Raw genomic sequence first — 113,232 nt, 5'->3', positions numbered from 1 at the left:
CGCCCGCCGACATTGTTTCCAGCGGCTTGCCGCTTGGACGAGAAATCGAGCCAGTCGTCAATTTGCTGGTTCCGCAGCCGGCGACGCCTGCAGCAAGCACCATCATCAACGCCGTGGTGATCAGCCTATTTGCGCTGGCGTTCATCCTGCGGTTGGTCGGCATCGGCACCAGGGCTCCGTTCATGCGCGTGACCATTTGCGAGGTCATCTTTCCTCCCGCAGAAATATTCTGTTAACCCTAACGGAGAGTTAAGAAACGCCGACTCGGAAGCCGGAGGCCAGCGAATGCCTGTCGAACTCGTCGAGAAAGAATTGAGCAATGCGCTGCCGGTCCATCTGGTGGCGAAGGATGCTCTGGCGGCGGCGGGCCTTGCGCCATCCTTGGTCGCCTGGGCCAAGGCCAACGGCTTTTCCGGCGAGGCCGGCAGGACGCTGATCATGCCTGGCGACAACGGCGCGATTGCCGGAGCCCTGTTCGGCACCGGTGATGGCGAGGGCGCACTGGCCATCGGCGCACTAGCGAGAGCCTTGCCCGCAGGCGAGTGGCATTTTGCGTCCGCACCGGCCAAGCCGGAGCTTACGGCACTCGCCGTGGCGCTCGGCGGCTATGTCTTCACCCGCTACGGCAAGAAGCCAGGCAAGACGCTTCGCCTCGCGCTGCCGGCAGGCACCGACGCCGCCCGCATCCGCCGCCTCGCCGATGGCATTTTCCTGGCGCGCGATCTGGTTAACACGCCGACCAGCGATATGGGCCCCGGGCAGTTGGAAAAGGCCGCCCGGACCTTGGCCGCGACGCACAAGGCCGAAATATCGGTGACCAAAGGCGACGATCTTCTTACCGCCAACTTTCCGATGATCCACGCCGTCGGTCGGGCTTCTGCCGACGCGCCACGCCTGATCGACATGATTTGGGGGCCGAACAATGCCCCCAAGATAACGCTGGTCGGCAAGGGCGTCTGCTTCGATACAGGCGGTCTCGACATCAAGCCGTCCTCGGGCATGCTTTTGATGAAGAAGGACATGGGTGGCGCTGCCAACGTGCTGGGTCTCGCTTCCATGATCATGGCCACCGGGTTGAAGGTTCGGCTGCGCGTGCTCATCCCGGCTGTCGAGAATTCGATAGCCGGCAACGCCTTCCGGCCAGGCGACGTGCTGGTGAGCCGCAAGGGCATTACCGTCGAAATCGGCAACACCGACGCCGAAGGACGGCTGGTGCTCGCCGATGCCCTGGCCTTGGCCGATGACGAAGAGCCGCAGATGCTGGTCGATATGGCAACGCTGACAGGCGCTGCCCGTGTTGCGCTCGGTCCCGACTTGCCGCCGTTCTATACCGGTGACGAGACGCTTGCATCCGAGCTGGCGGACGCCTCCGTTGCGGTCGAGGATCCGCTATGGCGGATGCCGTTGTGGAAGCCCTATGACGCCAAGCTGGCGTCGAAGGTGGCCGACGTCAACAACGTCACGCCGGACGGTTTCGCCGGCTCGATCACCGCGGCGCTTTTCCTGAAGCGCTTCGTGGAAAAGACCGCCGGCTGGGCGCATGTCGACATCTTCGCCTGGAACCCGTTCGACCGCCCGCACGGCCTTGCCGGTGGCGAAGCGCAAGGCATCCGGGCGCTGGAGCAGGTCATTTCGAACCGCTACGGCTGATTCTCGGGCATAGCCGACGAAGGTTATTGACTGAAACGGAACCGAAACAATTTTCCGTCATGCTGGACGGATGTCGATTATCATGCGTCCAAGCCAAGCGTTGCGACTATGGCAACAGGTGGTGCTGTCGGAGGTGCGCGACGACGCGCCCGATCTCACCATGCGCCAGACGGCGATCCTGTTCACCATCTATCTCGATCCGCCGCCCCACACGGTACGGGGGTTAGCCGCCCGCCTCAACGTCACCAAGCCGGTGATCACCCGTGCGCTCGATACGATGGGGGCGCTGAAACTGGTGTCGCGCCACCGCGACGAGCTCGACAAGCGCAACGTGCTGGTCAGGCGCACAGTCGAAGGCGCGCTCTTTGTCGAGCGCTTTGGCGATGTTATCATTGCCAGAGCCCAAGAGTTGCCCATTTGAACGAGTTGCCGATTTGACCGCCAGGGATGCCCGCCTCCATGCCTTCCGCTCCGATCTCGCCGACGCCAGGCTGCGAGGCGAGGTCGCCGCCGACCGTTTCGTCGCCGGCCGGCCGGCTCGCATATCAGCCTGCGTCGCCGACATCCGCAAGGCGCCGCGCCCGGACGCCGGCGTCGATACCCAGCTTCTGTTCGGCGAAGACGTCCTCGTCTTCGAGGACGTTGAGGGCTGGGCCTGGATACAGGCCGAGCGCGACGGCTATGTCGGCTATGTCGCCGACACCGTGCTGGGCGGTCGGGAGCATGCGCCCACCCATGTTGTCTCGGTGCCGCGCACTTTCCTCTATCCGGGACCGGATTTGCGGTTCCCGGTGAGCGGGGAGCTCTCGATGGGGTCATTGGTGGCGGTGACGGGCTCAGCGGAAACGCGCGGCACGCATTATGCTCTGCTGCCGTCCGGCCAGGCGGTCATCTCGGGTCATCTCAGGCCGGTCGCCGAGGTTCATCCCGACTACGTCGCGGTCGCCGAGGCGTTTCTCGGCACGCCCTATCTGTGGGGCGGCGTCTCCGGCTTCGGCATCGATTGTTCCGGTCTCGTGCAACTTGCAATGCACATGGCTGGCAGGCAAGTGCTGCGCGACACCGACATGCAGGCGGCGACCGTCGGCGAGCCGCTCGAACCCGGGCCGGATTTTGCCGGGTTGCGGCGCGGCGACCTGGTCTTCTGGAAAGGCCACGTCGCGATCATGACAGATCCGGAGACCATGATCCACGCCAACGGCCACACCATGCTGGTGTCGCGTGAAGGACTGAGGGAGGCGGTCGCCCGTATCGGCTATCTTTATGGCGGACCGACCGGGTTTCGCCGGCCGTAGCGCGAATCGATCACCTTTTGTTCTGATTCTGCTTGGCGATTGCGCGCCGCCGCGCTACGTCTGGCGCGTGACAGAGCAGCCGCGCCTTGCCGAACAGAATGCCGCCGTCGTCCTGCCCGAGCCATTTGTCAAATGGTTTGCGGAAAAGGGCTGGTCGCCGCGCGCCCACCAGATCGATTTGCTGGCCAAAGCCCAGGGCGGCCGGTCGGTATTGCTGATCGCCCCGACCGGCGCCGGCAAGACGCTGGCCGGGTTCTTGCCATCGCTGACCGAACTGGCCGGCCGGCCGAGGAGAAGGCCGGGGCAGGCGCATCGAGGCATCCACACACTCTACATCTCGCCGCTGAAGGCGCTGGCCGTCGACATCGAGCGCAATCTCGGCAAACCCGTCGAAGAAATCGGGCTGCCGGTCACCGTCGAGACGCGCACCGGCGACACGCCCGCACACAAGCGCCAGCGGCAGAAGCTGGCGCCGCCCGACATTCTCCTGACCACGCCCGAGCAATTGGCGCTGCTGATTGCCGCGCCCGATGCCAGGCGCTTCTTCGAGGACCTGCGCTATGTCGTGCTCGACGAATTGCATTCGCTGGTGACCTCGAAGCGCGGGCATCTCCTGTCGCTCGGGCTGGCCCGGCTGCGCTCGTTTGTGCCCGCCCTGCAGACGATAGGCCTGTCGGCGACGGTCGCCGAGCCTGACGAATTGCGGCGCTGGCTGGTCAGCCAGAATCCACCGGGGCCGATGGCCGAACTGATCGTCGTCACTGGCGGCGCCAAGCCCGACATCTCCATTCTCGATTCGGAGGGGCGCGTGCCGTGGGCGGGACATTCGGCCCGCTACGCAACGCCGGAAATCTACAACGAGATCAAGCGCCACAAGACAACCCTGCTGTTCGTCAACACGCGCAGCCAGGCGGAGTTGCTGTTCCAGGAGTTGTGGCGGGTCAACGAGGAGACCTTGCCGATCGCGCTGCATCACGGCTCGCTCGACGCCGCGCAGCGCCGGCGTGTCGAAAAGGCAATGGGCGAGAACGCCCTGCGCGCCATCGTCGCCACGTCGACGCTCGACCTCGGCATCGACTGGGGCGATGTCGATCTAGTCGTCCATGTCGGCGCGCCGAAAGGTGCCAGCCGGCTGGCGCAGCGCATCGGCCGCGCCAACCACCGTATGGACGAGCCGTCGAAGGCGATCCTGATACCGGCCAACCGCTTCGAGGTGCTGGAATGCAGGGCGGCGCTCGACGCCAATTATCTCGGTGCCCAGGATACGCCGCCGCTGGTCAATGGCGGGCTCGACGTCCTGGCGCAGCACGTGCTGGGCTGTGCCTGCGGTGCGCCGTTCCATGCCGATGCGCTGTTTGAGGAAGTGCGAACGGCAGCACCCTATGCCGATCTCGATCGGCCGACATTCGATCGCGTCATCGATTTCGTCGCCACCGGCGGCTATGCGCTGAAGAACTATGAACGCTACGCCCGTATTCGTCTCAACAAGGACGGGCTGTGGCGGGTCTCAAATCCTCGCGTCGCCCAACAATACCGGCTCAATGTCGGCACCATCATCGAAGTGCCGGCGCTCAACGTCCGCTATGTCCAGGCCGGCAGCAGAGGCGCGGCTTCGCGTGGCGGCCGGGTTCTGGGCAAAATCGAGGAGGCGTTCCTCGAAACGCTGACGCATGGCGACACCTTCATGTTCGCCGGCAAGGTGCTGCGCTTCGAAGGTATCCGCGAGAATGAGTGCTTTGTCTCGAATGCACCCGGCAGCGACGCCAAGGTGCCGTATTACGGTGGTGGCAAATTCCCGCTTTCGACGTACCTGGCCGAACAGGTCCGCGCCATGCTGGACGATCCGCAGCGCTGGAAGAAGCTGCCGGAGCAGGTCGCCGACTGGTTACGCTTTCAGGCCGACAAGTCGGTGCTGCCGAAACGCGACGATCTGCTGATCGAGACCTTTCCGCGCGGCAACCGCTACTATCTGGTGGCCTATCCGTTCGAGGGCAGGCTGGCGCACCAGACGCTCGGCATGCTGCTCACCCGCCGCCTCGACAGGGCGGGAGCCAAGCCGCTCGGCTTCGTCGCCACCGACTATGCGCTTGCCATATGGTCGCTGGCCGATATGGGCCATATGTTCAGGGCGAAGAAACCGTCGCTGGCTGCGCTATTCGATCAGGACATGCTGGGCGACGACCTCGAAGCCTGGCTCGCCGGCAGTTGGTTGTTGAAGCGCACCTTTCGCAATTGCGCGCTGATCTCGGGATTGATCGAGAAACGCCACCCAGGGCAGGAGAAGAGCGGCCGCCAGGTAACCGTGTCGACGGATCTCATCTACGACGTGCTGCGCAGCCACGAGCCCGACCATATCCTTTTGCAGGCGACGCGTGCCGATGCCGCGACCGGTCTCTTGGATGTCAGCAGACTTGCCGAGATGCTCTCGCGCGTCCAAGGTCGAATCATGCATAAGAACCTCGAGCAGATATCGCCGCTCGCCGTGCCGATCATGCTCGAGATCGGCAAAATGCCGGTGCATGGCGAGGCCGATGACACGCTGCTGATGGATGCAGCCACGCTGGTCGAGGAGGCCATGGGGACGAAATGACTGTCGCGCTCGCCATGACTGCGCCTCTGGCGGATGCGGGCGCTGTCCGTATCGCCGGCGAACGCGCGATCTGCGACCGTCGCGGCGTGCTCTATTTTCCCGAATTCCGGCTTCTGACCGTATCCGACCTGCATCTGGAAAAAGGTTCATCACTGGCCAGGCGCGGCACGCTGGTCCCACCTTACGACACAGGTGCGACGTTGCTCCGGCTGCAGGCGGTGATCGCCGATTATCAGCCTGCGATCGTTATCAGCCTGGGCGACAGTTTTCACGATGGCGGCGGCGCCGCACGTATGCACGCGAGCTTTCGCCAAAGGCTGGAGGGGCTGATGGTCGGGCGCGACTGGTTCTGGGTCGCCGGCAATCATGACCCGGAAGCACCGGCCGACCTGCCGGGCGAAACCGTGCGCGAATTGGCCATCGGTTCTCTGCTCTTCCGGCACGAGCCTTCGGCGGTGAGGGCGGAAGGCGAGATATCAGGTCACCTGCATCCTTGCGCCCGCATCGTGCAGCAAGGCCGTTCGGTGCGGCGTCGTTGCTTTGCCGGCGATGGCGGCCGCATGATCATGCCGGCTTTCGGCGCCTATACCGGCTCGCTCAACGTGCTCGATCGCGCCTATGCCGGGCTGTTCCGCCGCGAAACGCTGATGGCCTATATGCTTGGCACAGAGCGCATTTTCGCGATTTCCCACGCGATGCTCAGGCCGGGCTGAACCTACCTGCCGTAGTACAAAGTAACCGTGTGCTTGGCCTCGGCGAAGAACAGCCAGCGCTCGACCAGCATTCCGGCGAGTTGGGCGATTGGGGCGAGTATCGACAGTGCTGCCGCATAGGGCCACGGCAAGGCGAACGCCGCGACCAGCAGCAACGCGGGCAAAGCAAAGGCCAGCACCTGCGTGGTCTGGCGGAGTTTAGCGCTGTGCTTGCGCGCAATGCGAAAACCCATCTCCTTGAGCAGATAGTTTTCCTCGGTATGCGGCCATTCCAGCGACCGCACCGTGCCGCCGGAAAGCCCGGTTGCGGTGTTGGCGTTGGTCGGGATCTCCAGCCTGTCATTGTATCGCCAGGTCGCCAGCTTCAAACCCCAGCCGAGCGCGGTCAGCAACAGGGCAGCCGCCAGAAGCATATTCGAGCCTGCGGCAAATCCCTGCAGCAGGGCGTTGAGCAGTACGCTGCCGGTCATCGCCGAAAAGACCAGGTAGGCGGGCAGGGTGAAGCGGCTGTGCCACTGGGCAATCGGCTTCAACGACGCGTAGATCATGCCGGTGGTGCAGACGGTTGCGACCGCGCCGACGGCAGCGAGCAGCCCGGCGACAGCCGCCCAGCCGCTCGTACGGCCGAGGACCACCCAGCCAATACCGAACAGTCCCGCCGGCACGAAGGTGGCGACCGAGGCAACACCTTCGCGCGACAGCCATGAGCTACGCCATTGCGAGAAGGCACGCCAGGCGCGTTCGGGCCGGCCGAGATGGCCGGCCGACGACAGCAGGCCTGTCGAGATCAGGCCAAGCGCCAGCCCCATGCCGGTGAGGCCAAGCCAGAAATCGGGCGGGATAAAGCCCTGTCCAGCGAGCACGCCAAGCAGCGCGAGCAGGCCGTAACCGGCGCCCGTGGCCGTGGTGAAAAAGACGACGGAGAAGGCTGGATGCATGAAGGCACGGGTCAGTTCGAGAGCATGCGGTCGACCCAGCCGAGAAAGCCGCCTTCGGCCCGCACCGCTTCAAGCGCTGGCGCCGGCACCGATGCGGCGCGGGTGGTGTGGGCACGTGGCGGCAGATATTTGTTGGTCGGCTTATAGCCCATTTCCGGCATCAGATCGACACCGCCACGCTCGGCCACCAGTTGCGAGATAGCGGATGCCGGATCGCCCAGATCGCCAAAATGCCGCGCGCTGGTCGGGCAAGCAGCGACGCAGGCCGGCACGCGATCTTCTTCCGCCAGATTGTCGTTGTAGATGCGGTCGACGCACAACGTGCATTTCTTCATCACGCCGACATCGGTGTCGAACTCGCGCGCGCCATAGGGGCAGGCCCAGCTGCACAATTTGCAGCCGATGCATTTGTCCTCGTCGACCAGCACGATGCCATCCGACGCCCGCTTGTAGGAGGCGCCGGTCGGGCAGACCGTGACGCACGCCGGCGTTTCGCAGTGCAGGCAGGAGCGTGGGAAATTGACCGAGCGCCCACCCATCTCGGTCATGTGCTCATAACTGTGCACGCGGTTGAACCAGACGCCGTCGACATTGCCGCCATAGGGGTCGATGTCGGTTAGCGGCGCCATATGGCCGCCGGTGTTCCATTCTTTGCAGGCGGTAACGCAGGCCTGGCAGCCGACGCAGGTGTCGAGATCGACGACAAGGCCGAGCTTCTTGTCGGTATGGGCGGGAAGGCAAGTCATTCGGCGGCTTCTCTTTTCATGCGGAACTCGGCGCCGAAACTGAGCTTGTCGGGCGAGAGCTCAGAGTCCGGCAGCTGGCGGAACCGCTCGAACTGCGGTTCGGTGAAGCCCGCTTCCTCGGGCGCGCATTTGACGATGCGCACGCGCAGGTCGAACCATGCGGCCTGGCCCGTTACCGGGTCGGAATTCGAATAGCGTTTGCCGTTGGCATCGGCGGAGGTCTGGTCGCCGATGATGTGGTTGAGCAGGAAGCCGCGATTGGATTCGGCCGCGTCGTCCTTGAGCCCCCAGCTGCCGCGCCGTTTGCCGATCGCGTTCCAGGTCCACACCGTATCGGCGTTGACGCCGTCGGCCAGCTTGATCTGCCCCTTGACCTTGCCGTTGATGCTCTCGATCCAAACCCAATCGTCGTCGACAAGGCTGAGGCCGGCTGCCGTCCGGTAGTGCACGAACAGTCGGTTCTGGCTGGTGATCTGCCTTAGCCAGGCATTCTGCCCGCCCCAGGAATGGTACATGTGCATCGGCCGCTGCGTCAGCGCGTGCAGCGGATAGGCTTGGCTGTCGACCGCAGCCTCTTCGAAGGGCGCATACCAGAACGGCAGCGGATCCATATAGGTCTCGATGCGGCTGCGCTCCGCCTCCGGCGGCAGCACCCCGCCATGGCCGCGCGCCGCAAGGCGAAAGCGCTGCATCGGCTCCGAATAGAGTTGGAAGACGATCGGCTCGGCCTTCGGCATGAAGCCCATGCTCTCAGCCAATTCGAGATACGAGCGGTTGGCCATCTTGTAGTAGCGCTGATCGGCGGCGAAATCCTGGTGCCAGAAGCCGCCATTATCTATGTAGCGCTGCAACTGGTCGGGATTGACCTCGCCCTTGCCGACCGAGGCCCCGTCCTTGCCGCGCCAGCCGGCGAGCGGACCGACACCTGGCGTGCGCTCGTGATTGACGATGTAGTCGGCATAGTCGCGGTATTTGGCGCAGCCGTCGTCATGAACGAAGCCGGGCAGACCGAGCCGCGCGCCGAGTTCGATCAGCACCGTCTGGAACGGCCTGACGTCGCGGTCCGGCTCGACGACCGGATGGCGGATGGCGTCGCCCGGACCGTCGGCATGGCTGATCGGCCGGTCGAGCAGACTGATACAGTCATGACGCTCGAGATAGGTGGTGTCCGGCAGCACCAGATCGGCAAAAGGCACGGTCTCGGCATAATAAGCGTCGGAATAGATGATGAACGGGATCTTGTACTCGCCCGACGCATCGATATCGGTCAGCATCGCCATCGTCTCGACCGTATTCATCGACGAGTTCCAGGCCATGTTGGACATGTACATAAACAGAGTGTCGATCTTGTAGGGATCGCCGGCCCAGGCGTTGCGGATAACCGTGTGCATGAGCCCGTGTGCGGCCAGCGGCGCATCCCAGGAGTAGGCCTTGTCGATACGGATCGGTTTGCCGCCTCCGTCGATTAGCAGGTCTTCCGGCCCGCAGACGAAGCCGAGCGGCATGCCTTCGAGTGGTGTCATCGGCTTCACATTCTTGCCGGCGGGCTTTGGACCCGGCGGCGCGGACCGCGGATAGGGAGGCTTGAAGCGGAAGCCGCCCGGCACGTCCACCGTGCCGAGAAGCACCTGAAGCAGATGAATGGCCCGGCAAGTGTGAAATCCGTTCGAATGGGCCGAGATGCCGCGCATCGCATGCATCGACACCGGGCGGCCCTTGATGGTCTCGTGCCGGCGGCCGGCCCAGTCCGTCCAGGCCACCGGCAATTCGATTTGCTGTTCGAAGGCGACATGGGCGAGTTCTGCGGCAATGCGTCGGATGGTGTCGGCGGAGATGCCGCACCGGTCAGCGACGGCGTCCGGTGAATAGCTCTCGTCCAGATAACGGTCGGCGACGAGTTGGAAGACCGGCACGCAGCGGCGGCCGTCGACGAGAAAGCTGCCAGTCAATGCGGGCTTCGCGTCGGCATCGCTGGCATTGACAGGCATCTTCGCCACCCTATCCCAAGCCTGCGGATTGCCGTCGCCATTGCGCATGAACAGCCCGTCATCGACAGCTCCAGGCTCCTGAACGACCAGGATGTGGGCATTGGTGTAGCGCAAGAGGTACTCGAGATCGATGCGGCCAGCCTTCAGCAATTCATGGATGAGGGCGAACACGAACAGGCCGTCGGTGCCGGGCCGGATGCCGATCCAGTCGTCGGCAATTGCATTATAGCCGCTGCGGCAGGGATTGATTGAAACCACCTTGGCGCCGCGCGCTTTGAGCTTGCCGAGGCCGATCTTGATCGGATTGGAATCATGGTCTTCGGCAACCCCGAACAGCATAAAATACTTGGTGTTGTCCCAGTCGGGCTCGCCGAACTCCCAGAACGAGCCGCCAATCGTGTAGAGGCCGCCGGCTGCCATGTTCACCGAGCAGAAACCGCCATGGGCCGCGAAGTTCGGCGTGCCGAACTGGCTCGCCCACCAGCCGGTCAGCGATTGCGACTGGTCGCGCCCGGTGAAGAAGGCAAGTTTCTTCGGATCGGTTCGGCGGATGTTCGAAAGCCGTTCTGTCGCGATCGACAAGGCTTCCTCCCACTCGATTTCGCGGAACTCACCCGAGCCGCGCGGGCCGGTGCGCAGTAGCGGCTTCTTCAGCCGGGCCGGGCTGTAATGCTGCATGATGCCGGCGCTGCCCTTGCCGCACAGCACACCGCGGTTGACCGGGTGATCCTTGTTGCCGTTGATGTAGCGGACCTTGCCGTCCTTGACATGGACGTCGATGCCGCAGCGGCAGGCGCACATGTAGCAAGTCGTCTTGGCGATGCTGTCGGAGACATCGGGCGACGTATCGACGCCGTCGCCTTCAGCGGGCGCGCGCGTATCGGCAAGCGGCCGTTGTGATGGTGCCGAATTGGCTCCGCGCAGCAGGTTGTTGGTCATGATCCGGTGATGCTCTTGCGCTCCGCGACCTTGGCTCTCGTCTTCGGGCCGGGGCCGCGCATGTAATGCTCTTCCGGCCGATAGCGTTCACCCAAGAGCCGCCGCCGCAGGCTGCGGGTCCAGTGCGCAAACACGGATTTGAACCGCCCCACCAACTCTACCCTCGACTGCTCTGGCGCGACTTTTTTCCAATTTCGGGTCAAAATTTAGAACAAAAGCGACCGATCCGTCTAACAACTTGCTCTTGTAATTCCAATCGGATTTGCTTCTTAGTGTCGGAATGACCCTGGACCAGTTGCGGATCTTCGTCGCCGTCGCCGAACGGGCGCACATGACCAAAGCGGCCGAGTTGCTGGGCATCTCACAGTCGGCCGCATCCGCCGCCATCCGCTCGCTCGAACAGCAGCACGGCGTCCAGTTGTTCAACCGAGTGGGCCGCAATATCGAGCTCGCCGAGACCGGACGCCGATTCTTGCCCGAGGCCAAGGCGGTCCTCGAGCGGACTGCGGCCGCCCACAATGTGCTGGAGCATGTCGCGCAGACGATATCAGGCAGTCTCTCGATCGCTGCCAGCCAGACTATCGCCAGTTATTGGCTGCCGCGCCGGCTCGCCTCTTTCCACGAAGCCTATCCTGCCGTCAGGCTGAGCGTGAGCATTGGCAACACCAGGCAGGTCGAGACCAATGTACTTGATGGCGCAGCCGATTTTGGCCTGGTCGAGGGGCGCACCGAATCCGACATTTTGCGCCGTGCCAAGGTCGATATCGATCGCATGATGCTGGTCGTGGCGCGCTCGCACCCTGAGATCGCAGAAGTTTCGCCTGGACATCCCGACCTTGGCGGGCTTCGCTGGATCATTCGCGAAGGCGGGTCGGGCACGCGCGAGGTGCTGGAGGACCTTGCCCGACGCGACGGGATTTCGTTCGCGGACCTGCAGATATTCCTGGTATTGCCGAGCAATGAGGCTATTCGCCAGGCAGTCGAGGCCGGCGCCGGCGCCAGCATCATTTCGGAACTCGTCGTCGCGCGCGCGGTCGCCGAAGGCAGTCTGCGTTCCGTGCCGGTCGATCTGCCGAAGCGCGAATTTGCCATGATCACGCATCGCGACCGGCAGCCAAGCCTGGCCCAGATGGCGCTCAAGGCGCATCTTGGCGGCAAAGCTGAGAGATTCGCGCCGCTTTAAGCCGATCAGCCGAACTTCCGCTGCGCGTCGAGCGCCAGCCCAAGCCCGACCGAGCCGAACACATCGCCTTCGATTACCGACGCCTGCGGCACCAGCGCCAGGATCTGCTGCCTGGCCAGCGGGATCGCGGTCGATCCGCCGGTCAGGAACACCGCGGTGATGTCCGAGGCCTTCACCTGTGCGTCGCGGATGGTCTGCTCGACCGTAGCCGCAACACGCTCAATGTCCCTGGCTATGATGGCTTCGAGACCCTTGCGCGTGATTTCTGCCGTGAACCTCACCTCGGGCAGCGCGACCTCGACATCGGCCGACGATCGGTCCGTCAGCTCGATCTTGGCCTTTTCGACCAGCGCCGCCAGCGCGTGGCCGTAACGATGCTCGATGATGTGGATGAAGCGGTCGACCAGGTCTGCGTGCTCCGCCTCGTAGCGGATCTGGCGCAGATGCGTCATCGCCCTCGCGGTATAGACCAGGTTGATGCGCTGCCACGTCGCCAGGTCGATGAAGTAGCTCGCCGGCAGATTACGTTTGCCATCCTTGGTCGGTGAGAGATGGCCGAGCTGCGGCATCACATGGGCGATGCTCAGCAGCCGGTCGAAGTCGGTGCCGCCGATGTGGATGCCGCGGCTGGCCAGGATGTCGTCCTTGCGGTCAAGCGAGCGGGCGCGCTCGGGCGAGACCCGCACGATTGAGAAGTCGGACGTGCCGCCGCCCATGTCGACGATCAGCGCCAGTTCCTCGCGCGTCACCTTTTGTTCGTAGTCGAGTGCCGCGGCAATCGGTTCGAACTGGAAGGCGATCTGCTTGAAGCCGTGGGCACGAGCGGCGTTTTCGAGTTCGTGCTCCGCCTTGGCGTCGGCCTCGGCATCGTCGTCGACGAACTGCACGGGCCGTCCCAGCACGACGCTGTCGACCGCGTCATGGGCTTCTTCTTCCAGCTTCTTTTTCAGATGGCCGACGAACAGGCCGACAATCTCCATGAAGCCGATCGAGCGCGCCTTGATGCGCGTCTTTTCGTGGGCAAGCGAGCTGCCGAGCACACTCTTCAACGAGCGCATCAGGCGGCCTTCGATACTGTCCGTATAGTTGGCAAGGGCGCGTCGCCCGAAATAGGTGCGGTTCTCCTCGAAATTGAAGAATACCGCACTGGGCAGCGTGACCTGGCCGTCTTCCAACGCCACCAGCCGCGGCTGCCCGTTCCTGACCACGCTCACGGTGGAATTCGAAGTGCCGAAGTCGATACCGGCAAATGCTGGTCGCATCGTGCGTTCCTGTAGTTCTGATTTGGGGAGCAGCAGCTCGTATCCGGTCGGGCCGGGGGTCGCGGTCTAACCCATACCCTCGGAAAGGGAAACCACTTTTACGAGAGTTCAGTCTTTCCTGAACACCAGTCGTCCGAGCCAGCCGGTCAGCATGGCCAGCGATACGGCAAAGACACCGTAGAGGAAGGAATAGTCGTGCGCGACGCGGAAGATCGACTGTTCGAAACCGGACTTGCGGATTTCGAGCTGGGCGGAGCTTTCCTTGATGAACAAGCCGCTCTTGAACAGGAAGGCGCGGGCCTTATGGGTGCCGACCGGAACGTTTGGGGCGAGCCTGACGGTGGCGCGGAACAGGTTCTGCGACAGGAACTGCACACCGCCGACATTCTCGCTGTAGAGGCCGGTCGCCGCCTTGCGTTCGCGCAGCGCGGCGGTGAACTCCTCGATTGTCGCCGGGCTGTCCTCCGCGTCGGCCGGCTGCAAATAGAGGTTGGAGGCGCCAAGCGACAGCTGCTTGTAGCTGTTCGGATCGGTGACGTCCTGCAGCGGCCGCGTCGTCGCCACCGAATAGGAGACAGGTACGTTTTTGAAGGTCTCCGACTCCAGATTGACCCAGACGCCGAGCACCCGGTCCTTGCGGCGCACGACGACCGGCCGAGCCGGGCCTTCCAGCACGACGATCACGTCGTAGCGCCCTTGCCGCGCGACAAGCGGATCGGCATTTTCCAGTGAGCCGAAAATGGTCAGGTCGGCGCCGGAAAAGCCGGCGGTAATCGAGACATTGTCGGTGGAAAGGCCGATCTGGATGTTTTCGGTTAGTGGCGCCTGCGCCTTCGCCGGTGGCGCAGCAGCCAGCAGCGACAGCAAGGCGGCGGCCGCGAGCGTCCTTAGGCCGGCCATCAGCTCAGGCCCACGCCGGACAGAGAATAGAGATTGGGCGGCGTGACGAAAAGATCGATGGCAAGCCGGATGGCTACCGCCAGCACGAGCAGCGCCAGCAGCGCCCTGAGTTGCTCGCCCCGCAGCCTCTGACCAGCCTTGGCGCCATATTGCGCGCCGGCGACGCCGCCTGCCATCAACAGGAAGGCGAGCATGACGTCGACCGTCTGGTTGGTGGTGGCGTGGACCAGCGTGGTGTAAGCCGAGGTGAAGATGATCTGGAACAGCGAGGTGCCGATGACGACGTTGGTCGGCACTTTCAAAAGGTAGATCAGGGCCGGCACCATGATGAAGCCGCCGCCGACGCCCATGATCGAGGACAGGAAGCCAATCGCCGCACCCAGCCCAAGCACCGGAATGACGCTGACGAAGAGCTTCGAGGCCCTGAACCGCATCTTCAGCGGCAGGCGGTGGATCCAATTATGCTGGCCGGACTTCTTCAACACCGGTGCGGCGCCGCTGCGAGTGGCGCGCAGCGCATTGACGCTCTCGACCAGCATCAGTCCGCCGACGGTGCCGAGCAGCACGACGTAGAGCAGCGAGATGAACAGGTCGAGCTGGCCGAGCCGGCGCAGGAGCGCAAAGACATAGATACCACCAGTCGAGCCGACGATGCCGCCGGCTAAAAGCACGCCGCCAAGCTTGAAGTCGAGCGTGCCGCGCTTCATGTGCGACAGGGCGCCGGAGAAGGAGGAAGCGATGACCTGGTTGGCGCCGGTGGCGACCGCGATTGCCGGCGGTATGTTGTAGAAGATCAGCAGCGGCGTAATGAGAAAGCCGCCGCCCACGCCGAACATGCCCGACAGGAAACCCACCGCCGCACCCATGGCCAGCAGCACGAAGATGTTGACGGAAATTTCCGCGATCGGGAGATAGATGCCCACCCGTCAGTCTCGATCAGTTTGCCTCCTGGCGAATGCAACCGTTGCGGGCATTTTGCGTCAGAAGGCTATCTCGTTCTTGCGCCGGCCGGGCCGTGAAGTCAAACTTCGCCGCACCGCCGAAACAAAAAACAACTCAATCAGTTAACAGGCAAATCTGTGGCAAGGGCGTCGCGGAAACGACGCATCCGCCGTTATTTACGCGCAAGCAGCGCCTTGACCAGCTTTTCGTCGATCGCGCCGGTTGCCTTCATATCGTTGTCGGCCTGGAAGGCCATGATCGCGTTCTTGGTTTTCTGGCCCATCATCCCGTCGGGATTGCCGGCCTCGTAGCCGTTCTTGTTGAGAATGCGCTGGATGTTCTGGACCGCTTTCTTCATGTCGATGCCGGCGGTCGTCTGCGGTGTGCCGTCCTGCCACGATTCAGGAACGTCGGCCGAATTGGCGGTTGGATCGAGCGGCTTGGCCTTCCACAGTTCAGCCGCGGCCCGCGCACGCTCCAGCTGCTCGGGCCTCAGTGCCTTGGCGATCTCGTCGCGCTTGGCCGCCGCATCCTTGTCGCCGGTCTTGGCGACGAGTGCGAACCATTTGTAGCTCTCCTCGAGGTTCTGCTTCATGCCGACGCCCTTCGCCGCGAGGATGCCGAGATTGAACTGGCTATCCTTGACACCGAGATCCGCCGCCGCCTGGAACCAGCGCGCTGCCGATTCATTGTCAGTCACGCCATCCGCCGCCATCGCAAACAGCACGGCAAGATTGTGCATCGCGCTGGCATTGCCCTGCGTTGCGGCAAGCTGGTACCAGGTTTTCGCTTTCTTGATGTCGCGTGCGACGCCGATGCCCTTCTCGTAGAAATTGCCGATGCGGTATTCTGCCGGCGCGAAACCGAGTTCGGCAGCTTTCTCATACCATTTGGTCGCCGCCGCCATGTCTTCTTTGACGCCGCGAGACTCGGCGTAGCGCGAGCCGATCTCGAACAGCGCCTTGGCGTCGCCGCCCGCCGCTGCATCGCGCAGGGCGGCCGGACCGGCATCGGCCGGAACGTCGATCTTGGCAACGCCTGCCGCGGCAGCATCCGCCGGTGGCACCGTGCCGGTCGTGTCCTGCGTCGCAGCGGTGGCTATAGCAGGCGCGGCAGCCATTGGCTCGGCGTCGCTGGCCGTCGCCGCTGCCGGCGTGGGCACTGCGGCCGCGGTGTCTTGCGCCGCCAGGTCAGCGGACTCCGCGGAAGCCGAGGGCGCCGTCGATGTCTCGGCTGCCGGTGTAGCGGGGCCGGTTTGCGCCGCCGTGTCGTCCTTGGTCATCGATGCGGATGGCTCTGCCTGCCTGACGGTGGGCGACGGCGCGCTCTCCTGTGGTGTCGTCTGCGCGTCCGCCTTCGGCTCGCCGGCAACGCTGGCCAAATTGGTTTCCACCGGCTGTACGGCCACGGCCGGTGCCGCCTCATTGTTGGTAACTTCGACCGGGTCGGAGAAGAAGGCTTTGCCCAGTTGCAGGCCGGCAAGCGCCAGCATGATGGCGATTGCCCCCATCAGGATCGGCTTGCGCCGCGCCTTGAGCAGGTCGCCGATCCTGAGTGCCTTGACCGGGCCTTTCATCGTCGACTGGCGCTTGAGGGCGTCCGCCTCGGCAGCCGCCGCTTGCGCAGCCCGTCTGGCTGCCGCAATGAAGTCCGATTTTGCCGCCTCAGCGCCGCCTTCCCGGGTCGGCTGCCCGCGCTCGTCGCGCACGCGCTTCATGATGGCGCTGAGGTCGGGTGCGCCGGAGCCGGGTTCCAGTGGCCGGTTGGCGAGCTTGGGGTCGAGGGGCTCGTCGAGATCGACGCTCGGTATCTCGGCGCTCTGCGCCGAGGCTGCAAGCGGCGGCATCTCGGCGTCCTTCTTGCCCTTCAAGGCGCGCGCCAGCCCGCCTAACATCGATTTCCTGCCGCCGCCTTGCTCGGATTTTTCACGCGTCGTGTCTGAACCGAGAGCCGCCAGGGCTGCGGCGGCGGCGGCCTCGGCTGGCGTACGCGGACCTGGCTCGTCGCGGACGAGCGCCGCGGCGCGGCCGTCGAGATCGGCCATGCTGCCCGTCAACGGCAGCGGCTGGTCGAGGTCCATCGACGGTGCGTCCTGTACCGAGATCTTGGATGGCCGGCCGAAACGCTTGCTCAACTCAGCGCTTGCCGGTTCGCCCGTCTCCAATGAACCAAGCCTGTCAACGATCTTGAGCAGCGTATCGTGGATAGCCTCGAACGTTCTCGAATTGCGCTCGTCCGAACGCCGCGTCAGTGCCTCGAGCGTCTTCAGGTCCTGGGCGAGGCCGGTAACGGCCGCCGTGTTGGCGCTTGATCCGGCCAGTGAGCGGACGGCGCTCTCAGCCGCCTCGCGCGCCGCGCCGAGGACGGAATCGCGGGTTCCGGCCAGCGACTTCTCGATTTCGTTGAGACGCGGGCTGATGTCGTCGAATTCCGGCAGCGGCGTGCCGGGCTTGGAAAGATGCGCCGTCAGGCCGGCGACCTGCGCTTCAAGGCTGCGGATCAACGCCGGGTCGATGCTGGCGACCTGTGCCGCGGACGAATCCAGCCGGCTTGAGATGTCTTCGAGCCGGCTCTCCAGGCCACGGATCGCCGCCTCGTTGGCGGGATCTGGAACGCGCGTCTCAATCCGCTTGGCCAGCGCGGTGAAGCGGGCGTCGATGGCATCCATGATGCCGGCGCTATCGACCTGCGGCATGCGCTGGTCCAGCCTGTCGGCGACCTCGTCCAACCGGCGCTCAAGGTCGCGAAACAGCATGTTGCCTTGTTCGATTGCGTCGCCCTGGCGACGTTCCATCATGCTGGACAGCACGTCGAAGCGCTGCTCGAGCCCCTGGAAGATGTAGTCGGCGTCGGGCATGGCAGGTGCGTGGTCGATCTTGTCGGCAATAAGCGCGACTTGCCTGCCAAGGCGCTCCATCGCCTGTTCCGGCAGATTGGCTCGGCCGGCCAGTTCATCCACGCGGCTCGACAATGTGTTGAGACGGTCGATGACCTCCCGACCCGGACGATCCTGCGACACTTCTTCGATTTGCTGGGCCAGTGAATCGATCCGCTTCTCGATGCGTTCGAAGGGCTCGGGGTCGAACGAATTGGCTTGCGCGGCAACCGTCGAGGCGACGATCGCGCGGGAAATCTCGTCGAGCCGCTCGTCGATCTGACTGAATGTGTCGCCGCCGCGATTGTCCTGCTGGCGGGCGAAATGGTCGACCGCTCCGGCAAGCGTGCGGACCTTTTCCTCGAGCGAGCGCAGCGACAGCGATTCCGGCAGATTGCTGACGGCATTGCTGATCTGTTCGAGCCGCTCCGTCAGCGCCGACAGGCCGGGTGCATCGGAACGCTTGCGCTGATCGGCCTCGACGCGATCCTCGAAAGCGTTCCAGCGGCGGTCGAAATCGTCCCAGCGGCGTCCGACCGCCTGCACGCTCTCCTCGCGCGCTAGCGTATCGAGCGCGGCTTTGACCTGCTCAAGCTCGAGCCGCAGCATATTGACGCTTCTGTCGTCGCTTTTTTCGGCCAGTGTCTGGATGGCGCCGGAAAGCCGCTCGAATTCGACGCTGAGTTCGGCGCTGCCTTTGCCGCCGCCATTTGACTGGAAGGCTCGCTCAATATTCTTCCGCAGTACCTCGAACTCGCGTTGCATGCCGGAGGTCATCTGCTGGCGCAACTCTTCGCGCAGGCCGCGCAATTCCCCGGCGATCTTGCCGGCTAGGGCGACGCCGTCCTCCTGGCCCCGCACCCGGTCGATATCGCGGGCGATCGCCTGGTAATTCTGGTCGAAAGCCGCTGCTGGACCTTTCGGCCCCTGCGCGCGTGGATCCTCATACCGGCGCTGCTGGCCATAGGGTTGGGCGCTGGGATAGCGTGGTTCTGCCGCTGGTCGGCGCGGATCGGCGTGGCTTGCCGTCTCCTCGCGCGTCCGCTCCAGCCGCTGCTCCAGAGTTTCCAGGGAGCGGTTGAGCTCTTCAAGCGTCGTGTGCGGCCGGCGTTGCCTGCCAGCGTTGAGTGTATCGAGGTAGGACCGCTTGCTGTTCATTAATGCGCCCGTTTCAGAATTGCTGGCTCTCACCAGGTTCCCAAAGTCCTGCCGGGACGAAGGCGACTGCTTGGCTTGTTGCAGTGGAAGACGAGCTTCCCGGTCTCATCCGCGCTCCGAAAAACCGTGAAAAATTCAGTACAGGATAGACACGGGTAACCGACATGCGCACATTTCGCCCCAACGTGGTAAACAACGCGTTAACCAAGCTTAAGAAGTTGCAACTTTGTCGGCTGGCTGCCGACGGCGCCGGGTGTCTTTTTTGGACGCGCAAAAGACGTTGTAGAATTTTGATCAGCCGCATGATCGCTCCCGAAATCGGCGACGACCTTTTAGGTTGTCCGCTGGTGCTGCGGCATAAAGTTGCAAGACCAGAACACTCTTGCGTGCTGAGGCGGCTATCGATATAGAATTGACGTAAACGTAAATGAGCGGATTACGCCGTTTGCGATTTGTTTGTTGAAACCACGAGTGGAAGCACGCCCCCGCTTTCACTCAGGCGACGCAAGGTCGGCGACCGCGACGCCACCAGACGGGGAAAGCCAGTGACCATGAAACTTATTTCGCCCGGCCAAGCCGCGGCCAACACCAACGATATGTCGAGCGAAGCCGGTGAAGAGCTTGTCCGCATCGGCGAAATGGCCAAGAAATACGGAGTGACGCTGCGTACGCTGCGTTTCTATGAGGACAAGGGTCTGCTCAACCCGCAGCGCGACGGCTCGACCCGTCTTTATACACGCCGCGACAGGGCCCGGCTGAAGCTGATCCTGCTTGGCCGCAAGGTCGGGTTCTCGCTGCGTGACGTCAAGCAGATGATGGACCTCTACGATCCGAACGGCTCCAACACCAAGCAATTGCGGCTGGCGCTCGACAAGTCGGAGAAGCAGCTTGCCCGCCTGCAGAAGCAGCGGGCGCTGATCGACGATGCCATCAGCGAACTGAGTGCTTCGATGTCGACCGTCCGGCAAATGCTGATCGAGCGCTCGACGCCGCAGGCCAGTGTGGCGAGCTAAACTAAGCTTTCGATTTGTGACGAATAGGAGCCGCGCGGCTTTCGCTGCGCGGTTCTTCGTCGTTTGCCGTGCTTTGTCGTTTGTCGTCCTGGCGCGCGGGAGAAAATTTGCCGCAGCGCAGAATTGACGTTTACGCAAACGTCAATATTTGTTATCTCGACCACAACGTTGGTCCGTCTGCCATCCTCATATGCTGGGGCTGATTTCGGGGCCAAGACCGCATGGTGGAGGAAACGCATGCCGATCTACAGAGCGCCGGTCCGGGACACGCTGTTCGTGCTGAACGAAGTGCTGGGATATCAGCGTTATTCCAATCTTCCCGGATTTTCCGACGCCACACCGGATGTGCTCGAGGCCATCCTTGCCGAGGGCGCGAAGCTCGCCGAAAACGTGATGCAGCCGCTGAACCGCGTTGGCGACGTGGAAGGCTGCATGCGCCATGACGACGGTTCGGTAACGACGCCGAAAGGCTTCAAGGAAGCTTTCGACCAGTATCGCGAAGGCGGCTGGATGGGGCTCGCGGCACCTGTCGAGTTTGGCGGGCAAGGCTTGCCCTACGCGGTGCACACTGCGGTTGCCGAATACATGGTGTCGGCCAATATGTCGCTGATGATGTATGCCGGCCTGACGCAAGGCGCGATCGCTGCGATCATCACCCATGGCACCAAAGAGCAGAAGGCAACATGGTTGCCGAAGCTGGTCGAGGGCGCCTGGACCGGCACCATGAACCTGACCGAGCCACACTGCGGAACCGATCTTGGCTTGCTGCGCACCAAGGCCGTCCCAAATGGCGACGGCACCTACAGGATCTCCGGTCAGAAGATCTTCATCTCTGCCGGCGAGCATGACATGTCGGACAATATCGTCCATCTGGTGCTGGCCCGTATCGAGGGCGCGCCGGATGGCGTGAAGGGCATCTCGCTGTTCATCGTGCCGAAGCTCAAGCTCGATGCCTCAGGCAATCCGGACGAGAAGAACACCGTCTCCTGTGGCTCGATCGAGCAGAAGATGGGTATCCATGGCAACTCGACCTGCGTCATGAATTACGACGACGCTGAAGGCACGCTGCTCGGCGAGGCCAATGGCGGGCTGAAAGCAATGTTCACCATGATGAATGAGGCGCGGCTTGGCGTCGGCCTGCAGGGCCTCTCGCTATCGGAGGTCGCCTATCAGAATGCGGTTTCCTACGCCAAGGACCGTCTGCAGGGCCGCTCGCTGTCAGGACCGAAGGCGCCGGACAGGAAGGCCGATCCGATCATTGTCCATCCGGACATCCGCCGCAGCCTGATGACCATGAAGGCGTTCAACGAGGCCGGGCGCGCGCTGGCGCTGTGGACGGCAATCAAGTCCGACATCGCTCACCGCTCCGGTGACGACAAAGATCGCCAGGTCGCAGACGACTATACCGGCCTGATGACGCCGGTGGTCAAGGGCGTGCTCACCGACAAGGGTTTCGATCACGCGGTAATGGCGCAGCAGGTGTTCGGCGGCCACGGCTATATAGAAGAACACGGCATGAGCCAGTTCGTCCGCGATGCCCGCATAGCCATGATCTATGAGGGTGCCAACGGCATCCAGGCGCTCGATCTCGTCGGCCGCAAGCTGGCCTTGAATGGCGGCCGCGCGGTCCAGGCTTTCTTTAAGGAAGTCGGAGAGTTCTGCGAGGAAAACCGCACCGACGAGACGATGGCGCCCTTCACCAAGGCGCTGAAGAAGGGCCTCAACGATCTGCAGACGGCGACGATGTGGCTGGTGCAGAACGGCATGGCCAAGCCCGATAACGCCGGTGCCGCCTCGACCGATTACATGCATCTCTTCGGCCTGGTGGCGCTGGGCTATATGTGGGCGCAGATGGCCAGGGTGGCCGCAGCGAAATTGGCGAATGGCGCCGACGGCGCTTCGTCTTTCTACGACCACAAGCTGGTGACGGCGCGCTTCTTCATAGAGCGGATCATGCCGGAGACGTCGGCGCATCTTGCCCGCATCTCCAGCGGTGCCGACACATTGATGGCACTGCCGGCGGAAGCGTTCTAGCTTCGGCGTTCCTCTCCCCTCGAGGGGAGGGTGGCCCGAAGGGCCGGGAGGGGTCCTGCGTGCAGTGCGCCGACCTTCATTCTGATGCATGCCTTGGAGGAAAATGATCGCAATGCCGTGGCACATGGCGCAGGTTGTAAAAGATAAGGTCGAGCAAGTCATCGGCGACCCCACCCGGCCGCTTCGCGGCCACCCTCCCCTCGAGGGGGAGGGGAACGTCGGCGCGAGGGAGAAACCATGACCCACCCCGCCGAAATCCTTGGCCTTCCCAAGCCCGCCTGGGCGGCGGACGAGGTCGGCATGCTTTACGACATGGCGCACCGCTTCATGTCGGAAGAGATCGCGCCGCGTTACGACGAATTCGAGAAGAACGAAATGGTCGACCGCGAGAGCTGGCTGAAGGCGGGTGCTGCCGGCCTGCTCTGCGCCTCGATGCCGGAGGAATATGGCGGATCGGGCGGCACCTTCGCGCATGAGAGCGCCATCATCGAGGCGATCGGCCATGTCGGCGTCGACGGGTTCGGCATTGGCCTGCACAATTCGATCGTTGCCCCCTATATCCTCCACTACGGCTCGGAGGAGCAGAAGAAGAAGTGGCTGCCGAGGCTGGCGACCGGCGAGCTGATCGGCGCCATCGCCATGACCGAGCCGGGTGCGGGCTCCGACCTTCAAGGCGTCAAGACGCGCGCCGAAAAGGACGGCAACCGGTACAAGCTCAACGGCTCGAAGACCTTTATCACCAACGGCCAGCTCGCCAATTTCATCATCGTCGTTGCCAAGACCGATCCTGAGAAGGGCGCCAAGGGCATCTCGCTGATCGTCGTCGAGACCGACGAGGTGGAGGGTTTCGAGCGCGGCCGCAACCTCGACAAGATCGGCCTCAAGGCCAACGACACGTCGGAACTGTTCTTCAACGACGTACGTGTGCCGACCTCGAACCTGCTCGGCAACGACGAAGGCCTGGGCTTCGTCCAGTTGATGCAACAATTGCCGCAGGAGCGGCTGCAGATCGGCACCACTGCTATTGCCATGGTCGAGCGGGCTCTGGCGCTTACCATCGACTACGTCAAGGAGCGCAAGGCCTTCGGCAAGGCCATCATCGAATTCCAGAACACCCAGTTCAAGCTTGCCGAATTGAAGACCGAGGCGACCATCGGCCGCGTCTTCTATAATGACTGCGTTGCCCGCCACGTTAACGGCGGCCTCGACCCGGTGACGGCTTCGATGGCCAAATACTGGCTGTCAGACCTGCAAGGAAAAGTCGTCGACGAATGCCTTCAATTGCATGGCGGCTATGGCTACATGAATGAATATCCGATTGCGCGCATGTTTCGCGACGCCCGCGTCCAGCGCATCTACGGGGGCACCAACGAGATCATGAAATTGCTGATCGGGCGCTCGCTCTGAGCGACTTTTCGGCAAACCCAAGGAGCAGGAAAATGGCCGAAGCTTATGTCTATGATGCCGTGCGCACGCCGCGCGGCAGGGGCAAGAAGGATGGCTCTCTGCACGAAGTGCCGGCGGTGCGGCTCGGCGCCAAGGTGCTCGAGGCCATCCGCGACCGCAACGGGCTGGACACCGGTACCGTCGACGACATCATCTTCGGCTGTGTCGATCCGGTTGGCGAGGCGGGTGCGGTCATGCCACGTGCTGCTGCTTTCGAGGCCGGCTACGACACCAAGGCGCCTGGCATGCAGATATCGCGTTTCTGCGCCTCGGGCCTCGACGCCATCAATTTCGGCGCCGCCAAGATCGCGCAAGGCGCCGACGAGATCGTCATTGCCGGTGGCGTTGAATCGATGTCGCGCGTCGGCATGGGCGCCTCCGGCGGCGCCTGGTTCATGGACCCGTCGGTCGGCCTGCCCGGCTGGTTCGTGCCGCAAGGCATCTCGGCCGATCTGATCGCCACCAAATACGGGTTTTCGCGCGACGACGTCGATGCCTACGCGGTCGAAAGCCAGAAGCGTGCTGCCAATGCGTGGGGCGAGGGCCGGTTCAAGAATTCGGTGATCTCGGTCAAGGACCAGAACGGCCTGACCATCCTCGACCACGACGAACATATGCGGCCCTCGACCGACATGCAGTCGCTAGCCGCACTCAATCCGTCCTTTGTCATGCCGGGCGAAATGGGCGGCTTCGACGCCGTCGCCGTGCAGAAGCATCCCGAGGTGGAACAGGTCAACCACGTCCACCATGCCGGCAATTCCTCCGGCATCGTCGATGGCGCGGCGGCCGTGCTGCTCGGCTCGAAAAAGGCGGGAAAGACGCTCGGCCTCAAGCCGCGCGCACGCATCCGTGCGTTCGCCAACATCGGCTCCGAACCGGTGCTGATGCTGACCGGCCCCGTCGACGTCACCGAGAAGCTGTTGAAGCGGGCGAAGATGAAGTTGTCGGACATCGACCTGTTCGAGCTCAACGAGGCCTTCGCTTCGGTGGTGCTGCGCTATATGCAGGCATTCGACATTCCGCATGATCGGATCAACGTCAATGGTGGTGCCATCGCCATGGGCCATCCGCTCGGCGCCACCGGTGCGATGATCTTCGGTACGGTACTGGACGAATTGGAACGCCGCGACCTCAACACCGCGCTGGTGACGCTTTGCATCGGCGCCGGCATGGGCACCGCAACGATCATCGAACGCGTCTGACGGAGAGAGATGATGAGCTACACCAATTTCACCCTCGACATCGACGCCGACGGCATTGCGCTGGTCACCTGGGACATGCCGGACCGTTCGATGAACGTCTTCACCGAGGAGGTGGTGCTCGAACTGAATACCATCGTCGACAAAGTGGCGAGCGATGCAGCGATAAAGGGCGCGGTGATCACCTCCGGCAAGGATACGTTCTCGGGCGGCGCCGATATCACCATGCTGCAGAAGATGCTGGCGACCTTCGCCGCCGACAAGGCGAAGGACCCGGAGAAGGCGACCAAGGCCCTGTTCGACAATGCGGGCACCATGAACGGCCTGTTCCGTAAGCTGGAAACTTCGGGAAAGCCATGGGTTTCGGCGATCAACGGCACATGCATGGGCGGCGCGTTCGAATTGTCGCTCGCCTGCCATGGCCGTGTCGCGGCCGATTCAGACAAAGTGAGGATGGCGCTTCCCGAAGTGAAGATCGGCATTTTTCCGGGCGCCGGCGGCACCCAGCGCGTGCCACGGCTGACCGACCAGCAGCAGGCGCTGCAAATGCTGACGTCCGGCCAGACGCTGTTGCCTCAGAAGGCCAAGTCGATGGGCCTGATCCATGAGATTGCCGAGCCGGACAAGCTGGTCGAAACCGCCAAGGCGATGATCAAGAACGGCTTGAAACCGGTGGCGCCATGGGATGAAAAGGGCTTCAAGCTGCCCGGCGCCCCGATCTATTCGGTGGCCGGTGCCAATCTGTGGCCCCCGGCCATCGCCATTCTGCGCCGCGAGACCTATGGCAATTATCCCGCCGCTGCCGCCATCCTGAAATGCGTTTACGAGGGCTTGTTGGTGCCGTTCGACACCGCCCTGCGGATCGAGCAACGCTATTTCACCGAGATTATGCAGACCAGGGAAGCGGCAGCGATGATCCGTTCGCTGTTCGTGTCGCTCCAGGAACTGAACAAGGGCGCGCGCCGCCCGGCCGGTGTGCCGGAAACGAAGTTCAAGAAGATCGGCGTACTCGGCGCCGGCTTCATGGGCGCTGGCATTGCCTATGTGACGGCCAAGGCCGGCATTCCGGTGGTGCTGCTCGACCGTGACATGGAGTCCGCCGCCAAGGGCAAGGCGCATTCCGAGACCCTTATCTCGGATCAGGTGAAAAAGGGCCGTGCCAAGCCGCAGGACAAGGATCGGTTGCTGTCGCTGATCACGCCGACGGCCGATTACGCGGATCTTGCCGGCTGCGATCTTGTGGTCGAGGCGGTGTTCGAGGACTCGGCCGTCAAGAAGGATGCCACCGAACAGGCCGAGGCTGTGCTCAAGCAGTCGGCGATCTTCGCCTCGAATACGTCGACCATACCGATCACATCGCTGGCCAGGAATTCGGCGCGGCCAAAGAATTTCATCGGCATTCATTTCTTCTCGCCGGTCGACAAGATGATGCTGGTCGAGATCATCCTCGGCAAGAAGACCGGCGACAAGGCGCTGGCCACCGCGATCGACTTCGTCCGCGCCATCAAGAAGACGCCGATCGTCGTCAACGATACGCGCGGCTTCTATGTCAATCGCTGCGTGCTGCGCTACATGTCGGAAGCCTACAAGATGCTGATCGAAGGTGTTCCGGCGCCGATGATCGAAAACGCGGCCAAGGCCGCCGGCATGCCGGTCGGTCCTCTGGCGTTGACCGACGAGACTGCGATCGACCTTGCCCAGAAGATCATGAAGCAGACCATGCGCGACCTCGGCGACAAGGCGGTCGATCCGAAGCAGATGGCGCTGATCAACACGATGGTCGACACGCATGGTCGCTTGGGCCGCAAGAACAGCAAGGGCTTCTATGACTATCCGGCAAAACCGGCCAAGAAGAAGCTGTGGCCAGACCTCAGGGATCTCTACCCGCAGCTGGCGCCGGAGCAGGTGGATTATGAGGAACTGAAGCAGCGGCTGCTGGTCACCATCGCGCTTGAGGCGGTACGGGTGATGGAAGAGGGCATCGTTACCGACCCACGCGAGGCCGATGTCGGCTCGATCCTGGCCTTCGGCTTCGCGCCCTATACAGGCGGTGCACTGTCCTACATCGACGGCATCGGCGCTAAGAAATTCGTCAAACTCGCCAAGCGCCTGCAGAAGAAATACGGCACCGAGTTCAAGGCGCCGAAGCTGCTGCTTGATATGGCCGAGAAGGGCGAGACCTTCTACGAGCGCTTCGATCCCTATACCAGGGACGAGGCCAAGGAGGCGGCCTGACGCCGTCTTCGGCGGTGGACAAGATGGCGGCCAAGGGGTAGAACAGGGAAGGTATTTTTTCCTGTTTCGAAGGAAGAGCAAGGTGCTCTCGCACGACCGCGTTTGGGCCGCCATCGACGCTCTCGCCGAGCGTTATTCGCTTTCGGCCTCCGGACTGGCCAGGCGCGCAGGCCTCGACTCGACCGCCTTCAACAAATCGAAGCGGCTGTCCTCAGATGGACGGCCGCGCTGGCCGTCGACCGAATCGCTGGCCAAGATCATTGAGGCGACCGGCGCCTCGCTGGACGAATTTGCGGGGCTGGTCGAGGGTCGGGGTAATTCCGGCGCACTACCCGTGCAGAGATCGTCGGTGCCGCTGCTCGGCTTCGCCCAGGCGGGCGCCGGTGGCTTCTTCGACGACGCCGGGTTCCCAGCGGGGCAGGGATGGGACCTTATCGAGCTTCCGGCACGGGCAACCGAAACCTCCTATGCCTTGAAGGTCCAGGGCGATTCCATGCTGCCGCTCTATCGCAATGGCGATGTCCTGATCGTCGAGCCAGGGGCTACCATACGAAAGGGTGATCGCGTCGTCGTCAAGACCAATGCCGGCGAGGTGATGGCCAAGGTGCTCGACCGCCAGACACCGAGGTCGATCGCGCTGGTCTCCCTCAATCCCGATCACCCGGACCGCGACATCCCCATGCACAATATCGAATGGGTGGCGCGGATTGTCTGGGCAAGCCAGTAGGCGCGGGGCCGGTGCGTCTGCCTCACCTTGCCTTGGCTGTTCTGGCGATCCCGGCGATGGCCACGGCAATTGTCGCCGGCGGCCGCGCCGTCCAGAGCGAAGGCGGCGGCCCCTGGGAGCAAATCCAGGTCGGCGCTGAACCTCAGCCCGCCGCGCCGGCTACGTCGGCCATCCCGAAACCAGTTCCGGCCAAGCAGGCGGCGCATTCGAGGGCAATCGATCCAGAAATCGTGGTGCCGCCGCAGCCCGGTTCCAACGAGCTTGAACGGATAGAGCCGCGCGCCCCGTTGAGCGATCTGGCATTGGCCGCACCGCCCAAGCCGCCAAAAACGAAAATGCCTGACGACTGGAAAGGCACGAAACTATTCCAGCCCGTCGCGTCGGCCGCCGGGGTCATCGAAGCAAAGGGCTATTCGATTGCGGTTTCCGGTATCGACATCGTCAAGCAGGAGGAGACTTGCACCGACGGCGGCGAGTCCTGGAATTGCGGCATTCGGGCGCGAACGGCCTTCCGCGCCTTTCTCCGCAGTCGTGCGGTGGTCTGTGCCGTGCCGCCCGAAGGCGGTCGTGATCTGATCGCCGCCGAGTGCCGGATCGGCAATCAGGATATCGGCCAATGGCTGGTCGAAAATGGCTGGGCGCGCGCCGCCAAGGGCGGCCCTTACGCAGAAGCCGGCGAGAAGGCGCGTGCAGCAAAAAAAGGCGTCTTCGGGCCGGCGCCGAGCGTTTCAGGCCTGCCGCCGCTCCCGGCTGCTGCGTCGCGATCCGCGCCTGTAGCGCCTAGCTCGATCCTGGAGGAGCAAGACGGCGTCCTCATGCCGCCAGTTGACCAGCCAGCGCCCGCTGAATGAGCTCGCGCGTTTCGGCGATGCCGTAGAGCGCGGCGAAGGAGCCGAAGCGCGGTCCGCGTTCCTGACCTATCAGCACCTGATAGATCATCTGGAAGAAGGCGACGGAGACACCGGGTCCGCCCTCCGGGCTCTGCTTGGAATGGTCCTGGTAGCGCTCGATCTTGCGCGCAACATTGAGGGCAGCGTTCTGGATTGCCTCGCTGTCGGCATCAGCCGGCAGCGCGGCGAGCGCTACCGAAAGCTTGGTCAGCGCCTCGCGCTCGACCGCGTCGGCAGCACGGTACACTTTCGCCGGCTTCACGAAATCGTCGAAATAGCGGATGGCATATTCGGCCAGCCGGTCGAGCTCGGGATGGGTTGTCGGCGTCACACCCGGCGCGTGGCGCGAAATGAAACCCCACAGCACGTCCCTGTTCTGCGCATTCGAGGCGCTGACCAGGTTGAGCAGCAGCGAGAACGGAACCGGCAGGTCGACTGCCGGGGGATTGCCGTCATGCATGTGCCAGACCGGATTGCCCAGCCGCTCCTTCCAGTCCTGCCTCTGATAGGCAGAGAGGAACGTGTAATATTCGTCTACCGCCTTCGGGATGACGTCGAAATAGAGCTTCTTCGCGGTTCGCGGGCGCTGGAACATATAAAGGCTAAGGCTCTCGGTCGGCGCGTAAGTCAGCCACTCGTCAATGGTCAGCCCATTGCCCTTCGACTTCGAGATCTTCTGGCCGTTCTCATCGAGGAACAGCTCGTAATTGAAGCCCTCCGGTGCCGGAGCATCGAGCGCGCGGCAAATCTGCCCGGCGAGCTTGACGGAATCGATCAGATCCTTGCCGGACATCTCGTAATCGACGCCGAGTGCTGCCCACCGCATCGCCCAATCTGGCTTCCATTGCAGCTTGGCATGACCGCCGGTCACCGGCGTCTCGAAGCGCTCGCCGGTGTCCGGGTCGCGCCACACGATGGTGCCGGCGTCGAGCTTGCGCTCGTCGATCGCGACTTGCATGACGATGCCGGTCTTGGGATGGATCGGCAGGAAGGGCGAATAGCTCAGCGCCCGCTCCTCGCGCAGCGACGGCAGCATAATTGCCATCACCTTATCGAAGCGCTCGAGCATCTTGAGCAGCGTCGCGTCGAAGCGGCCGGAAGTATAATAGTCGGTCGAGGAAGCGAATTCGTAATCGAAGCCGAAACGGTCGAGGAAAGTGCGCAGCCGTGCGTTATTGGCGGCGCCGAAGGACGGATACTCATTGGAGAACGGGTCCGGTATCCTGGTCAGCGGCTTGCCGAGGTAGGCGCGCAGCATGTCCTTGTTAGGCACATTGTCAGGCACCTTGCGCAATCCGTCCATGTCGTCGGAGAAGCACAGCAGCCGCGTCTTGACCTTGTCTTCAGTCAGCACGCGGAAGGCGTGGCGCACCATAGATGTGCGCGCCACCTCGCCGAACGTGCCGATGTGCGGCAGGCCGGACGGGCCGTAGCCGGTCTCGAACAGCACCGTTTCCGGGTAGCCGCTGCTCGCGTAGCGGGCGGCGATCTTTTTCGCTTCCTCGAATGGCCACGCCTTGCTTTCGGCGGCGGCGGCGAGGACTTCCGGGCTGAGATCGATCGGCTGTTGTTCGGCCATGATGCTATTCCTGCAACGTTGCCAGCATCGATGCCGGCAGCCGCATGCTCTAGACCATGATCCCGAAAAGTGGAACCCGGTTTTCGGGCAGGACCGTGATCAGGCAAGAAGCCCCCGTCCCGATAGTCAGGATGGATCAACTTCCAAGGCGTGATCGGAGCGCCAACGATCGCGGCTGTTTTTCCTTGCGGCGCCGGTCCCTCGTTCCTAACTTCGGGACCATCTCAAGGAGTTGTAAATGCCATTGTCGCCACACGAAGCCATGATCTACCTGATGGTCATCACCTCGGCGTCAGACCGCGACATGACCGACGTCGAACTGGCGCGGATCGGCGACGTCGTTCGATCCTGGCCGGTGTTTGAGGATTTCAACCAGGAGCGGCTGGTCGAGGTCGCCCAGGCCTGCCAGAAAATGCTGCATGAAAAGGATGGGCTGGAGGGCGTCCTGGCGCGCGTCGCCGAGGCGCTGCCCGAACGCCTGCGTGACACCGCCTATGCCGCCGCCTTCGAGGTCGCAGCTGTCGATCTCGAAATGCGCCTGGAGGAGGTACGCGTTCTGCAGCTCGTCCGCCGGGAACTCGACCTCGATGCGCTGACGGTCGCCGCCATTGCGCGAGCCGCCAAGGCCCGCCTTCGCACGCTGACCTGAGCCGGCGGCCAAGCTCAGAAAAAACTGACGGGAAAATAGCGCAGATAGAACTCGGCGAACGTGCCTTTCACCGAGATTTCCTGCAGCGCGTAGTCGAAAGCGGCGGCCAGTGCCGGATCGTCGGCCCTGGTGGCGATTGCCATGCCTGAGCCGAGATATTCGGGCGCCAGATAGGGGCCGCCGGCAAAGCGGCAGCAGCCCGCTGCATCCGAACCGCCGAGCCAGAAGGCGAAACGCATGCCGTCGCCGAAGGCGGCGTCGATCTTGCCGGCTTTCAGCTCGCCATAAAGCTCCTCCGGCTTTGCGAACGGGACGATTTGGACGTCGCCGAAATAATCGCGCAGCACCCGCTCGTGCGCGGAGCCGGCGATCACGCCGACACGCTTGCTGCGCAGCTTGTCGAACATTGGTTCGGTCAGCGCCTGTGTCTTCAGCATGATGAAGCGGGCCGGAAATTGCAGGTAGGAGCGTGAAAATGCGTATTTCGACCGCGACTCCGGCGTCGCGGCGATGCCGGCAATGATCGCTTCGCCCTCGCCTTTCCCGAGCGCACCTTCGAGCTCGGCCCAGGGCAGCGCCTGGATCTGGCATTTTTCGGCAACGCCGAGCTCGGCGCAGATGGCGCGCGCCAGGTCGACATGGAAGCCCGACAGCCGGCCTGCCCCATCGAGGAAATTGAACGGCGGGAAATCCGTGGTGGTCAGGAATCGCAGCCGCGGCAGCATCGAAAGGTCCGGCTTTGGCAGCCGCTCCTTGGCGTCCCAGAACACGGGCACCTGCGGCTCCGCGGCGAGCGCAGCAGCCGCAAGCGATTGCGCTCCGATCAATATCGAGATCAATGAAATGGATATGCGCCGAAACGCCACGCGACGACTCCGTTCGGTCTTGCCCCGGCTTTCGTACGAAATAACACAGGTTTTTGTACGAAAAAAACACAGGTGCGACGGTTTTTGGTTTCATCATTGCAATTTAGGGATATTGTTTAGTGAGTTTGCAAGTGACTGCGTGATGCCGGCTGAAGAGGAGCAGTAGGACGCACGGGGGAGGCAGCTTTGCAGTCCGGGGTTGATGGCGTGGTGCGGGTTGATCACTGCCATTGGCCTCAAGAGCGGAAGGCAACATGGGGTAGATGTTGCGATGGGTCATTTCGATCGTACGCTGGAGTTGATAGATCAGTTGCAGCACGCCGGCACAGCCGCCGCCGTCTGCGAAAAGCTGTTGGGGGTAACAAGCGGGTTCGGGCTGACGGCGCTGATGGCCGGGACGGTTCCGCAACCTGGCACGCCGAGAAACCAGCAAAAGGACCATGTGCTGCTCTGCGACTGGCCGGCTGAATGGCTTGAGCGCTACGTCGCGCGCAACTACGTCGATCACGACCCCGTCGTCAGCCACATGAAGCAGCTTCAAGCGCCATTCCAGTGGCGGGAAGCATCTCAGGGCATCCGCATCGGCAAGAGCGGCGGCGAGGTGATGGGCGATGCCGGGGAATTCAAGCTGCGCGACGGGTTGGCCTTCCCGCTAATCACGCTCGATGGCCAGATCGTCATGGTGTCGCTAGGCGGCGAGGCTGTCGAATTGTCGAGCGCCGAGTTCGGGTTGGTGTCGCTGGTCTCGACTTATGCGATTGGCCGCGCAATGCAGCTCCACACCATGGCGGGCAAAACCATCGATCATGTCGAATTAACGCCGCGTGAGCGCGAATGCCTGCAATGGGCTGCTGTTGGCAAGTCCGAATGGGAGATTTCACAAATTCTCGGCATTTCGGAACACACGTCAGAGAAACACCTTCTTAACGCCAAAAGCAAACTCGGTGCCGTCAACCGGGTCCAGGCCGTCGCGGAAGCGATAAGGCGCGGCTATATTAACTAGGTCGGCCGCGCCGGCCTAGAAATTCTTGCTTGCGTGATCGCGTAATTTTTTTGGGAAAGCACGGCCGTATCTTCCTATTGAAACTAGGAGACGGCAAATGCTTTTTTCCCTCACAACCCAGGAATTGATGGAACGGCCCGACCTCTGGGAGGCAGTTCATCGTTTGCGTTACAGAGTTTTCGTCGAAGAGATGGGATGGACCGATCTGCAGCGCCCTGATGGCCTCGAGATCGATCAATTCGACCACGACGAGGCAGTGCACCAGATCGTCATCCGCAATGGCGAGCTCGCCGGTTATCAGCGGATGTTGCCGACAACCCGGGCCCATCTTCTAACCGATGTGCTGGCGGACCTTTATGAGGGAACCCCACCGTCGGGCCCGAATGTCTATGAACTGACCCGCTATGCGGTTGCGCCGGGATTCCGCGACGGTCGGCGCGGCGTGTCGACGGTCGGCACCGAGCTGATCGCCGGCTTCGTCGAGTGGGGTCTGAAGCGCAACGTCAACCAGGTGATCATCGAATTCGAGCCGATGTGGGTGCTTCGCGCGCTGCAGCTGCATTTCCTGGCAACGCCGCTCGGTTACCAGCGTACCTATGGCAACCAGCAGGTGGTTGCCACACTGCTCACCTTCAACGAGCACACGCTCGACGTGGTGCGTTCGCGCCGCAACCACTTTGCGCCGGTGCTGGCCAGAGGGTATCCGGACATGCTCGGACAGAGACGCGCCTCGTGAGATTGGAGAGAGGCCATGAACGTTCACTCAAAAGCAGAATTCCGCAATCACACGCTGATCGTCACGGTATCGTCGGGTGACGGCCGCCCGGTGCTGGACAGGCGGGCCTATGAAAGCCTGGCCAGGACATTCCACGAAGCCGCTGTCGACGACGACGTCCGCGTAGTGGTCCTGCGCGGCTTGGCCGGGTGCTTCTGCCTCGGTGCCGATTTCTCCGAATTTCTCGACGCCACCAAACATCGGCGACTGATCGCCGCCGTCACCGATATGTTCCGCACGCTGGCGACGTTTCCGAAACCGGTCCTTGCCTGTGTCGACGGCGACGCCGTCGGCGTCGGTTGCACCATCCTGTTCCACTGCGACATGGTGATCGCCTCGAGCAAGAGCACGTTTCGGGTGCCGTTCGTCGATTTCGGCCTGGTGCCGGACGCGGCGACCAGCATTCTGGCGCCGCAGAAGCTCGGCTATGCCGGGGCGTTCCGCTTCTTCTGCCTGGGCGACACGCTCGCCGCCGAAGATGCCAGGGCACTGGGCCTTGTCGGCGAGATTGTGACGGACGGCAGCGTCGAGGAAGCCACGTTGGCAAGAGCCAGGCAACTCGCCAAGAAGCCTGTCGCGGCGCTGCTACAGACGCGCGACCTGCTTAGGGGCGACACCGGCGCGCTCTGCGACCGTATCGATCAGGAGATCTCGCTTTTCCAGCAGGCGCTGCAGGACGACACCACGCTGAAGCGACTGCAGCGGATTGCCCGGCTGGCGGCATGAGAGCCGCGTATCGATGAGGTGAGCTTATTTTTCGAGGAAAGTCGGCCCTTCGCCGATGATCTTCTTGTCCTCCTTGCCGATGACGTCGAGGTCGCGGCCGTCATAGGGAAGCGAAAGGAGAATGCGCTGCATGACGGCCAGCCGCGCGCGCCGTTTGTCGTTCGCCCGCACAATGATCCAGGGCGCGAACTCCTTGTGCGTGCGCTCGACCATCAGGTCGCGCGCTTTGGTGTATTCGTCCCATTTGCTGATGCCGGCGATGTCGATTGGCGAAAACTTCCAGCTCTTCAGCGGGCTCCAGCGGCGGTCGTGGAATCGCTCGAGCTGCGTTTCCCGGCCGATGTTCAGCCAGAATTTGAAGAAATGTATGCCCTCGTTGCGAATCATCCGCTCGAAATGCGGAACCTCGTCCAGAAATTGCTCGTGCTGCTCGGGCGTGCAGAATCCCATCACCGGTTCAACGCCGGCGCGGTTATACCAGGAGCGGTCGAAGGTGACGAATTCGCCCGACGTCGGGAAGTGGTCGACGTAGCGCTGGAAGTACCATTGTCCAAGCTCGGTGGGCGTTGGCTTGGTCAGCGCCACGTTGCGCGCCGTGCGAGGATTCAGATACTGGCGCAAAACGAAGATCGTGCCGCCCTTGCCGGCAGCGTCGCGCCCCTCGAACAGCGACATTACCCGCCTGCCTGTCGACTGCAGCCACGCCTGCGCCTTGACCAGCTCGATCTGCAGCTTCTCTAGCCTCTCGTCATACTCCTCGCTCTTCATCTTCTTGTCGTAAGGGTAACCGCCGGCAGTGAGCTTGCGGTCCTCGACCCAGTCGGGAAGCGCGGGGGCCTCGATGTCGAACGCCCTCTCCTTGCCGTCGATCATGATCTTCAGCGGCCCCGATGAGGGTGCGGCGGGGCTTTCGTTGGCGTTTTTCATCGAGGCGAACCTTTCCAGCTTCCGGACTCGTGCTATTGGGAGCCTTACTGCATCGGCCCGAAAATCGGAATCGATTTTCGGAAAGAACGATGCAGCAGATAAAGAGGTAGAGCGTCCTTTGTGCGCCCAATTGGACGCACTGCGCTCTAGCGCCGGTCCAGCAAGAAGTTCTTGAAGTGGCCGCAGACGGAGCGCAAATGGCCGACATCGGCACAGAGCGGAGAGGCAGGGCGCAAACCGTCGCCATGCGGCTGTGGAACAGCCGCTGGCTGCTGGCGGCCGGTCTCGTTGCGGTTCTGATGGTCTATGGTTTTGCCGGCATGTCTGGCTATGTGGTGCTGCTGGCTGGCGCCGTGCTGGTTGCCGCTGCGATGCTGCCGGCCGGCATCGCCCGCCAATCGACCGAAAATGCCGCGGCCATCGAGTCGGGCGTGCAACAACTTTCCGGCGAATATCTCGCGGCGGCGGTTGCCGATCCGCTGATCATTTTCGATCGCTCCGCCGCCATCGTCCACGCCAACGCCGCTGCCTTTGCCGCCTTCGGTGGGATTGCCCCCGGCATGTCGCTGTCGCTGAAATTCCGCGCGCCGGAAATGCAGGCCTTGCTGGATAGCATCTTGGCGGGCAACGTCGCTTCGGACAGCGTCGACTACATAGAAAAGCTGCCGGTCGAACGAGCCTATCGGGTGAGCGCGTCTTCAGTCGGCCATGCCACGGATCTCTACGTGCTGGTGTTCAAGGACCAGAGTGAGGCGCGCCGGATCGACAGAATGCGTGCCGACTTCATTGCCAATGCCAGCCACGAGCTGCGCACGCCTCTCGCCTCGATCGCCGGCTTCATCGAGACGCTGCGCGGGCCGGCCCGCAACGACCCCGCGGCGCGCGAGCAGTTCCTGCAGATCATGCAGAACCAGACCAGCCGCATGGCGCGCCTCATCGACGACCTTCTGTCGCTGTCGCGCCTGGAGATGAAGCCCTATCTCAAGCCGGGAACCGAGGTCGATCTGCGCCAGGCCATCGACAGCGTCATCGATTCGCTTGGGCCGCTCGCAAAGGAAAACGGCGTCGTCATCGAGCGTGATTTCGCGGAAGGGCCGCTCGACGTGGCCGGCGATCGGGACGAGCTTTTCCAGGTCTTCGAAAACCTGCTGGAAAACGCCTGCAAATATGGTCAGTCGGGCGGACGTGTCGTGGTGTCGATCATACGCAGCGACAGCGATCCCGAACCGGGCATCGACGTCACCATCAGGGATTTCGGCCCCGGCATCCCCGAAGAGCACATCCCGCGCATCACCGAGCGCTTCTACCGTGTCGACGTCGAGAACAGCCGAACCCAGAAGGGCACCGGCCTTGGCCTGTCCATCGTCAAGCATATCCTGACCCGCCACAACGCCAGACTCTCCATCAGGTCGGAGGTCGGCAAGGGTGCGGCGTTCACGGTCCATTTGCCGGCTCGCTAGCGTAGTACTATCTCTAGCACATAATGGGCCGTTTCTTTTTTCTGTCATCCGGCTAGCGTATCAGCGGGGATTCGAGGGAACGACTCAACCACGAGATCCCGGGAAGGCATTTCGTCCATGCAGTCCGTGCATATCGTCAGCGCCTATGACGAGGAGCTGAAATATCTGTCGAAGCGCATCGCGGCGATGGGCGGGCATGCCGAGCGCATGGTCGAGCAGGCCGTCGCGGCGCTGGTCAATGCTGATCCGGGGCTTGCCCAGAAAGTCATTCGGGACGACCTGGTTCTGGATGAGGGACAGCGCGAGATCGACGACAAGGCGATCATCATCATCGCCAAACGCCAGCCGATGGCGACGGATCTGCGCGAAATCGTCGGCGCGATCCGCATCTCGGCTGACCTCGAACGGGTAGGCGACCTCGGCAAGAACGTCGCCAAGCGGGTGGTTGCCGTCGCAGACGGGCGCCAGCCGAACAGCCTGTTCCGCGGCCTCGAGGCTTTGGCCAATCTGGCACTGACCCAGCTCAAGGAAGTACTCGACGTCTATGCGTCGCGGTCGGTGGAGAAAATCGGTTTCGTGCGCGACCGCGACGACCAGATCGACGCCATGTACACCTCTCTGTTTCGCGAATTGCTGACCTACATGATGGAAGACCCACGCAACATCACCCCCTGCACACATCTCCTGTTTTGCGCCAAGAACATCGAGCGCATCGGCGACCACGCCACCAACATCGCCGAGACGATCTACTATATCGTCACCGGCGATCAGATGCCGGCCGATCGTCCGAAGGGCGATAAGACGGACAAGATTATTCTTCCCGCAACCCAACCAGCGAAGTGAGTTCTCTCAGCACTGATGCGAATTTCGGATTCGCCACCCGACAGAAAATTGCGCTAAGCTTTCGACGCGCCGACTTCTCAGTTCCGCGATGAAGGCCCCGCCTTCAGGAGGCTGCGATGGAATATGTCCGCGAGTTTGCTCCTGCGCCGCCGATGTCCGGTATAATCGCTTGCGGCGTCTATACGGCTGGGCGGCGCATCGCCGACATTCCGATCGAGGAAGCCGGCGAATGGGCCGGGAAGCCGGGCCACGTGGTCTGGATCGGACTGCTGGAGCCCGACCGCAATTTGTTGCTGCGCGTCCAGGCGCAATTCCATCTGCATGAGCTGGCGATCGAGGACGCCGAGCATCCGCACCAGCGACCGAAGATCGAGCAATATGGTGATGCCCTGTTCATCGTTGCCCGCACGGCGCAGCTGATCGACAGCCGCGTCACCTTCGGCGAGACGCATCTGTTCGTCGGCGCGGGCTACATCGTCAGCGTCAGGCATGGCCCGTCGACCTCCTACGCCGCCGTTCGCCAGCATTGGGAAAGCTGCCCGCATTCCCTTGCCAAGGGCGAGGATTTCGTCCTCTACGCCATTCTCGATTTCATCGTCGACAACTATATGCCGGTGCTTGAGCAGATCGAAAACGAGGTCGAGGCGATCGAGGACAAGGTTCTGCTGAAACCGATGACCGGCTCCGATATCGAACGGCTTTACATGCTGCGCCGCGATCTCTTGCGCCTGCGTAATGCGGCCCTGCCGCTGGTGGAGGTCTGCCGGCGGCTCACCAGCGCCGATCTGCCGCAAATCCACACAGCCATGCACCCGCTGTTTCGCGACGTCACCGACCACATCCGCACTGTCCAGGAAAAGATCGACAGCCTGCGTGAGGTTCTCGCCTTCGCCTTCGAGGCGAGCCTTCTGGTCGGTCAAAGCCAGGAGACGGCGATCTCCAAGAAGCTTGCCTCATGGGCCGCAATCTTGGCCGTGCCGACGGCATTCGCCGGCATTTACGGCATGAATTTCAGCGACATGCCGGAACTGAGGATGGAATATGGCTACCCGGCCGTCCTGGCGGCAATTGCCCTGATCTGCACGTTTCTTTACTGGCGGTTTCGCAAGAATGGGTGGCTTTGAAGCGGGGGCAGTAGGGCAGTAGGGCAGTAGGGCAGTAGGGCAGTAGGGCAGTAGGGCAGTAGGGCAGTAGGGCAGTAGGGCAGTAGGCTATCGCTTCGGGAGCGCGCTTCTCTACAATTCACCTACTGCCGTACTGCCTTACTCCCCTATTCCCCTAACTATCTGCTCCGCCGCCGCTCCGATGCCGGCTGGAACGCCACGCGGGCGTGGTACTTGCAGTAGGGGCCGGTTTCGGCGGCGTCGTTGCCGCAGAAATGGAAGTCTTCCGAAAGCGGATCGCCGTTCGGCCATTTGCAAGTGCGCTCGTTGAGTTCGACAAGTTGCAGATGCCGCGAGATCGGCACGACGACGTTCTCGACCGGGCGGATATAGTGGCGCGCCACCGGTTCGGCATCGAACTGCGCCTTGAGCGCGGTCGCACCGATCGACATCGAGGTGGTGGCATGGCGCGTGGCGCTTGCTGCCCGGGACACCGATTTCTGGATCGTCGATCCCTGCACCGTCTTCTTCTGGCGTGCCGGTGAGGCGGTCGTGCGTCCGCGACCGGACAGTTTCAGCCGGTGCACTTTGCCGATGACCGCATTGCGGCTGACCCCGCCAAGCTGTGCGGCGATCTGGCTGGCGCTGAGGCCCTCCGACCACAATTTTCTGAGAAGTTCGACTCGCTCGTCAGTCCAGTTCATGAGACCGCGCTCCTGCTGAAACGTGCGGCAATCGGAATCCATTCCCGACCCGGCTTCTGCCGGGCAGACACCACATATATCGGGTGATTAGGTCCGCCGCACGAAATCTAGTTATTTCTCTGCTACAATTACCTTATGCGCTGACTCGGTGACAAGAGTCCCAAGGCCAACACGAATCGGTTTTTTCGGTTTTCCCCAACTTGCCCGGTCGCTTAGGAGCCGGCGTTATGCTGGGGGGCTTGCCGCGCGACCTTGCGCGACCTTTTCGTTGACTTCACGGCCGAAAAACACGATAAGCCACAAGGGCCGCCGCTTTGGCGGCTTTTTGATTTTTCCGGTTCCGGAGACGCATATAATGAGCGGTTCGGCGCTTTTCGAGACCTTTGTTCGCGCACCCCTGGCTTTCGACCACGGTGAAGGCACCTGGCTGGTCACCGACAAGGGCGAGCGATATCTCGATTTCGCCGGCGGCATCGCCGTGAATTCGTTGGGCTACAGCCATCCGCATCTGGTCGCGGCCCTCACCGAGCAGGCCGCCAAGCTCTGGCACGTCTCTAATCTGTACGAGATTCCGGGACAGAGCCGGCTCGGCGAGCGGCTGGCCGACGCAAGCTTTGCCGACAAGGTGTTCTTCACCAATTCCGGCGCAGAGGCGCTCGAATGCGCCATCAAGACGGCGCGGCGCTACCACTTCGTCAAGGGCCATCCCGAGCGCTACCGCACAATCACCTTCGAAGGCGCCTTCCACGGCCGCACCCTGGCGACCATCGCCGCCGGCGGCCAGTACAAGTATCTGGAAGGTTTCGGCCCCAAGGTCGACGGCTTCGACCAGGTCGGTTTCGACGATGTGGATGCCACCGAGAAGGCGATCACGCCTGAAACCGCGGCGATCCTGATCGAGCCGGTGCAAGGCGAGGGCGGCATCAGGCAAGTGCCGACGCAATCGCTGAAGCGGCTCAGGCAGCTCTGCGATCAGCACGGACTGCTCCTGATTTTCGACGAGGTCCAATGCGGCGTCGGCCGCACCGGAAAGCTGTTCGCGCATGAGTGGGCGGGTGTCACCCCCGACCTCATGGCGGTGGCCAAAGGCATCGGCGGCGGCTTCCCGATGGGTGCCTGCCTCGCCACCGACGAGGCAGCGGTCGGCATGACCGCCGGCGTGCACGGCACCACCTTCGGCGGCAATCCGCTGGCAATGGCGGTCGGCAACGCCGTGCTCGACGTGGTACTGGAAGACGGCTTTCTCGAAGACGTCCAGCGCAAGGCACTGCTGTTGAAGCAGGGGCTCGCTGGCGTCGCCGACGAATTTCCGGATGTTATCGAAAGCATCAGGGGCACCGGCCTGATGCTCGGGCTTAAATGCGCGATGCCCAACACCAAGGTCACGGTGGCACTGCGTGACCAGCATCTCTTGACGGTTCCGGCCGGCGACAACGTTATCCGCCTGCTGCCGCCTCTCACCGTCACCGACGCCGAGATCCACGAAGCGCTCGAGCGCATTCGTGCCGGCGCCAAGAGCCTGGCAGATGCCATCGTCGCTGCCGCTGCGAAGTAATCCTGGAATTCCTGATGTCCCTTCGCCATTTCACCGATCTTTCCGCCGTTTCCGAAGGCGATCTGCGCTTCATGCTCGACGACGCAGCGGTGCGAAAGGCAAGGCTCAAGGCCGGCGAACGCAGCAAGCCGCTCGAAGGCAAGGTGCTGGCGATGATCTTCGACAAGCCGTCGACGCGCACGCGCGTGTCGTTCGACGTCGGTATGCGGCAGTTGGGTGGCGAGACGATCATGCTGACCGGCACCGAGATGCAGCTTGGCCGCTCGGAGACCATTGCCGACACGGCCAAGGTGCTGTCGCGCTACGTCGATGCCATCATGATCCGCACCACCTCGCATGACCGGCTGCTGGAACTGATGGAAAACGCTACGGTCCCCGTCATTAACGGGCTGACCGACGAGACCCATCCCTGCCAGCTGATGGCCGACATCATGACCTTCGAAGAGCACCGCGGTCCGGTGGCCGGTAAAACGATCGCCTGGACCGGCGACGGCAACAACGTGCTGCATTCGCTGCTGGAGGCATCCGCGCGGTTCCATTTCAAGCTGAATGTCGCCGTGCCCGAGGGCAGCGAACCGGCCCAGAAGCATGTCGACTGGTCGAAAGCCAATGGCGGCAAGCTGAAATTCACCCGTTCGCCCGAGGAGGCCGTTCACGAGGCCGACTGCATCGTCACCGACTGCTGGGTGTCGATGGGCCAGGAGCACCGTGCCCGCGGCCACAATGTCTTCCTGCCCTATCAGGTCAATGCGGCACTGATGGCGAAAGCCAAGCCGGATGCGCTGTTCATGCACTGTCTGCCGGCGCATCGCGGTGAGGAGGTTACCGACGAGGTCATCGACGGACCGCATTCGGTGGTGTTCGACGAGGCCGAGAACCGGCTCCATGCCCAGAAGGCGGTCCTGGCCTGGTGCCTGGGCGCTTGATACGAGCCGCGGTGATCCGGGCCGGCCTGATCTGCGCCGCCTTGATCTGGGCCGCCTTGATCCGGGAGTTGGTGGTGCCTATCTCAGGCGCATCACGCAAATCGAGCGCGTCTCGTCGCATGCGCCCCGGAGGGCGGCATCGCCGCGCCCCGGAGCTTTGTCATGTTGGAAACTCATCAATTGGCTGAACATAAACCCAAGCTCGGCGAATTCGGCTACGCCGGCGACGACCATGTCGTGCCGTTCGAGGTCGGCCCGCTCGACGTGCGCGGTCGCACCGTCCAGCTCGGGCCGATGCTCGATGCTATTCTCAGCCGCCACGACTATCCCGAGCCGGTCGCCCGGCTCCTGGCTGAAGCCTGTGTGTTGACGGTATTGCTCGGAACTTCGCTGAAGTTCGAGGGCAAGTTCATTCTGCAGACCCGCACCGACGGGCCGGTCGACATGCTGGTCGCGGATTTCTCCACGCCGCACGCGCTGCGCGCTTATGCCCGCTTCGATGCCGACCGGCTGCAGGCTTTGACTTCTGCCGGCGAGACGTCACCGCAGACGCTGCTCGGCAGCGGCGTCCTGGCGCTGACCATCGACCAGGGCGCCCACACACAACGCTACCAGGGCATCGTCCAGCTCGACGGCGTCACACTGGAAGATGCCGCACGCACTTATTTCCGCCAGTCTGAGCAGATTCCGACCGACCTCCGGCTTTCGGTTGCCAAGCTTCTGACGCCCGGCGTCGGCGGTGCCCGCGAACAATGGCGGGCCGGTGGCCTGCTGGCACAATTCCTGCCGCAATCGGCGGAGCGCATGCGCGTACCCGACCTTCCAGGTGGCGACGGCGATCCGCGTGAGGAAATCCACGACCCGACCGACAATTCCTGGCAGGAGCTGCTGGCGCTGCTTGGTACTATTGAACCGACCGAGCTGATCGATCCGACGATCGGTGCCGAACGGCTGCTTTACCGGCTTTTCCACGAGCATGGCGTCCGCGTGTTCGGCGGGGTGCCGGTCGCCGACCAGTGCTCATGCTCGAGGGAGAAGATCCACGGCATCCTCGAAGGCTTTTCCGCCGAGGAGATCAGGGACAGCACCGAGGATGGCAGCATTCACGTCGCCTGCGAATTCTGCTCGAAGCAATATGACTTCGACCCGGCGGAGTTTGCAGCGGCCGGATGACGGCCGTCAATTGACGGTGCGCCGCATTCCCGGCAAGTCGAGCGAGAAGGCGGGGATGGCGACGTCGAACGTCTCGCCCCGCCTGTTGCGCATGGTGTAGTGCCCGACCATGATGCCGGACGGCGTCGAGAGCGGGCATCCAGACGTATACTGATAGCTGTCGCCGGGGTTGAGTCCGGGTTGCTCGCCGACGACCCCGGGGCCGCGCACTTCCTCGACCTTGCCGGTGCCGTCGGTAATGTGCCAGTAGCGCGACAGAAGCTGCACGAACTCATCCGACTGATTGTCGATGGTCACCTGATATCCCCAGACATAGCGGTTTTGCGGCGGGTCGGAGTGATCCTCCAGATAGAACGGCCTGACCTGCACTTCGATGTTGCGGGTGACGGCGCTGTACATAAACTGCTCCAAAGCAATGTAGATGGAACTTTCGACGCTCAGCGCAGTTTGATCAACGATGCGCGTCATCTCCTTGCCCGACTCGAGCGCAGGTGCCGAAAAACAATGTCATTTAAGTGACACATGACAATGATGGTGTGCAGGCTTGTGCCGGGCGACTCAGCGTTCTGTCGAATTGTTGAAAACGGCCGTCATGCGGCCGGCACTTCTGGAGTGACCAGATCTCGATGGAACCGACATTCGCAGCCGCCCTCCTTTCCATAGCCCTCCTTCTTTCAAATCTCGCCAGCATCCTGTTAGCTTCGCTGAAGCTGAAGCGACCAGCCAGGATCGCACCGCCCGCCAACGCGCCGCCGGTATCGATCGTCATCCCGGCACGCGGCATCGAGCCGTTTGCCGAAGAGACGCTGGAGCGCGCCTTCTCACTCGACTGGCCGCGCTACGAACTCATCTTCTGCGTTGCCCATGCCGACGACCCGGTGGTCAAGCCGATCACCGCCGCAATGGCGCGCTTTCCAGCTATTCGCGCCCGCCTTCTAGTCGGTGACGACCGCATCAGCGGCAATCCAAAACTCAACAATTGCGTGAAGGGTTGGGAAGCGGCGCATTATCGCTGGGTCATCCTTGCCGATTCCAATGTGCTTATGCCGAGCGACTACGTCCAGCAGCTGATGGCGGCATGGCGGCATGGCACTGGCCTCGTCTGCTCGACGCCGATCGGCTCGCGGCCGGACGGCTTCTGGGGGGAGGTCGAATGCGCCTTTCTCAACACGCTGCAGGCACGCTGGCAGTACGCTGGAGAGGCGCTCGGCCTCGGCTTCGCGCAGGGCAAGAGCATGTTGTGGAACAAGCCGATGCTCGACGCCAATGGCGGCATCCGCGCGCTTGCCGCCGAGATCGCCGAGGACGCCGCCGCGACCAAGCTGGTCAACGGGCTCGGACTGCGGGTCAATCTTGTCGCCTCGCCCTTCGAACAGCCGCTCGGCCGGCGCACGCTTGGCGAGATCTGGTCGCGGCAGGCGCGCTGGGCGCGGCTGCGCCGCGTCACCTTCGCGCTGTTCTTCGCCCCCGAGATCCTGATCGGCGCGGCGCCGCCGCTGGTGCTTGCGCTGATCGCGGCGGCTGACGCCGGCGTCAGCCTGCCGGCAACCGCCATCGCCGTGCTGGTTGCGGCCTACCTGCCGGAATGCGCCTTGGCCTCGGCCAAGGGATGGCAGCTGTCGCTGCGCACCATCCCGGCGATGATGGCGCGAGACCTGATGCTTCCCGCCATTTGGGCGCGCGGATGGCTGAGCGGCGCCGTCGACTGGCGCGGCAATGTGATGACTATCCAGACCAAGGCCGTCGCGGAGCTGGAAGAGACCCCGTCCGGCGCCTGATCGGCGCGTCCCCGCTCGCCTCTGTTCGGCCAGCCCTTATCCGGCAAACCTCAGTGCCTGCTCGATGTCTTCGAGCAGGTCGTCGGCGTCCTCAAGGCCAACTGACAGCCTGAGCGTTCCCGGTCCGATGCCGAGCTCGGCGCGGGCCTCATCGGTCAAGTTCTTGTGCGTCGTCGTGGCCGGATGGGTGATCAGGCTCTTGGCGTCGCCGAGATTGTTGGAAATGAGCACGACGTCGAGTGCGTTCTGGAAGGCAAAGGCCCCCTGCTTGCCGGCCTTCACATCCATGCAGATCAGCGTCGAGCCACCCGACATCTGCCTCTTGACCACGGCCGCTTGCGGGTGATCGGCACGGCCGGGATAGATGACACGGGCGATTTGCGGGCGCTCGGCCAGGAAATCCGCGATGCGGCCGGCACTTTCCGTCTGCTGGCGTACGCGTAGCGGCAGCGTCTCCAGGCCTTTCAGCAGCGTCCAGGCATTGAAGGGCGAGAGGCTTGGGCCGGTGTGGCGGAAATAGTCATGCAGGTTCTCGTCGATCCATTTCTTGTCCGACAGAACGATGCCGCCAAGACAGCGCCCCTGGCCGTCAATATGCTTCGTGGCCGAATAGACGACGATGTGGGCGCCGAGCTGCAGGGGTTTCTGCTGCAAGGGCGTGGCGAACACATTGTCGACGATCAGCCTGGCGCCGATCGCATTGGCAAGTGCCGCGACGGCGGCAATGTCGATCACTTCCAGCGTAGGATTGGTCGGGCTTTCCAGGAAGAACAGTTTGGTGTTCGGCTTGACCGCCTTTTCCCAATTGGCGATGTCGGTGCCGTCGACCAGCGTTGCCTCAATGCCGTATTTCGGCGCCAGCGTCTCGACCACCCAGCGGCAGGAGCCGAACAGCGCGCGCGCCGCCACGATATGGTCGCCCGCCTTGGCGCTGCACAGCAGTGCTGCCGTCACCGCCGCCATGCCGGATGCCGTGGCGCGCGCGTCTTCGGCTCCTTCCAGCGCGCACATGCGTTTCTCAAACATGTCGACCGTCGGATTGGCATAGCGCGAATAGATGAAGCCCGGCTCCTCGCCCTTGAAGCGGGCCTCCGCCGCTTGCGCCGTCTCGTAGACATAGCCTTGGGTGAGATACATCGCCTCGGAGGTCTCGCCGAAGCCGGAACGCAGCGTTCCGGCATGCACGAGTGCGGTCTGAGGCTTCCAGTCGCGCTTCTTGGTCATCATTCTATCCAAACACCAAAATTGGTCCAAACAACAAAAAACCGGTCGCGAAAGTCGCAACCGGTCCATATGGCCTTGCGGCCCGACGGTCCTTTAGCGACTTGTTTAACGTGGCTGCAAGCCGACCGGCCAAATCACCACGGGATAACGAGCTTTAGACCCGCGCCACGCTTGCGTCAATTGCCGGCATGATTAAGAGGGTTGTACCAAGCAGGTGCCAAACGCGTCCACGGTCGGACCTGCGACAGAACAAGACCTCGCCCGGCGTTCGAACGGAGCCAGACCCTTGCGGCAGACAGGCATTCTTCCCGATCAGGATATTTCCGCGCTGTTCCAGACGGGCGCGCTGAAATCGCCGCGCACGCTCGATGCCGATCAGATCCAGCCGGCCAGCCTTGACCTCAGGCTCGGCGACAAGGCCTGGCGGGTGCGTGCTTCCTTCTTGCCCGGCCCGGACCACAGGGTTGCCGACAAGCTCGACCGGCTGAAGCTGCACGAGATCAACCTCGCCGAAGGTGCCGTGCTGGAAACCGGCTGCGTCTACATCGTGCCGCTGCTCGAAAGCCTGGCGCTGCCCGCCCATATTTCCGCCTCCGCCAACCCGAAAAGCTCGACCGGACGGCTCGATATCTTCACTCGGGTAATGACCGACCGCGGCCACGAGTTCGACAAGATCGCCGCCGGCTATGAAGGCCCGCTCTACCTGGAGGTCAGCCCGCGCACTTTCCCGATCGTCGTGCGGACCGGCTCGCGGCTGTCGCAGATCAGGTTCCGCACCGGCAATGCGCTCTTGTCGGAAAACGAGCTGCACGAGTTGCACCGCGCCGAAATGTTGGTCGCCACCGAACCACCCAACATCTCAGGCGGGGGCATCGCGCTATCGATCGATCTCGACGGAGACAAGGACGGGCTGGTCGGCTATCGCGGCAAGCACCACACCGGCCTGGTCGACGTCGACAAGCGCGCCGCGCAGGATGTCGTCGATTTCTGGGAGCCGCTCTACAAGAGCGGTGCCGGCGAGCTGGTGCTCGATCCGGACGAATTCTATATTCTGGTGTCGCGCGAGGCGGTGCATGTGCCGCCGCTCTACGCGGCCGAGATGACGCCCTTCGATCCGCTGGTCGGCGAGTTCCGCGTCCATTATGCCGGTTTCTTCGACCCGGGTTTCGGCCATTCGGCGTCGGGCGGCGCCGGCAGCCGGGCGGTGCTCGAGGTACGCAGCCACGAAGTGCCGTTCATCCTCGACCACGGCCAGATCGTCGGACGGTTGGTCTATGAGCACATGCTGAAACGGCCGCGGGCGCTCTACGGCACTGATCTCGGCTCGAATTATCAGGCACAGGGCCTGAAACTGTCCAAGCATTTCCGCGCCGCGCGCTGACCTTCCTCTCACTTGCGGGCTACGCCCGGCTCAAAGTGCCTTCACCGCCACCTTCACCGGCTGCTCGATTTCAAGCGGGTTGCGCAGTGGCAGGCCGAAATCCTGCGCCTCGATTTCGAATACGTCACCGGCCTCGGTCCTGATGCCGTCGGCAAAGGACAGCGTCGCCGTGCCGAACATGTGCACATGCACGTCGCCCGGCTGGCGGAAGGCCGAGTATTTGAAGTGGTGATGCTCGAGATTGCCAATGGTGTGCGACATGTTCGCCTCGCCCGACAGGAACGGCTTTTCCCAAAGCAGCTTGCCGTCGCGCAGGATGCGTGAAGCGCCGCGGATATCGGACGGCAGATCGCCGATCAGGATCTCCGGCCCGAACGAAGCGTTGCGCAGCTTGGAATGGGCAAGGAAGAGATAGTTCACACGCTCGGTGACATGGTCGGAAAACTCGTTAGACAGCGTGAAGCCGACGCGGAACGGGGCGCCGTCGTCGCCGATCACATAGATACCGGCGATTTCCGGCTCCTCGCCGGCATCCTGGGCGAAGGCCGGCGACATAAGCGCCGCCCCGGGCGCCACCGCCATGGTGCCGTTGCCCTTGTAGAACCATTCCGGCTGCACGCCGATCTGGCCCTTCGCCGGCTTGCCGCCCTCAAGCCCCATGCGGAACATCTTCATGGAATCGGTCAGCTGTTCCTCGCCGTCCGTGCTGAGCTTCTTGTGCATGGAATCGCGGGTCGCGGCGGAGCCGAGATGCGTCAGCCCGGTGCCGGTGAGATGGAGATGCGCCGGATCGGGATGGTTGATCGGCGACAGCAGCCGGCCCTTCTTGTAGGCAGCGTCGAGGTCGACGGTTTCGCCGAAGCCCTTGCGCTCGATCAGGGCGACAAGCCCGCTGCCGGTACGCGCGGCTTCCATCGCCAGCGAATAGACGCTGCGGGCGCCGTTGATGACGCGGGTCTTGCCGCCGTTGCGGGCAACGACGCGGATCGTCTCGGCGTCGTCGAGGATTTGTGAGATCAGCATGGTAACCCTCTCTGAATTGTGGGCTGGCCTGCCCTTTCTCGGCAAACCCTACCCTGCGCGGCCCGGACCCTGTCCGCGCCTCGGTTGAAATTCTTCGTCCGGATTGCGCTCGCGGATCAGGTCCCTCGGGGGGACTTCTTTGCGCCGCCCGGCAGCGTCGCGATGTGACCCGTATGCCTCCTGGTTGCCTCTCAAGCCTTGTTCTTGTTGTAGACGTCGAAGACGACGGCGCCGAGCAGCACCAGGCCTTTGACCACCTGCTGCCAATCGACATTGACGCCCATGATCGACATGCCGTTGTTCATGACGCCCATGATGAAGCCGCCGACCACCGCGCCGATCACCTGGCCGACGCCGCCCATCGCCGAAGCGCCACCGATGAACACCGCGGCGATGACGTCGAGCTCGCTGCCGAGGCCGGCCGCCGGCACAGCCTGCCCCAGGCGCGCTGCGATAATCAGGCCGCCGAGTGCCGACAGCACGCCCATATTGATGAACACCATCAACGTCAGCCGTTCGGTCTTGATGCCCGATAGCTGGGCTGCCTTGGCATTGCCGCCCATCGCATAGATGCGACGGCCGATCGTCATGCGTTTGGTAACGAAGACGAACAAGGCGATCAGCACGCCCATCACCATGAGAACGATGGGGAGGCCCCTATAGGTGGCGAATTGGTAGACGAGAAACAGCGCCAGCGCGCTGATCACCAGGGTCTTGACGACGAACAGCGAGAAGGGCTCGGCTTCGTAGCCATGCTTCTCGCGGGTGCGCCGTGCCCTGAGCCCGAAATAGGCATAGGCGAGCACGGCGACGAGGCCGATCACGATCGTCGTCAGGTGCAGCGTCAGGCCGCTGCCGACAATGGTTTTGCCGGCGGCGTTCACGGTTGGCGGTATCAGCGTCAATGGGCCGATCAGGTCCGGAATGAAGCCGGAACTGAGCGCCTTGAAGCCGACGGGAAGCGGCCCTACGGAAGACCCGCCACCCAGCAGCGCCTGGCAGATGCCGCGGAAGATCAGCATGCCCGCCAGCGTGACGATGAAGCTCGGTATTCGGTGATAGGCAATCCAGTAGCCTTGTGCCCCGCCGATCGCACCACCGACGATCAGGCAGATGATCGACACCACCAGCGGATTGCTCAATGGGCCAAGCGGCCAGATGACCATCATCATCGCCGCCAGCGCGCCGATGAAGCCGGCGACGGAGCCGACGCTGAGATCGATGTGGCCCGAAACGATCACCAGAAGCATGCCCAGCGCCATCACGATGATGAAGCTGTTCTGCTGCACGAGATTGCTGAGGTTCACCGGCTTGAACAGCGTTCCGGACGTGGTGAACTGGAAGAACACCATGATTGCGATCAACGCCAGCACCAACCCGTATTCGCGCAGGTTGGTGACCAGCGCCGAGACGGCAATGCGAGGTCCCTGTTGTAGATCCTGGGCAACGCCGGTCTGCGGCCCGGGAGCGCTTTCGGTGCTCATGATGCTTTTCCTTCTCCGCGGACGATGGCGCGCATTATCTTTTCCTGGCTGGCGTCGCTTGCCGCCATTTCGCCGACGATGCGCCCTTCGTTCATGACGTAGATGCGGTCGGTGATGCCGAGCAGTTCGGGCATTTCCGACGAGATGACGATGATTGCCTTACCCTCGGAGGCGAGACGCGCGATGATCGTATAGATTTCATACTTGGCGCCGACGTCGATACCGCGTGTCGGCTCGTCGAGGATCAGCACTTCCGGATTGGCGAACAGCCATTTCGAGAGCACCACCTTCTGCTGATTGCCGCCAGAAAGGTTGCCGGTCATCTGGTAGACGCTCGAGGCGCGGATATTGGTCCTGCCGCGATAATCGTTGGCGACCGAAAGCTCGCGCAAATCGTCGATCACGCCGTGGCGCGACACGCCGGGCAGGTTGGCCAGCGTGATGTTGTGCTTGATGTGGTCGATCAGGTTGAGACCGTAGGTCTTGCGGTCCTCGGTAACGTAGGCGATGCCGTGTTCCACCGCCTTGCTCACCGAAGAGACGTCGATCGGCTTGCCGTTGAGGAACACCTCGCCGGTGATGCGACGGCCATAGGACCGGCCGAACAGGCTCATGGCAAACTCGGTCCGGCCGGCACCCATGAGCCCGGCAATGCCGACCACTTCGCCCTTGCGGGCGTTGAGGTTGATACCCTTGATGACCTGCCGCTCGGCATGGATGGGGTGGTAGACCGACCAGTTTTTCACTTCGAGAACGGTCTCGCCGATCTTCGGCTCGCGCGGCGGATAGCGGTCGTCGAGCGAACGGCCGACCATCGAGGTAATGATGCGGTCCTCCGAGATGTCCTTCTTGGCCAGCGTCTCGATGGTCCGCCCGTCACGGATGATGGTGACCTTGTCGGCGACCCGGTTCACCTCGTTGAGCTTGTGCGAGATCAGGATCGAAGTGATGCCTTGCCGCTTGAATTCGAGCAGCAGATCGAGCAGCGCCTGGCTGTCCTTTTCGGACAGGCTCGCGGTTGGCTCGTCGAGAATGAGCAACTTCACTTCCTTGCTGAGCGCCTTGGCGATCTCGACCAGCTGCTGCTTGCCGACGCCGATATTGGTGATCAGCGTGTTGGGGTCTTCCTTGAGGCCGACCTTCTTGAGCAGGGCACTGGTGCGCGCCTCATTGGCATTCCAGTCGATGACGCCGTATCTGGCGTGCTCGTTGCCGAGAAAGATGTTTTCGGCGATCGACAGCATCGGCACCAGCGCAAGCTCCTGGTGGATGATGACGATGCCCTTGCGCTCGCTGTCATGGATGCCTTTGAAATGGCACTCATCGCCGCGATAGATGATCTGGCCGTCATAGGTGCCGGACGGATATACACCCGACAGCACCTTCATCAGCGTCGACTTGCCGGCGCCGTTCTCGCCGACCACGGCATGGATCTCGCCTTCCTCGACCATGAGCTTGACGTTCGACAGCGCCTTGACGCCGGGAAACGTCTTGGTGATGTCGCGCATCTCCAAAATCGTCGATGCCATTGAGAATACCACTCCTGCGAGGTCCGCAAACAATACCGGGCTGGCTCGCCAACGAAAAGGGGCCCTGCCTGCGCAGGACCCCAGGCTTTGTAACCGCGATTACTTCAGCTCTTCGGCCTTGATGTAGCCGGAGTCGACCACCAGGGCCTGATAGTTCGACTTGTCGACGTCGTGCGGTGTCAACAGGATCGAGGGAACGACCTTGACGTCGTTGTTGTAGGTCGTGGTGTCGAGGCCTTCCGGCTTGCCGCCCGAGAGCACCTTGTCGACGAGTTCGACCGTCGCCTTGGCGAGTTCGCGGGTGTCCTTGAACACGGTCGAATACTGTTCGCCGGCGATGATCGCCTTGACCGAAGCGGTCTCGGCGTCCTGTCCGGTGACGATCGGCCATGGCTGATCGGCGGTGCCGTAGCCTACGGCGCGCAGCGAAGCGATGATGCCGCGCGACAGGCCGTCATAGGGCGAGAGCACGCCATCGACGCGGCTGCCGTCCGAGTAGTTGGCGGAGAGCAGATTGTCCATGCGGGCCTGGGCGGTTGCCGCCAGCCAGCGCAGCGTGCCGACCTTGTCCATGCCCATCTGGCCGGACTTCACGACGAGGGTCTTGTCATCGATCAGCGGCTGAAGAACCGACATCGCGCCGTTATAGAAGAAGAACGCATTGTTGTCGTCCGGCGAACCGCCGAACAGCTCGATGTTGAACGGGCCCTTCTTCTCGGGATAACCGAGACCCTTGAGCAGCGATTTGGCCTGGATGACGCCGACGCCGAAATTGTCGAAGGTGGTGTAGTAGTCGACATTTGGCGTCTTCTTGATCAGGCGGTCGTAAGCGACGACGACAACGCCGGCGTCATTCGCCTTCTGCAAGGCATCGCCCATCGTGGTGCCGTCGATCGAAGCGATGATCAGCGCCTTCGGGCCCTTGGTGATTTCGTTTTCCAGTTGGCTGAGCTGGTTCGGAATGTCGTCCTGCGCGTACTGCAGGTCGACAGTGTAGCCCAGAGCCTCGAGCTGGGACTTGACGGCGTCGCCGTCGTTGATCCAGCGCTGCGAGGTCTTGGTGGGCATCAGCACGCCGATCAGGCCTTCGCCCGCCTGCGCCGGCAGCGTCATGGCCGCGATACCTAGGGCCGCGACGGCGGCCAGTGTCTTGATAATCTTCACATTAACTCTCCCTGGTTGATGGACGCGTACCCTTGGGTTTCGTGGGCCGCGCAATCGTGCAGGAGCGCCAAACGCGCCGCTGCCGTCAATCGATCTCCGGTATCCTCCCAATCGGCCCCGAGACTCTGGTTCAATCGATACGAGTTTCCCTCGTCACCGACCGTCAAGCCTCAGGACGCGCGAAGGGTGTGTCGCTTTGCCATAACTGTCAAATGCGATCTTTGATGGTTGCTATATCGAGACTGATATGGCTTAGGCTAGTGACGACGCAGCCGGATCCAGCCAGGGCGCCGGGCGTAAGAGTAGGGAAGAATCATGGCGGCGCTGCGAAATCCTGGCGGAATATCAGCCGGTTACGATGAGATCCCGGGTGATGGCGGAACCTTGCTGCGCAGCGGCTTGAGCCTGCGTCACATGCGCATGATCGCAGCCCTCGACGAGCACGGCCGGGTGAGCGCCGCGGCCCAGGTCATGAACATCTCGCAGCCGGCGGCCTCGCGCATGATCGCCGAGATGGAGGCCGTGCTCGACGTCAAGCTCTGCGAAAGGCTGCCGCGCGGCATCACGCTGACACCCTATGGCAAGGCGTTGGCACGGCGCGCGCGATCGATCCTGCTCGAGATGCGCGAGGTCGACCGCGAGATTTTCGAGCTCAAGGCGGGCAAGGGCGGCTCAGTATTCCTGGGCGCGGTGACAGCACCGGCGATCGAGCTGGCGGTGCCGGCGATCCGCGAGATCCGGCGCCTTTATCCGCGCATCGAAATCACCATGCAGGTCGAGACCTCGAACGTCCTGGCGCGCGAGCTGATCGCCTCGCGCCACGATTTCATCATCGCCCGCATCCCCGACGACCTCAATCCGCGGCTGTTCGAAGCGCGCGTCATCGGCGTCGAGAAAGCCTGCCTGATCGTGCGCCGCGGCCACCCGCTGACCAAGGGCAAGGCGGTGCGGCTGGAAGACACCGTCGCCTATGACTGGGTTTTCCAGTCGGGCGGCTCGCCGCTGCGCCAGGCGATGGAAAGCAACTTTTTGAACCGCAACATCGCGCTGCCGGACCGCATCCTCAACACCAGCTCGCTGCTATTGACTCTGGTCATGGTCGCGCAATCCGACGCCATTGCGCCGGTTTCGATCCAGGTCGCGAAGTTCATCCAGAACCCGGAAGGCCTGGCCGGCGCCATCGATGTTGTCCAGACTGAATTCGACATCGAGGTCAGGCCCTACAGCCTGATCACGGTGAAGAACCGCGCGCTGTCACCGGCAGCCAAGATGCTGCACGACTTTATTCTGCGGGAGGTGGGATAAGGGCTGGAGCGGCAAGCGGAGCGCATCCCGTGGCCGGCCAGACGACCAGACAGGCCCGCCAGCAGCGGCGCCGATGCACGTCGGCCACTATTGCCTGATGCTCAAAAAAAGCCCGCCAGCAGAAGCCAGCGGGCCAAGGGTAGACTTTCCGGTTGGGGTCATTCGAGGCCCCGCCGACCCTCAATGTGAGATATTCCACGAACTGGCACATCGGCCAAACAGATGAAAGACGGCCAGCCGGGCCGTAAAACTGCCTATAAATCCGCTGGTTTTCAGCTTGGCCAGAACAAGTGCAATGCACCGGGGGCAAAAGCTGGAGCGGGTAGCGGGAATCGAACCCGCGCGTTCAGCTTGGGAAGCTGACAAGCTACCATTACATCATACCCGCGCTGGTTCCTCCGATATCATGGCCCGGCGCCGATGCGCAATCCGGTTTGAGGGCTCGGCTTGATGCAGGGCTATCAACTGCGTATTTCTAGGCATGTGCCCGAATCGCGGCACCCGACTGTGGAGACAGGCTTGTCCGCACTGAACCGCTTTCTCGGCGATACGCCGCTCCGGGTGATCCTGAAGCTGCTTGTGGTGTCGTTCCTCGTCGGGCTGGTCATGAATGCCTTCGGCTGGTCGCCGATGGATGTGCTTTATGGCATTCGCAAATTCTTCATCGACCTGTGGAATTTGGGCTTCCACGCCATCGACCGCTTTCTCGGCTACATCCTGCTCGGTGCCGCGATCGTCGTGCCGGCCTTCATCCTGCTCAGGATCGCTAACTACCGGAAGTGAATTTTCAGGCGTAGCCCGCCGCCACCTCGAACAGGATGGCGTGCCGTGCAGCAAGTGCTGCGACATCCGTCGAATAGCCGCCGCCGATAACGCCGCATACCGGTATGCCAAGCGTGCGGAAATGGCGGATCACCATATCGTCGCGGGCGCGCAGCCCGTCATCCGTGAGCGACAACCTGCCGAGCCGGTCCTCGACATGGACATCGACGCCGGCATTGTAGAAGACGAGGTCCCAGCGCCTTCGCGCCGACAGCTCCGGCAGGATGGCGTCCAGCCGCTCCAGATAGGCTGCATAGCCGGCGCCGTCGGGCAGGGCGACATCGAGATCGGAGGCGATCTTGCGCGCGGGGTAGTTGCGGTCGCCATGCATGGAGAAGGTAAACACGCGCGGCTCGTCGTTCAGGATATCCGCCGTGCCGTCGCCCTGATGCACGTCGAGGTCGACGACCAGAATGTTTTGGACAGCAGCTTCGGCGAGCAGCACCAGCGCGGCAACGGCTACGTCGTTGAAGGTGCAGAAGCCGGCGCCTTGCGCGCGCCGTGCATGATGGCTGCCGCCGGCGGTGTTGCAGGCGATGCCGTTCAGCAACGCTAGCCGCGCTGCCAGCACCGTGCCGGCCGTTGCGAGCTGCGCCCTCAGCGAAACCCGCGGTCCGACGGGAAAGCCGATCTCGCGCTCGATCGCCACCGGCACTTTGCAGGCAAGCACCTGGTCGACATAGTCTGCCGCGTGGGCAAGCTTCAGCCATGATGGCCGCGCCGCCTCCGGCATGTTGAGCGCTTCGGGCTGCGCCAGGCCGCGTGCCCGCAACGCATCCATCAGCCGCGGATATTTGCTCATCGGGAAGCGGTGGTTGACGGCGAAGCCGGCGTCGTAGTCGGGATGATGAACGATCTGCAGGGGCATGGGGCGGCCGGTGCGCCAGAGGCGGATTTCGGTTGAACATAACGGGGTGGATGGTTGCGCGAGGTCCGCAAACTGGGGCACATCGGCTGGCCGATCAAGCCGCAACAGGAAGCAACACGCGTTTGGAGCAGGCTTTACCCATCGAAGCCCACACCACCGAAGCCAGGGCCTTCGTCGTCACCAACCGCTCGGTGCTCGCCATCGCCGTGCCGATGACGCTTGCCTATCTGACGACGCCGTTGCTCGGAATTGTCGACACGGCGGTGGTTGGGCAGTTCGGCGACGCCGCCCTTCTCGGCGGCCTGGCGGCCGGCGCCCTGATCTTCGACGTCGTTTTCACCACCTTCAACTTCCTGCGCTCCGGCACCACCGGCCTCGTCGCCCAGGCCTTCGGGCGCGGCGATGCGCTGGAGGAGCAGGCGGTGTTCTGGCGCGCCGTGCTGATCGCGGTCGTCGCCGGCGTCGTCCTTGCCGCGCTTGCGCCGCTGGTCTCCACCGCCGGGCAATGGTTCATCGGCGCCGAGCCGCGCGTCAGCGCGGCGATGGACGTCTATATCCGCATCAGGATGCTCGCGGCACCGTTCTCGCTGATCAATTACGCCATCCTCGGTTACGTGCTTGGGCGCGGCGAGGGCGGGCTCGGGCTGATCCTGCAATTGATACTGAACGGCATCAACATCGCCCTCTGCTTCCTGCTTGGCCTGGAGCTCGGCTGGGGCGTTGCCGGCGTTGCCTGGGCAACGGTCACCGGCGAATTCGTCGCCATGCTGCTGGGTCTCGCCATTGTCGGCCGGCGCTTTTGGGCGGCGCCCAGGCTGCCGCGCCACCGCGTCCTCGATCTGCCGGCATTCCTGCGCATGATGTCGCTCAATCGCGATATCATGATCCGCTCCTTTTCGCTGCTCGCCGCCTTCGCGCTGTTCACGCGCCAAGGCGCACAATTCGGCACTCTGACGCTGGCCGCCAACGCCGTGCTGATGAACCTCTTCCTGGTTGCCGGCTATTTCCTCGATGGTTTCGCCACCGCTGCCGAACAGCTCGCCGGGCGCGCCATCGGCGCCCGTGCCGCCACGGCGTTTGATCAGGCGGTGCGGCTGACGCTGCTTTGGGGGCTCGGGCTGGCGGGCGCGGCGACGCTCTTCTTCCTGCTGGAGGGCGCCGATCTCGTCGCCCTGATCACGACCGCGACAGACGTCCGCGCCATTGCCGACATCTACCTGCCCTGGGCGGCGTTCACCTCGCTCAGCGGCGCGCTGGCTTTCGAGATGGACGGGATTTTCATCGGCGCAACATGGTCGCGCGACATGCGCAACATGATGCTGGTGTCGTTCCTGTCGTTCAGCGCCGCGCTGCTGATTCTGGCGCCGGCATTCGGCAATCACGGCTTGTGGGCGGCGTTGCATGTCTTCCTGCTGGTACGCGGCTTCAGCCTGCTCGCCATATTGCGGCTGCGGGCGCGCACAGCCTTTAACTGATCGCTAAAGCGGTTTCGCCGCCCAGTGATCGAGGCGGCTGTCGCGAAGCTCGCGCAGCGACTTCAGCCCTTGACTGTCCATGAAACGGGCCATGCCGGAAAGAATGCGCCCCGGCAGCGCGGGCCCGGCATAGATCATGCCGGTGTAGAGCTGCACGAGATCGGCGCCGGCGCGGATCTTTTCCAACGCCGTCTCGGCGGAATCAACGCCGCCGACGCCGATGATAGTGGGATCCGGGCCAAGCAGTTTTCGCATCCTTGCCAGCACGATGGTCGAGCGCTCGAACAAGGGTTTCCCCGAAAGCCCGCCGGCCTCGCCAGCAAGGCCGGCGCTGCGCAGGCCGGATCGCGCGATCGTGGTGTTGGAGACAATGACGCCGTCCATTTGCTTGTCGCTGATCTCGGCGGCGATGTCCTCAAGCTCGGGCTCGACCAGGTCCGGGGCGATCTTGAGGAAGACGGGCGGTTTTGCCGGTGCCGCCGCACCCGCAGCCATGACCCGCGACAGGAGCTCGCCAAGCTGGTCGCGCGCCTGCATGTTGCGCAGGCCCGGCGTGTTCGGCGAGGAGATATTGATCGTCAGATAGCTGGCATATCGCGCGAACCGGATCATGCCGCGCTCATAATCACTGACGCGGTCGGCGCTGTCCTTGTTGGCGCCGATGTTGATCCCGACGATGCCGGGGCGGCCCTTGCGGGCGGCAAGGCGCTTCTCCGCGGCGGCGTGGCCCTCATTGTTGAAGCCCAGCCGATTGATCACCGCCCCCTCCGAAGGCAGCCGGAAGATGCGTGGCTTTGGATTGCCCGTCTGCGGCAGCGGCGTGATCGTGCCGACCTCGGCGAAGCCGAAGCCGAGGCCGAGCAGCGCGTCCGGCACTTCGGCATTCTTGTCGTAACCCGCGGCCATGCCGAGCGGGTTCGGGAAATCGAGCCCGCAACGGCTGACCTTTAACCTGTTGTCCTGCGGCGGACGACCGGCGACCGGCAGCCCGCATCTCAGCGCGGCAATCGACAGCCCATGCGCGGTTTCCGGATCGAGCGTGAACAGCAGTTTCTGGCCGATCCGGTCGAACGCGCTCATTCGGCCTCCAGCGCCGGGAATTCATGCCGGCCGTCAGCGCCGAGCGGCAATGCCTGCACCGAAACGACCGCATCGAGGCCGAGCCCGCCATAGAGATGCGGGAACAGGGCGCCGCCGCGCGAGACCTCATATTTCAGCGCATCGCCGAGGCGCGCGCTATCGACGGCGACCAGCAGCAACCGGCTTTGGCCGGCGAAATGTTTGGCCGCCGTTTCCCGAACCTGCCCGGCGGTGGAAAAATGGATGAAGCCGTCGGCGACGTCGATAGGCGCGCCGGTGAAGCGGCCTTCTCTTTCAGCCTCGCGCCACAGCACCTCGGGAACTATCTTGTAGATGATCTCGGACATAGTTGCGCTATAGTCCGAACCGACCACGCGGGGAAGGGCAGGCCCGTGTTCTTCCCCATTTCAGGTTCGTCCCCATTTCAGGCGCAAACTGTGATAGATTGCGCTGACTGGCTCATGGAGGAAAACATGCGTCTGAAACACGTCTTGATCCCCGCAGCACTGGTGTCGCTTGTCGCGGCGTCGGCCTTTTCCGATGAAGCCGATCGCTACCGGTTGGAGAAATCGGCCAATGGCTATGTCCGCATGGATACGCAAACCGGCGCCATGTCGCTCTGCGAGGAGCGTTCCGGCCAGCTCGTCTGCAAGATGGCGGCCGACGAGCGCGCCGCCTTCCAGGGCGAGGTCGACCGGCTGCAAAGTTCGGTGAAGGCGCTCGACGAACGCGTCGCCAAGCTCGAAAATTCGCTTGCCGCCCGTTTCGAATCGACTTTGCCCAGCGAGGAGGATTTCAACAAGACGATGGGCTACATGGAGCGCTTCCTGCGCAGCTTCATGGATATCGTCAAGGACATGGACAAGGACGAAGACGGCGCCAAGCCCAATTCGCAAAAGACCTAGGCAATTCGCAAAAAGACCTGGGGCGGGAATAGCAAGCCGCCCACGCCGGACGGCAGGCGTAGCGTTACAATCGTTCAGATCCTGCAAGGCGGAACATCGCCAATGGGAGTCGGGGAGGGATATCACCGTTGGGCTACACATTCGTCATTGCCGACGATCATCCGCTTTTTCGCGGTGCATTGAGGGAGGCACTCGCGGGCATCGGAGACGTTGCCGCCATTCACGAGGCCGGCGATTTCGAAAGCGCCAAGGCGCTGGTCCTGGCCAATGAGGATGTCGATCTGGTGCTGCTCGATCTCTCGATGCCGGGGGCAAGCGGTCTTTCCGGCCTGATTTCGCTGCGCGGCATCCATCCGGCGGTGCCGATGATGGTGGTCTCGGCGCATGACGATCCGGTGACGATCCGGCGCGCGCTCGATCTCGGCGCCTCCGGCTTCATCTCCAAATCGGCCAGCATGGAGGAGATCCGCAATGCGGTGCAGTCGGTGCTCGCAGGTGACATCGCGGCACCCGCCGGGGTCGATCTCGGTGTCGAGCGCGATCCCGAGATTTCCGACCTGATCAAGCGCCTGCAAGCGCTGACTCCACAGCAGACGCGCGTGCTCGGCATGCTGGCTGAGGGACTGCTCAACAAGCAGATCGCCTATGAGCTCGGGGTCTCCGAAGCGACGATCAAAGCGCATGTCTCGGCCATCCTGCAGAAGCTCGGCGTCGACAGCCGCACGCAGGCGGTGATCCTTTTGTCCAAAATCGGCAGCGACCCGCTGCAGACGGCCGGCTGATTCCTATTCGGCCGCCGACGCCAGCGGCCTGACCCTGGCCATCATCGAGCGCAGCATTGCCGGTTTCAGTGGTTTGCTGATCACCGGCACGTCGAGCCTGCCGGCAGCGGCGCGAACCTCGCTGGAGCGGTCGGCGGTGACCAGCACGGCCGGCAAGTCCTCGCCATGGATCGCACGCAACTGGGCGATCAATTCGAGGCCGGTCCTGTTGTCGAGATGATAGTCGGCAAGCACGATGTCCGGCCGATGCATGCCGGACCTCTCGAGATCCTCCGCGCCGGAAAGCGTGTCGACGCTGCAGCCCCAACCCTCGAGCAGCAGCCGCATGCCGTCGAGGATGCGGGCGTCGTTGTCGATGCAGAGCACATGGAGCCCGGCAAGCGAGGCCGCGGCACGGGCAGGCGGCTTCGCCTCGGCCTCGCGCCGCGGTGCCTGCACGGCCACCACCGGCAGCAACACGGAAAAGCGTGTGCCCTTGCCTGGGTTGGAGAAGATCCGGATTTCGAGGCGCAGGACGCGGGCGATGCGGTCGACAATGGAGAGCCCAAGGCCGAGGCCTTCCGCCTCGCGTGCGCCCTCGTCGAGCCGGGTGAATTCGCGGAACACGGTGTTGAGCTTGTCGCCGGCAATGCCGATGCCGGTGTCGATAACCTGGATCTCGGCCAATTCGCCGCGCCGCCGCACGCCGACCAGGATGCGGCCATGGCGCGTGTATTTAATGGCGTTTGAGACCAGGTTCTGGATCAGCCGGCGCAGCAGATTGCGGTCCGTCATGACGCTGAGCGACGACGGCATGATCGAGAGTTCGAGCTTCTTTTCGGCGGCAAGCGGCCGGAAGTCGTTGCCGATCTGGCGCAGCAGCCCGTCGAGGCCGAAGCTCGTATCGTCCGGCTTCATCGCGCCGGCATCGAGGCGCGAAATGTCGAGCACCGCGCCGAGGATGGTCTCGACCGATTCCAGCGACGATTCGATGTTCATCGCCGCCTTGCCGGCAGGTCCCTTGCCAGTCTTCTCGATCAGTGACGAGCAATAGAGGCGGGCGGCGTTCAGCGGCTGCAGGATGTCGTGGCCGGCGGCAGCGAGGAAGCGGGTCTTGCCGAGATTGGCCTCCTCGGCCAGCATCTGCGCCTGCGCCAGCTCCTCATTGACGCGGGTGAGCTCGGCGGTGCGGCTCTTCACTCGCTGTTCCAGGGATTCGTTGGCGCGCTTCAGCGCCAGATCCTGCTCGACGCGTCCAGAGATGTCGGCGTAGGTGGCGACGATGCCGCCGTCCGGCATCGGATTGGAGCGCAATTCCAGGATGCGCCCGCTGGTCTTCAGCTCCATCTGCCATGGGCTGACGAAGCTGGTCAGGCGGTTGAGCATGGTGACGCGCTGGTCTGCCGGTATGTCACCGCGCTCGGCAAGGTGGCGCAGGATACGATCGAGTGAGACGCCGACCTGGCCCATCTCGTCGGGCAGGTCGAACAGCGCCCGGTACTGGCGGTTCCAGCAAATCAACCGGAAATCGCGGTCGAAGACAGTGATGCCCTGTTCCATCTGGTCGAGTGCGATCTGCAGCAGATCGCGATTGTGCTGCAGCGCCTCCGTGGCGTCGTCGAGCAGGCGGAAGGCGTCCTTGGATTCGCGGTCGTTGCGGCGCAGCAGTAGCGACAGGATCAGCCGCGCCGAAGAGGAGCCGACGGCACTGGCCAGAAGCTGCTCGGAGAAGCGGATGACATCCATGCTGGCCTGTTCGTTGCCGTGCAGTGAAGTGCCGCCGCTCTTTTCGAACGACTGAAATGACCGCTCGGTGCGTTCGACACCGAGATAGCGCGCGATCGTGTCCTTGAGGTCGTTGACGGTTATGGTGGTGCGGAAGCGGCGCAGGCTCGGCAGCGGCCCCGCCTCGCGCGGCACGAAGATCGATGCCTGGATGCGTTCCAGCGGCACGGAGGCGCGCGACAGCGAGCCGAACACAAAAAAAATCGTGTTGATCGACAGGCTCCACAGCACGCCATGGTTCAGCGGCTCGGCGACGGTGCCGAAAAGAGCCTGCGGCCGCAATGCATCGAAGCCGAACAGGCCGTGGACGAGGATGCCGGTATCGGGCGCGACGAGCGAGGGAAGCAGCAGCGTATAGCTCCAGACGACGATGCCGGCGACCATGCCAAGTGCGGCACCCCTTCCGTTGGCGCCGCGCCAGATCAGGCCGCCGATCATTGCCGGCGCGAACTGCGCGATCGCGGCGAACGACATCAGGCCGATCGAGGACAGCCGCGCGCTATTGGTGCTCTCGCGGTAGTAGAGAAAGGCGATGAACAGCATGATGAAGATCGCCGCCCGGCGTACATTGAGGATGAGCGTCGACCAGTCCTCGTTCTCGGATGTCGTGGTCCGCAGCAGCCGGCGCACGAACAGCGGAATGACCAGGTCGTTGGAGATCATGATCGACAGCGCGACGCTTTCGACGATCACCATTGCGGTCGCCGCCGACAGCCCGCCGATGAAGGCGGCCATGGCCAGCACGTCGTGGCCGCTGAACAGCGGCAGCGACAGCACGTAAAGGTCGCTGCTGGTCCTGGGGCCGACCAGTTCCAGGCCGGCCAGCGCGATCGGCAGCACGAACAGGTTGATTGCCACCAGATAGAGCGGAAACACCCATGTCGCGGTGCGCAGCTCGGCCTCGCTGCGGTTCTCGACGATGGTGACATAGAACTGGCGCGGCAGCATCAGGATGGCAAAGCCGCTCAGGCATGTCAGCACCAGCCAGGTGGCGAGCGAGGTGTTGTAGCCCATCGCCTGGCGCACCTGCGTGTTTTCGGCGAGCCGGTCGAACATGTCGCCTGGCCCACCGAAGATCAGGAACATGACCATCAGGCCGATTGCCAGGAAGGCGGCGAGCTTGACCACGGTTTCGACTGCCACCGCCAGCACCAGCCCGTCCTGGTGCTCGGTGGCATCGGCGTGGCGCGTGCCGAACAGCACCGCAAACAGCGCCAGCAGCATGGCAACGACCAGCGAGATGTCGCTGACGAACGGATCGAACGACGGCGGCGAGCCGGTATAGTGCTCGACCATCAGGCTGACCGAGCCCGAGATCGCCTTCAATTGCAGCGCCATATAGGGCACCGCGCCGATGGTCGCGATCAGTGTGGCGATCGCCGCGACAGCAAAACTCTTGCCGTAGCGGGCGCCGAGAAAGTCGGCGATCGAGGTGATCTTCTCGGTCTTGGCCAGCCTGACGATGCGCTGCAGCAGCGGAAAGCCGAACACGAACACCAGCACCGGTCCGATATAGATGCCGAGGAACTCCAGGCCGCGCTCGGAGGACAGCCCGACCGAGCCGAAGAAGGTCCAGGAGGTGCAGTAGATGGCGAGGCTGAGCGCATAGATGAAGGGCCGGGCGCGGCCAGGCCCCGATGACGTCGAGCGCCGGTCGCCCAGGCTGGCGATAGCAAACAGCAACGTCACATAGGCGATCGCGATGATGACGATGAACCAGCCCTGCACGCCTCGAACTTCCTCCCTGCGCCGGTTTTTTCATCCGGCCTTGCAGACGCAATCACAGCTTGGCGATCAAGTCCATCGCGGCTTTCGGCGCATTATGGCTGTGGCTTCGCGCAATCCAGGCCGGGGAAACACGTCTTTGCGCCTGTCGCAACCGCAGGTTTTTGCTATTCTGCCGACCGGTCGATGCCGAGGCGTGGACGGCAGCACGGCCGGTCAGGACAAGGAGGGTCGAATGCTGAAAGAATTTCAGGAATTCATTTCCAGGGGCAATGTGATGGACCTGGCCGTCGCCGTCATCATTGGCGCTGCCTTCAGCAAGATCGTCGATTCGCTGGTCAACGACATCATCATGCCGATTATCGGGGCGATTTTCGGCGGACTGGACTTCAACAACTACTTTCTGCCCTTGTCTTCAGCCGTCAACGCCACATCGCTGGCCGACGCAAAGAAGCAGGGCGCGGTCTTTGCGTATGGCAGTTTCATCACCGTGGCGCTGAATTTTCTCATTCTCGCCTTCATCATCTTCCTGATGGTCAAGGCGGTGAACAATCTGCGCCAGCGGCTGGAGCGCGAGAAACCGGCCGCCCCGGTTGCCCCGCCACCGGCCGACGTCGCGCTGCTCACCGAAATTCGCGATCTCCTCGCCAGAAAATAGCGCCTGCGGCAACTTTCTGGACCAAAACCCCGGTCGCCTGCGGCCGGGGTTTTCTGTTTTCGTCCGCCCTGAAACACGCTAGCAGTCGAGCAAACGAAAACGGACCCATCCATGACCCTGATCGATACTCTGCGCGCCGAAGCGCGGGCGGCGCCTGAAAGCGGCATTGTCGCCGTCATGAACCGTGGCCGCGGCCGCGACGGCATGATCCCGCTCTGGGCCGGCGAGGGCGACCTGCCGACGCCTGCCTTCATCACTGATGCCGCCGCCAAGGCACTCGCCGGCGGTGAAACCTTCTACACCTGGCAGCGGGGCATTCCCGAACTCAGGCAGGCACTCGCCCGCTACTACACCAGGCATTTCGGCAAGACTTTCGCCAACGAGGAATTCATCGTCACCGGCTCCGGCATGCATGCCATCCAGATGGCCATCGACGCGGTGGCCGGCAAGGGCGACGAACTCGTCTACCTGTCGCCGGCATGGCCGAACTTCGCCGCCGCCGCCGGCGTCGCCGGCGCCGTGCCGGTCGCGGTCACGCTCGACCAGTCGGGCAATGGCTGGTCCTGCGATGTCGACAAGATCGCAGCCGCGATCACGCCGCGGACCAAGGCGCTGTTCGTCAACACGCCGTCCAACCCGACCGGCTGGACCGCCGACAAGGAGACGCTGCAGGCGATCCTCGACCTTGCCCGCGAAAGGGGCCTGTGGATCATCGCCGACGAGATCTATTCGCTGTTTCATTACGGCGATAGTCGCGCGCCGTCCTTCATCGACATCATGGCCGATGAGGATCGCATCCTGTTCGTCAATTCCTTTTCCAAGAACTGGGCGATGACCGGCTGGCGCATCGGCTGGATCAAGATCCATCCCGCCTTGCAGCAGGTGTTCGAGAACCTGGTCCAGTATTCGACGTCCGGCGTTGCGCAGTTCATGCAGCGCGGCGCCGTCGTTGCCCTCGATGAGGGCGACGCCTTCATCGTCGAGCAGGTGGAGCGGGCGAGGGCGGCGCGCGACCTGGTGTGCGGCATTCTCGCCGAAACCGGCAGGGCGCGGTTCACCGTGCCGCAGGGCGCATTCTATCTGTTCTTCGCGGTCGACGGCATCACCGATTCCCGCGCTGCCGCCTTCGACATGGTCGACCGCGCCAATGTCGGCCTGGCTCCCGGCACCGCCTTCGGCCCCGGCGGCGAATCCTTTCTCAGGCTATGCTTCCACCGCCGTCTCGACCAGCTCGAGGAAGCCGCGCACCGGCTGGCGAAATGGATGAAGAATATGTGAGCTGCCTCGAAGCCCCGAGTTCAAACTCGCTCCGGCGAGTCAGCTGGCGTGGGTTTCGAGAACCGGAGCGCAGCGGACATTTGGGTCCGTGAGCACCGGAAGCGCAGAAAGCCGCGTCAGATGGCCGCCGGAGTAGAGTTTCAAACGGGCTTCAGCCGCCCGACTTCGGCACCAGCAACGGAATGACGCGGTCGCTCTTGGCGACCGACGGTCGGCCCGCCGAACCGTAAGGAATCCCCAACGCATCCCATGTCTCGACCAGCGCGTCCTGCAGGGACGCAATCAACGCGTCCGAATGGAACGGTGTCGGCGTGATGCGCAGCCGCTCGGTGCCGCGCGGCACTGTCGGGTAGTTGATCGGCTGGATGTAGATGCCGTGCACACCGAGCAGGCGGTCGCTGGCCATCTTGCAGAGCTCGGGATCGCCGACCAGAAGGGGCACGATGTGGGTAGGCGACTCCATCACCGGCAGGCCGGCCGCGGCCAGCACTTGCTTGGTCCGCGTCGCCTGACGCAGCTGCGCATCGCGCTCGGCCTGCGAGCGCTTGAGATGGCGGATCGAGGTGGTTGCCGCGGCAGCGATCGCCGGCGGCAACGCCGTGGTGAAGATGAAGCCCGGCGCATAGGAGCGCACCGCGTCGATCACGGCGCTGGTGCCGGCGATGTAGCCACCAAGCGTGCCGAACGCCTTGGCCAGCGTGCCCTCGATGATGTCGATGCGGTCGGCCAGCCCTTCGCGCTCGGTGATGCCGCCGCCGCGCGGCCCGTACATGCCGACGGCGTGGACCTCGTCGATGTAGGTCATGGCGTTGTAGCGCTCGGCGAGATCGACGATCTGCTTGATCGGCGCGATGTCGCCGTCCATCGAATAGACGCTCTCGAAGACAATCAGCTTGGCGCGCTCGCGGCCGGCCGTCTGCAGCAGGCTTTCGAGATGCGCGACGTCGTTATGGCGGAAGATCTTCTTCTCGGCGCCTGAGCGCCGCACGCCCTCGATCATCGAAGCGTGGTTGAGCTCGTCCGAGATGATCAGGCAATTGGGAAGCAGCTTTGCAATGGTCGAGATCGACGCCTCGTTGGAAACGAAGCCGGAGGTGAAAACCAGTGCCGCTTCCTTGTCGTGCAGGTCGGCAAGCTCCAGTTCGAGCTCGACCAGCGGGTTGCTGGTGCCGGAGATGTTGCGGGTGCCGCCGGCCCCCGACCCCATCTTGCCTGCCGCCTTCTGGAACGCGGCAATGACGTCGGGATGCTGGCCCATGCCGAGATAGTCGTTGGAGCACCAGACGGTGATTTCCTCGGCGCGGCCATTGGCGCGCCAGATGGCGCGTGGGAATTTCCCGACGATACGCTCAAGGTCGGCGAAGACGCGATAGCGACGCTCCGCATGGAGCTGGTCGATCGCTTCCTCGAAAAACCGCTGATAATTCATGTCGCCTTCCCAGTTTTGCGCGGGATCATAGTCATTGGCCCATTCGTCGTCCACCTGGCCTTTTTGGTCAAAATGCCACGCCCCGAGCCTGTTCCTAACGACCACGGAACGTGGCCTATTCCCTTGATGTGGATCAATCTTGTTTCAGGACAATGCCACGCGCCGATGAGACTGGTTACCGCAGGTTTTAATGGCCTGGCGGCGGATTTTCCAGTACGGCGACGATTGAGACAGTTCCGATAAATCATAAATAGCGAGGATGCGGATGACGGTTTTGGTGACAGGCGGTGCCGGCTATATCGGTAGCCATATGGTCTGGGAATTGCTGGACACGGGCGACAGCGTCGTCGTCCTCGACCGGCTTTCTACCGGCTTTGAATGGGCGGTGGCCCCGGAAGCAAAGCTCGTCGTCGGCGACGTCGCCGACAGGGAACTGGTCGCTTCGATCATTCGCGACAATAAGATCGACGCGATCATCCATTTCGCCGGCTCGATCGTGGTCCCCGAATCGGTCGCTGACCCGCTTGCCTATTACGAGAACAACACCTGCAACACGCGCACCTTGATCGAGACCGCGGTGTGCGAAGGCGTGCCCAATTTCATCTTTTCCTCGACCGCCGCCGTCTATGGCGGCGCCGGCCTGGAGCCGGTGCGCGAGGATGCCCGGCTTGCGCCGGAATCGCCCTATGGCCTGTCCAAGCTGATGAGTGAATGGATGCTGCGCGACGCGGCAATTGCCCATGGGTTGCGCTATACGGCGCTGCGCTATTTCAACGTCGCCGGCGCCGATCCGAAGGGCCGCACCGGCCAGTCGACGCCCGGTGCCACGCATCTGATCAAGGTCGCTTGCGAGACGGCGCTCGGCAAGCGCCCCTTCATGCAGGTGTTCGGCACCGACTATCCGACGCCGGACGGTACCTGCATGCGCGACTATATCCACGTCAGCGACCTGGCGGCGGCGCATCGGCTGGCGCTTCAGCGGCTGCGTGCCGGCGGATCGAGCCTGGTCGCCAATTGTGGTTACAGCCACGGGTATTCGGTGCTCGAGGTCATCGACAGCGTCCGCCGCGTCTTCGGCCATGATTTCGACGTGCGGATGGGCGATCGCCGCGCCGGCGACGCCGCCGCGGTCGTCGCCAATTCGGAGCTGGCGCGCGGCGAGCTCGGCTGGACCCCGCAGCGCGACAACCTCGACCAGATCGTTGCCGATGCGCTTGCCTGGGAGCGCATCCTGACCAGCAAGAATTCGGCTCTGGGGTGAAGTGGGCTCTCCGCAAAGGTTGGTTCAGCGGGCTGGGGGCGGAATGAAAATCCTGGTGCTTGGGGCCGGCGTCGTCGGTACGGCGGCGGCCTTTTATCTGGCCAGCGACGGCCATGAGGTGACGGTGATCGAGCGCCATCCGGCGGCGGCACGCGGCACCAGCCGGTCGAATGCCGGCCTGGTGTCGCCCGGGGATGCCACCGCCTGGGCCTCGCCCGCCGCGCTGAAGACGTTCCTGCGCGGCCTCTACAACCACGATCTCGGCATCAAGGTGCGGCTGCGCCTGGATCCGTATTTTTTCGCCTGGAGCCTGCGCTTCCTGCGCCAGTGCACGCATAAGCGCATGCGCGCCAACACCGACGTCAAGCTGCGTCTGGCGCTCTATTCGCGCGACTGCATCAACGCCGTCTCCGCCGAAACCGGCATCCACTATGACGAGCGCAAGAAAGGCATTCTCTATTTCTTCCGCTCGCAGCAGAGCTTTGATACCGGCACCGACAATTATCGTTATCTCGGCGAACACGGCCTGCCGATCGAGATCGTCGGCCGCGACCGGCTGGTCGAGCTCGAGCCCGGCCTTGCCGGCGCCAAGGACAAGATAGCCGGCGGCGTCTATTCGCCGATCGACCAGACCGGCGACTCCAGTCAATTCACGCAGAACCTCGCTGCCTATGCCGCCGAGAAACTCGGCGTCCAATTCCTCTACGGCACCACGGTCGAAGGCCTCGACATCGACGGCGATCGGGTGCGCGCCGTGATGACCTCGGCCGGCCCGGTGGCAGGTGACGCAGTGGTCATTTCCATGGGGCCGGAGAGCGGTCTGCTCGGCCGCCGCTACGGCATCGATCTGCCCGTCTATCCCGTGAAGGGCTATACCGTGACTGTTCCGCTGGAAGATGAAAGCAAGGGGCCGATCATGGGTGGCGCCGACGAGGACCGGCTGATCGGCTATTCCAGGCTGGGAAATCGGCTGCGGATGTCCTCGACGGCGGAGTTCACCGGGTTCGACCGCACGTTCAAGCCACGCGATTTCAACTCGATCCTGAACACCGCCAAGGACCTGTTCCCCGGCGCTTTCGACGAGAGCAAGGCCGAGCTCTGGGCTGGACTTCGCCCGATGATGCCGAACTCTGTGCCGGTCATCGGCCGGGCGCGGTACGACAATCTCTACCTCGACACCGGCCACGGTCATCTCGGCTGGACCATGGCCTGCGGCTCGGGAAAGTTCCTTGCCGATGTGGTCGCCGGCCGCAAGCCGGAGATCGACCCGCAAGGATTGCTCTATGCGGGCTAGGCATCTCCGGACATCAGGGCGCCATGAGCTCGGCGGTCAGGCTCGTTCGTCGACCGCTGAACGCCAGGAGCGCACGTAACTTGTCCAGAGTGGATCGGCCGACGGTTCGGTCCTTTCGCCTCTGCCTTGCGGTGTCCCCTGGTCCGACGCCAGCAAGGCGGCGCCGATACCGGTGCCGGTGGCGGCCTCGGAGGCGATGACGCCACGCGCCGTCGCCGCAGCCAGCATGCGGGTGAACAGCCGGTTGCGGGCGAAGGGTCCTTCGACGATGGTTGGACCGTCCGCGCCGATCAGGTCGAGGCAGGTCGCGGTCATCAGCGCCAGGTAGAACGAGATGGTGACAAAGCGCTGGCCGACGCTCATACCGTCCGCGTTAAGCCATGATGCGGTATGATGCGGAAACGGGCCCGAACCCTGTTGGGTCGAGGGCAATAGGGACGTCTTGCGCGCCAGCACCGTGGCAACATCGTCTTCCGTCCAGTTCTCCGATTGGCCCTCGGTCAGCACGGAAAACTCGCGGCCACCCATGAAGCGCGCCGACGGCACGGGATCGCCGAGCGCGTTGACATTGACCAGCGTATCGCGGGCCGGGTCGAGCGCGATCTTGTTGCCGCCAACCGCCATCGACACCACCCAGGTGCCGGTCGAGACCACGGAGAAAGGCGGTCGGTCGGACAGGAGATGTGGCAGCAGCGAGGCGTTGGAATCGTGCAGGCCGCAAAACACCGGCGTTTGCGGGTCGAGCCCGGTCCGTGTCGCAAGCGCGGGCAGGATCGGCCCGAGGCGGTCCTTGGCCTGCCGCACCGGCGCCATTAGCCGGCGCCATTGCAGCCGGTCGACCAGCGACGAAAAATCCGCTTTCCACGGGTTCCACAGATCGGTGTGGCAGCCGAGCGAAGTCACCTCGCTGGCGGCGACGCCGGTCAGGCGCAAGGCCCAGTATTGCGGATACATCAGGATCGCGGCGGTTCTGGCGAAATCCGCCGGAAAGCGCTTCTGCTGCCAGAACAGCTGCGCGCCGAGATTGAGGCCGGCCGGCAGGCGCGGCGTGCCGGTCTCGGAGAACGCCGGACGGATCGTGTCATAGTCCCCGGCAAAGGCATCCGGACCATCGAATTCGTAGTCGAGCACCGGCAGCGCCAGTTCGCCTGATGCGTCGACCAGCACGGACGTTGCGCCATGGGTGGTGATCGATATCGCATCGATGCGCTGCTCGCAGTCGATCTCGGCCAGGCTGCCAAGGATAAACGCCCATAACCGCTCGACGTCATGGTGCGGGTATGGGCCTTGCCGAACCGGCTCGTTCACCATCCTGCGCAGCGTGACTTCGCTTGCTGCGGCAAGATCGACCAGCGCCACCTTGGCGTTGGTCTTGCCGATATCGATGACGGCGACGTGGCGGGTCATTCCATATGGAACATTGTTTCCAGCGGCACCGCCACCGGCTCGTTGTTCGGCTTGGTCTCCATGATGTCCGCCATCTCGGCCCACCAACGCTGCATCACCGGATGCTTCGGCAATTCGTCCATGCCGTGGTCGTCACGGCGCCACAGCACGCCGAACAAGGTGTTGGTCTCTTCGTCGAGATGGATCGAGTAATCGGAGATACCGGCCTGCTTGAGCAGCGCGACCAGCGACGGCCAGATGTCGTCGTGGCGCTTCTTGTATTCGGCCTTCATGCCCGGATTGAGCTTCATCTTGAACGCGTATTTCTCCGGCATCAGGCAAAGCGCTCCCGCCGTACTCGCCGCCACAGGATCGGCAGCGCGATGACGATGATCAGCAGCAGGCCGATGAAGATCGACATAACAATCCCTGGCACATTGAGCAGGCCGAGGCCGAAGGTCACCAGCCCCATGATGAAGGCCGCGAGCACGACGCCCACTATGCTGCCGGCCCCGCCCAGGATGCTGACGCCACCAAGCACCACCATGGTGATGACTTCCAGCTCGTAGCCCTGTGCGATGGACGGCCGGGTCGAGCCGAGCCGCGATGTGATCAGCACCGAGGCGATGCCCGCCATCAGGCCGGTCAGGCAAAACAGGATGAATTTGATACGGCCGACGCGTACGCCGGAAAACTGCGCCGCGACCGGGTTGTTGCCGATGGCAAAGACCCGGCGGCCGAAGCTCGTCCGGTGCAGAAGGAACCAGTAGACGACTGCCGCGATCAGGAAAAGCGTCAGTTCGAACGACACCACCCACCAGACATAGCCCTGGCCGAAGAAGGCGAAGCTCGCGGGATAGCCCTTGTAGGCCTGGTCGCCGAGGATGATGAAGGCAATGCCGCGAAACAGGCTCATCGTGCCGATGGTGACGACGATCGACGGCAAGCCGAGCCTGGTGACGAGCAGTCCGTTGAAGGCGCCGCAGCCGAGCCCGACGACGAGGCCGATTGCCACCAGTTCAGGCGTGCCGGCGCCGGCCTGCACCGCCATGCCCATCATTGTTGACGCCAGCGCGATGATGGCGGCCACCGACAGGTCGATTTCGCCGGAGATGATCAGCAGCGCCATGGCCAGCGCGATCAGCGCCTTTTCGGTGAAGTTGAAGGTCAGGTCCGACAGCGACCATGGGTCGAGGAAATAGGGCGAGGCAAAACTGTTGATGGCAAAGATGGCGACCGCCACCGCGACGAGCAGCGCCTCCCAGGAGAAGACCGCCGCGGTGAACGGCTTGTCGAGCCGATCGGGAATGTGGCGTGGGGCAGGGGTATCGGTCATGCCGCTTCCGCCTTTTTGAGAATGATGCGGCCTTGCCGGCGTTCGCCGCGCGCGTTGAGCACCACGGCCAGGATGATGGCGCTGCCTGAAATCGCCATCTGCCAGAAGGGTGAGATGTTGATCACCGGCAGTGCGTTGGAGATGATGCCGAGGAACAGCGCGCCGAGCACGGCGCCGCCGACCGAGCCGATGCCGCCGGCGATCGAAATGCCGCCGATGACGCAGGCGGCGATGATATTGAGCTCATAGCCATTCGCGACCTCGACCGAGGCGATGACGTAGCGCGAGATCCACAGATAGCCACAGAGGCCGCCGATCATCCCCGAGATGCAGAAGACGATGAATTTCGTCCGGCCGACATCGATGCCGGCATAGACCGATGCGGTCGGGTTGACGCCAATGGCATAGATCGAGCGGCCGAGCGCGGTGCGCGTCATCACGAGGAAAAACAATGCAATGACCAGCAGGGCGATCCAGGACAGAACCGGAATGCCGAGGAAAGCCGCGCGCTGCAACCCGATGAACTCAGCGCTCATCTGGTCGGCGTTGACCCACGCGCCGCCTGAAATGACGAACGTGGCGCCGCGGTAGATGGTGAGGGTGCCGAGCGTTACCACGATCGAGGGAATGTTCAGCCGCCATACCAGCAGGCCGTTGATGGCGCCGAGCACCAGGCCGACCAGAAGTGCGATGACGATCAGCAGCGGGATCGGGATCGCCGGATGCGCGGCGTTCAGCATTGCCACCACCATGCCGGTGAAGCAGAGATTTGAAGCCATCGACAGGTCGATCGAGCGGGTCAGGATGACGACCATCTGGCCGAGCGCCAGGATCATCAGGATCGACGTGTCGTTGAACACCTGGCGCAGGTTGGCCGGATCGGCAAAACCTGGAAACCGCGTGGAGATCAGCCCGATCAGCACGGCGATTGCCGCCAGCAGCCAGACCTCGCGATGTTTGAGAAGAGCCTTCATGCCGCGATCCCCGCTGCCGTCCTGACCAAGGTTTCGGCGTCGAGCCCTTTATTGTCGTAGACCGCGGCAATGCGGCCCTCGCGCATAACCACGACGCGGTCCGACATGCCGAGGATTTCCGGCAATTCGGACGACACCATGATCACCGACAGGCCTTGCGCGACGAGCTCGGCCATGAAGCCGTGCACGGCCGCCTTCGAGCCGATGTCGATGCCCTTGGTCGGCTCGTCCAGGATGATCACCTTGGGCGCGGTCGCCAGCCATTTGGCGATGACGATCTTCTGCTGGTTGCCGCCCGACAGCGTGCCGACGTCCTGGCTGAGCGAGGAGGCGCGCAGATCGAGCCGCTCGGTGTAGGAGCGGGCCAGCGCGAACTCTTCGGCCAGCCGCAATATGCCGGACTTGGATGTCCGTTTGAGCGAGGGCAGCGAGACATTCTGGAAGATCGGCAGGCCGATCACCACGCCTTGCTTGCCGCGCTCCTCCGGCACATAGACGATGCCGGCGTCGATCGAATCCGCCGCCGATTTCGGCGCGATTGCCTTACCCTCCAGCGTGATCGTGCCGCCGCTGGTGCGGGTGATGCCTGATATCGCCTGCATCACCTCGCTGCGCCCGGCGCCGACAAGGCCGTAGAAGCCGAGGATTTCGCCCCTGTGCAGCTCGAAGCCTATGTCGTCGAACTCGGTCGGGTGCGACAGGCCGGAGACGGCCAGCACCGGCGCGCCGATCTCGGCCTTGCGCTGCGGAAAGATGTGATCGACCGAGCGGCCGACCATCATGCGCACGATCTGGCTCTGGCCGGCGTCCTTGATCAGGCCTTCGCCGACCATCTCGCCGTCCCGGAACACGGTATAGCGGTCGGCGATGTGGTAGATCTCATCGAATTTGTGGCTGATGAACAGGATCGCCTTGCCGTCGCTCTTGAGGAATTCGATCAGCAGGAAAAGCTCTTCGATCTCCTTCATCGAAAGCGCTGCCGTCGGCTCGTCCATGATGACGATCCGCGCGTCGATGGACATGGCGCGGGCAACCGCGACTAGGTGCTTGTTGGCAATGCCGAGATCCTTCAGCCTGGCGTCGGCGTCGATATGGCCGGCGCCCATCGTGTCGAGCACCTCGCGGGCATTCTTGCGCATGGTGCGCCAGTCGATGGTTTTGAAACGCGTGCGCGGCGCATGGCCGAGGAAGATGTTTTCGGCCACCGTCAGGTCGTCGAACAGCACGGTTTCCTGGTGGATGGCGGTGATGCCATGCCCGAACGCGGCGTGGGCGCTGGGCAGTGTGACCGGCTGGCCGTCGATGCTGATCGTGCCAGCATCCGGCTGGTAGATGCCGGTCATGATCTTGACCAGCGTCGACTTGCCGGCGCCGTTTTCGCCGATCAGCGCGGTTACCTGGCCGGGATACAGCGACAGGCCGACATTGTGCAGCGCCCGCACGCCGGGAAAGCTTTTCGAGATGCCGGACAGCGTCAGGCGCGGTCCGGATGACAAAGGCGCTTCATGTGCCACTTCGTGCTGGGCTGTCGTGTCCATAATCGTATCAAGCCCTGTAGCAAGGTTCGTTTGAAAGCGCGGCGGAACCTGAGCCCCGCCGCACCGTTTCGAAGGTCCCAGGATCAATAGATCTTGGAGAACTTTTCGATGTTCGACTTGTCGAACTGGAAGGGCGGAGCCATCGCAGCCGAGTTGGTGTCGTCGAGCGTGACCTTGCCGACGCGGCCGATCGACAGCGTAGCACCGGGCTTGGCCTCTTCCTTCTTCACCGCCAGGTCGTGGGCGAGGTAGACGGCGGAGTAGCCGAGATCGATCGGGTTCCACAGCGCAACCGCCTGGCTGGCGCCATTGTCGATGAACTTCTTGAACTCCGACGGCAGCGCCAGGCCGGTGACGTTGACCTTGCCGATCAGGCCTTCATCGGTCACCACCTGCGCGGCGGCAACGACGCCGACCGTGGTCGGTGCGATGATCGCCTTGAGGTTCGGATAGGACTTCAGCAGGCCCTTGGCTTCGTCCGTGCTCTTGGCCGAGTCGTCGTCGCCATAGACGGTGGCGACGAGCTTGATCTTGGGGAACTTCTCCGGCAGCACCTTCTTGGCGGCGTCGATCCAGGCATTCTGGTTGGTCGCGGTCGAAGAAGCCGACAGGATGGCGACATCGCCGCCTTCCGGCAGGTAGTCGGCGGCCAGCTTGATGATGGTCTCACCGATCAGGTTGGTATCGGAGGGGTTGAGGTGAAGCTGGCGTCCTTCCGGCGCGACGCCTGAATCCCACGAGATGACGGTAATGCCGCGCTGCATCGCCTTCTTCAGCACTGGCACCAGCGCGTCGGCGTCGTTCGCCGAAATGGCGATGGCATCGACCTTCTGGGCGATCAGCGAATTGACCACTTCGATCTGCGCTTCGGCGGTCGCCTTGGTCGGGCCGGTGTAGATGATGTCGACATCGCCGAGTTCCTTGGCCGCCTCTTCGGCGCCCTTGTTGGCGGCGTCGAAGAAGCCGTTGCCGAGCGACTTCACCACCAGCGCGATCTTGACGTTTTCGGCGTAGGCGGCATTCACGAACATGGCGGCGGAGAACGCCGCCGTAACCATCAATTTCTTCAGAAAGCTCATCGAATATCCTCCCTTGAGCGTTGCATTCCATCGCCGCTGCGGGCGTGAGTGGTTCTCAGGCCTGCAGCGAAGATTCTTCCTTGTTGGTTGCCGTTGTGCGGGCGATGATCAGCGTCACGCCGGCGGTCTCCAGCATCTTGGCTTCGCGATCCTCGATGGCGTCGTCGGTGATCACCGTGGCGATGCGCGACAGGCCGCACAGGATCAGGCTCGAGCGTTTGCGGAACTTCGAGGAATCGACCAGCACCACCAATTCGTCTGCCTGGTCGATCAGTTTCTGCTCGGCCTGGATCAGCAGCGGGTCGCCTTCCATAAGACCGAGCGGCCCCAGCCCTTGCGCGCCCATGAACATGCGGCGCGCGTAGAAATTGCGCGTCACGTCATTGTCGAACGGCGACAGGATGATGTTCTGCTCGCGGTAGATGGTGCCGCCCGACAGCATCACCGTGTTCTTGGAGTGCCTGAGCAAGTGCTCCGCGATCGGGAAGGAATTGGTGAAGATCGGCATGCGGCGGCCGGTCAGGAAATGCACCATCTGGAAGGTGGTGGTGCCGCCATTGATGATGATCGGCTCGCCGTCCTTGCACAGATCCACGGCTTCCCGCGCGATTGCCCGCTTCTGCGAAGCGTTGATGGTCTCGTTGACGGAAAAGGGCCGGCCGGCAAGGCCGATGAACTGCGGCGGCGAAAGCGCCTCGGCGCCGCCGCGCACCCGGCGCAGCCGCTTTTGCACATGCAATGCCGCGATGTCGCGCCGGATCGTCGCCTCCGACGACTCCGTCAGGTCGACCATCTCCTGCACCGTCACCACAGGCTTTTCCTGGACGGCGGACAGAATGATCCTGTGGCGCTCTTTCTCGTGCATGGTTCCTCCCTGCCGGAGCATCTAGTCACCCAAAGCGCGCAGTGTCAATCATTTCCGATCAGATAATTTCATTGTGCAATGCAATATGACTGATATTGATCGTTTGTGATTGACAAGGCCGCTGCTTGCGTAGAAATTCGTACAAAAGGGACCCGCGCCGTTTGCGTGTCCCAAAGGGAGGATACCTATGCTCGACAAGCGCTCCGGCACGCGCCTCGCCAATCTTTGGGATGACGCAAAAGCGCAAGCAATGAGCGAGCCCGAACGTCTGGTCTATCGCTCGAATGTTCTTGGCTCCGACAAGCGCGTCACCAATTATGGCGGCGGCAACACCTCCTCCAAGATCTGGCAAAACGATCCGCTCACCGGCGAGAGCGTGGAAGTGCTGTGGGTCAAGGGCTCGGGCGGCGACAGCGCCTCGATCAAGCTCGACGGCTTCGCCACGCTCTACATGGACAAATTGCGCGCGCTGAAAGGTCTCTATCGCGGCCTCGAACATGAAGACGAGATGGTCGGCTATCTGCCCCATTGCACCTTCAACCTCAACCCGCGCGCGGCTTCCATCGACACGCCGCTGCATGCCTTCGTGCCGAAGCCTTTTGTCGACCATATGCATCCCGATGCCATCATCGCCATTGCCGCCGCCAAGGATTCGCAGGCGCTGACCAAGGAGATCTTCGGCGACACGATCGGCTGGCTGCCATGGAAACGTCCGGGCTTCGAGCTCGGCCTGTGGCTGGAGAAATTCTGCCGCGAAAACCCCGAAGCCAAGGGTGTCGTACTGGCCAGTCATGGCCTGTTCAGCTGGGGCGACACGCCGAAGGAATGCTACGAGACGACGATCTCGGTGATCAACCAGGCGATCGACTGGTTCGAGCGCAAGAGCCAGGGCAAGCCGATTTTCGGCGGCGAAGTCGTCAAATCCCTCGATGCGCCTGCGCGTCGCGCCGCGGCCGCAAAACTGATGCCGAGGATCCGTGGCCTGATCTCGGAGAACAGCCACAAGCTCGGCCATTTCGACGATTCCCCTGCCGTGCTCGAATTCGTCAATTCCAGGGATTTGCGGCCGCTGGCGGCACTCGGCACGTCCTGCCCGGACCACTTCCTGCGAACCAAGATCCGGCCGCTCGTCATCGAGTTCGACCCCCAAAATCCCGACGTCGATGCCGTCATTGCCCGTCTTGCCGATGATGTGGCGGAGTATCGCGTCGGCTATCAGGCCTATTATGACCGCTGCAAGCACGCGGATTCGCCACCGGTGCGCGATCCGAACGCCGTCGTCTATCTGATGCCCGGCGTTGGCATGTTCACCTTCGCCGGCGACAAGGCGACGGCGCGCATATCGGGCGAGTTCTACGTCAACGCCATCAACGTCATGCGCGGTGCCTCGACGGTCTCGACCTATGTCGGCCTGCCCGACCAGGAAGCCTTCGACATCGAATACTGGCTGCTCGAAGAGGCAAAGCTGCAGCGCCTGCCGAAACCAAAGGCTCTTGCCGGCCAGATTGCGCTGGTCACCGGCGGCGCCGGCGGCATTGGCCGGGCCACCGCCAACCGGCTGCTGCGCGAGGGCGCGTGCGTCGTGCTGGCCGATATCGACGAAGCAGCCCTTGCCGGCGCCAATGACGAGCTTGCCAAGGCCTATGGCAAGGATTTCGTGCGGCCCGTAGTCATCAACGTCACGTCCGAGGATCAGGTGATCTCCGGCTTTGCCGAAACGGCGGTCGAATTCGGCGGCATCGATATTCTGGTCTCCAATGCCGGCCTGGCCTCCTCGGCGCCGATCGAGGACACCACGCTGACGCTGTGGAACAAGAACATGGACATCCTGTCGACCGGCTATTTCCTGGTTTCGCGGGAGGCGTTCCGGCTGTTTCGGGCGCAGAAGATCGGCGGCAACGTCGTCTTCGTCGCCTCCAAGAATGGGCTTGCCGCATCGCCAAACGCCGCCGCCTATTGCACTGCCAAGGCCGCCGAAATCCATCTGGCACGCTGCCTGGCGCTGGAAGGCGCGGAAGCGCAGATCAGGGTCAATGTCGTCAACCCCGACGCCGTGCTGCGCGGCTCGAAGATCTGGAGCGGCGAATGGAAGGAACAGCGCGCCGCCGCCTACAAGATGTCGACCGACGATCTCGAGGAGCACTACCGCTCGCGTTCGATGCTGAAGCGGTCGGTGTTCCCCGAAGACATCGCCGAGGCGATCTATTTCTTCGCCTCCGATATGTCGGCCAAATCGACCGGTAACATCATCAACGTCGACGCCGGCAACGCACAGAGCTTTACGCGATAAGCAGTCGTTTGAGGGTTGGCGCCGACGCCGGAGCTTTACCCTTCTCCCCGTTACCATACGGGGAGAAGGTGCCGGCAGGCGGATGAGGGGCAGCGCCAACCGAACGCATTTGGGAGGAAACTTTAGTGTCCGAAACCATCATCTCCGCCGATGTTGTCGAGAAAGATAATGCCGCGCGCAACGCCAATCTCAAGCGCGACTACGAGTCCCTCGGCGAGCGCCTCGACCGCCGCGGCATCGCCATCGACGCCATCCGCGACAAGGTCGAGAAATTCGCCGTCGCCATCCCGTCCTGGGGCGTCGGCACCGGCGGCACCCGCTTTGCCCGCTTTCCCGGCGCCGGAGAGCCGCGTGATATTTTCGACAAGATCGAGGACTGCGCCGTCATCCGGCAATTGACGCAGGCGACGCCGACCGTCTCGCTGCATATTCCCTGGGACAAGGCCGATCCGAACCGGCTGAAGCAGGCGGCATCCCGCTTCGGCCTCGGCTTCGACGCCATCAACTCCAACACCTTCTCCGACGCCAGGGACCAAAAACTTTCCTATAAATTCGGCTCGCTGTCGCATGCCGATGCAGCGACACGCCGGCAGGCGGTCGAGCATAATCTCGAATGCATCGAGATCGGCAGGACGCTGGGCTCCAAAGCGCTGACGGTATGGATCGGTGACGGCTCGAACTTTCCCGGCCAGGTCAATTTCGCCAAGGCATTCGAGCGCTATCTCGACGCGATGAAGGAGATCTATGCCGGACTGCCGGACGGCTGGAAACTGTTCACCGAGCACAAGATGTACGAGCCGGCCTTCTATTCGACCGTCGTGCAGGATTGGGGCACCAACTACATCATCGCCAACGAGCTTGGCGACAAGGCGTTCTGTCTGGTCGACCTTGGCCATCACGCCCCCAACGTCAACATCGAGATGATCGTGTCGCGACTGATCCAGTTCAAGAAACTTGGCGGCTTCCATTTCAACGATTCGAAATATGGCGACGACGATCTCGACGCCGGCTCGATCGATCCCTACCGGCTGTTCCTCGTCTTCAATGAACTGGTCGATGCCGAGCTTGCCGGTGCCGAAGGTTTCGATCCGGCCCACATGCTCGACCAGAGCCATAACGTCACCGATCCGATAGAAAGCCTGATGTTGTCGGCGGTCGAGGTGCAGCGCGCCTATGCGCAGGCGCTGCTGGTCGACCGCAAGGCGCTCGAAGGCTTCCAGGACGCTAATGACGCGCTGATGGCGACGCAGACGCTGAAGACAGCCTATCGCACCGACGTCGAGCCTATCCTTGCCATGGCGCGGCTGAAGACCGGCGGCGCCATCGATCCGGTCGCCGCCTACCGCGCCGCCGGCTACCGGGCGAAGGTCGCAGCCGAACGGCCGGCGGTGGCGAGCGTCGGCGGCGGGATTGTTTGATATTGGCTGAAAAACGAAAACCCGCCTAAGGCGGGTCGTCGGTGCGAATCAATCGCGATTGTTGCGTTTATAAGCCCAGGCTTGGGCGGACCGCATTCCAGTCTTCCCAAGCATTCTCAAGCCTGATGTCATCATAGCCGCGCTTCTCCGCCACCTGCGCGGCGACGTCGTATGGCATCGCCATGCATGCGGCGCTGTCCCTGATCGCCACGACTTCGTCCTCAGTCAAAGGCGAGCCCTTTTGCTGTTCGCGATTGAGCAGAACCGCCACAAGCGATGGGATCGCTACCAAAACCAACTGCTCGTCGGTCACGTCAAATTCTCTGTCGCTTGTACTTCACCAGCTTCTTGAGCCGCTCGCCCAAGGGCTTCTCGTCGTCGCGTTCAGGCCCGCGGGCTACGTCCTTGAAGTTGTGGATCTGGGATTGCTTCGGATCAGCCATGCTTGCGCCTGTACCATGCTCAGTGGCTGCGGCCTATCCTTGCCATGGCGCGGCTGAAGACCGGCGGCGCCATCGATCCGGTCGCCGCCTACCGCGCCGCGGGCTACCGGGCGAAGGTTGCAGCGGAACGGCCGGCCGTGGCGAGCGTCGGCGGCGGGATTGTTTGATATTGGCTGAAAATGAAAACCCGCCACGAAGGGCGGGTCGTTGGAGCCAATTAGCACCATATCCAAATTAATAGCATAGCTGCCGGCACAAAGCAAGAACAAAGTTGCTGTGTAACTGAAAAATTCTGAGAGCCGCGATGAAGCGTGGCCTTGCTACCAACGCTGCGGCGCTCAGAAGTTACGGCATGGATCCTAGGGCGGAGCAGGAGCGAAGCGACGTAGCGGAGACCCTAGGATCCATGCCGTTGCAGTCGCCGAAGATTGCAACGGCGGTTGCGAGGCGAACCGGCACAGGCGTGCGAACCCTCCCGATTCTTTCGATCTTCGCAGTAGACTCGACCTCCCCAAACCGCTTTCCTAGGCCCACCCCAAGCCTCGGAGAACGGCCATGCACAATTTCCGCCGGACGCTGATTGCCGTAAGCCTTTCCCTCACCCTGACCTTCGTACCCTTCCTCGCCTATGCCGCCTCGCCGCAGCCGGCGAAGGGCGAGCACGGCATGGTGGTGACCGCCCAGCATCTTGCGTCTGAGGTCGGCGTCGAGGTGCTGAAGAGGGGCGGCAACGCGGTCGATGCCACGGTCGCCGTCGGCTATGCGCTGGCCGTGGTCTACCCGACCGCCGGCAATATCGGCGGTGGCGGCTTCATGACCATCCGCTTCAAGGACGGCCGCTCGACCTTCCTCGATTTTCGCGAGCGCGCGCCGCTGGCCGCGACCAAAACCATGTATCTCGACAAGGACGGCAAGCCGGTAAAAGGCGCCAGTCTCGACGGCTATCTGGCGATCGGCGTGCCGGGCTCGGTCGCTGGTTTCGAGATGGCGCGGGAGAAATACGGCACGCTGTCGCGGCAGGACTTGCTGGCGCCGGCCATCCGCTTTGCCAAGGAAGGCTTCGTGCTGGAGCAGGGCGATGCGGCCTCGCTCCAGGGCGGCGCGGAGCGGTTGGCAAGGGACCCAGCGGCGGCGGCCATTTTCCTCAAGCCGGACGGCAAGCCCTATGCTGTCGGCGAGCGTCTTGTTCAGCCCGACCTCGCGGCTTCGCTGGCCGCCATTTCCGAACGCGGGGCGGATGCCTTCTACAAAGGCGCGACCGCCGACGCCATCGTCAGGGCGAGTGGGGAGAAGGGCGGCATTCTGGCCAGGGTTGATTTCGAAAGCTATGCGGTGCGCGAGCTCAAGCCCGTGACCTGCAATTATCGCGGCTACGAGATCATTTCCTCGCCGCCGCCGAGCTCCGGCGGCGTCATCATCTGCGAGATCCTCAACGTGCTTGAGTTCTATCCGTTGTCCTATCTCGGCGCCGGTTCGGCCGAGACGGTTCACGTCATGGTCGAGGCGATGCGCCACGCCTATGTCGACCGCAATTCGGCGCTCGGCGATCCCGGTTTCATCGACAATCCGGTCGCAAAACTGCTCGACAAGAATTACGCCAGGGAAATTCGCGAAAAGATCGATCCGTTCCGGGCCGGCGTCTCGCAGGAATTGATGCCGAAGGGTTTTGGCGAGAGCAACGAGACGACGCATTTTTCGATCATCGACAATGATGGCAATGCCGTCGCGGTAACCTACACGCTGAACGGCTCTTTCGGCGCCGGCGTTGTCGCCGCCGGCACCGGCATCCTGCTCAACAACGAGATGGACGATTTCACCCAGAAACCCGGCGTGCCCAATCTCTATGGCCTGGTCCAGGGCGAGGCGAATGCGATCGCGCCGAAAAAGACGCCGCTGTCCTCGATGAGCCCGACCATCCTCGCCAAAGACGGCAAGCCGTTCATGGTCATCGGCAGCCCCGGCGGTTCACGCATCATCACCATCACGCTGGAGGCGATCGTCAACGTCGTCGACCACGGTATGAACATCCAGGAGGCCATCGACGCACCGCGCATCCATCACCAATGGCTGCCTGACACGGTCTATATCGAACGTTTCGGCCTGTCGCCCGATACCGAAAAGCTGCTCACCGGCATGGGCTACCACCTCGATCTTGCCGACACGACCTGGGGCCAGGCGACCGGCATCCTGGTCGGCGGCAAGAGCCTGGCGGAAATCGAGAAGGGCGGCGGCGCCCGCTACAATGGCGCCATCGACAGCCGCGCCGCATCCGGCAAGGCTATCGGGTATTAGACCCCAAGAGTGGGAATCGGTTTTTCGGATAAGATCATGGTCAACAATTTCGCTCTGAATCAGGTGACCAGCGCGATCGTCGACGCTATCAGCATCAGCGCCGCGATGCCGACGAACAGGGCGTAGATGCGTGGCCGGTCGAGCAGAAGCGCATTGCCGGATATCCATGCCGCGGTGGCTCCGCCAAGCGCGAAAAAGAAGGTGCTGCGGCGCCCGAAGCTCAAGCCGGCAGCCATCAGGCCACCGATGATCAGGGCGCCGAACACGATGATCACGGCGACTGCGTATTTTTCGAAATCGTTGCTGCCGGCGCTCGGGCCGATTGCGTTCAACCTCGACAGATCGTCCGGATCGAACGGGCTGGTCGACCCATATTCGTCTTGACCGACAGGCTCATGCATTATTCGTTCTCCGCAAACCGACAGCAAATCATCAAGCCTCGCCGAGCGCAACCGCTCGCCGAATGTGATCGGCACGGTGTTCAACACTTTCTGGCGGCGGCTTGCCAGAGATTTTTGAATTCGCGATTGGATCGCCGCCCCGCTGCGCGGCCTGGTCAAGCGCTTTGCCCGAGCTGAACCTTCATGCCGCCCTGGCCAAGGACTGCGTTGCCTGAACGGAAGCCCCAAGCACCGCCTGTGCGCTGTCTGCCTGCCTTTCATCGACATGCGCCAGCAGCAGGATCACACCTTGTGCGGCATCCGGCTTGCCTGGCAGCTTGCCGATATCGGACAATGCGCCGAAAAGTCTGCCGGCAACGCAGCCCAAGACTGCACCGACGAGGACCGATGCCAGCCATCCCGCGCCGAGCGGATCGATGCCGGGGATATCGAAGGCGCCGAGGCCGGCCAACAAACCCGCCGCCGCGCCGAGGGCGGCACCGGTGCCTGGACCGCGCAAGACGGCGCCGATTTCGTCGTCGTAGGGTCCGATGATACTGATCTGGTGGCGCGCAATTCCTGCCGCCTGAAGTGCTTCGACGGCTCGCGCCGCCTGGTCATGGGAATCAAAAAGTCTGCTGATTGTTCGCATTGAAACTGCCTGTGAGGCCCCCGCCTCGACGGTACGGCGGGTTCCTGCTGAGCGACGACGCCGAGGAACCGCCTAACGCATACGTCGCCCGCCGCTCATTTCCGAGCGGCGGGCGACGACTGCCCGAGCTTTCACGTCACTCGATGATCTTGACGATCTTGCGCGTGCCTGGGTCGACGACGACGGTGCGGTTGTCGACGACGACATAGCGGTATTTGACGTTGGGGACTTCATGAAGCTCGACGGTATCGGGGAGCGTCGAGCCGATATTGAGCTCCACCCCAGGGATTTTCACCGAGGCCAGCGGCTGCTTTTTCACATACTCCTTGATGATCGTTTCCTGCTGCGGTTCGATGACAACGTCTTGCGCCGCAGCGGCGCCGATGCCTGCCAGCAGCAAAAATCCCGCCACCGCGGTGGAAAGATGCATTCTCATGGTCGTCTCCTTTGCGAACTCGGTCCGCTCTTCACGCCAAGGCTCACTCGAACGGAAGGCAGCTGAAAACGTTCCGTCGACGGGGCTTCGGTCCCGCCCGGCAGGGACCAACCGACGTGTTGCCGCAGGACCTAAGTCTGATCCTTGCGCGCAAAGGGTGGGTTTGCCGCGTGACCCGGAACCGTGGCGGCGCGTGGCCGTTGCTGGCTGCACGTTCCGGGAGGATTCCATGGAAAAGGTCGACGGTTGCTCGCACCGGTCCAGGCTGTTTCCATTCCGATCGAACCCGGCATCTGCGCAGCACTGTCCCTTCCTGCGCCGATAAGGGTTCGCGCGTCACTTTGTGGCGGGCGAACCCTCAAATTGCTGTGTGCACCAAAGTTGACCCCCTGAAGCGAAGAGAAGGGGCGAGGAGAGCGGAAATGGCCGATGACAAGAGCAAGCGAGACTTCAGCGACCGCAATCGCGTTTCGGCGGATGAATATTATGAGGTCGAATATTTCGCGCGGGAAAATGGTGTTTCGCCCAGCCAGGTGAGCAAGCTGATCAAAAGGACCGGCGGCGACCGGATGATCCTCTCGCAGGCGGTGAAGGCATTGCGCGAGCGCAAGTGAGCTGGCGGCGAAGCCAACGGTGGAAAGGCACTGATCGCGATCGGCCGAGATCCGGCCAGCTATCGACAACGTGCCCGGATGCCGCCGCTTCGGCCAAGCGCAATGCCCCGCTACTTCTTCGATTCCGATGAAGACGGAATTGTCTATTCCGACGATCAGGGAACGTTATATGACGATCTCCCGCTGGTCAGGAAAGAAGCCCTTCGCACATTGGCCGAGATGGCCAGGGATGGCCTTCCTCATCGCAGGATTGCAGTCAAGGTCCGGGACGACCGTGGCGGTCTGGTCCTTGAAGTGGCTTTGACCTTTGCCGTTGAAACGCGGCACTTCGACGAGCGGATTTTCCGGATCGACTTGCGCACGAACTGACGGCTCGATCATCATCGCGCCGAGCATCAGATTTCTGGTGCAGCGGCATCTTCCCCTGGCGCGGAACATTAGAAATCTCTAATTGTTATCTTAAGCAGCGGGAACCTCCCAGGTTTCTGCTGCAGATCGGGTGCAACCCGATCGGCCCGCGCCCTCCGCCAGAGGCGCGGGCTTCGTTTGTTTAGCCGATGCGCAACGCCGTTCGGCAGCAGCATATTGGAGGCCTGCGGGAGCATTAGTAACATCTGTCGCTACCGCGGCGCCCTGGCGCCCAGGCAACGGAGCCCGTCGTCCGACAGGGCGGCGGGCTTTTTTGACGCGGGTCGGTCATCACGCAATCGATGGAATTCTGGCCGGCGCCGCTTCGTGTGGCATGGGGTAAGGTGCCCTGACGCAGCGCCGGCCAAGCGGAAATCAGGTCCGCCGCAGCCAGATTGTAGCCGCGCCGGCGCAGCAGGTAATTGCGTGATCGCGGAAGCCGCACCATTGCAGAGCCCTCCCAGCAGTTCGGTCTGCCCAGCGGCTGACCCGATGCATTCATTCATTCTGACGATGCACCGGACGCCCCGACGGCGGAAATTGGACGCAGCACTCGCTCTCGATTCAGCGGCCGATGCTCCCTGCAGATTTCGGACGAAAGGCCATTCTATCCTTGTCGCGCCTGGATTCTTATCAGATCGTGGCAAGGTTTGCCTTTACGGCCGCGTTTGCCGGCGTTCTGCTGTTCGCCCTTTTGCCGGAGCAAGTCCTGCGGGGCCTTGGCCTGGCTTTCACGTCTGATCACGACAAGCTCAATCACGCCGCCGCCTTCGTCGTCCTGGCGGCTCTCGGAAGTTTCGGCTGGCCGGAACGCAAGGCGAAGCTGATCGTACTCCTCGTTCTCACGGGCGCGGCGATCGAGGGGCTTCAGGCCGTGCGACTGATAGGGCGCGACCCGGATCTATTCGACTGGGTCGCCGACTGCGCGGGAATCGCGTGCGGACTGATGGTTGCAAGCTGGACAAGGCGGCTCGCCGGCGGATTGCCATAGCTCGAAAGCGCATAACGGAATCGGCGCGCCCGTGCCCCAATAAGGGGAAATTGGCCGGCGCCACTGGGGGGCGCGTTGGGGTAAGTTGCCTGATGGGGCGCCGGCCAGGCGGAAAAATTACGTCCGCCGCAAAGTAACATAGCAGGAACGGCAAAGCGCGGCAGTAGCGTGATCGCGGAAGGTCCGCGTTGGCGCCTCCGGTGCGGTGACCCGTTTTGGATCAACAAATCTGGCACCTGAATTGCACTGCAGGCAATGCCGGGAAATCCCGGCAATCGTCCCCGAATATGGGGCCTCGCCGCTTCGCAAATGGAGCGGCGGGCCTTTTGCCGGACGTTGAAAAGTAGGCCGATCAGCGGCTTAGCCGATCACGGTGTGCTTAGCCCGATTTCCCCTGCCAAGTGCTTATTCTCACAAGAGAAATTCTAAAGCGCCCAAGCATCGGTGCTTGACACAGGTTTCGATAACTGGATAAGTGGATACACAGATACGCTCTGATCGGACCAGGGACATGGCAGCTGACGCAATCGAGCCGTTGGGCATCACGACCGCCGAGGAGGAGGCTTATCGCCACATTCAGCGGGCCCTGAGGATGGGGCGTTACCGGGCCGGGGACCGGCTGATCCCGGAAGAGATCGCGACGGAAATCGGCATGAGCCGCATGCCGGTTCGCGAAGCATTCCGCCAACTGGCCGCGGAAGGTCTTGTGGTCATTCGCCCGAACCGTGGCTGCATCGTCGCCGGGCTTACCCTCGATGAGATCTACGAAACCTTTGAAATACGCTCGGTGCTCGAAGGGCTGGCGGTGAGGCTTGCCATGCCGCACATCGATGCCGAAGTGCTTGAAGAACTGGAACGCCAGCTGGACCGCATGGAGCGCGCCAGCCAGACCGGCAGCAGCGACTGGGTCGTGCGCCATCAGGCCTTCCATTTGCAGATTTGCCAACTGAGCAACCGACCCAAACTCGTCCGGCAGATTGCCAGCCTGCACGTCGTGATCGAACCCTACCTGCGCATCTGGTTCGACTATGTCGACAAGCCCGCCAGCGCGCGTGCCGAGCACGAGATCCTGATCGACGTGCTGCGGTCAGGTGACGCCGGCAAGGCTGAGATCGTCATGCGGGATCATATCGTCGAGACAGCGCCGCTTCTGGCCAACTTCGCAAGTCCCGGCCGCCGCTAGGGAATACTCGTTGAAGCCGAAAGATAATCCGGCACGACGAAAGGGAACTGCCGTACCGGCAAAAAAGAGGAGAATGACATGAAAATTAGCCGCATCGCAGCCATTGCGTCGGTCCTGTTCGGCCTGGTCCAGGCCGCCGTTGCACAAGAAACACCAAAGGCAATTACCATTGCCACCGAAGGAGCCTACGCGCCCTGGAATTTCACAACAGCCGACGGCAAGCTGGACGGCTTCGAAGTCGATCTCGCCAATGATCTGTGCGGGCGAATGAAGATCGAGTGCAAGATCGTCGCACAGGACTGGGACGGCATGATCCCCGCGCTGACCGTCGGCAAGTTCGACGTGATCATGGCGAGCATGTTCATCACTGAAAAACGTCTGAAGGTCATTGATTTTACCCAGCCATATGCGGTTGACCCCTCAGGTTTCGCGGTCGCCAAGGATAGCGAACTGGGCAAGCTCGGCATTTCCAACGAGCGGTTCAAGCTGGACAATGAAGCCACTTCGCAGGCGGCAATCGACAAGCTCAAGCCATTGCTGAAGGGAAAGATCATTGGAGTTCAGGCTGCAACGGCGAACCTGGAATTCCTGAAAAAATACTTCTCGGACGTCGCCGAGATTCGCGAATACAAGACCACCGAGCAACACGATCTCGATCTTGCCGCGGGTCGCATCGACGCGCTCTTCGCGCAACAGACAGCGCTGGCCGCCACGCTGAGCAAGCCGGAGTTCAGCGACTATACGCTTGCAGGACCAGGATTTGTCGGGGGTCTCTTCGGTCTTGGCTCAGGGGCCGGCATCCGCAAAGAGGACACCAAGCTGAAAGACATGCTCAACGGCGCCATCGACGCCGCGACCGCCGACGGCACGATCAAAACTCTGTCGCTTAAATGGCTCAAGAGCGACGTTACTCCAGTCAAGTAAGCGCTTGCCGGCGAACGGCCATTCCTGACCACGTTCCGGAGCTGAGCCGTTCGTCCTGCCGGGGCATCAATGCCGGGGGTATCAATGGTTGACGCATTCCGGCTGCTTGGTTTCCAGCACGGAGGTTGGGGGGCTGCTCTTCTCATGGCGGCCTCGGTCACAGTGCTCCTGTCTGTGCTGGGCTTTGCGCTTGGCGCTGTATTTGGCGGGCTGGCAGCGGCCGGGCGTCTCCGCAACTCCAGAATATTGAGGTTCTTGGCCCTTGGCTATTGCACGGTTTTCAGGGGCGTGCCCGACCTTCTGACCATTTATCTGCTTTACTATGGAGGTAGCGTCGCCCTGACCTCGCTTGGTCATAGCCTGGGCGGGTCCGGATTCGTCGGCGTTCCGGCCTTTGCCACCGGAACCTTGGCTATCGCGATCATCTCGGGCGCCTATCAAGCCGAGGTCTATCGAGGGGCTTACGTCGCCATCGACCAGGGACAGCACGATGCCGCTTGCGCGCTTGGTCTCAACCGGCTGCAGCGGCTGCGACAGGTTATTTTTCCCCAGCTCCTGAGATACGCGCTGCCAGGTCTCGGCAATGTGTGGCAGTTGGTTCTGAAGGACTCCTCGCTGATATCGGTAATCGGCCTCGTTGAACTGATGCGCCAGGCGCAGATCGCTGCAGGTTCGACCCGTGAACCGTTCATCTTCTACATTGCTGCAGCCTTGCTCTATCTGGCTATCGCTTCCGTCACGGGCCACGCCTTTTACCGTCTGGAACGGAAGGCGCCGTGGCGCGTCCGGTCGGCATGATAGATTTCAGTTTTTTCCTCGAAATCCTGCCGAAGCTACTCGCCGGCCTGCCGCTCACGGTGGAACTGGCCCTGACTTCCATCGTTGCCGGCTTCGTTCTTGCCGTCACATTGGCGCTTGCCCAGCAATCGGAATCGCCCTTCGTCGTCTTGCCGATCCGTGGCTTCGTTGCCGTGTTCAGGGGCACGCCTCTGCTGGTGCAGATTTTTCTGACCTATTATGGCCTTGGTCAGTTCCGGCACCAACTGTCGGCAATTGGATTATGGGCCGTTTTCCGCGAACCCTACTGGTGCGCAATCATCGCGCTGACCCTCAACACCACCGCCTATGGCAGCGAAATCCTCCGCGGCGCGATTCAATCGGTGCCACGCGGCCTTGTCGAGGCGGCGCGGTCTGTCGGCCTGTCCACCTGTTTGACCTATCGGCACGTTATCCTGCCGCTGGCCTTTCGCCAGGCGCTGCCGAGTTACGGCAATGAAATCATCCTGATGATCAAGGGCACGTCTCTGGCTTCCATCGTGACCTTGATGGAGGTGACTGGAATTGCCCAGGGATTGATCTCCCAGACCTACCGCGCCTTTGAAGTCTTCATTTGCGCGGGCGCCATTTATCTCGCTTTGAACTTCGCGATCATCCGTGCCTTGGCGGCACTCGAATACTGGATGTCGCGGCATCTGCGGCACCGCCCCTCGACGATGAGCGACGCCGCCTCTTGAGCACGATCAGAAGGGCATAGCATGCGAAATTTTGAGAAACCAACGCGCTCGGTCGTCGTTTCACGCGAGGCCATGGCCGCCACCTCTCATCCGTCGGCGACCCTGACGGCGGTCGAGATCATGGCGGCCGGCGGCAACGCCATGGATGCCGCCATCGCAGCCTGCGCGGTGCAATGTGTCGTCGAGCCAGCCTCGACCGGCATTGGAGGCGACTGCTTCGCTCTTCTGTCGCGAAACGGATCCGGCGAGGTCATCGCCTACAACGGATCGGGCAGGACACCCGCCGCCCTGACAATTGACTGGTTCCTCGAACGTGGCATGGCCGAGGTGGCCCGCAATTCTCCCGGCTCCGTCACCATCCCGGGAGCCATCGATGCCTGGACCAGATTGCACGCTGATCATGGACATATGCCCTTCGATCAAATCCTGGCCCCCGCTATACGTTTCGCCGAGGAAGGCTACGCCATTTCACCGCGGGTCCATCGTGACTGGGCGTTGGAAGAAGAACTTCTGGCCTCCGATGTAGCCGCGAAACGGATTTTCCTGCCAAACGGCCGCGCGCCACGTGTTGGCGAAGTGCATCGCCAGCCTGAGTTGGCTGCAACGCTGCGGCTGATCGCCAAGAAGGGACGCGAGGCCTTCTATACTGGCCCTGTGGCCGACGACATGGTCGCCTATCTTCGTGGGCTCGGCGGATTGCACACACTCGAAGATTTCGCCTCGGCAACAGGCGAATACGTGACCCCGATCAGCACGGCGTTCCGAGGCTGCGATGTGTTCGAATGTCCGCCGAATGGCCAGGGTGTGATCGCGCTGCTCATTCTAAACATCCTCTCGCGCTTCGAAGCGCACGGCGACCCGCAATCCGCGGACCGGCTTCACCTGGAAATCGAAGCAACACGCCTCGCTTACGCCGCGCGTGACCTGCTCGTCGCCGATCCCGACACTTCCGAGGTCCCGGTGGCCGAGATGTTGTCGAATGCCTGGGCCGATCGTCTGGCCGGCATGATTGACCTAAAGCGCGCCCGCGCGGACCTGCCGGCGTTCGATATGCCGCTGCACAGCGACACGGTCTATATTTCCGTTGTCGATAAGGACCGCAATGCGGTCAGTTTCATTAACTCGGTCTTCGACAGCTTTGGCTCGGGCCTGGTCTCGCCACGCTCCGGTGTCGTCTTGCACAATCGCGGGCAAAGCTTTTCGCTTGACCCCAGGCACCCCAATGCAGTGGCGCCGAACAAGCGACCTTTGCATACCATCATACCCGGGATGCTTGCGAGAGACGGCCGGGCAGAAATGCCTTTCGGCGTTATGGGCGGCTACTACCAGGCAATGGGCCACGCGCACCTGCTGACGAAGGTGCTCGATTTCGGGATGGATCTGCAGGAGGCGATTGATCTGCCGCGGGTCACCCCCGTCAGCGGCACCATGAACGTCCAGGCCGAACACGGGCTCGCTGGCGAAACCGTAGCTGAACTTAGCCGACGCGGTTTCGAAATCATTCCCGCCACGGACCCGATCGGCGGTGCGCAGGCCATTCGCATCGATTGGGCAAACGGGACCCTGCTGGGCGGTTCTGAACCGCGCAAGGACGGCTGCGCCCTCGGTCTGTAGAGCGGTTATGGCCAGAGCGAGATGCAAGATGCCGAAGATGCACTCCATCGACATTTGGCCGAGCAGGAGCCGCTGGCGCCATGGTCCCGATAATTCTTGCACGCCATCGACAATCCGATCGGCGCGAGGTTGTCACCCATGTCTTAGGTACAAACTGTTACCCATGTCTCCGAGCCGTACAGGGAAAAAATGGTGCCCAGAGGCGGATTCGAACCACCGACACGCGGATTTTCAGTCCGCTGCTCTACCAACTGAGCTATCTGGGCCTGCTCCGGTAGGCGGCAATCTGCACACCGGGTTCATGAAAGCGCCGTCGGCACCCCTTGAAAGCGCGTGGGTTATAGCACGGGAATCCGGCCTGTCCAGCGCTTAGAGCATGATCCCGAAAAGTGGAATCCGGTTTTCGGAAAAGATCATGCTCAGACAAAACGCCAGAACCTGTTCCGTCCGACAGTGTCCGGATGGAACAAGTTCTGGACATTGATTTCAGGCGGGAAACGACAGGCAGTCCGCAAGGCCGATCATCGGTCACGATCGCGGCTGCGAAACCGTCCCAAGCCTGTGGAAAACCGCAGGTGGACGGTGCTATTTCTGGTCGTCGTTCTGATCCTCGTCGTCGCGGCCCGGGATGACGTAGACCCCCTTCAGCCAGCGGTTGAGGTCGATGTCCTTGCAGCGCGTCGAGCAGAACGGGTAGGTTTCGCGCGCCGATGGCTTGCCGCATTCGGGGCAGGGCCGCTTGGGCCGCAACGGCGTGACCTTGTCGTCCGGGCTCATATCCGCGCACCCGACAGCCAGTTGGCGTGCACCTTAAACCCTTCGCCGCTCAAAAGCGCTACCGTCTCGTAGAGTGGCAGGCCGACGACGTTGGTGTAGGAGCCGACAAGCTTGACGACGAAGGCGCCGGCAAGCCCCTGGACGCCATAGCCGCCGGCCTTGCCGCGCCATTCTCCGGATGCGATGTAGGCCTCGATCTCCTCGCGCGGCAGCCGCTTGAAGCGCACCCTGGTCTCGACCAGCCGCAAGCGCTGCTTGCCGCCAGGTGTGATCAGGCAGATGCCGGAATAGACGCGGTGCGAACGGCCGGACAAAAGCCCAAGGCAGTTGGCGGCGTCGTCGAGCGTCTCGGCCTTGGGCAGGATGCGTCGCCCGACGGCCACCACCGTGTCGGCCGCCAGCACGAAGCTCGGCGCGTAGTCCGTCTCGGTTTTCAGCGAGGCCAGCGCTTTCTCGGCCTTCTGCGTCGCCAGGCGCTTGGCCAGCGAGCGCGGGTGCTCGGCGCGCAGCGGCGTCTCGTCGACATCAGCCGGCAGCACACGGTCCGGCTCGATGCCGGCCTGCTGCAGCAGCTCGATCCGGCGTGGCGAACCCGAGGCAAGCACGAGCTTCTGCAAAATGCCCATCGCGATCCCGGCCGGGTCCTTGAACTTACTTGAAGCGGTAGGTGATGCGGCCCTTGGTCAGGTCGTAGGGCGTCATCTCGACCAGGACCTTGTCGCCGGTCAAAACGCGGATGCGGTTCTTGCGCATGCGGCCGGCGGTATGGGCGATGATTTCATGTTCGTTTTCGAGCTTGACCCTGAACATCGCGTTGGGCAGCAGTTCCGTCACGACACCCGGAAACTCGAGGACTTCTTCCTTCGGCATTCGATACCTTTGCTTGGATGGGTACTTCCAGCGCCCCGGCCGGAAAGTTGCGCGGAACCTATATGATAAACGCCCGCTTGTGAACATGCTTAATCCGCGGCGTTTTCAGCCCCGTTGCCGAGGAAACGGCGGCCGATCCGCGCCTTCAGCCGCTCGCGCACGTCGCGGTAGGCGGCCATGATCTGCTCGCGCGTGCCGCTGACGCCGGTCGGGTCGGGCATCGGCCAATATTCGACCTCGACGGCCAGCGAGCGGGTGAGTTCGAGCGCGATGTGGTGGGCTTCCGGCGCCAGCGTGACGATCAGGTCGAAATAATCGTCCTCGAGGTCATCCATCGTTCTCGGGTGCCGTTCGCCGAGCGACAGCCCTTCTTCGGCCAGCACGGCATCGACGAACGGATCGCGTTCGCCGCCGCGCACTCCCGCCGAGGCGACGAAGGTGGTAGGCGGGAGCACCTTGCGCGCCAGCAATTCGGCCATCGGCGAGCGCACGGCGTTCATGCCGCAGACAAACAGGATCGAGCGGGGCAGGATCTGGCGGGGCAGCGGGGCGGCCAGTTTCAGCCTCGCCAGTGCAGCACGCAAACCAGCGTGAACAGCCGGCGCGCCGTGTCGAAGTCAATCTCGATCTTGCCGGCAAGCCGGTCCATCAGCCTCTGCGAGCCTTCATTGTGCAGGCCGCGCCGGCCCATGTCTATCGCCTCGATATGGCTTGGCGTCGCGGTGCGGATGGCATCGTAATAGCTTTCGCAGATCATGTAGTAGTCCTTGACGATGCGCCGAAGCGGCGTCAGCGACAGGATGTGGGTGACCACGGCTGCGCCGTCCTCGCGCGTCACCGCGAACACCAGCCGGGACTCGGCCAGCGACAGTTTCAGCCGGTATGGCCCGGCGCCGTCGTCATTGACCGGCTGGAAGCGGTTCTCCTCGATCAGGTCGAAGATCGCCACCGCCCGCTCATGCTCGACATCGGGCGTCGAGCGGCCGATCGTCTCGTCGAGCTCGACATCGATCAGCCTGGCGCGGGTTTGGTCGTAGTCGGACATTTCTACATGTTCAGCCGGATGGCGACGGAGCGTCCATGCGCATCGAGGCCTTCCGCCTTGGCGAGCGTGATCGCCGCCGGCGCCAGTGCCCGCAACTGCTCCGGCCCGAGCTTCAGGATCGAAGTGCGCTTGACGAAATCGAGCACCGAAAGCCCGGACGAAAAGCGCGCCGAGCGCGCCGTCGGCAGCACGTGATTGGAGCCGGCGACATAGTCGCCGATGGCTTCCGGCGTGTGGCGGCCGAGAAACACCGCACCGGCATTGCGCATCCGCGCCAGGAACGCCTCTGGGTCGTCGATGGCAAGCTCGACATGTTCGGCCGCGATTCGGTCGACCAGCGGCAGTGCTGCCTCGATCGTCGGCACCAGGATGACGGCGCCGAAATCGCGCCAGCTCGCCGCCGCCGTTTCTCTGCGCGGCAGGTTCTGCAACTGCCGCTCCACCGCCTGTTCGACCGCTGCGCCAAAGGCACGGTCGTCGGTGATCAAGATCGACTGCGCCGACACATCGTGTTCGGCCTGGGCGAGGAGGTCGGCGGCGATCCAGTCCGGATCGTTGCTGCCGTCGGCGACAACCAGCACTTCCGACGGCCCGGCGATCATGTCGATGCCGACCGTGCCGAACACCTGGCGCTTGGCCGCCGCGACATAGGCATTGCCGGGGCCGACGATCTTGGCGACGGGCTTTATCGTTTCGGTACCATAGGCAAGGGCCGCGATCGCCTGGGCGCCACCAACGCGGTAGATTTCGGAGACACCGGCAAGATCGGCTGCCACCAGCACCAGCGGCGGCACCTCGCCGCCAGAGGCCGGCACCACCATGGCGATGCGCTCGACGCCGGCGACCTTGGCCGGTACCGCGTTCATCAGCACCGAACTCGGATAGCTCGCCGTGCCGCCCGGCACGTAGAGCCCGACGGCCTCGATTGCCGTCCAGCGCGAGCCGAGCTCGACGCCGGCGGCATCGGTGTAGCGGTCGTCCTGCGGCAGCTGCCGCTGGTGATGGGCGCGGATGCGCTCGCGCGCGAATTTCAGCGCCTCGACCGTCTGCGGATCGGCGGCCTCGTAAGCCTTGGCAATGTCGTCCCTGGAGACGGCGATGCCGAGCCTGGCCAGGTCGCCGCCGCCGAATTTCTGCGTGTACCCGACCAGCGCCGCGTCGCCCTCGGCACGCACCTTGGCGATAATCTCGCGCACCACGGCGTCGACATCGGCCGAGACTTCCCGCTTGGTCAGCAGGAACGCGGCAAAGCGCTGCTCGAAATCGGCGTCGGACTGGCGAAGCGTGATAACCATCATATCAGACCCTGTGGACCGGGCGCGACGTCGCTTCCCAGGCGCCGCCGACATCGGCAAGCCGCGCCTCGATGCATTCGACATCGAGCATGATCGCGCCGCCGCCCGAAAAGATCAGCTCGACGATGCCGGCCGGTTTGTCGAGCGCGAGAAAGCTGATCGCCAGCAGTGACAGCACCTCGTCCGGCTTGTCGCGGGCAATGCCGCTGGTCTTGGCGCCGAGCACCCGGTCGAAATGCAGCACGGCCTGCCGCCGCTCATTGTGCTGGCGGAAGAAGCCGGATTTCGCCTCCCAGACGAAGCGGTTCATGGTCAGCACGAAGCGCTTTACCGAAGGCAGGTATTCGAGATCGCTGACCTTCATGACGGCATCCTGGACATGCGCCGAGATGATGCTCAGATCCTGATCGTCGAGCGCGACAAGCTTGAGGCCATTCATGCGGAATTCGCACCTGCGAGTTGATTATTCGACCTTCTGTTAGGCGGTCTTTCCTGCTCGTGCAACCGCGCCGGAGGTCTTGTCCAGGCAATCGCCCCAGTCGGCGCTGCCCCTCATCCCCCTGCCGGGACCTTCTCCCCGTATAGGGACGGGGAGAAGGGGCTGGCCGCAACCTCGGCACCCTCCCGCAACGCTGGAGATTGGCGAAATCCTTCGCGAGGCGTCCCTTCTCCCCGTCCCTATACGGGGAGAAGGTCCCGGCAGGGGGATGAGGGGCAGCGCCGACCTGAGCCTGCTATGGTCACCCCGAAATGCGCTCGATCTCCGCGCCGCAGCCGGACAGCTTTTCCTCCAGCCGCTCGAAGCCGCGGTCGAGATGGTAGACGCGGTTGACCGTGGTTTCGCCTTCGGCCGCAAGGCCGGCAATGACCAGCGACACCGAGGCCCGAAGATCGGTCGCCATGACTGGCGCGCCCTTCAGCTTCGCTACGCCGTCGACGATCGCCGTCTGGCCGGACAGCGTGATGTGGGCGCCGAGCCGGGCGAGTTCCTGGACGTGCATGAAGCGGTTTTCGAAGATCGTCTCGGTGATGCGCGACTTGCCCTTGGCCATCGTCATCAGGCCCATGAACTGCGCCTGCAGATCGGTCGGGAAAGCCGGGAAGGGCGCCGTCGTCACATCGACCGGCGAAATGCCGGCGCCGTTGCGCCTGACGCGGATGCCGGAATTAGTCTGCGTGATCTCGGCGCCGGTCTGCGAAATGATGTCGAGCGCCGTCTGCAACAGGTCGGGCCGCGCGCCTTCCAGCACGACGTCGCCGCCGGTCATCGCCACCGCCATCGCATAGGTGCCGGTCTCGATGCGGTCGGGGATCACCCTGACGCGAGCACCCGACAGCGCCTCGACGCCGTCGATGGTGATGGTCGCCGTGCCGGCGCCCGAGATCTTCGCGCCCATGGCGTTGAGGCATTCGGCGAGATTGACGATCTCCGGCTCGCGCGCGGCGTTTTCGAGCACCGTCTCGCCCTTGGCCAGCGAGGCCGCCATCATCAGCACATGGGTGGCGCCGACCGAAACTTTCGGGAACACATAACGGTTGCCGACAAGCCGGCCGTTCCTGGTCTTGGCGATGACGTAGCCGGTGTCGACGTCGATATCGGCGCCCAGCGCCTGCAGGCCTTCGAGGAAGAGGTCAACCGGCCGTGTGCCGATGGCGCAGCCGCCGGGCAGCGACACCTTGGCCTCGCCCATGCGGGCCAGCAGCGGGCCGATCACCCAGAACGACGCCCGCATCTTCGACACCAGCTCGTAAGGCGCCGTCGTGTCGACGATGTTGCGGGCCGAGAAAGTGATGGTGCGCGAATAGCCTTCCTGCTGCTTTTCGCGGCGGCCATTGACCGAATAGTCGACGCCGTGATTGCCGAGGATGCGGATCAGCTGCTCGACATCGGCCAGATGCGGCACGTTTTCCAGCGTCAGCGTGTCATCGGTCAAAAGCGCGGCGATCATCAGCGGCAGCGCAGCGTTTTTCGCGCCCGAGATCGGAATGCTTCCGGCAAGCTTGTTGCCGCCGACAATTCTGATGCGATCCATGAAGAGCGTCCCCTCGGCGCCAAGGCCGGTTTAAATCGGTTGAGTCTGTTGCGGCCATCTAGACCATTGGCCGGCTTGGTTCAAGAAACAGGCTACTCCCCACTTTGGCCCACGCCGACTTGGCCAAAGTACCGGCGACCAACATAGCCGATTCGCGTTAATCTTTTTTCATCACCGCTTGCAGCCCCTCCGGCCGCTTGTCGGCGTCGCCGGCTCTTCGTGAGCGCGATTGCGCCTTGCGCTTCTGCAGGTTGGCGCGCAACTGCTCGGCCAGCCGGTCCTTGCGGCCCGTTCCGGCCTTTTTCGCTGAACCATCCTTCTTCGGTGATCCATCCTTGTTCGGAGAAACTGTCTTGCCGTTCATCGTTCTGCCCCCGGCCGGCGACCCGCCGGTGCATATAAAGGGATAGCCAACATTGTGGCACGGCCATGTCCGCAACGATCGCCCGGTGCGGCCTTTCAACCCGTCTTTGTCTTGGCCTTGCGCTTGCCGGTTCGATATGGCAGAAGCCCCGCCATCGGCGGCTGCGGTAGCTCAGTGGTAGAGCACTCCCTTGGTAAGGGAGAGGTCGAGAGTTCAATCCTCTCTCGCAGCACCAGTCTATCCGCACCATGCAGAGCTATGGCCATCGCCGCGCATGACCGACTGAGCAAATAGAGGCTATCAGGGCAGATCGCGACGCATACCGGCTGAATGATACGGAGCCGAGCTGCCTTGTGCCCGGCTCCTCCGGCTTTGACGGGAACCTATGCAGCGTCGCCTGTTAGTTGCCGACGTCGCCGCTCCGGAGCCGCTTCACGCACAAAGCGCGAAGGACCAGAGCGGCATCGGCGTAAGTGATCGCCTTTTCGCCGCCGAAAACCAGTGCATTGCCGACAACCTCTAGGACATCGCCCTCGATGCGCCAAGGAAGAATATCGGTGCAGGTCCGCATGCGGCCGAAGACCGAACTGATCGGCACCATCTGGTCCTCAAATTCCACGTGCGGCTCGTCCGTTCCCGGAATCCAGGTTTGGTAAGCTTCCAAGGCATCGTCGAAGGCTCCGTGCAAATGAATCGGAGCATGGCCCTCATGCAGTACGGGTAAAAGGCGTGTGGTCATCGGTCTCCTCCTGGATCGCGGCAGCCAGCCAATGCTGCCAGGTAACCCCCGCATTTCGATGATTGGTCTATGGCCGGATGCGACGGGCGCGTACCCAATAGCCGCAAGTGCCGATGCCCCAATAGAAGGCTTCATCCCGTCCTGAGCGGCGAAATTTCGCCTCGGAATCAGAAGCGTCGTCCGCCTGCGCCTGATCCGGCGCATAACGTGAACGCTCCATGGGCGGGAAAAGGGCGCCGATCACGATCCTGATACAGCCCGGAACGGCTTCCAGAAATGTCTGCGTCATCGTCATCTCCTGATCCTGCGAACATGGACGGCGAAAAGTCAGGCACTTGAAGCGGGCAGTATGACCGGCTTCTTAGCAAATGTCTATCAAACTTGTAGACATTGGCTTGTAAGGAGCGAGCCTCAGACGAAATACCATGCGAGCTTGCCTGTGACTACGGTGGATGCCTGATCGCCAAGCTTCCTGCTATCCGCGCCTCGAACGGCCGCAGCTCCCGGTCTCTTGGCACTTTGCGACGGGGATCAGCTCCATCGCGCCTTCCTCGCGAGCGCGACGGATCTTCAGAATGATGATCCGTCCTTCATGAACCTTGGTCGAGCCGCCAACATGCGATCAGGTGCTCGTCGCCAGCTTGGCTGAGGGGCGGTTCGGCTTTCCAGCAATCGGCAACAGCGAGCGAGCAACGGCCGGCGAAGGCGCATCCCTGGCTCGGGCCCGCCGCGATGTCGGCCTGAGAGATGATCTTCGGCGCTGCATCGTCTGAAGACGCCGCCAGCAGCAGTTTCGTATAGGGATGATTGGGTCCGTGAAAAATCTGGTCGGATGAGCCGGTTTCGACCAGGCGGCCGCGGTACAGCACGCCGATCCTGTCGGCCATGTAGCGCACGACCCTGAGATCGTGGCTGATGAACAGATAGGTCGTGTCCTTGTCGCGCTGCAGGTCGTTGAGCAGGTTGAGAACGGTTGCCTGGACGGAAACGTCGAGCGCCGAAGTGGGTTCGTCGAGCACGACGACCTTCGGCACGCCGGCGAAGGCCCGTGCGATGGCCGCCCGTTGCCGCTGGCCGCCGGATAGTGATCGCGACTTCTGCTCGGCTGTGGCGCCGGCAAGGCGAACCGATTGCAGCAAATCGCTGACGCGGGCCTTGATCTCACTGCTGCGCAGGCCGGCGAGCCGGCGCAGCGGGCGGCCGAGTATCCTGCCGATCCGCTTACGCGGATTGAGCGTGCGATCCGGCGACTGGAAAACCATCTGCACATCGCGGCGTTCGCCAATACTTCTCTTCTCGACGCGCGGTGCGACCGTCCTGCCGAACAGCTCGACCGATCCGGCGTCTGGCATCTGTAGGCCGGTGACGATCCTTGCCAGCGTCGACTTGCCGGAACCGGATTCGCCGATCAGCCCGAAGGTCTCGCCGTGGCCGATGTCGAGATCGATATTGCTGAGCACCAGTTGGCTGCCGAACGCATGGCTGATGCCTTTGCAGGCGATCGCGATTCGGCGTTCTTTGCGCCGGCCCGCGTCTTCATTCTGGACCGCCGAGTGCGATGGCAGGCCGTCCGTCTCCGCCAGTCTTCCATTCCGCTTCGTGTAGTTGAGCGCCGGGATCGAGGCGATCAGCGCCTTCGTATAGGCGTGAGAGGGGTTGTCGAAGACGTCGGCGGCGGCGCCGCTTTCGACCACGGTTCCCGACTGCATCACCGCCACCCGGTCGCAGGTGCGGCGGATCATGTTGATGTCGTGGCTGATCAGCAGAATGCTGGTTTTGTGGTCCCTGCGCAGGCCGGAGAGGATAGCGATGATCTCGGACTGGACGCTGGCGTCGAGCGCCGTCGTCGGCTCGTCCAGCACCAGCAGCGACGGGTCGAGCGCAATCGCGATGGCGATGTTGGCGCGCTGCTGCATGCCGCCGGAGAGTTCGTGTGGATAGAGCCCCAGCACCCGCTCCGGATGGCTCACCCGAACGCGCCCGAGCAGTTCGCAAGCCCGCTCGCGCGCCTCGTCATGGCGCACCGGGCGATGCCGCATGATCGTCTCGGTGATCTGGCGGCCGATCGTCATGCTTGGGTTGAGGGCCGCGCCCGGGTGCTGGTAGACGGCGGCGATATGATTTCCCCTGAGTTGGCGCAACTGCTCGGCGGAAAGGTCGCGGATTTCGCGGCCCTGGAACTCCAGCGCTGACGCCGCGATGCGGGCATTCTTCGGCAGATAGCGCAGGATGGCGAGCGCCACCGAGCTTTTCCCCGATCCAGACTCGCCGACAAGGCCGAGTGCTTCGCCTTCGCCTATGCGCAGGGAGACGCCACTGACGGCGGGATGCGATCCATTGCGCCCGTCATAGGCGATGGAAAGCTGGTCGACGTTCAGAACCGAGGAGGACATTGGGAGCTTGAAACCACTTTCTTCCAGCGTCGCGATCGAGGGCAATCGCTTCCACTTTCGCAACGCATTATATCTATAAAGTTACTCGAATTAGGACGGAGCGCAATCTAACTTTCATGGCTCAAGAGCGATTGTCGCCGCTTGCCGAAGCAGTGCGACAATCTCCGGAGCAGATCTGGAAGGAGACCGGCATGGCTCGAGACCACATGATCCTCAGCGCATTTTTCTTCAACCCGCAGGGCGATCATCGGATGTCGTGGCGCCATCCGCGGGCGCCGGGCCGGGAGGTGCTGGACTTCGAGTTCTACCGTGATCTCGTGCAAGCGGCCGAGCGGGCCAGGATCGACACCATCTTCGTCGCCGACCACGTTTCGATCTGGGATTCGGTCAAGAGCGGTGTCGCCCACTACGCCAATGCCCGCCTTGAGCCATTGACGCTGCTGTCGGCACTGGCCGGCGTGACCAAACACATCGGCCTGATCACCACGGTGTCGAGCTCGTACAGCGAGCCCTACAATGTTGCGCGCATGTTCGCCTCGCTCGACCATATCAGCAAGGGCAGGGCGTCGTGGAACGTCGTCACATCGGCCATGGACGAGGAGGCGCGCAATTTCGGCCGCGACGGCAACATCGAACATGCGTTCCGCTATGAGCGCGCGGCCGAATTCCTCGATATCGTCAAGGCGCTTTGGGACAGCTGGGAAGACGAGGCGCTGCTGATCGACAAGGAGACGGGCTATTTCGCCGATCCCGACAAGGTCCACCCCATCGATCACAAGGGCAAGCACTTCAAGGTGCGCGGGCCGCTCAACGTTTCGCGGCCGCCGCAGGGCCACCCGCTGATCGTCCAGGCAGGCTCGTCCGAGGACGGCAAGAACTTCGCCGCCGCCCAGGCCGACGTGCATTTCGCCATCTACAGCACCAGGGAAGACGGCATCAAATACCGGCAGGACATCAACGAGCGCCTCGCCCGCTATGGCAGGCGGCCGGAGAGCTTCAAGATCCTGCCGGGCATTCTGCCGATTGTCGCCGCTTCCGAGGCGGAAGGCCGCGAAAAGCAGGAATACCTCCAGACCCTGTTGCCCGATCAGGTCGGCATCGACCTTCTGTCCAGCTGGAGCGGCATCGATCTCTCCGTCTATCCGCCAGACGGGCCGCTGCCGCCGCTGCCGGACGAGAGCACCTTCAATGGCGGACGGACATCGCTCAACCGGGTCAAGGAATGGTCGAAGCAGAATCTCAGCCTACGCGACATCGCCCGCAAGCTCGCCAACAGCGGTTCGGTGCCGACCGTCGCCGGCACGCCCAAACAGATCGCCGACCAGTTGCAGGACTGGTTCGTTTCAGGCGCCGCCGACGGCTTCAACCTGATGTTCCCGCTGCTGCCCGAGGACTGGGTGAATTTCGCCGAGCAGGTGGTGCCGGAGCTGCAGCGCCGCGGCGTGTTCCCGACCGAATACGCGCCGGGAACGCTGCGTGACCGCTTCGGTCTGGCGCGGCCGGCAAACCGCTTCGCCGAGCAGCGCGACAACGCACGCGCCGTGTCCTGACCGGGAGAACGATCATGACCGTCGCGCCAAGATTGCAGCCTCGCGAAGCCACCGCGCCGCAGCTCGTCAATGTCCTGCACAGTCCCAAGCGTGTGCGCGTCAAATTCGGCGGCCGCACCATCGCCGACAGCCGCAACGTGCTGGTGCTGCGCTCCAACCATTTCCTGCCGATCTATTTCTTCCCGCCGTCAGCGGTAGATCCGTCGGTGCTGAAGCCCTCGCTGCATCGCGAACCGCATCCAGTCGGTGGCGAGACGGCCTATTGGGATATCGACAGCGGCGACAGGCGCAGTGCCAACGCGGCGTGGGCGTTCATCTCGCCGCCGGACGAAGCGCTGGCGTCCCTGGCCGGGCGGATCGCCTTCACCTGGAAGGCCGTCGACCAATGGTTCGAGGAGGACGAAGAGGTCTTCGTCCATGCGCGAGACCCTTATGCGCGCATTGATGTGCTGCAAAGCACGAGCCATGTGCAGGTCTGGTTCGACGGCGAGCCGATCGCCGACAGTCACCGCCCGGTGCTTTTGTTCGAGACCCATCTGCCGACGCGTTTCTATCTACCGGCGGAAGACATCCGGCTGGAGCGGCTGATGGCGTCCGTTACAACGACGCGATGTCCCTACAAGGGCATTGCCTCCTACTGGTCGGGGCTGCTGAGCGACGGAACGGTGCGCCCGGACATCGCCTGGAGCTACCGGGATCCAATCGTCGAAATGCCGAAGATCAAAGGCCTCATCGCCTTCTATCCGCAGGCCGTTGACCGCATCCATCTCGACGGCGAACCCGTCGCATAGATTTTTAATTTTCATTTCAAAGCAGGGTTTAACATGACCAAACGCAGGGATATCGACGCACTTCGCAGCCTGTCGGGGGACATCTGGAATGTCGCCGTCGACGAATATCAGGGCGGCTTTCTCAAGCGCCGCGATCTCCTGAAATACGCCGCACTGCTCGGCCTGACAGGCTTTGCCGCCTCGCAGGGGTTCGGAGCCGCACGCGCCGCGGCCGCCGCCGGCGGCACGGTTCGTGTCGGGCTCGGTCAGCCGACCAAGGCGATCGATCCAGTTTCGGTGACCGATCCGGCCAGCATCGGGGTGATCAGCCAGGTCGGCGAATATCTGATCCTCGACGATCCGAAGGACGGTCTCCAGCCGAAGCTCGCTTTGTCCTGGGAGGCCGACGAGACAGCCAGCCGCTGGACCTTCAAATTGCGGCAAGGGGTGAAATTCCACGATGGCCGCGCGGTCACCGCCAGGGACGTGGTGGCGAGCTTCGAGCGGCTGGTCGATCCCGCCAGCGGCTCGTCGGCGCTCTCAGCCTACAAGGGCATCCTGTCCAAGGGTGGCGCCAAACTGGTCGACGAGCAGACAGTCGCCTTCGATCTCGACGGTCCCAACAGCAACTTTCCCTTCTATGTCTCCTCCGACGTCTATAATGCCGTCATCCTGCCGGCCGACTATGCCGGCGATTTCGAGAAGACTTTCAACGGCACCGGCCCGTTCAAGCTCGAATCCTTCCGTCCCAAGCAAGGCGCCAGCTTCGTGCGCAATCCGGATTACTGGGGCGAGAAGGCACTGCCCGACCGCATCGAGATCAAGTTCTTCGACGACGAGCAGGCGCAGGTGCTGGCGCTGCAGGCCGGCCAGCTCGACGTCATCCCCAGCACGACGCGGTTGGAACTGGCGATCGAGGGCAACCCCAACTTCAAGCTGCTCAGCGTGCAGGCAAGCTCGCATGACCAGGTGCATCTCAGAACCGACCAGGCGCCGTTCACCGACAAGCGCATCCGCCGCGCGCTGGCACTCACCATCGACCGCGAGGCGGTGGTCAAGGGGCTGCTGAAGGGCCGCGCCATCGTCGGCAACGACACCCCGTTCGCGCCGATCTTCCCTTCGGCCGATCCGTCGGTGCCGCAGCGCAAGCACGATATCACGGAAGCCAAGCGGCTGCTTGGCGAGGCTGGCGTGCCGAACGGCTTCGAGGTGACGCTGACCACCGAACGCGCCTATGACATTCCCGACTATGCGGTGATCATCCAGAACTTCGCCAAAAAGATCGGCATCGATGTCAAGCTCAATGTCCTGCCGCAGGACGCCTATTACGGCTCGGCGACCTTCGGCAGCTCGCCTTGGCTGGATTCGGTTCTCGGCATCACCGACTACGGCCATCGCGGCACGCCCGACATCTTCCTCAACGCCACGCTGAAGAGTACGGGAGCCTGGAACGCGGCGCATTTCAACAACCCCGGCTATGATGCGCTGCTGCTCGACTACTCGAAGGCGCGTGACCTCAATGCCCAGCGCCTTGCTGCCGGCAAGATCCAGACGCTTTTGCTTGACGAGACGCCGGCGATCATCAGCTACTTCTCGCAATACAGCCGGATTGTCAGCTCGAAGGTCGAGGGCGTGCGCTTCACCGCAATCTCGCATCTGCTGCTCGATCGCGTTTCCTTCGTCCAGGCATGATCGCGACATGCTGACCGGCCGCATTCTGTCAGCGCGTGTGGGCACTCTTGTCCTCACGCTGTGGCTTGTCAGTGTCCTGGTTTTCTTCGCCGGGCAGGTTTTGCCCGGCGATGTCGGCCGCGTGATGCTCGGGCCGTTTGCCGACGCGCAGGCGGTGGCGGAGCTGAACAAGCGGCTGGGCGCCGACCAGCCAGTTCTCGTCCAGTATTGGCTCTGGTTCAGCAAGGCGGTGTCAGGCGATTTCGGCACCTCGCTTTCGATGCGCGCGCCGGTGGCCCCGTTCGTGCTGGAGAGCCTGAAGCGCTCCGCATCCCTTGCCGGCATTATTTTGGTCTTTCTCATTCCGCTCGGGGTTGGCGGCGGTGTCATCGCCGGTCTCAACGCCGGCCGCCTCATCGACCGGCTGATCGTGATGGCGGGCGTCTCCTTCGGCATCGTGCCGGATTTTGTGTCCGGCCTGATGCTGCTCATCGTTTTCGGCCTGTGGCTGAACTGGTTCCCGATCTCAGGCGTTGCGCCGGATGGCGCGGGCTTCTGGACGCAAGGCTATTATCTGATCCTGCCGGCGCTGCCGCTGGTGCTCAATCTTGCCGGCTACATCGCCCGGATGACGCGGGCCGGCGTGATCGAGGCGATGGCCGCCGACTACACACGCACCGCCGTCCTGAAAGGGCTTGAGCGGCGCGAGATCATCCTTCGGCACGTGCTGCGCAATGCGCTGACCCCGACCATCGCGGTGCTGGCGACGCAGACCGGATACATGCTTGGCGGGCTGGTTGTGATCGAAGCGCTGTTCGGCATCCAGGGACTTGGCAATCTGGTTCTGAACGCGGCCAAGGCGCGAGATTTCCCGATGCTTGAAGCGGGGGTGCTGGTGATGGCGGCAATCTTTGTTCTTTCGGCGGCGGCGGGCGACTTCGTGCTGGCCTTGCTCGATCCGCGGCAACGCCGTCGGACCTCGCCATGACGGATCTGACGGAGTTTCCCGCATCACGGCGCGCCGTGGCCGGTTTTCCGGCGGTGCGCAGGATCGGCAGTGCCTTCTCCGGACTGCCCCCATCGGTCGTGATCGGAACGCTGCTGCTACTGTTCTGGGTCGTATGCGCGGTAGCAGGCAATCTTTTCGCTCCGTATGATCCCTATGCCGAGGATTTTCTGGCGATGCTGACGCCGCCCGATGCCTCGCACTGGTTCGGGACCGATCAGCTCGGCCGCGACGTGCTGTCCCGCATTATCGCCGGATCGCGCGATATCCTGCTGGTTGCGCCGCTGGCGACGCTGGTCGGCGTTGCCGCCGGCAGCATCATCGGCCTGGTGCTCGGCTATTTCGATGGCCTCACCGATGCCATCGGCGCGCGGCTGCTCGATACACTGATGGCGTTTCCATTCATCGTTCTCGTCACCATGACGCTGGTGGCGATCGGGCCGTCGAACCTGACCGTCGTCCTGGTGATCGGCATCGCCTATGCGCCGCTGGTGGCGCGCACCGTCCGCGCCGCCGTGCGCGAGCAGAAGCAGCGCGACTATGTCAGCGCCGCCCGGCTTGGCGGCGAAGGCGCGCTCGCCATCATGTTCCTGGAGATATTGCCCAACATCAGGGAGACCATCCTCATCGAGTTCGTCACTCGGCTGGGCTACGCGTTCTTTTCGATCGCGACGCTGAGTTTTCTGGGCCTCGGCATCCAGCCGCCTTCCGCCGATTGGGGGCTAGCCGTCGCCGACGGCTACGGCTTCCTGACCGGCGGTAAATGGTGGGTCGTCGTTTTCAATTCCGGCGCGATCGTTTCACTGGTCATGGCAACGAACCTAATTGCCCAAGGCTTAGGCGCGTTTGAAAATGGTGATGGATGAATGCGAAGCCGTATTGATGGCCTGAGCTTCGGTCTGCTCGCTATACGGACATTGCTACGTCCATTAGCAGAACGGCATTTTTCTCCGCGAGGCCGAAAAATCGGAACGTAGTTCCTTATCTCTATAGATTTTGTCGAATATCGTCTGCCCCGGTTTGGAAATGACCCGATGCGCATGCAGGGTCCGGGAGATTGACGAGTTGGCAAGGCTATCGGTTCTCGGAATATCCGGCGGCGTAAGCACACCATCGCGCACTACCGCGGTGGTCAACGCGCTGGTCAAGGCAGTCGCCTTGCGCGTCCCGGCAGACACCGGCCTGATCGAAATCACCGAGGCGGCGCCTTCGATTTTCGCCGGGCTGTCTCGTCGTGCGCTCGGCGCGTCTGGCGAAGCGATCATCCAGCGTGTCGAGAAGGCCGACCTGCTCGTGGTCGGAACGCCGGTCTATCGGGCGTCCTACACCGGCGCTCTCAAGCACCTGTTCGACCTCGTCGATCATCGTGCACTGACGGGCAAGACCGTGCTTCTCGCGGCAACCGGCGGAAGTCCATACCATGGCCTGGTTCTCGAACATCAGCTCCGGCCATTGTTCGGTTTTTTCGGGGCCGTCACGGTCCCGACCGGCGTCTACGGCGCGCCCGACGATTTCGTCGATGCCAAGATCGTCGGCGCGGCGATTATCGAGCGCATCTCACGGGCCGCTACCGAAGCGATTTCCTTGCTTAATTCCAGTGATGCAAACACTGCCGTCGCCACGCGCGTCGGTTGAAGCCAATCAAAAGGGGAAACGAACGAAATGACCTCGAATTCCGACAACGTGAAATTCGCCTACTGGGTCCCGAACGTCTCGGGCGGCCTGGTCATCTCCAACATCGAGCAGCGGACCGGCTGGGACATCGACTATAACCGCAAGCTCGCCCAGATCGCCGAGGCCAACGGCTTCGACTACGCGCTGAGCCAAATACGCTTCACGGCCGGCTATGGCGCCGACAACCAGCACGAATCGGTATCGTTCAGCCATGCCTTGCTTGCGGCGACCACAACGCTGAAAGTCATCGCGGCGATCCTGCCCGGCCCATGGAATCCAGCGCTGGCGGCCAAGCAGATAGCCACCATCAACCACCTGACCAATGGCCGTGTCGCCGTCAATGTCGTCAGCGGCTGGTTCCGCGGTGAGTTCGCCGCCATCGGCGAGCTGTGGCTCGACCATGACGAGCGCTATCGCCGTTCGGAGGAATTCATCCGTGCGCTGCGCGGCATCTGGACCGAGGACAATTTCACTCTGAAGGGCGACTTCTATCGCTTTACCAACTACTCGATGAAGCCGAAGCCGATCGATCCGCAGCCGGAGATCTTCCAGGGCGGCTCATCACGCGCGGCGCGCGACATGGCTGCGCGGGTTTCCGACTGGTATTTCACCAACGGCAACACGCCGGAAGAGATCAAGAAGCAGGTTGACGACATCAAGACCAAGGCGAAGGCCAATGGCCACAAGGTCAAGATCGGCGTCAACGCCTTTGCCATCGCTCGCGAAACCGAGGCAGAAGCGCGCACCGTGCTCGACGAGATCATCGCCAAGGCCAATCCGGAGGCGGTGCAGGGTTTCGCCGATCAGGTCAAGAATGCCGGCAAGGCGTCGCCGGAAGGCGAGGGTAACTGGGCGAAATCCTCGTTCGAGGATCTTGTCCAATACAATGACGGCTTCCGCAGCAATCTCATCGGCACGCCGGAACAGATTGCCGAACGCATCCTCAAGCTGAAGGATGCCGGCGCGGATCTGATACTGCTCGGCTTCCTGCATTTCCAGGAAGAGGTGGAGTTCTTCGGCAAGCGCGTCATCCCTCTGGTGCGCGAACTGGAAGCGGCGCGCGACAGGGAGCTCGTCGCCGCGGAATAGGACACGCGCGGCCTCCAGGCCGCCGCCCGCACGCCTTCAAAATCAGGGACGTTTCATGATTGGTGCTTCGCTGGGAGCCGCCGCATACGAGCGCGCGCCCGAAATTTCCGGCATTCTTGCTGGTGCTGGTCCCGTCGAGGACACGCGCCCGGCGCGCCTGTCGGCAAAGGCTGATGCGATCCTGGCGCTGGGCGGGATCAGCATTTCCTTTGGTGGCGTCACGGCACTGCGGGATGTCGACCTCGAGGTCAAAAGCCGCGAGATTCGCGCTGTGATCGGTCCCAATGGCGCCGGCAAATCCTCGCTGATCAACATCATCAGCGGCCTCTATCACGCCGATCAGGGCAAGATCGCGATCGATAGCCAGTCCTTCTCCCGGGTGTCGGCAAGCCGTCTGGCACGGCTCGGCGTCGCGCGCACCTTCCAGAACCTGGCACTGTTCGGTGGGCTTTCAGTGCGCGACAACATCGCGTCGGGCCGCGTCCACACTCGGCGCGCCAGCTTCGTCGAACATATCGCCGGTCTACCGCGCGCCCGGCGCGAAGATGCCGCGATCGCTGAAAAGGTCGACCAGACAATCGCCTTCCTGCATCTCGAGGCCGTCGCCGATCGCCTGGTCGCAACGCTGCCCTACGGCCTGCAGAAGCGGGTCGAACTGGCGCGCGCGCTTGTCGCCGAGCCGAAGATCCTGCTGCTCGACGAGCCGATGGCCGGCATGACGGCGACCGAGAAGGCCGAGATGGCCGGTTTCGTGCGCGCAGCGCGCGACCGGCACGACGTCACCATCATCCTCATCGAACACGACATCGGCGTGGTCATGGGGCTCTCCGACCGCGTCGCCGTGCTCGACTACGGCCGCAAGATCGCCGACGGGACACCGGCCGAGGTCAGGGCCAATCCGGCGGTGATCCGGGCCTATATCGGCACCGCCGAAGGCGAAGATGGCGAGGGCATCTGATGAGCTACTATGATTTCCTCTTCGTCATCGAGGTGCTGGTCGGTGGCTTGCTCTCAGGCGTCATGTATTCGCTCGTCGCCATCGGTTTCGTGCTGATCTACAAGACGTCGGGCGTGCTGAACTTCGCGCAAGGGTCGATGGTGCTGTTCGCCGCACTCACCTTTGTCAGCCTTGTCGAACGCGGCATCCCGTTTGCGCTTTCAATGCTCATTACCCTCGCGGTCATGGTTGCGCTGGGCTTCACCATCGAGCGAACTGTGCTGAGGCCGCTGGTCAATCGCTCGCCGATGACGCTGTTCATGGCCACGCTTGGCCTGTCTTACATCATTGAAGGCGCTGCCCAGTTGGTGTGGGGCACGCAGGTGCACGGGCTCGATCTCGGCATCGACGACACGCCGTTCGAGGTCGGCGGTATCCTGATATCGTCGTTCGATCTTCTTGCTGCAGGCATTGCCGCGGCGATGGTCGCCGGCTTGAGCGCATTCTTCTATTGGACCCGCGTCGGCCTAGCGTTTCGCGCCGTCGCAGACGACCAGTTCGCGGCGCTCGCCGTCGGGCTGCGGCTGCCCCGGATCTGGGGAACGGTGTGGACGGCCGCGGGGTTCGTGGCACTGGTCGCGGGGCTCTTGTGGGGCGCGCGCCTCGGCGTCCAGTTCTCGCTGTCGCTGATCGTGCTGAAGGCGCTGCCGGTGCTGGTGCTTGGCGGCTTCGATTCTATCCTCGGCGCCATCGTCGGCGGCCTCATCATCGGCGCCAGCGAGAAGCTCGCCGAGGTCTACCTCGGACCCTTTGTCGGTGGCGGCATCGAAGGCTGGTTCGCCTATGCGCTGGCGCTGGTCGTCCTGCTGGTGCGCCCCTCCGGCCTGTTTGGCCAGAAGACTGTCGAAAGGGTCTGACCGATGGCCGTGCAAGCGCTCGATGCCGCAAGGCTTCCCATCGACTGGCAGAGGTTAGCTCTGCCCGTCGCCCTGATTGCCGTGGCCTACGGCCTGATCCCCGCCTATGCGTCGAGCTATCTCGTCGAGGCGATCCTGCTGCCGTTCCTTGCGCTCAGCCTGGCGGCGGTCGGCCTCAACCTTTTGACCGGCTATTGCGGCCAGCTTTCGCTGGGCTCCTCCGCCTTCATGGCGGTCGGCGCTTTCGCCGCCTACAATTTCAACCTTCGGGTCGAAGGACTGCCGCTGGCTGCGACCATGATCCTGGCCGGGATTTCGGCCGCCGGCATCGGCGTCGTGTTCGGATTGCCGAGCCTGCGCCTGCGCGGCTTCTATCTCGCCGTCTCGACGCTCGCCGCCCAGTTCTTCGTGCAGTGGGCGCTGACCAAGTTCGGCTGGTTCTCCAACGACAACCCTTCCGGGGTGATCTCGGCGCCGCACCTTGCCGTTGCGGGCTTCTCGCTCGACAGGGCGACGGGCCGCTACCTGCTCTCGGTGACCACGGTCATCGTGCTCACGGCGCTCGTCTGGCGCCTGGTCAACAGCGCGACCGGCCGCAATTTCATCGCCGTGCGCGACAACGAGACCGCCGCGCGGGTGATCGGCGTCCCTGTGCTGAAGACCAAGCTGCTCGCGTTCGCCATCTCGTCCTTCATTATCGGCGTCGCCGGGGTGCTGTGGGCCTTCACCTATCTGCGCACGGTCGAGCCGGCCGGCTTCAATCTCGACCGCTCGTTCCAGATCCTGTTCATCATCATCATCGGCGGGCTGGCCTCGATACGCGGCGCCTTTCTGGGAGCGGCGTTCATCGTCATCTTTCCGCTCATCCTGTCGCGGCTTGGCGCCTTCCTGTTTGGCGGACTGTTCGATTCGGGTGTTCTCGACATGAGCCAGCGCATCGTGCTCGGCGCGCTCATCATCATCTTCCTCATCGCGGAACCGAACGGGCTGTCGGCCCTCTTCGACCGCCTGAAACGACGGATCGGCTCAAGGTCCAGCTGAGCGCCGCTCGACATCCTCTCACGGACCACAACCTCAGGAGACGCAATCCATGACCTTCTTCAGTCACCTCAAGAAAGCGGCGATCGCCACGGCCTTCGTCCTCGGCGCGACGGCGGTCCACGCCGACGAGCAGTATTTTCCCCTGCAGAGCTACCGCGTCGGCCCTTATGCCGCCGGCGGCACCGGCTTCTTCGGCGGCTTCATCGACTATCTCAACCTGATCAACATCCGCGACGGCGGCGTCAACGGCGTCAAGCTGACCTGGAGCGAGGGCGAGACGCAGTATGAGGTCGAGAAGGGCGTCGAGGTCTATGAACGATTGAAGAGCAATCCCGGCATCGCCGCCTGGAACCCGCTTTCGGTCGGCATCGCCTATGCCATGATCGACCGCATCACCGATGACAAGGTGCCGCTGATCACCATCAACCACGGCCGCACCGACACCACGGACGGACGCGTGTTCCCTTACGTCTTCCCGCTGCTGCTCAATCCCTACAGCGAGACCTCGGGCATCGTGAACTATATCGCCTCCAAGGAAGGTGGCCTCGACAAGCTCAAGGGCAAGAAGATCGTCGTGCTCTATCACGGCTCGCCCTATGGCAAGGAGACGATTCCGATCTATGAGCTGCTGTCGCAGAAATACGGCTTCGAGCTGTCGCAGATCGAGGTTCCGCATCCAGGCAACGAGCAGCAGGCGCAGTGGCTGACGATCCGTCGCGAGCATCCGGACTATGTGGTGCTGCGCGGCTGGGGCGTGATGAACCCGGTTGCGCTCAAGACCGCGCAGAAGACCGGCTTCCCGGCCGATCACATCGTCGGCAATGTCTGGTCGAATTCGGAAGAGGATGTGATCCCCGCCGGCGATGCCGCCAAGGGCTATACGGCCATCACCACCCAGGCGTCAGGCGAGCAGTATCCGGTAGTCCAGGAGATCGTCAAAACGGTCTACGGCGCCGGCAAAGGCAATCTCGAGGAAAAGAGCCGTATCGGCTCGGTCTACCACAATCTCGGCATCGTCAACGGCATCCTCAATGTCGAGGCGGTCCGCATCGCGCAGGCCAAGTTCGGCAACCGCACGCTCACCGGCGACGAAGTCCGCTGGGGCTTCGAGCATCTCAAGCTCGATCCGGCACGCGTCGAGGCGCTGGGCGCCAAGGACCTGTTCCACTCGATCAACGTCTCCTGGGACAATCACGAAGGTGACGGCTACGTGACCTTCCAGCAGTGGGACGGCAAGAAGTGGAACGTCGTCTCCGACTGGATTGCGCCCGACTGGAAGCTGCTGCGTCCGATCATCGAGAAGTCGTCCGAGGCCTATGCCAGGGAAAAGGGCATCAAGATCCGCACGGCCGAAGACGCCGAAGCAGTGGTCAGCAACTGAAGTCCAACAACTCGCGGGCGGCCCACCGGCCGGGCGCGGTTTACTGCCTATTGCGGAGGCATGGCTGTGCAGCCCCGAAAATACCATCCGGTCCGTGCGTCG

The 113,232-nt window shown here is 63.0% G+C and carries 103 protein-coding genes, 3 tRNA genes, 1 pseudogene and 1 riboswitch (1 of these 108 only partly in view); of the genes and pseudogenes, 58 read left to right on the top strand and 49 right to left on the bottom strand.

What is annotated here, in order from left to right; translation table 11 throughout:
* Window positions 1–163, bottom strand: partial view of a tetratricopeptide repeat protein gene (locus tag NKJ15_RS00535; RefSeq protein ID WP_352470190.1) — the beginning only. 659 nt of this gene lie to the left of the window's left edge; only the first 163 of its 822 coding nucleotides appear in the window; it begins with the start codon at window positions 161–163; the stop codon falls past the left edge of the window.
* A gap of 122 nt (window positions 164–285) precedes the next feature.
* Here NKJ15_RS00535 and NKJ15_RS00530 point away from each other — a divergent pair, with 122 nt between their 5' ends.
* From NKJ15_RS00530 to pdeM, 5 genes are all read left to right on the top strand, one after another.
* Complete coding sequence (locus tag NKJ15_RS00530) at window positions 286–1,650, top strand: leucyl aminopeptidase family protein (RefSeq protein WP_352767021.1); 1,365 nt, start codon at window positions 286–288, stop codon at window positions 1,648–1,650.
* A gap of 70 nt (window positions 1,651–1,720) precedes the next feature.
* On the top strand, window positions 1,721–2,071 hold the full coding sequence (locus tag NKJ15_RS00525) for a MarR family winged helix-turn-helix transcriptional regulator (RefSeq protein WP_023676939.1): 351 nt from the start codon (window positions 1,721–1,723) through the stop codon (window positions 2,069–2,071).
* Window positions 2,034–2,945: a C40 family peptidase gene (locus NKJ15_RS00520; RefSeq protein ID WP_502899550.1), complete on the top strand. Its 912-nt coding sequence runs from the start codon at window positions 2,034–2,036 to the stop codon at window positions 2,943–2,945. Before NKJ15_RS00525 ends, NKJ15_RS00520 begins: the two co-directional genes overlap by 38 nt.
* Before the next feature lie 67 nt (window positions 2,946–3,012).
* Window positions 3,013–5,535 carry a ligase-associated DNA damage response DEXH box helicase gene (locus tag NKJ15_RS00515; protein ID WP_352813695.1) on the top strand — a complete coding sequence of 841 codons (2,523 nt, stop codon included), beginning with the start codon at window positions 3,013–3,015 and terminating at the stop codon, window positions 5,533–5,535.
* Window positions 5,532–6,248: a ligase-associated DNA damage response endonuclease PdeM gene (gene pdeM, locus NKJ15_RS00510; RefSeq protein ID WP_352767015.1), complete on the top strand. Its 717-nt coding sequence runs from the start codon at window positions 5,532–5,534 to the stop codon at window positions 6,246–6,248. Before NKJ15_RS00515 ends, pdeM begins: the two co-directional genes overlap by 4 nt.
* 2 nt (window positions 6,249–6,250) lie before the next feature.
* Here the strand turns inward: pdeM and NKJ15_RS00505 are convergent, their stop codons facing one another.
* The 3 genes from NKJ15_RS00505 to NKJ15_RS00495 are packed head-to-tail and all read right to left on the bottom strand — an operon-like array spanning window position 6,251 to window position 10,859.
* Window positions 6,251–7,186 (bottom strand): dimethyl sulfoxide reductase anchor subunit family protein, encoded by a 936-nt coding sequence (locus tag NKJ15_RS00505; protein WP_352767013.1) that lies wholly within the window; start codon window positions 7,184–7,186, stop codon window positions 6,251–6,253.
* A gap of 11 nt (window positions 7,187–7,197) precedes the next feature.
* Window positions 7,198–7,932, bottom strand: coding sequence for a 4Fe-4S dicluster domain-containing protein (locus tag NKJ15_RS00500; RefSeq protein ID WP_352767011.1), 735 nt, complete (start codon window positions 7,930–7,932; stop codon window positions 7,198–7,200).
* Complete coding sequence (locus NKJ15_RS00495; RefSeq protein WP_352813692.1) at window positions 7,929–10,859, bottom strand: molybdopterin oxidoreductase family protein; 2,931 nt, start codon at window positions 10,857–10,859, stop codon at window positions 7,929–7,931. The genes NKJ15_RS00500 and NKJ15_RS00495 overlap by 4 nt, the downstream gene beginning before the upstream one ends.
* Before the next feature lie 280 nt (window positions 10,860–11,139).
* Here NKJ15_RS00495 and NKJ15_RS00490 point away from each other — a divergent pair, with 280 nt between their 5' ends.
* Window positions 11,140–12,042, top strand: coding sequence for a LysR substrate-binding domain-containing protein (locus NKJ15_RS00490; RefSeq protein WP_352770812.1), 903 nt, complete (start codon window positions 11,140–11,142; stop codon window positions 12,040–12,042).
* 5 nt (window positions 12,043–12,047) lie between these two features.
* On the opposite strand, the gene NKJ15_RS00485 is transcribed toward NKJ15_RS00490, so the two are convergent.
* From NKJ15_RS00485 to NKJ15_RS00470, 4 genes are all read right to left on the bottom strand, one after another.
* On the bottom strand, window positions 12,048–13,304 hold the full coding sequence (locus NKJ15_RS00485; RefSeq protein ID WP_352813690.1) for an Hsp70 family protein: 1,257 nt from the start codon (window positions 13,302–13,304) through the stop codon (window positions 12,048–12,050).
* 108 nt (window positions 13,305–13,412) lie between these two features.
* Window positions 13,413–14,204: a TIGR02186 family protein gene (locus NKJ15_RS00480; RefSeq protein WP_352455141.1), complete on the bottom strand. Its 792-nt coding sequence runs from the start codon at window positions 14,202–14,204 to the stop codon at window positions 13,413–13,415.
* The gene (locus NKJ15_RS00475) at window positions 14,204–15,127 is read right to left on the bottom strand and encodes a sulfite exporter TauE/SafE family protein (protein WP_023676949.1); all 924 of its coding nucleotides are present in this window, start codon (window positions 15,125–15,127) and stop codon (window positions 14,204–14,206) included. Before NKJ15_RS00475 ends, NKJ15_RS00480 begins: the two co-directional genes overlap by 1 nt.
* 191 nt (window positions 15,128–15,318) lie before the next feature.
* Window positions 15,319–19,179, bottom strand: coding sequence for a peptidoglycan-binding protein (locus tag NKJ15_RS00470; RefSeq protein WP_352813688.1), 3,861 nt, complete (start codon window positions 19,177–19,179; stop codon window positions 15,319–15,321).
* 551 nt (window positions 19,180–19,730) lie between these two features.
* Here NKJ15_RS00470 and NKJ15_RS00465 point away from each other — a divergent pair.
* The 7 genes from NKJ15_RS00465 to NKJ15_RS00435 all read left to right on the top strand — a co-directional run bounded on the left by NKJ15_RS00465 (window position 19,731) and on the right by NKJ15_RS00435 (window position 28,684).
* Window positions 19,731–20,192, top strand: coding sequence for a MerR family transcriptional regulator (locus tag NKJ15_RS00465; RefSeq protein WP_023677331.1), 462 nt, complete (start codon window positions 19,731–19,733; stop codon window positions 20,190–20,192).
* A gap of 237 nt (window positions 20,193–20,429) precedes the next feature.
* Window positions 20,430–22,226, top strand: coding sequence for an acyl-CoA dehydrogenase (locus tag NKJ15_RS00460; RefSeq protein ID WP_352813686.1), 1,797 nt, complete (start codon window positions 20,430–20,432; stop codon window positions 22,224–22,226).
* Between the two features lie 237 nt (window positions 22,227–22,463).
* Entirely contained in the window at window positions 22,464–23,633 is a 1,170-nt protein-coding gene (locus NKJ15_RS00455) for an acyl-CoA dehydrogenase family protein (protein ID WP_352813684.1), read from the top strand.
* A gap of 32 nt (window positions 23,634–23,665) precedes the next feature.
* Window positions 23,666–24,874: an acetyl-CoA C-acetyltransferase gene (locus tag NKJ15_RS00450; RefSeq protein ID WP_352813682.1), complete on the top strand. Its 1,209-nt coding sequence runs from the start codon at window positions 23,666–23,668 to the stop codon at window positions 24,872–24,874.
* Window positions 24,875–24,886: 12 nt separating this feature from the next.
* Entirely contained in the window at window positions 24,887–27,106 is a 2,220-nt protein-coding gene (locus NKJ15_RS00445; protein WP_352813680.1) for a 3-hydroxyacyl-CoA dehydrogenase NAD-binding domain-containing protein, read from the top strand.
* A gap of 82 nt (window positions 27,107–27,188) precedes the next feature.
* A complete protein-coding gene (locus NKJ15_RS00440; protein WP_352813678.1) occupies window positions 27,189–27,833 on the top strand; it encodes a S24 family peptidase in 645 nt (214 codons plus the stop codon).
* Window positions 27,834–27,844: 11 nt separating this feature from the next.
* Complete coding sequence (locus NKJ15_RS00435) at window positions 27,845–28,684, top strand: thermonuclease family protein (RefSeq protein ID WP_352813677.1); 840 nt, start codon at window positions 27,845–27,847, stop codon at window positions 28,682–28,684.
* Here NKJ15_RS00435 and NKJ15_RS00430 read toward each other — a convergent pair.
* The gene (locus NKJ15_RS00430; protein WP_352685723.1) at window positions 28,647–30,302 is read right to left on the bottom strand and encodes a lysine--tRNA ligase; all 1,656 of its coding nucleotides are present in this window, start codon (window positions 30,300–30,302) and stop codon (window positions 28,647–28,649) included. The two genes, NKJ15_RS00435 and NKJ15_RS00430, sit on opposite strands and share 38 nt — an antisense overlap.
* 238 nt (window positions 30,303–30,540) lie before the next feature.
* Between NKJ15_RS00430 and NKJ15_RS00425 the strand changes: the two genes are divergently transcribed.
* Window positions 30,541–30,951, top strand: coding sequence for a tellurite resistance TerB family protein (locus NKJ15_RS00425; RefSeq protein WP_023677339.1), 411 nt, complete (start codon window positions 30,541–30,543; stop codon window positions 30,949–30,951).
* A 14-nt stretch (window positions 30,952–30,965) separates the two neighbouring features.
* Here the strand turns inward: NKJ15_RS00425 and NKJ15_RS00420 are convergent, their stop codons facing one another.
* Window positions 30,966–31,817 carry an ABC transporter substrate-binding protein gene (locus NKJ15_RS00420; RefSeq protein WP_352501702.1) on the bottom strand — a complete coding sequence of 284 codons (852 nt, stop codon included), beginning with the start codon at window positions 31,815–31,817 and terminating at the stop codon, window positions 30,966–30,968.
* A gap of 271 nt (window positions 31,818–32,088) precedes the next feature.
* On the opposite strand from NKJ15_RS00420, the gene NKJ15_RS00415 reads away from it, so the two are divergent.
* The 3 genes from NKJ15_RS00415 (at window position 32,089) to NKJ15_RS00405 (ending at window position 34,321) form a co-directional block, all read left to right on the top strand.
* On the top strand, window positions 32,089–32,820 hold the full coding sequence (locus NKJ15_RS00415; protein ID WP_023677341.1) for a helix-turn-helix transcriptional regulator: 732 nt from the start codon (window positions 32,089–32,091) through the stop codon (window positions 32,818–32,820).
* A gap of 97 nt (window positions 32,821–32,917) precedes the next feature.
* Window positions 32,918–33,556, top strand: coding sequence for an acyl-homoserine-lactone synthase (locus tag NKJ15_RS00410; RefSeq protein WP_023677342.1), 639 nt, complete (start codon window positions 32,918–32,920; stop codon window positions 33,554–33,556).
* Between the two features lie 15 nt (window positions 33,557–33,571).
* On the top strand, window positions 33,572–34,321 hold the full coding sequence (locus NKJ15_RS00405; RefSeq protein WP_023677343.1) for an enoyl-CoA hydratase-related protein: 750 nt from the start codon (window positions 33,572–33,574) through the stop codon (window positions 34,319–34,321).
* A gap of 24 nt (window positions 34,322–34,345) precedes the next feature.
* Here NKJ15_RS00405 and ppk2 read toward each other — a convergent pair whose 3' ends face one another.
* Window positions 34,346–35,248 carry a polyphosphate kinase 2 gene (gene ppk2, locus NKJ15_RS00400; protein ID WP_352766989.1) on the bottom strand — a complete coding sequence of 301 codons (903 nt, stop codon included), beginning with the start codon at window positions 35,246–35,248 and terminating at the stop codon, window positions 34,346–34,348.
* Between the two features lie 197 nt (window positions 35,249–35,445).
* On the opposite strand from ppk2, the gene NKJ15_RS00395 reads away from it, so the two are divergent.
* From NKJ15_RS00395 to NKJ15_RS00385, 3 genes are all read left to right on the top strand, one after another.
* On the top strand, window positions 35,446–36,708 hold the full coding sequence (locus tag NKJ15_RS00395; protein ID WP_352813676.1) for an ATP-binding protein: 1,263 nt from the start codon (window positions 35,446–35,448) through the stop codon (window positions 36,706–36,708).
* A gap of 117 nt (window positions 36,709–36,825) precedes the next feature.
* Window positions 36,826–37,551: a phosphate signaling complex protein PhoU gene (phoU, locus tag NKJ15_RS00390; RefSeq protein ID WP_023677346.1), complete on the top strand. Its 726-nt coding sequence runs from the start codon at window positions 36,826–36,828 to the stop codon at window positions 37,549–37,551.
* 116 nt (window positions 37,552–37,667) lie between these two features.
* Window positions 37,668–38,675: a magnesium and cobalt transport protein CorA gene (locus NKJ15_RS00385; RefSeq protein ID WP_023677347.1), complete on the top strand. Its 1,008-nt coding sequence runs from the start codon at window positions 37,668–37,670 to the stop codon at window positions 38,673–38,675.
* 158 nt (window positions 38,676–38,833) lie between these two features.
* Here the strand turns inward: NKJ15_RS00385 and NKJ15_RS00380 are convergent, their stop codons facing one another.
* Window positions 38,834–39,358, bottom strand: coding sequence for a GcrA family cell cycle regulator (locus NKJ15_RS00380; RefSeq protein ID WP_023677348.1), 525 nt, complete (start codon window positions 39,356–39,358; stop codon window positions 38,834–38,836).
* 355 nt (window positions 39,359–39,713) lie between these two features.
* Between NKJ15_RS00380 and NKJ15_RS00375 the strand changes: the two genes are divergently transcribed.
* From NKJ15_RS00375 to NKJ15_RS00365, 3 genes are all read left to right on the top strand, one after another.
* The gene (locus NKJ15_RS00375; RefSeq protein ID WP_352470110.1) at window positions 39,714–40,913 is read left to right on the top strand and encodes an aspartate aminotransferase family protein; all 1,200 of its coding nucleotides are present in this window, start codon (window positions 39,714–39,716) and stop codon (window positions 40,911–40,913) included.
* A 14-nt stretch (window positions 40,914–40,927) separates the two neighbouring features.
* On the top strand, window positions 40,928–41,839 hold the full coding sequence (gene argF / locus NKJ15_RS00370; protein WP_352470112.1) for an ornithine carbamoyltransferase: 912 nt from the start codon (window positions 40,928–40,930) through the stop codon (window positions 41,837–41,839).
* A 162-nt stretch (window positions 41,840–42,001) separates the two neighbouring features.
* Window positions 42,002–43,012, top strand: coding sequence for an Hsp33 family molecular chaperone (locus NKJ15_RS00365; protein ID WP_352501705.1), 1,011 nt, complete (start codon window positions 42,002–42,004; stop codon window positions 43,010–43,012).
* A gap of 6 nt (window positions 43,013–43,018) precedes the next feature.
* Here NKJ15_RS00365 and apaG read toward each other — a convergent pair whose 3' ends face one another.
* Window positions 43,019–43,411: a Co2+/Mg2+ efflux facilitator ApaG/CorD gene (gene apaG, locus NKJ15_RS00360; RefSeq protein WP_352470114.1), complete on the bottom strand. Its 393-nt coding sequence runs from the start codon at window positions 43,409–43,411 to the stop codon at window positions 43,019–43,021.
* A gap of 227 nt (window positions 43,412–43,638) precedes the next feature.
* Between apaG and NKJ15_RS00355 the strand changes: the two genes are divergently transcribed.
* The gene (locus NKJ15_RS00355) at window positions 43,639–44,790 is read left to right on the top strand and encodes a ceramide glucosyltransferase (RefSeq protein ID WP_352813674.1); all 1,152 of its coding nucleotides are present in this window, start codon (window positions 43,639–43,641) and stop codon (window positions 44,788–44,790) included.
* 36 nt (window positions 44,791–44,826) lie between these two features.
* Here NKJ15_RS00355 and NKJ15_RS00350 read toward each other — a convergent pair whose 3' ends face one another.
* Window positions 44,827–46,017 (bottom strand): O-succinylhomoserine sulfhydrylase, encoded by a 1,191-nt coding sequence (locus NKJ15_RS00350; RefSeq protein ID WP_352813673.1) that lies wholly within the window; start codon window positions 46,015–46,017, stop codon window positions 44,827–44,829.
* Window positions 46,018–46,087: 70 nt separating this feature from the next.
* Window positions 46,088–46,165, bottom strand: a riboswitch (SAM riboswitch).
* 135 nt (window positions 46,166–46,300) lie between these two features.
* Here NKJ15_RS00350 and NKJ15_RS00345 point away from each other — a divergent pair.
* On the top strand, window positions 46,301–47,395 hold the full coding sequence (locus tag NKJ15_RS00345; RefSeq protein ID WP_352813671.1) for a 2'-deoxycytidine 5'-triphosphate deaminase: 1,095 nt from the start codon (window positions 46,301–46,303) through the stop codon (window positions 47,393–47,395).
* Window positions 47,396–47,425: 30 nt separating this feature from the next.
* Here the strand turns inward: NKJ15_RS00345 and araD1 are convergent, their stop codons facing one another.
* From araD1 to chvE, 4 genes are all read right to left on the bottom strand, one after another.
* Window positions 47,426–48,418 carry an AraD1 family protein gene (gene araD1, locus NKJ15_RS00340; protein WP_352457733.1) on the bottom strand — a complete coding sequence of 331 codons (993 nt, stop codon included), beginning with the start codon at window positions 48,416–48,418 and terminating at the stop codon, window positions 47,426–47,428.
* A 191-nt stretch (window positions 48,419–48,609) separates the two neighbouring features.
* The gene (gene mmsB / locus NKJ15_RS00335) at window positions 48,610–49,902 is read right to left on the bottom strand and encodes a multiple monosaccharide ABC transporter permease (protein WP_352774687.1); all 1,293 of its coding nucleotides are present in this window, start codon (window positions 49,900–49,902) and stop codon (window positions 48,610–48,612) included.
* Window positions 49,899–51,431: a multiple monosaccharide ABC transporter ATP-binding protein gene (gene mmsA, locus NKJ15_RS00330; RefSeq protein ID WP_023677359.1), complete on the bottom strand. Its 1,533-nt coding sequence runs from the start codon at window positions 51,429–51,431 to the stop codon at window positions 49,899–49,901. Before mmsA ends, mmsB begins: the two co-directional genes overlap by 4 nt.
* 99 nt (window positions 51,432–51,530) lie before the next feature.
* Entirely contained in the window at window positions 51,531–52,595 is a 1,065-nt protein-coding gene (gene chvE, locus NKJ15_RS00325) for a multiple monosaccharide ABC transporter substrate-binding protein (RefSeq protein ID WP_254816339.1), read from the bottom strand.
* 315 nt (window positions 52,596–52,910) lie between these two features.
* Between chvE and NKJ15_RS00320 the strand changes: the two genes are divergently transcribed.
* Window positions 52,911–53,900 (top strand): LysR family transcriptional regulator, encoded by a 990-nt coding sequence (locus tag NKJ15_RS00320; RefSeq protein ID WP_352813669.1) that lies wholly within the window; start codon window positions 52,911–52,913, stop codon window positions 53,898–53,900.
* Window positions 53,901–54,214: 314 nt separating this feature from the next.
* On the opposite strand, the gene NKJ15_RS00315 is transcribed toward NKJ15_RS00320, so the two are convergent.
* A tRNA-Gly gene (locus tag NKJ15_RS00315) sits at window positions 54,215–54,288 on the bottom strand.
* Window positions 54,289–54,419: 131 nt separating this feature from the next.
* Between NKJ15_RS00315 and NKJ15_RS00310 the strand changes: the two genes are divergently transcribed.
* Window positions 54,420–54,683 carry a DUF6460 domain-containing protein gene (locus NKJ15_RS00310; RefSeq protein ID WP_023677362.1) on the top strand — a complete coding sequence of 88 codons (264 nt, stop codon included), beginning with the start codon at window positions 54,420–54,422 and terminating at the stop codon, window positions 54,681–54,683.
* A 4-nt stretch (window positions 54,684–54,687) separates the two neighbouring features.
* Here NKJ15_RS00310 and NKJ15_RS00305 read toward each other — a convergent pair whose 3' ends face one another.
* Window positions 54,688–55,590: a histone deacetylase family protein gene (locus NKJ15_RS00305; RefSeq protein WP_352813668.1), complete on the bottom strand. Its 903-nt coding sequence runs from the start codon at window positions 55,588–55,590 to the stop codon at window positions 54,688–54,690.
* Between the two features lie 50 nt (window positions 55,591–55,640).
* On the opposite strand from NKJ15_RS00305, the gene NKJ15_RS00300 reads away from it, so the two are divergent.
* Window positions 55,641–57,065, top strand: coding sequence for an MATE family efflux transporter (locus NKJ15_RS00300; RefSeq protein WP_352814096.1), 1,425 nt, complete (start codon window positions 55,641–55,643; stop codon window positions 57,063–57,065).
* A gap of 3 nt (window positions 57,066–57,068) precedes the next feature.
* On the opposite strand, the gene NKJ15_RS00295 is transcribed toward NKJ15_RS00300, so the two are convergent.
* Complete coding sequence (locus tag NKJ15_RS00295) at window positions 57,069–58,145, bottom strand: quinone-dependent dihydroorotate dehydrogenase (protein WP_352813666.1); 1,077 nt, start codon at window positions 58,143–58,145, stop codon at window positions 57,069–57,071.
* Entirely contained in the window at window positions 58,142–58,492 is a 351-nt protein-coding gene (locus NKJ15_RS00290; protein WP_352613924.1) for a DUF952 domain-containing protein, read from the bottom strand. The genes NKJ15_RS00295 and NKJ15_RS00290 overlap by 4 nt, the downstream gene beginning before the upstream one ends.
* A 126-nt stretch (window positions 58,493–58,618) precedes the next feature.
* Between NKJ15_RS00290 and NKJ15_RS00285 the strand changes: the two genes are divergently transcribed.
* The gene (locus NKJ15_RS00285; RefSeq protein ID WP_352613925.1) at window positions 58,619–59,050 is read left to right on the top strand and encodes a hypothetical protein; all 432 of its coding nucleotides are present in this window, start codon (window positions 58,619–58,621) and stop codon (window positions 59,048–59,050) included.
* Between the two features lie 119 nt (window positions 59,051–59,169).
* Window positions 59,170–59,832 carry a response regulator gene (locus NKJ15_RS00280; RefSeq protein ID WP_473556440.1) on the top strand — a complete coding sequence of 221 codons (663 nt, stop codon included), beginning with the start codon at window positions 59,170–59,172 and terminating at the stop codon, window positions 59,830–59,832.
* A gap of 3 nt (window positions 59,833–59,835) precedes the next feature.
* Here NKJ15_RS00280 and NKJ15_RS00275 read toward each other — a convergent pair whose 3' ends face one another.
* Window positions 59,836–63,324 (bottom strand): PAS domain-containing hybrid sensor histidine kinase/response regulator, encoded by a 3,489-nt coding sequence (locus tag NKJ15_RS00275; protein WP_352813664.1) that lies wholly within the window; start codon window positions 63,322–63,324, stop codon window positions 59,836–59,838.
* A 232-nt stretch (window positions 63,325–63,556) separates the two neighbouring features.
* On the opposite strand from NKJ15_RS00275, the gene mscL reads away from it, so the two are divergent.
* Both mscL and NKJ15_RS00265 read left to right on the top strand, forming a co-directional pair.
* On the top strand, window positions 63,557–63,979 hold the full coding sequence (mscL, locus tag NKJ15_RS00270) for a large conductance mechanosensitive channel protein MscL (RefSeq protein WP_352577002.1): 423 nt from the start codon (window positions 63,557–63,559) through the stop codon (window positions 63,977–63,979).
* 111 nt (window positions 63,980–64,090) lie between these two features.
* Complete coding sequence (locus NKJ15_RS00265) at window positions 64,091–65,257, top strand: pyridoxal phosphate-dependent aminotransferase (protein WP_352488243.1); 1,167 nt, start codon at window positions 64,091–64,093, stop codon at window positions 65,255–65,257.
* 151 nt (window positions 65,258–65,408) lie between these two features.
* Here NKJ15_RS00265 and hemA read toward each other — a convergent pair whose 3' ends face one another.
* Window positions 65,409–66,686 carry a 5-aminolevulinate synthase gene (gene hemA, locus NKJ15_RS00260; protein WP_352613927.1) on the bottom strand — a complete coding sequence of 426 codons (1,278 nt, stop codon included), beginning with the start codon at window positions 66,684–66,686 and terminating at the stop codon, window positions 65,409–65,411.
* A 265-nt stretch (window positions 66,687–66,951) separates the two neighbouring features.
* Here hemA and galE point away from each other — a divergent pair, with 265 nt between their 5' ends.
* Window positions 66,952–67,947, top strand: coding sequence for a UDP-glucose 4-epimerase GalE (gene galE / locus NKJ15_RS00255; RefSeq protein WP_352813663.1), 996 nt, complete (start codon window positions 66,952–66,954; stop codon window positions 67,945–67,947).
* A gap of 43 nt (window positions 67,948–67,990) precedes the next feature.
* Window positions 67,991–69,241: a D-amino acid dehydrogenase gene (locus NKJ15_RS00250; RefSeq protein ID WP_352813661.1), complete on the top strand. Its 1,251-nt coding sequence runs from the start codon at window positions 67,991–67,993 to the stop codon at window positions 69,239–69,241.
* A 36-nt stretch (window positions 69,242–69,277) separates the two neighbouring features.
* Here the strand turns inward: NKJ15_RS00250 and NKJ15_RS00245 are convergent, their stop codons facing one another.
* From NKJ15_RS00245 to NKJ15_RS00215, 7 genes are all read right to left on the bottom strand, one after another.
* Window positions 69,278–70,648 carry an FGGY-family carbohydrate kinase gene (locus NKJ15_RS00245; RefSeq protein WP_352813659.1) on the bottom strand — a complete coding sequence of 457 codons (1,371 nt, stop codon included), beginning with the start codon at window positions 70,646–70,648 and terminating at the stop codon, window positions 69,278–69,280.
* Window positions 70,645–70,962 (bottom strand): L-rhamnose mutarotase, encoded by a 318-nt coding sequence (rhaM, locus tag NKJ15_RS00240; protein WP_352470130.1) that lies wholly within the window; start codon window positions 70,960–70,962, stop codon window positions 70,645–70,647. The genes NKJ15_RS00245 and rhaM overlap by 4 nt, the downstream gene beginning before the upstream one ends.
* A complete protein-coding gene (locus NKJ15_RS00235) occupies window positions 70,962–71,963 on the bottom strand; it encodes an ABC transporter permease (RefSeq protein ID WP_352501719.1) in 1,002 nt (333 codons plus the stop codon). The genes rhaM and NKJ15_RS00235 overlap by 1 nt, the downstream gene beginning before the upstream one ends.
* On the bottom strand, window positions 71,960–72,937 hold the full coding sequence (locus NKJ15_RS00230) for an ABC transporter permease (protein ID WP_352501720.1): 978 nt from the start codon (window positions 72,935–72,937) through the stop codon (window positions 71,960–71,962). Before NKJ15_RS00230 ends, NKJ15_RS00235 begins: the two co-directional genes overlap by 4 nt.
* Window positions 72,934–74,475 (bottom strand): sugar ABC transporter ATP-binding protein, encoded by a 1,542-nt coding sequence (locus NKJ15_RS00225; RefSeq protein WP_352685301.1) that lies wholly within the window; start codon window positions 74,473–74,475, stop codon window positions 72,934–72,936. The genes NKJ15_RS00230 and NKJ15_RS00225 overlap by 4 nt, the downstream gene beginning before the upstream one ends.
* Window positions 74,476–74,558: 83 nt before the next feature.
* Window positions 74,559–75,554, bottom strand: coding sequence for a rhamnose ABC transporter substrate-binding protein (gene rhaS / locus NKJ15_RS00220; protein ID WP_352541324.1), 996 nt, complete (start codon window positions 75,552–75,554; stop codon window positions 74,559–74,561).
* 55 nt (window positions 75,555–75,609) lie between these two features.
* The gene (locus NKJ15_RS00215; protein ID WP_023677380.1) at window positions 75,610–76,419 is read right to left on the bottom strand and encodes a DeoR/GlpR family DNA-binding transcription regulator; all 810 of its coding nucleotides are present in this window, start codon (window positions 76,417–76,419) and stop codon (window positions 75,610–75,612) included.
* A 187-nt stretch (window positions 76,420–76,606) separates the two neighbouring features.
* Between NKJ15_RS00215 and NKJ15_RS00210 the strand changes: the two genes are divergently transcribed.
* Complete coding sequence (locus NKJ15_RS00210) at window positions 76,607–78,709, top strand: bifunctional rhamnulose-1-phosphate aldolase/short-chain dehydrogenase (protein ID WP_352613935.1); 2,103 nt, start codon at window positions 76,607–76,609, stop codon at window positions 78,707–78,709.
* Window positions 78,710–78,834: 125 nt separating this feature from the next.
* A complete protein-coding gene (gene rhaI / locus NKJ15_RS00205; RefSeq protein WP_352470137.1) occupies window positions 78,835–80,127 on the top strand; it encodes an L-rhamnose catabolism isomerase in 1,293 nt (430 codons plus the stop codon).
* A gap of 67 nt (window positions 80,128–80,194) precedes the next feature.
* Here the strand turns inward: rhaI and NKJ15_RS00200 are convergent, their stop codons facing one another.
* Together NKJ15_RS00200 and NKJ15_RS00195 are read right to left on the bottom strand one after the other, a co-directional pair.
* Window positions 80,195–80,440, bottom strand: a complete 246-nt coding sequence (locus NKJ15_RS00200; RefSeq protein ID WP_352813658.1) for a hypothetical protein — start codon at window positions 80,438–80,440, stop codon at window positions 80,195–80,197.
* A 1-nt stretch (window position 80,441) separates the two neighbouring features.
* Window positions 80,442–80,570 (bottom strand): hypothetical protein, encoded by a 129-nt coding sequence (locus tag NKJ15_RS00195; protein ID WP_352813657.1) that lies wholly within the window; start codon window positions 80,568–80,570, stop codon window positions 80,442–80,444.
* A gap of 26 nt (window positions 80,571–80,596) precedes the next feature.
* On the opposite strand from NKJ15_RS00195, the pseudogene NKJ15_RS00190 reads away from it, so the two are divergent.
* Together NKJ15_RS00190 and ggt (NKJ15_RS00185) are read left to right on the top strand one after the other, a co-directional pair.
* Window positions 80,597–80,737 (top strand): annotated as a pseudogene (locus tag NKJ15_RS00190) (sugar isomerase); the annotation flags it as partial.
* Between the two features lie 388 nt (window positions 80,738–81,125).
* Window positions 81,126–82,862, top strand: a complete 1,737-nt coding sequence (gene ggt, locus NKJ15_RS00185; RefSeq protein WP_352813656.1) for a gamma-glutamyltransferase — start codon at window positions 81,126–81,128, stop codon at window positions 82,860–82,862.
* A gap of 59 nt (window positions 82,863–82,921) precedes the next feature.
* Here ggt (NKJ15_RS00185) and NKJ15_RS00180 read toward each other — a convergent pair whose 3' ends face one another.
* The 3 genes from NKJ15_RS00180 to NKJ15_RS00170 form a co-directional block, all read right to left on the bottom strand.
* On the bottom strand, window positions 82,922–83,263 hold the full coding sequence (locus NKJ15_RS00180) for a hypothetical protein (RefSeq protein WP_292663955.1): 342 nt from the start codon (window positions 83,261–83,263) through the stop codon (window positions 82,922–82,924).
* Window positions 83,264–83,444: 181 nt separating this feature from the next.
* Window positions 83,445–83,894, bottom strand: coding sequence for a hypothetical protein (locus NKJ15_RS00175; protein WP_352775778.1), 450 nt, complete (start codon window positions 83,892–83,894; stop codon window positions 83,445–83,447).
* A gap of 136 nt (window positions 83,895–84,030) precedes the next feature.
* Window positions 84,031–84,330 (bottom strand): DUF1236 domain-containing protein, encoded by a 300-nt coding sequence (locus NKJ15_RS00170; protein ID WP_352470142.1) that lies wholly within the window; start codon window positions 84,328–84,330, stop codon window positions 84,031–84,033.
* 422 nt (window positions 84,331–84,752) lie between these two features.
* Here NKJ15_RS00170 and NKJ15_RS00165 point away from each other — a divergent pair, with 422 nt between their 5' ends.
* From NKJ15_RS00165 to ggt (NKJ15_RS00130), 8 genes are all read left to right on the top strand, one after another.
* Complete coding sequence (locus NKJ15_RS00165; RefSeq protein WP_023719459.1) at window positions 84,753–84,944, top strand: DUF3606 domain-containing protein; 192 nt, start codon at window positions 84,753–84,755, stop codon at window positions 84,942–84,944.
* A gap of 102 nt (window positions 84,945–85,046) precedes the next feature.
* Complete coding sequence (locus tag NKJ15_RS00160; protein WP_352501726.1) at window positions 85,047–85,313, top strand: DUF6894 family protein; 267 nt, start codon at window positions 85,047–85,049, stop codon at window positions 85,311–85,313.
* 652 nt (window positions 85,314–85,965) lie between these two features.
* Entirely contained in the window at window positions 85,966–86,343 is a 378-nt protein-coding gene (locus NKJ15_RS00155; protein ID WP_352501727.1) for a VanZ family protein, read from the top strand.
* A 511-nt stretch (window positions 86,344–86,854) separates the two neighbouring features.
* Complete coding sequence (locus tag NKJ15_RS00150; RefSeq protein ID WP_352470145.1) at window positions 86,855–87,526, top strand: GntR family transcriptional regulator; 672 nt, start codon at window positions 86,855–86,857, stop codon at window positions 87,524–87,526.
* A gap of 78 nt (window positions 87,527–87,604) precedes the next feature.
* Window positions 87,605–88,450 carry a transporter substrate-binding domain-containing protein gene (locus NKJ15_RS00145; RefSeq protein ID WP_352470146.1) on the top strand — a complete coding sequence of 282 codons (846 nt, stop codon included), beginning with the start codon at window positions 87,605–87,607 and terminating at the stop codon, window positions 88,448–88,450.
* 84 nt (window positions 88,451–88,534) lie between these two features.
* A complete protein-coding gene (locus NKJ15_RS00140) occupies window positions 88,535–89,248 on the top strand; it encodes an ABC transporter permease (protein WP_502906845.1) in 714 nt (237 codons plus the stop codon).
* Window positions 89,245–89,964: an ABC transporter permease gene (locus tag NKJ15_RS00135; protein ID WP_352814094.1), complete on the top strand. Its 720-nt coding sequence runs from the start codon at window positions 89,245–89,247 to the stop codon at window positions 89,962–89,964. The genes NKJ15_RS00140 and NKJ15_RS00135 overlap by 4 nt, the downstream gene beginning before the upstream one ends.
* Before the next feature lie 21 nt (window positions 89,965–89,985).
* Window positions 89,986–91,578: a gamma-glutamyltransferase gene (gene ggt / locus NKJ15_RS00130; protein WP_352813654.1), complete on the top strand. Its 1,593-nt coding sequence runs from the start codon at window positions 89,986–89,988 to the stop codon at window positions 91,576–91,578.
* 190 nt (window positions 91,579–91,768) lie between these two features.
* Here ggt (NKJ15_RS00130) and NKJ15_RS00125 read toward each other — a convergent pair.
* The 10 genes from NKJ15_RS00125 to NKJ15_RS00080 form a co-directional block, all read right to left on the bottom strand.
* A tRNA-Phe gene (locus NKJ15_RS00125) sits at window positions 91,769–91,844 on the bottom strand.
* Between the two features lie 319 nt (window positions 91,845–92,163).
* A complete protein-coding gene (gene yacG, locus NKJ15_RS00120; protein WP_352470149.1) occupies window positions 92,164–92,355 on the bottom strand; it encodes a DNA gyrase inhibitor YacG in 192 nt (63 codons plus the stop codon).
* Window positions 92,352–92,981 (bottom strand): Maf-like protein, encoded by a 630-nt coding sequence (locus tag NKJ15_RS00115; protein WP_352470150.1) that lies wholly within the window; start codon window positions 92,979–92,981, stop codon window positions 92,352–92,354. The genes yacG and NKJ15_RS00115 overlap by 4 nt, the downstream gene beginning before the upstream one ends.
* 25 nt (window positions 92,982–93,006) lie before the next feature.
* The gene (gene infA / locus NKJ15_RS00110; RefSeq protein WP_006200926.1) at window positions 93,007–93,225 is read right to left on the bottom strand and encodes a translation initiation factor IF-1; all 219 of its coding nucleotides are present in this window, start codon (window positions 93,223–93,225) and stop codon (window positions 93,007–93,009) included.
* 89 nt (window positions 93,226–93,314) lie between these two features.
* The gene (locus NKJ15_RS00105; protein WP_502893829.1) at window positions 93,315–93,797 is read right to left on the bottom strand and encodes an arsenate-mycothiol transferase ArsC; all 483 of its coding nucleotides are present in this window, start codon (window positions 93,795–93,797) and stop codon (window positions 93,315–93,317) included.
* Complete coding sequence (locus NKJ15_RS00100; RefSeq protein WP_352470151.1) at window positions 93,785–94,270, bottom strand: UPF0262 family protein; 486 nt, start codon at window positions 94,268–94,270, stop codon at window positions 93,785–93,787. The genes NKJ15_RS00105 and NKJ15_RS00100 overlap by 13 nt, the downstream gene beginning before the upstream one ends.
* Before the next feature lie 2 nt (window positions 94,271–94,272).
* Window positions 94,273–95,565, bottom strand: coding sequence for a histidinol dehydrogenase (hisD, locus tag NKJ15_RS00095; protein WP_352814093.1), 1,293 nt, complete (start codon window positions 95,563–95,565; stop codon window positions 94,273–94,275).
* Between the two features lie 4 nt (window positions 95,566–95,569).
* The gene (locus NKJ15_RS00090; protein ID WP_352470153.1) at window positions 95,570–96,004 is read right to left on the bottom strand and encodes a DUF2948 family protein; all 435 of its coding nucleotides are present in this window, start codon (window positions 96,002–96,004) and stop codon (window positions 95,570–95,572) included.
* Window positions 96,005–96,305: 301 nt separating this feature from the next.
* Entirely contained in the window at window positions 96,306–97,598 is a 1,293-nt protein-coding gene (gene murA / locus NKJ15_RS00085; protein WP_023677408.1) for a UDP-N-acetylglucosamine 1-carboxyvinyltransferase, read from the bottom strand.
* 157 nt (window positions 97,599–97,755) lie between these two features.
* Window positions 97,756–97,962, bottom strand: coding sequence for a hypothetical protein (locus NKJ15_RS00080; RefSeq protein ID WP_352501732.1), 207 nt, complete (start codon window positions 97,960–97,962; stop codon window positions 97,756–97,758).
* Window positions 97,963–98,122: 160 nt separating this feature from the next.
* Between NKJ15_RS00080 and NKJ15_RS00075 the strand changes: the two genes are divergently transcribed.
* Window positions 98,123–98,197: transfer RNA gene (locus NKJ15_RS00075), tRNA-Thr, on the top strand.
* 165 nt (window positions 98,198–98,362) lie between these two features.
* Here the strand turns inward: NKJ15_RS00075 and NKJ15_RS00070 are convergent.
* From NKJ15_RS00070 to NKJ15_RS00060, 3 genes are all read right to left on the bottom strand, one after another.
* Entirely contained in the window at window positions 98,363–98,701 is a 339-nt protein-coding gene (locus tag NKJ15_RS00070; RefSeq protein ID WP_352541335.1) for a BRA0787 family protein, read from the bottom strand.
* Window positions 98,702–98,768: 67 nt separating this feature from the next.
* Complete coding sequence (locus NKJ15_RS00065; RefSeq protein ID WP_352813653.1) at window positions 98,769–98,996, bottom strand: hypothetical protein; 228 nt, start codon at window positions 98,994–98,996, stop codon at window positions 98,769–98,771.
* 295 nt (window positions 98,997–99,291) lie between these two features.
* A complete protein-coding gene (locus tag NKJ15_RS00060; RefSeq protein ID WP_352813652.1) occupies window positions 99,292–101,094 on the bottom strand; it encodes a dipeptide ABC transporter ATP-binding protein in 1,803 nt (600 codons plus the stop codon).
* A gap of 191 nt (window positions 101,095–101,285) precedes the next feature.
* On the opposite strand from NKJ15_RS00060, the gene NKJ15_RS00055 reads away from it, so the two are divergent.
* The 11 genes from NKJ15_RS00055 (at window position 101,286) to NKJ15_RS00005 (ending at window position 113,130) form a co-directional block, all read left to right on the top strand.
* The gene (locus tag NKJ15_RS00055; RefSeq protein ID WP_352813650.1) at window positions 101,286–102,644 is read left to right on the top strand and encodes an LLM class flavin-dependent oxidoreductase; all 1,359 of its coding nucleotides are present in this window, start codon (window positions 101,286–101,288) and stop codon (window positions 102,642–102,644) included.
* Between the two features lie 14 nt (window positions 102,645–102,658).
* Entirely contained in the window at window positions 102,659–103,435 is a 777-nt protein-coding gene (locus tag NKJ15_RS00050; RefSeq protein ID WP_352813648.1) for a DUF427 domain-containing protein, read from the top strand.
* A 33-nt stretch (window positions 103,436–103,468) separates the two neighbouring features.
* Window positions 103,469–105,106, top strand: a complete 1,638-nt coding sequence (locus tag NKJ15_RS00045; RefSeq protein WP_352813646.1) for an ABC transporter substrate-binding protein — start codon at window positions 103,469–103,471, stop codon at window positions 105,104–105,106.
* Between the two features lie 7 nt (window positions 105,107–105,113).
* Entirely contained in the window at window positions 105,114–106,073 is a 960-nt protein-coding gene (locus tag NKJ15_RS00040) for an ABC transporter permease (protein WP_352453579.1), read from the top strand.
* Window positions 106,070–106,957 (top strand): ABC transporter permease, encoded by an 888-nt coding sequence (locus NKJ15_RS00035; RefSeq protein ID WP_352813643.1) that lies wholly within the window; start codon window positions 106,070–106,072, stop codon window positions 106,955–106,957. The genes NKJ15_RS00040 and NKJ15_RS00035 overlap by 4 nt, the downstream gene beginning before the upstream one ends.
* 199 nt (window positions 106,958–107,156) lie before the next feature.
* Entirely contained in the window at window positions 107,157–107,726 is a 570-nt protein-coding gene (msuE, locus tag NKJ15_RS00030) for an FMN reductase (protein ID WP_352813641.1), read from the top strand.
* A 27-nt stretch (window positions 107,727–107,753) separates the two neighbouring features.
* Window positions 107,754–108,854, top strand: a complete 1,101-nt coding sequence (sfnG, locus tag NKJ15_RS00025; protein WP_023722893.1) for a dimethylsulfone monooxygenase SfnG — start codon at window positions 107,754–107,756, stop codon at window positions 108,852–108,854.
* Between the two features lie 55 nt (window positions 108,855–108,909).
* Window positions 108,910–109,812: an ABC transporter ATP-binding protein gene (locus tag NKJ15_RS00020; RefSeq protein ID WP_352517943.1), complete on the top strand. Its 903-nt coding sequence runs from the start codon at window positions 108,910–108,912 to the stop codon at window positions 109,810–109,812.
* Window positions 109,812–110,708 (top strand): branched-chain amino acid ABC transporter permease, encoded by an 897-nt coding sequence (locus NKJ15_RS00015; protein WP_352453924.1) that lies wholly within the window; start codon window positions 109,812–109,814, stop codon window positions 110,706–110,708. Before NKJ15_RS00020 ends, NKJ15_RS00015 begins: the two co-directional genes overlap by 1 nt.
* 3 nt (window positions 110,709–110,711) lie before the next feature.
* On the top strand, window positions 110,712–111,749 hold the full coding sequence (locus NKJ15_RS00010) for a branched-chain amino acid ABC transporter permease (protein ID WP_023722896.1): 1,038 nt from the start codon (window positions 110,712–110,714) through the stop codon (window positions 111,747–111,749).
* Window positions 111,750–111,798: 49 nt separating this feature from the next.
* Window positions 111,799–113,130, top strand: a complete 1,332-nt coding sequence (locus NKJ15_RS00005; RefSeq protein ID WP_352613954.1) for an ABC transporter substrate-binding protein — start codon at window positions 111,799–111,801, stop codon at window positions 113,128–113,130.
* Window positions 113,131–113,232: the final 102 nt, after the last annotated feature.

The sequence above is a fragment of the Mesorhizobium sp. M0207 genome (genome assembly GCF_040321995.1).
Lineage (GTDB): Bacteria > Pseudomonadota > Alphaproteobacteria > Rhizobiales > Rhizobiaceae > Mesorhizobium.
The sequence above is the reverse complement of the archived record's forward strand: the minus strand, read 5'-3'. Positions and strand labels throughout refer to the sequence as shown.

What these genes read in the sequence shown, in the direction of transcription:
- NKJ15_RS00180 (WP_292663955.1), bottom strand. Translation starts at nt 83,263, where the DNA reads ATGCATGAGCCTGTCGGTCAAGACGAATATGGGTCGACCAGCCCGTTC.
- NKJ15_RS00230 (WP_352501720.1), bottom strand. Translation starts at nt 72,937, where the DNA reads ATGAAGGCTCTTCTCAAACATCGCGAGGTCTGGCTGCTGGCGGCAATC.
- argF (WP_352470112.1), top strand. Translation starts at nt 40,928, where the DNA reads ATGTCCCTTCGCCATTTCACCGATCTTTCCGCCGTTTCCGAAGGCGAT.
- NKJ15_RS00375 (WP_352470110.1), top strand. Translation starts at nt 39,714, where the DNA reads ATGAGCGGTTCGGCGCTTTTCGAGACCTTTGTTCGCGCACCCCTGGCT.
- NKJ15_RS00300 (WP_352814096.1), top strand. Translation starts at nt 55,641, where the DNA reads ATGGTTGCGCGAGGTCCGCAAACTGGGGCACATCGGCTGGCCGATCAA.
- hisD (WP_352814093.1), bottom strand. Translation starts at nt 95,565, where the DNA reads ATGGTTATCACGCTTCGCCAGTCCGACGCCGATTTCGAGCAGCGCTTT.
- apaG (WP_352470114.1), bottom strand. Translation starts at nt 43,411, where the DNA reads ATGTACAGCGCCGTCACCCGCAACATCGAAGTGCAGGTCAGGCCGTTC.
- NKJ15_RS00320 (WP_352813669.1), top strand. Translation starts at nt 52,911, where the DNA reads ATGGCGGCGCTGCGAAATCCTGGCGGAATATCAGCCGGTTACGATGAG.
- NKJ15_RS00465 (WP_023677331.1), top strand. Translation starts at nt 19,731, where the DNA reads ATGAAACTTATTTCGCCCGGCCAAGCCGCGGCCAACACCAACGATATG.
- NKJ15_RS00385 (WP_023677347.1), top strand. Translation starts at nt 37,668, where the DNA reads ATGGAATATGTCCGCGAGTTTGCTCCTGCGCCGCCGATGTCCGGTATA.
- NKJ15_RS00040 (WP_352453579.1), top strand. Translation starts at nt 105,114, where the DNA reads ATGCTGACCGGCCGCATTCTGTCAGCGCGTGTGGGCACTCTTGTCCTC.
- NKJ15_RS00445 (WP_352813680.1), top strand. Translation starts at nt 24,887, where the DNA reads ATGAGCTACACCAATTTCACCCTCGACATCGACGCCGACGGCATTGCG.
- NKJ15_RS00525 (WP_023676939.1), top strand. Translation starts at nt 1,721, where the DNA reads ATGTCGATTATCATGCGTCCAAGCCAAGCGTTGCGACTATGGCAACAG.
- hemA (WP_352613927.1), bottom strand. Translation starts at nt 66,686, where the DNA reads ATGAATTATCAGCGGTTTTTCGAGGAAGCGATCGACCAGCTCCATGCG.
- NKJ15_RS00135 (WP_352814094.1), top strand. Translation starts at nt 89,245, where the DNA reads ATGATAGATTTCAGTTTTTTCCTCGAAATCCTGCCGAAGCTACTCGCC.
- NKJ15_RS00425 (WP_023677339.1), top strand. Translation starts at nt 30,541, where the DNA reads ATGCCATTGTCGCCACACGAAGCCATGATCTACCTGATGGTCATCACC.
- NKJ15_RS00175 (WP_352775778.1), bottom strand. Translation starts at nt 83,894, where the DNA reads ATGCGAACAATCAGCAGACTTTTTGATTCCCATGACCAGGCGGCGCGA.
- NKJ15_RS00015 (WP_352453924.1), top strand. Translation starts at nt 109,812, where the DNA reads ATGAGCTACTATGATTTCCTCTTCGTCATCGAGGTGCTGGTCGGTGGC.
- pdeM (WP_352767015.1), top strand. Translation starts at nt 5,532, where the DNA reads ATGACTGTCGCGCTCGCCATGACTGCGCCTCTGGCGGATGCGGGCGCT.
- NKJ15_RS00225 (WP_352685301.1), bottom strand. Translation starts at nt 74,475, where the DNA reads ATGGACACGACAGCCCAGCACGAAGTGGCACATGAAGCGCCTTTGTCA.
- NKJ15_RS00140 (WP_502906845.1), top strand. Translation starts at nt 88,535, where the DNA reads ATGGTTGACGCATTCCGGCTGCTTGGTTTCCAGCACGGAGGTTGGGGG.
- NKJ15_RS00250 (WP_352813661.1), top strand. Translation starts at nt 67,991, where the DNA reads ATGAAAATCCTGGTGCTTGGGGCCGGCGTCGTCGGTACGGCGGCGGCC.
- NKJ15_RS00355 (WP_352813674.1), top strand. Translation starts at nt 43,639, where the DNA reads ATGGAACCGACATTCGCAGCCGCCCTCCTTTCCATAGCCCTCCTTCTT.
- mmsB (WP_352774687.1), bottom strand. Translation starts at nt 49,902, where the DNA reads ATGAGCACCGAAAGCGCTCCCGGGCCGCAGACCGGCGTTGCCCAGGAT.
- NKJ15_RS00295 (WP_352813666.1), bottom strand. Translation starts at nt 58,145, where the DNA reads ATGAGCGCGTTCGACCGGATCGGCCAGAAACTGCTGTTCACGCTCGAT.
- NKJ15_RS00395 (WP_352813676.1), top strand. Translation starts at nt 35,446, where the DNA reads ATGGCCGACATCGGCACAGAGCGGAGAGGCAGGGCGCAAACCGTCGCC.
- NKJ15_RS00285 (WP_352613925.1), top strand. Translation starts at nt 58,619, where the DNA reads ATGCGTCTGAAACACGTCTTGATCCCCGCAGCACTGGTGTCGCTTGTC.
- NKJ15_RS00480 (WP_352455141.1), bottom strand. Translation starts at nt 14,204, where the DNA reads ATGGCCGGCCTAAGGACGCTCGCGGCCGCCGCCTTGCTGTCGCTGCTG.
- NKJ15_RS00455 (WP_352813684.1), top strand. Translation starts at nt 22,464, where the DNA reads ATGACCCACCCCGCCGAAATCCTTGGCCTTCCCAAGCCCGCCTGGGCG.
- NKJ15_RS00020 (WP_352517943.1), top strand. Translation starts at nt 108,910, where the DNA reads ATGATTGGTGCTTCGCTGGGAGCCGCCGCATACGAGCGCGCGCCCGAA.
- NKJ15_RS00505 (WP_352767013.1), bottom strand. Translation starts at nt 7,186, where the DNA reads ATGCATCCAGCCTTCTCCGTCGTCTTTTTCACCACGGCCACGGGCGCC.
- NKJ15_RS00495 (WP_352813692.1), bottom strand. Translation starts at nt 10,859, where the DNA reads ATGACCAACAACCTGCTGCGCGGAGCCAATTCGGCACCATCACAACGG.
- ggt (WP_352813654.1), top strand. Translation starts at nt 89,986, where the DNA reads ATGCGAAATTTTGAGAAACCAACGCGCTCGGTCGTCGTTTCACGCGAG.
- NKJ15_RS00080 (WP_352501732.1), bottom strand. Translation starts at nt 97,962, where the DNA reads ATGAACGGCAAGACAGTTTCTCCGAACAAGGATGGATCACCGAAGAAG.
- NKJ15_RS00090 (WP_352470153.1), bottom strand. Translation starts at nt 96,004, where the DNA reads ATGAATGGCCTCAAGCTTGTCGCGCTCGACGATCAGGATCTGAGCATC.
- NKJ15_RS00005 (WP_352613954.1), top strand. Translation starts at nt 111,799, where the DNA reads ATGACCTTCTTCAGTCACCTCAAGAAAGCGGCGATCGCCACGGCCTTC.
- NKJ15_RS00215 (WP_023677380.1), bottom strand. Translation starts at nt 76,419, where the DNA reads ATGCACGAGAAAGAGCGCCACAGGATCATTCTGTCCGCCGTCCAGGAA.
- NKJ15_RS00365 (WP_352501705.1), top strand. Translation starts at nt 42,002, where the DNA reads ATGTTGGAAACTCATCAATTGGCTGAACATAAACCCAAGCTCGGCGAA.
- NKJ15_RS00070 (WP_352541335.1), bottom strand. Translation starts at nt 98,701, where the DNA reads ATGACCACACGCCTTTTACCCGTACTGCATGAGGGCCATGCTCCGATT.
- NKJ15_RS00055 (WP_352813650.1), top strand. Translation starts at nt 101,286, where the DNA reads ATGGCTCGAGACCACATGATCCTCAGCGCATTTTTCTTCAACCCGCAG.
- NKJ15_RS00405 (WP_023677343.1), top strand. Translation starts at nt 33,572, where the DNA reads ATGAACGTTCACTCAAAAGCAGAATTCCGCAATCACACGCTGATCGTC.
- phoU (WP_023677346.1), top strand. Translation starts at nt 36,826, where the DNA reads ATGCAGTCCGTGCATATCGTCAGCGCCTATGACGAGGAGCTGAAATAT.
- NKJ15_RS00100 (WP_352470151.1), bottom strand. Translation starts at nt 94,270, where the DNA reads ATGTCCGACTACGACCAAACCCGCGCCAGGCTGATCGATGTCGAGCTC.
- NKJ15_RS00520 (WP_502899550.1), top strand. Translation starts at nt 2,034, where the DNA reads ATGTTATCATTGCCAGAGCCCAAGAGTTGCCCATTTGAACGAGTTGCC.
- NKJ15_RS00050 (WP_352813648.1), top strand. Translation starts at nt 102,659, where the DNA reads ATGACCGTCGCGCCAAGATTGCAGCCTCGCGAAGCCACCGCGCCGCAG.
- mscL (WP_352577002.1), top strand. Translation starts at nt 63,557, where the DNA reads ATGCTGAAAGAATTTCAGGAATTCATTTCCAGGGGCAATGTGATGGAC.
- NKJ15_RS00150 (WP_352470145.1), top strand. Translation starts at nt 86,855, where the DNA reads ATGGCAGCTGACGCAATCGAGCCGTTGGGCATCACGACCGCCGAGGAG.
- NKJ15_RS00305 (WP_352813668.1), bottom strand. Translation starts at nt 55,590, where the DNA reads ATGCCCCTGCAGATCGTTCATCATCCCGACTACGACGCCGGCTTCGCC.
- NKJ15_RS00165 (WP_023719459.1), top strand. Translation starts at nt 84,753, where the DNA reads ATGGCCGATGACAAGAGCAAGCGAGACTTCAGCGACCGCAATCGCGTT.
- galE (WP_352813663.1), top strand. Translation starts at nt 66,952, where the DNA reads ATGACGGTTTTGGTGACAGGCGGTGCCGGCTATATCGGTAGCCATATG.
- NKJ15_RS00195 (WP_352813657.1), bottom strand. Translation starts at nt 80,570, where the DNA reads ATGGCTGATCCGAAGCAATCCCAGATCCACAACTTCAAGGACGTAGCC.
- NKJ15_RS00470 (WP_352813688.1), bottom strand. Translation starts at nt 19,179, where the DNA reads ATGAACAGCAAGCGGTCCTACCTCGATACACTCAACGCTGGCAGGCAA.
- NKJ15_RS00235 (WP_352501719.1), bottom strand. Translation starts at nt 71,963, where the DNA reads ATGACCGATACCCCTGCCCCACGCCACATTCCCGATCGGCTCGACAAG.
- NKJ15_RS00035 (WP_352813643.1), top strand. Translation starts at nt 106,070, where the DNA reads ATGACGGATCTGACGGAGTTTCCCGCATCACGGCGCGCCGTGGCCGGT.
- NKJ15_RS00490 (WP_352770812.1), top strand. Translation starts at nt 11,140, where the DNA reads ATGACCCTGGACCAGTTGCGGATCTTCGTCGCCGTCGCCGAACGGGCG.
- NKJ15_RS00160 (WP_352501726.1), top strand. Translation starts at nt 85,047, where the DNA reads ATGCCCCGCTACTTCTTCGATTCCGATGAAGACGGAATTGTCTATTCC.
- NKJ15_RS00265 (WP_352488243.1), top strand. Translation starts at nt 64,091, where the DNA reads ATGACCCTGATCGATACTCTGCGCGCCGAAGCGCGGGCGGCGCCTGAA.
- infA (WP_006200926.1), bottom strand. Translation starts at nt 93,225, where the DNA reads ATGCCGAAGGAAGAAGTCCTCGAGTTTCCGGGTGTCGTGACGGAACTG.
- rhaS (WP_352541324.1), bottom strand. Translation starts at nt 75,554, where the DNA reads ATGAGCTTTCTGAAGAAATTGATGGTTACGGCGGCGTTCTCCGCCGCC.
- mmsA (WP_023677359.1), bottom strand. Translation starts at nt 51,431, where the DNA reads ATGGCATCGACGATTTTGGAGATGCGCGACATCACCAAGACGTTTCCC.
- rhaM (WP_352470130.1), bottom strand. Translation starts at nt 70,962, where the DNA reads ATGCCGGAGAAATACGCGTTCAAGATGAAGCTCAATCCGGGCATGAAG.
- ppk2 (WP_352766989.1), bottom strand. Translation starts at nt 35,248, where the DNA reads ATGAAAAACGCCAACGAAAGCCCCGCCGCACCCTCATCGGGGCCGCTG.
- NKJ15_RS00530 (WP_352767021.1), top strand. Translation starts at nt 286, where the DNA reads ATGCCTGTCGAACTCGTCGAGAAAGAATTGAGCAATGCGCTGCCGGTC.
- NKJ15_RS00415 (WP_023677341.1), top strand. Translation starts at nt 32,089, where the DNA reads ATGGGTCATTTCGATCGTACGCTGGAGTTGATAGATCAGTTGCAGCAC.
- NKJ15_RS00045 (WP_352813646.1), top strand. Translation starts at nt 103,469, where the DNA reads ATGACCAAACGCAGGGATATCGACGCACTTCGCAGCCTGTCGGGGGAC.
- NKJ15_RS00430 (WP_352685723.1), bottom strand. Translation starts at nt 30,302, where the DNA reads ATGGCCGAACAACAGCCGATCGATCTCAGCCCGGAAGTCCTCGCCGCC.
- NKJ15_RS00210 (WP_352613935.1), top strand. Translation starts at nt 76,607, where the DNA reads ATGCTCGACAAGCGCTCCGGCACGCGCCTCGCCAATCTTTGGGATGAC.
- NKJ15_RS00170 (WP_352470142.1), bottom strand. Translation starts at nt 84,330, where the DNA reads ATGAGAATGCATCTTTCCACCGCGGTGGCGGGATTTTTGCTGCTGGCA.
- NKJ15_RS00485 (WP_352813690.1), bottom strand. Translation starts at nt 13,304, where the DNA reads ATGCGACCAGCATTTGCCGGTATCGACTTCGGCACTTCGAATTCCACC.
- NKJ15_RS00450 (WP_352813682.1), top strand. Translation starts at nt 23,666, where the DNA reads ATGGCCGAAGCTTATGTCTATGATGCCGTGCGCACGCCGCGCGGCAGG.
- sfnG (WP_023722893.1), top strand. Translation starts at nt 107,754, where the DNA reads ATGACCTCGAATTCCGACAACGTGAAATTCGCCTACTGGGTCCCGAAC.
- NKJ15_RS00380 (WP_023677348.1), bottom strand. Translation starts at nt 39,358, where the DNA reads ATGAACTGGACTGACGAGCGAGTCGAACTTCTCAGAAAATTGTGGTCG.
- murA (WP_023677408.1), bottom strand. Translation starts at nt 97,598, where the DNA reads ATGGATCGCATCAGAATTGTCGGCGGCAACAAGCTTGCCGGAAGCATT.
- araD1 (WP_352457733.1), bottom strand. Translation starts at nt 48,418, where the DNA reads ATGCTGATCTCACAAATCCTCGACGACGCCGAGACGATCCGCGTCGTT.
- NKJ15_RS00350 (WP_352813673.1), bottom strand. Translation starts at nt 46,017, where the DNA reads ATGATGACCAAGAAGCGCGACTGGAAGCCTCAGACCGCACTCGTGCAT.
- ggt (WP_352813656.1), top strand. Translation starts at nt 81,126, where the DNA reads ATGCACAATTTCCGCCGGACGCTGATTGCCGTAAGCCTTTCCCTCACC.
- NKJ15_RS00460 (WP_352813686.1), top strand. Translation starts at nt 20,430, where the DNA reads ATGCCGATCTACAGAGCGCCGGTCCGGGACACGCTGTTCGTGCTGAAC.
- NKJ15_RS00245 (WP_352813659.1), bottom strand. Translation starts at nt 70,648, where the DNA reads ATGACCCGCCACGTCGCCGTCATCGATATCGGCAAGACCAACGCCAAG.
- NKJ15_RS00290 (WP_352613924.1), bottom strand. Translation starts at nt 58,492, where the DNA reads ATGTCCGAGATCATCTACAAGATAGTTCCCGAGGTGCTGTGGCGCGAG.
- NKJ15_RS00145 (WP_352470146.1), top strand. Translation starts at nt 87,605, where the DNA reads ATGAAAATTAGCCGCATCGCAGCCATTGCGTCGGTCCTGTTCGGCCTG.
- NKJ15_RS00410 (WP_023677342.1), top strand. Translation starts at nt 32,918, where the DNA reads ATGCTTTTTTCCCTCACAACCCAGGAATTGATGGAACGGCCCGACCTC.
- NKJ15_RS00010 (WP_023722896.1), top strand. Translation starts at nt 110,712, where the DNA reads ATGGCCGTGCAAGCGCTCGATGCCGCAAGGCTTCCCATCGACTGGCAG.
- NKJ15_RS00060 (WP_352813652.1), bottom strand. Translation starts at nt 101,094, where the DNA reads ATGTCCTCCTCGGTTCTGAACGTCGACCAGCTTTCCATCGCCTATGAC.
- NKJ15_RS00500 (WP_352767011.1), bottom strand. Translation starts at nt 7,932, where the DNA reads ATGACTTGCCTTCCCGCCCATACCGACAAGAAGCTCGGCCTTGTCGTC.
- NKJ15_RS00115 (WP_352470150.1), bottom strand. Translation starts at nt 92,981, where the DNA reads ATGGGCATTTTGCAGAAGCTCGTGCTTGCCTCGGGTTCGCCACGCCGG.
- yacG (WP_352470149.1), bottom strand. Translation starts at nt 92,355, where the DNA reads ATGAGCCCGGACGACAAGGTCACGCCGTTGCGGCCCAAGCGGCCCTGC.
- NKJ15_RS00065 (WP_352813653.1), bottom strand. Translation starts at nt 98,996, where the DNA reads ATGACGATGACGCAGACATTTCTGGAAGCCGTTCCGGGCTGTATCAGG.